Origin of the sequence: Streptomyces sp. NPDC050842 (assembly GCF_044456565.1) — a bacterium.
Taxonomy (GTDB): Bacteria; Actinomycetota; Actinomycetes; order Streptomycetales; family Streptomycetaceae; genus Streptomyces.
In genome coordinates this window covers 422,793-535,257 of record NZ_JBITGA010000004.1, presented here as the reverse complement: position 1 = coordinate 535,257, position 112,465 = coordinate 422,793, and the positions used below count along the sequence as shown (strand labels likewise).

Below are 112,465 nucleotides of genomic sequence, written 5' to 3'. Positions count from 1 at the left end.
CACGGGGCGGAGCGGCTGGGGTGACCTCGGCCGTCGCTGGGTAACCCATGGGTAATGAGCGCGCGTCCGACCGGGCATGGTTGGATGCGAACAAGAGGGTGAAAGCGACCGGCAGGCGGGAATCGTGAGGATCTTCGGGAAGGTACGGCATCGGCCCTCCGCCTCGTGGCGGCAGGCCACCGACCGCGCGTTCACGCTGATCGGCGACGGGCGGTACGAGGACGCGGGCGCCCTGCTGACACGTGCGGCGGATCTGGAGCCCTGGCTCTCGGAGTCCTGGTTCAACCTGGCCCTGCTGCACAAGTTCCGGCACGACTGGGAGCAGGCCAGGGCGGCCGGGCTGCGCGCGGTCGCGCTGCTCGACAAGGAGTCCGGCGCCCCCGACTGGTGGAACGTCGGCATCGCGGCGACCGCGCTCCAGGACTGGCCGCTGGCCCGCCGGGCCTGGCAGGCGTACGGGCTGAAGGTGCCCGGGGCAGCCGCCGGCACCGGCGAACCCGCCGGCATGGAGCTGGGCAGCGCCGCCGTCCGGCTCTCGCCCGAGGGCGAGGCCGAGGTCGTGTGGGGCCGCAGGCTCGACCCGGCCCGTATCGAGGTCCTCTCCATCCCACTGCCGTCCTCGGGGCGCCGCTGGGGCGAGGTCGTCCTCCACGACGGCGTGCCGAACGGCGAGCGCACCACCACCGCGGGCCCCTCCTACCCGGTCTTCGACGAGATCGAGCTGTGGGCGCCGTCCCCCGTCCCCACCTGGGTGGTCCTCCTGGAGGCCGCCACCGAGGCCGACCGGGACGCCCTGGAGCAGCTCGCCGCCGAGGCCGGCTTCGCCGCCGAGGACTGGTCGTCCTCCGTGCGGCTGCTCTGCCGCGCCTGCTCGGAGTCGACCATGCCGAGCGCCGAGGGCGAGGGCGAGCACTCCGACCCGCACGACCACAGCGAGCCGGGGCACCCCGGGCCGCTCGGCCACCGCTCGCCCGGCGAGCTGTGGGTCCCGGAGCGGGAGTGCGGCCTCGCGGCCCCGGCGGGCCTGGTGCGCGGGCTCCTCGACGGGTGGGTGGCGGACAGCCCCGACAGCCGTGAGTGGCGGGATCTGGAAGAGGTCTGCTGACGCTGCCCGTAGGCTGTACGGGATCGTTTTACTGGGGTTCCGAGGAAGGCACGCGCCGGTCATGACGCAGCAGGACACTGACGAGCAGATCAACGACGTGAACGACGGCTTCGTCGTGGACACGGAGGACTGCGAGGCGCGTGAGCTCGCCTACCGGGAGCGCGGTACGGCCCGCCCGATCACCGTCGTCGGCAACCCCGTGCTCCACAAGGAGTGCAAGGACGTCACCGAGTTCGACGACAAGCTTGCCGCGCTGATCGACGACATGTTCGCCAGCCAGAAGGCCGCCGAGGGCGTGGGCCTGGCCGCGAACCAGATCGGTGTGGACCTCAAGGTCTTCGTCTACGACTGCCCGGACGACGAGGGCGCCCGGCACACCGGTGTCGTGGTCAACCCGGTCCTGGAGGAGCTGCCGGCCGACCAGCGCCACCTGGACGAGTCCAACGAGGGCTGCCTCTCCGTGCCGACCGCCTACGCCGAGCTGGGCCGCCCCGACTACGCGGTGGTCAGCGGCCAGGACGCCCAGGGCAACCCGATCAAGGTGCGCGGCACCGGCTACTTCGCCCGCTGCCTCCAGCACGAGACGGACCACCTGTACGGCTACCTGTACATCGACCGTCTCTCCAAGCGCGACCGCAAGGACGCCCTCCGCCAGATGGAAGAGGGCACCCCGCGCTACGAGACGGTGCCGAACGCCTGACGCGGACGTACACGTGCGGCGCGGTGGACGGCCCAGCCGACCGCCGCGCCGCTCGCGTACCAGAACAGGTCCGGCGCGTTGAACGACGTACCGAGCACCAGCCGCGCGAGCGTGCTGTGCGCGGCCAGCTCCGCCGGTACGCCGGTCAGCTGGAACAGCTCCACGGCGCAGCTGACGCCCAGCGCGGCTCCCGCCGCGACCGGCGGCCGCACCCGGGGTGCCAGCAGCACCACCAGGGTCAGGATGAGCACCGTGTAGAGGGCGTCACCGGCGTACTTCGCCACGAGCCCCGTCGCCGCGGACCTGATGCCCAGGCCCGCGACGACGGTGAGCAGAGCGGCGGCGCCCGCCAAGAGGCGCGTACGTGCGAGATCACCCATGCCGTGCACCCTGAGGCGCACGGCATGGGTGACCGCGCGGCGGTGCGGTGTCAGAAGTCCTCGTCCAGGTCCACCGAGCCCTCGACCGCCACCTGGTAGGCGGACGGGCGGCGCTCGAAGAAGTTGGTCAGCTCCTGGACGCCCTGGAGCTCCATGAACGCGAACGGGTTCTCCGAGCCGTACACCGGGGCGAAGCCGAGGCGCTGGAGGCGCTGGTCGGCGACGCACTGGAGGTATTCGCGCATCGACTCGGTGTTCATGCCGGGCAGGCCGTCGCCGCACAGGTCGCGGCCGAACTGCAGCTCCGCCTCCACGGCCTCCCTCAGCATGTCGGTGACCTGCTGCTGGAGGGCGTCGTCGAAGAGCTCCGGCTCCTCCTTGCGGACGGTGTCCACGACCTCGAAGGCGAAGTTCATGTGCATCGTCTCGTCGCGGAAGACCCAGTTGGTGCCGGTGGCCAGGCCGTGCAGCAGGCCGCGGGACCGGAACCAGTACACGTACGCGAAGGCGCCGTAGAAGAACAGGCCCTCGATGCACGCCGCGAAGCAGATCAGGTTCAGCAGGAAGCGGCGGCGGTCGGCCTGGGTCTCCAGGCGGTCGATCTTCTCCACCGAGTCCATCCAGCGGAAGCAGAACTGCGCCTTCTCGCGGATGGACGGGATCTCCTCGACCGCGTCGAACGCGGCGGCGCGGTCGTCCGGGTCGGGCAGGTAGGTGTCGAGCAGCGTCAGATAGAACTGGACGTGCACGGCCTCCTCGAACAGCTGGCGCGAGAGGTACAGCCGCGCCTCGGGGGAGTTGATGTGCTTGTACAGCGTCAGCACGAGGTTGTTCGACACGATCGAGTCACCGGTCGCGAAGAAGGCGACCAGCCGGCCGATCATGTGCTGCTCACCGGGGGTGAGCTTCGCGAGGTCGGCGACGTCCGAGTGGAGGTCGACCTCCTCCACGGTCCACGTGTTCTTGATCGCGTCGCGGTAGCGCTCGTAGAAGTCCGGGTAGCGCATCGGACGGAGGGTCAGTTCGAAGCCCGGGTCGAGCAGGTTCTTGTTGTCGCTGGACATCACTGGCAGGCCTCGCAGGACTCGGGGTTTTCGAGAGAGCAGGCGAGGGCCTCTTCGGAGGTCGCCTGTACGGGGATGGGCGCGGCGGCCGTCGTCGACGCCTGGGCGGCGCGGGCGATCCGGGTCGCCGGGCGCGAGCGCAGGTAGTACGTCGTCTTCAGCCCCTGCTTCCAGGCGTACGCGTACATCGACGACAGCTTGCCGATCGTCGGCGTCTCCAGGAACAGGTTCAGGGACTGCGACTGGTCGAGGAACGGGGTGCGGGCGGCGGCCATGTCGATGAGGCCGCGCTGCGGGATCTCCCACGCCGTGCGGTACAGCTCGCGCACCTCGGCCGGGATCCAGGTGAAGCCCGCGACCGAGCCGCTGGCGTCGCGCAGCGCGTCCCGGGTCTGGGCGTCCCACACGCCGAGCCGCTTCAGCTCGTCGACGAGGTACGAGTTGACCTGGAGGAACTCGCCCGACAGCGTCTCGCGCTTGAAGAGGTTGGAGACCTGCGGCTCGATGCACTCGTACACGCCCGCGATCGAGGCGATGGTCGCCGTCGGCGCGATCGCCAGGAGCAGGCTGTTGCGCATGCCGACCGCGGCGATCCGCTCGCGCAGGGCCGCCCAGCGCTCGGGCCAGTTGAGCTCCACGTCGTAGTGGTCCGGGTGCAGGACACCGCGGGCGGTGCGGGTCTTGTCCCAGGCGGGGACCGGCCCGCTGCGCTCGGCGAGGTCGGCGGACGCCTCGTACGCGGCGAGCATGATCCGCTCCGCGATACGGGTCGACAGCGCGCGCGCCTCGGGGGAGTCGAACGGCAGCTTCAGCTGGAAGAAGACGTCCTGGAGGCCCATCGCGCCCAGGCCGACCGGCCGCCAGCGGGCGTTGGAACGCCCGGCCTGCTCGGTCGGGTAGAAGTTGATGTCGACCACCCGGTCGAGGAAGGTGACGGCCGTGCGGACGGTCGCGTCGAGCCGCTCCCAGTCGATGTCCCCGCCGACCACGAACGAACCCAGGTTCACCGAACCGAGGTTGCAGACGGCCGTCTCGCCGTCGTTCGTGACCTCGATGATCTCGGTGCACAGATTCGAGGAGTGGACGACAGTGCCGGGCTCGGCGGTCTGGTTGGCCGTCCGGTTCGAGGCGTCCTTGAAGGTCATCCAGCCGTTGCCGGTCTGGGCCAGGGTCCGCATCATCCGGCCGTACAGGTCACGGGCCGGCATGCTCTTGCGGGCCAGGCCCTTCGCCTCGGCGGCGCGGTAGGCGGCGTCGAACTCCTCGCCCCACAGGTCGACGAGCTCGGGCACGTCGGCCGGGGAGAAGAGCGACCACTCGGCGTCCGCGTTGACCCGGCGCATGAACTCGTCCGGGATCCAGTGCGCCAGGTTCAGGTTGTGCGTACGGCGCTGGTCCTCGCCCGTGTTGTCGCGGAGCTCCAGGAACTCCTCGATGTCCGCGTGCCAGGTCTCCAGGTAGACGGCGGCGGCGCCCTTGCGACGGCCGCCCTGGTTCACGGCGGCGACGGAGGCGTCGAGCGTCTTGAGGAACGGCACGATGCCGTTGGAGTGCCCGTTGGTGCCGCGGATGAGGGAACCGCGGGCGCGGATGCGGGAGTAGGACAGGCCGATGCCGCCCGCGTGCTTCGAGAGGCGCGCGACCTGGTGGTAGCGGTCGTAGATGGAGTCCAGCTCGTCCTGCGGGGAGTCGAGGAGATAGCAGGAGGACATCTGCGGGTGGCGGGTGCCGGAGTTGAAGAGCGTGGGGGAGGACGGGAGGTAGTCCAGGCGGCTCATCAGGCCGTACAGGGCGGCCACCTCGTCGAGCGCGCGGACCGTCTCGTCCTCGGCGAGGCCGCAGGCGACACGGAGCATGAAGTGCTGCGGGGTCTCGATCACCTTGCGGGTGATCGGGTGGCGCAGCAGGTAGCGCGAGAAGAGGGTGCGCAGACCGAAGTAGCCGAAGCGGTCGTCGGCGGCCTGGTCGACGGTCGCGTCGAGCCGGTCCGCGTGCAGCGCGACGAAGTCGGCGGTGCGGTCGGCGATCAGACCCTCGCGGTGGCCGACGGCCACGGAGGCGGAGAAGCAGACCGCGCCCTGGCTCGCGGCCTCGTCGGCGATGGTGATCGTCAGGAGCCGGGCGGCGAGCCGGGAGTAGGCCGGGTCCTCGGAGATCAGGCCGGCGGCCGCCTCGGTGGCCAGCTCGCGCAGTTCCGCCTCGTCCGACGTGGCGCTGCGGCCGCGGAGCGCGGCGGCGGCGACCTTGCCGGGGTCGGTGTCGGGCAGGTCGGCGGTGAGATCGGTCAGGGTCCGCAGCAGCACGGTGCCGGGTCCGTCGCTCTCGATCGCCGTGGCCGGATCGGCGGGCGCGATGGTCACGTGGGGCTCTCCCTCGCTCGGCTCGGGGCCGCGGGCGGGGGAAGGCGGGCAGGCGGGCATCCGTACGCCGGATGCGCCGCGTCCACCGGCCCACTCCGCGAGGCCCGGACGTCAGTGACACCCGGAACGGTCGGACCGGGCGCGCTGTCGGCAGGTCCTCGGACTCGCCTCGTACGCGCGTATGGGTACGAAGCACACCGTTGCGGGACAGTTCCGGATTCGCGCCGGATTTCCCTGCGTCGACAGCGAGCATGAGCATACATGTGGGGGGCGCCGCTTGCGGCACCCCCCACATGTTGTGTCGCCCTCGGTTGCTTTGGGTGTCAGAACTCCAGGGCGTAGGTCCGCAGCCGGTGGCCGGGAACCGGCTCCCAGTCCCGCTCCGGGGTGCGGACGAAGCCCATCCGCTCGTATATCCGGTGCGCGGAGACCATCTTCGCGTCCGTGGAGAGCACGAGCCGCGCGCACTCGGGCACGGCCCGCGCGCGGTCCGCGCAGTGGCGTACGAGGGCCTCTCCGACGCCCCTGCCGCGGGCCTCCGGCGCGACCACGAGCATCCGGAACTCGGCCTCGCCGGCGACGGCGATGTCCGCCCAGGTGGTGCCGCCCGAGGCGAAGGTCACCCCGCCGATGATCGCCTCGTCCGCGTCGACGGCGACGAGCACCTCGGCCTCGCGGGCCCGGCGGGCGGTGTCGCGCAGCACGGCCAGGTAGAAGTCGTCCTCGCCGTACAGCAGCAGCCCGTCGTTCAGATAGGTCAGCCCGGTGAGTTCCCCGAGTTCTTCGTACTCCTCGGGCCGTACCGCCCTGATCGTGAAGTCCATGGAGCCAGTCTGCCCCGGGGGCACGCGCGGGGGCCCGGGATTTCCTGGCGGAGATCCCGGGCCCCCTGCGTCGTACCGCGAGGTCAGTGCACTCCGGCGCCGACCTTCGCGTCCGGCGTCGGGTCCGTGTCCGGCTTCGCCGTGCGGGTCGGCGCGTCGGCCGTGTAGTCCGACGGGGACGTCTCGTCGACGCCCTCGGGGGCCTTCACGGCCTTGAGGACGAAGGTCAGGACGACCGTGACGACGAGGTTGAGGACGAAGGCGGTGAGACCGATGTAGCCGATCTCGCCGATGCCCGGGATCTCGGCGGAGGAACCGCCGAAGTGCTTCTGCGTCGGGCTGGCGACGCCGTACGCGGCGACCGTGCCGTAGACCATGCCGACGGCCCAGCCGGCGAGCAGCGCCCAGCGGTGGAACCAGCGGGTGAAGAGGCCGCCGACCAGCGCCGGGAAGGTCTGGAGGATCCAGATGCCGCCGAGGAGCTGGAAGTTGATCGCGACCGTCTTGTCCATGGTGAGGACGAAGGCGAGCGCGCCGACCTTCACCAGGAGCGAGACCAGCTTGGAGACCTTGGTCTCCTGCGCCGGGGTCGCGTCCGGTTTGATGAAGTCCTTGTAGATGTTGCGGGTGAAGAGGTTGGCCGCGGCGATCGACATGATCGCGGCCGGGACGAGCGCGCCGATGCCGATCGCGGCGAAGGCGACGCCCGCGAACCAGTCCGGGAACATGGTCTCGAAGAGCTGCGGGATGGCGAGCTGGCCGTTCTTGACCTGGATCCCGGCGGCGATGGCCATGAAGCCGAGCAGCGCGAGCAGGCCCAGCATCAGCGAGTACAGCGGCAGGATCGTGGTGTTGCGGCGGATCACCTCACGGCTCCGCGACGACAGCGTCGCCGTGATGGAGTGCGGGTACATGAAGAGCGCGAGCGCCGAACCGAGCGCCAGCGTCGCGTACGTCCACTGGCCGGCCTCGCCGGGGATGAGCGTGCCGCGCGGCTTGCCGGTCGCCTCGTTGGTCTGCGCGTACGCCTCGCCGGCCTTGGCGAAGATCTCGTCGAAGCCGCCGAGCTTGATCGGGATGTAGATGATCGCCACGGCGATGACGATGTAGATCAGGGTGTCCTTGACGAAGGCGATGAGCGCCGGGGCGCGCAGGCCCGAGGAGTACGTGTACGCCGCGAGGACACCGAAGGCGATGAGCAGCGGCAGGTCCTTGATGAACCAGTGCGTGGTCTCGCCGCCGCCGACGCCCATCACGTCCAGGACGGCCTGGATGCCGACGAGCTGGAGCGCGATGTACGGCATGGTCGCGAGGATGCCGGTGACGGCGACCGCGAGCGACAGGCCCTTGGAGCCGAAGCGGCCGCGCACGAAGTCGGAGGTGGTGACGTATCCGTGCTTGTGCGAGACCGACCAGAGGCGCGGCAGGAAGGTGAAGATCAGCGGGTACACCAGGATCGTGTACGGGACGGCGAAGAAGCCGGCCGCGCCCGCCGCGTAGATGGCCGCCGGGACGGCGACGAAGGTGTACGCGGTGTAGAGGTCGCCGCCGAGCAGGAACCACGTCACCCAGGTGCCGAACGACCTGCCGCCCAGGCCCCATTCGTCGAGGCTGTTCTCGTTCTCGGCCCTGCGCCAGCGCGAGGCGAGGAATCCCATGACCGTGACGGCCAGGAAGAAGAAGACGAATACGGCGAGCGCGACGCCGTTCACGCCGGTCACGTCCTTCATCGCACGTCACCTCCCTTGCGGCCTCGCTGGTCCAGCTGCCACAGCTTGTACGCGATCATGGTGAGCGCGGTGGAGACGAGCACCCAGAGCATCTGGTACCAGTAGAAGAACGGGATGCCCGCGAAGAGCGGTTCGGCCTTCGCGTAGGAGCTCACCCAGAGCATCGCCACGAACGGCGCGAACAGGCAGAGCGCTATCACCACCCGCAGGGGGGTGATGACGGGTTGTTTCGCTTGTGCCGTTTCTGCCGCTTCCGACACCTCTGACGCCTCTGACATGGCGATTTCGTCCCCTCGCTGATCACCTCGGTAATGCTGGGGAAATCTAGGGGACGCCTACGCTCCGCGGAACCCCTGTCCGCATAACGGAAGCGAATCCCCTGGAACACGAAAAGGAGGAGGGCCGCCGGGACTTCGGCGACCCTCCTCGTCAGGCGTGCGGATCCGCTCAGCCGTTGGGCCGCTTGAGGCGCGCCACGAACTTGTACCGGTCGCCGCGGTAGACGGACCGCACCCACTCCACCGGCTCGCCCTGGGCGTCCAGGGAATGGCGGGAAAGCATCAGCATCGGCAGGCCCACGTCCGTACCGAGCAGACCGGCCTCGCGCGGGGTGGCGAGGGAGGTCTCGATGGTCTCCTCGGCCTCGGCGAGGTGCACGTCGTAGACCTCGGCGAGCGCCGTGTACAGCGAGGTGTACTTCACCAGCGAGCGGCGCAGCGCGGGGAAGCGCTTGGCCGAAAGGTGCGTGGTCTCGATCGCCATCGGCTCGCCGCTCGCCAGGCGCAGCCGCTCGATGCGCAGCACCCGGCCGCCGGCCGAGATGTCGAGCAGTCCGGCGAGCGTGTCGTCGGCGGTGACGTACCCGATGTCGAGGAGCTGCGAGGTGGGCTCGAGGCCCTGGGCGCGCATGTCCTCCGTGTACGAGGTGAGCTGCAGGGCCTGCGAGACCTTGGGCTTCGCCACGAAGGTGCCCTTGCCCTGGATGCGCTCCAGGCGGCCCTCGACGACCAGCTCCTGGAGCGCCTGGCGCACGGTCGTGCGCGAGGTGTCGAACTCGGCGGCGAGCGTGCGCTCCGGCGGGACCGGTGTGCCGGGCGGCAGGGTCTCCGTCATGTCGAGCAAGTGCCGCTTCAGTCGGTAGTACTTGGGCACGCGCGCGGTGCGAGTGGCGACCCCGGCCTCCGGTTCCGTGCTGCCCGCGTCCCTGGCCATGGCCTGCCTTCCCGACTCCTGTGCTGCTGCCGTCACCGGCTCCTCCGTCTGTAGCGGCTCACATGGTGGCACGGACCGGTCACGGGTCGTCGCCCTACCTCAGGTGTCGGTCCGATAACGGACGCGACTGCCCTTCTTATACACCCTTGACACCCCTAAAGGTCTAGGCCAAGCTCCGAGTACTGGTCTAAACCATTAAAGACCAGGTCCCAGCCCCACGAGCACTACCCGACGTATGTCTTCGCGCGGTGGGCAGGGGTTGCAGGCATCCCTGAGGAGGGTGGCGTGAAGCGCAAGCTCATCGCGGCGATCGGCGTCGCGGGCATGATGGTCTCTATTGCCGCGTGTGGTTCCGACAGCGACAAGAAGGACAACAACGCCGGCAAGCCGTCGGCCGGTGGCGACAAGAACCTGACCGTCTGGGTCATGGACGGGTCCGCCCCGGACGCCTGGATGGCCGAGGTCAACAAGGCCTTCGAGGCCAAGCACCCCGGCGTCAAGGTCAAGGTCGAGAAGCAGGTCTGGAACGGCATCCAGGAGAAGGTCACCACCGCCCTCTCCGAGGACACCCCGCCGGACGTCCTGGAGCTCGGCAACACCCAGACCGCCGGCTACGCGGTCACCGGCGGTCTCGCCGACCTGACGGGTGACAAGGCCAAGCTCGGCTACGACGCCTGGAACAAGGGCATGGTCGCCTCCAACGAGCTGGACGGCAAGCTCTACTCCGCCCCGTGGTACGCCGCCAGCCGCGTCGTCATCTACGACAAGGCCGCCTACAAGAAGGCCGGCGTCACCCCGCCGAAGACCCGCGCCGAGTGGATCGACGGTCTGAAGAAGCTCAAGGCCGCCGACCCGAAGTCGCAGGCGATCTACCTGCCGGGTCAGTCCTGGTACGTGCTCGCCGGCCTCATCTGGGACGAGGGCAGCGACCTCGCGGTCAAGGACGGCGACAAGTGGAAGGGCAACCTGTCCTCCCCCGAGGCCGTCAACGCCGTGAACTTCTACAAGGAACTGGCGTCCTTCTCCACCGCTCCGAAGGACAAGGACGAGGCGACCCCGCAGCAGTCCACCGACGTCATCCCCAAGGGCGGCGTGGCGTCCTGGATCGGTCTCGGCTGGGAGGCCGGCGGCGCGATCGACGCCATGAAGAAGGCCGGCAAGACGGCCGACTTCGGCTACTTCCCGATCCCGGGCAAGACCGCTGACAAGCCGGGCTCCGTCTTCCTCGGCGGCTCCAACCTCGCCATCGCCGAGCGCTCCCAGAACAAGGAGCTCGCGAAGGAGTGGCTGGCCCTCGCCGCCGGCAAGGAGCACATGACGACGTACGCGAAGGCCACCGAGGGCGCGCTGCTCCCGAACCAGGACGGCGCGCAGTTCAAGCCGGCCGCCGGCTCCTTCGCCGAGTCCATGGCCGTGTCGTCCGCCTCCGGCAAAGTCACCCCGGTGACGCCGGGCTGGGCGAACGTCGAGACCGCGCCGAACCCGATCAAGGACTTCATGACGAAGGTCCTGAAGGGCGACGACGCCAAGGCGGCCGGCGAGGCGGCCGACAAGGTCATCAACGAGCGCATCAACCAGCAGTAATCCGTAGCCAGGTGGTGCGGCCGGTGTCGCACCGGCCGCACCACCGGCGCTTTGCGACGTATCGCATGCAGTGATCAGCGGCCCGCTTTTCCGGGCCGTGCCCCGGTGGGCGCGGGAGCCCCAGAACCGCGAGGAATAAGACCATGACCGTGGACTCCCAGGGGACGGCCAGCGCCGCTCCTCAGGACGCGCCCGGGAGGGCGGCAGGGACGTCTCAGACGCCGCCACCCCCTTCCGGCTCGAAGGAAGTCCTTCAGCCCTCGCGCGGCAGACGCTCGCTGCCGAGTGGGGTGCTCCCCTATCTGCTCGTCGCGCCGGCCCTGCTGTCCATGGCCGTGCTCCTGCTCTACCCGCTCGTCCGCAATGTGGTGCTCTCCTTCCAGTCGATCAACCGGAAGGAATTCATCACCCGCGAGACGGTCTGGACCGGCTTCGACAACTACACGGACCTGCTGAGCGACCCGGAATTCTGGTCGGTCGTCGTCCGAAGCCTGGTCTTCACCGCCGTCAACGTGGCCCTGATCATGGCCATCGGCACGGGCATAGGCCTCCTGCTGAACCGCCTCGGCAAGAAGATGCGACTGGTCCTCTCGCTGGCCCTGATGTTCGCCTGGGCCATGCCGATCGTCGCCTCGGTCACCGTCTTCCGCTGGCTCTTCGACGAGCAGTTCGGCGTCGTCAACTGGCTCATGCGCACGCTCGGCTTCTCGGGCTATGACCAGCACAACTGGTTCGAGACGGGCTTCTCCACGCTCGTCATCATCCTGATCCTGCTCGTCTGGGGCTCCGTCCCCTTCGTCGCCCTCAACATGTACGCCGCCCTGACCACCGTCGGGACCGAGCTGTACGAGGCCGCCAAGATGGACGGCGCGAGCGGCTGGCGGACCTTCTGGGCCGTGGTCTTCCCGAACCTCAAGTCCTTCTTCATGATCACCACGTTCCTGGAGATCATCTGGATCTTCAAGGCGTTCGCCCAGGTCTACGCCATGAACCAGGGCGGCCCCGACCGCGGTTCCGAGACCCTCCCGGTCTTCGCCTACATCGAGGGCGTCGGCCAGTTCCACTACGGTGTCGCCGCCGCCATCTCCGTCCTGACGATCGTGATGCTCATCGCGGTCATGTCCTTCTACTTCCGCCTGATCCTGAAGCAGGAGGAGGAGCTGTGAGCGCCACCAACCGGACTCCGCAGAAGCTGCGTACCAGGAAGCCGCTCACGGTCGGCACGGTCGCCAAGAACGTCAGCGCGCTCGTGATCGCGGTGGTGTTCGTCTTCCCCGTCTACTGGATGTTCTCGTCCTCGCTGAAGCCGCAGCACGAGATCATGACGAAGGACCCCGTCTTCGTCTTCACGCCGACGTTCGAGAACTACACGACCGCGACCGGCGTCGACCTGTTCTGGACGTACGTCCAGAACAGCCTCCTGGTCACCATCGGCGCCGTACTGCTCGCCCTCCTCGTGGCCCTGGCCGCGAGCTTCGCGATCGCCCGCATGAAGTTCAAGGGACGCAAGGGCATCGTCCTGATCGTGATGCTGGCGCAGATGGCCCCCTGGGAGGTCATGGTCATCGCGATGTACATGATCTCCCGTGAGAACGACATGCTGAACAGCATCCCGATGCTCACACTCATCTACTTCGTGATGGTCCTCCCCTTCACCATCTGGACCCTGCGCGGCTTCATCGCCGCCGTCCCGGTCGAGCTGGAGGAGGCCGCGCAGATCGACGGCTGTACGCGGGGCCAGGCCTTCCGCAAGGTGATCTTCCCGCTCCTCGCTCCCGGCCTCATGTCGACCTCGCTCTTCGGCTTCATCACGGCCTGGAACGAGTTCGCGATGATCCTCATGCTGAACAAGGACAAGGAGTCGCAGACCCTGACGCTCTGGCTGACCGAGTTCCAGACCGCGTTCGGCAACGACTGGGGCGCCACCATGGCCGCCTCCACGCTCTTCGCCCTCCCCGTGCTCATCGTGTTCCTCTTCCTCCAGCGCAAGGCCGTCGGCGGCATGACCGCCGGCGCGGTGAAGGGATAACGGCGTCTCATGACCACTCTCGTACACGGCACGTCCACCCTGACCAGGGACGCGCTCACGGTTCTCCAGCCCGGATTCGTCGGCACCACCGCCCCTGACTGGCTGCGCCGTCACATCGGCGAGGGCCTGTCCTCCGTCGGCCTCTTCGGCCGGAACATCGTCAGCCCCGAGCAGCTCGCCGCGCTCACCGCGCAGCTGCGCGCGGAGCGGGACGACGTCCTCGTCGCCATCGACGAGGAAGGCGGGGACGTCACCCGCCTGGAGGTCAAGCAGGGCTCCTCGTTCCCCGGCAGCTACGCGCTGGGCAGCGTCGACGACGTCGAGCTCACCCGGGCCGTGGCCCGCGAGCTCGGCCGCCGGCTCGCCCAGTGCGGCGTCGACCTCAACTGGGCGCCCTCGGCGGACGTCAACTCCAACGCCGAGAACCCGGTCATCGGCGTCCGGTCCTTCGGGCCGGACCCGGACCTGGTCGCCCGGCACACCGTGGCGTACGTCGACGGCCTCCAGGGCGTCGGGGTCGCGGCCTGCACGAAGCACTTCCCCGGACACGGCGACACCAACGTCGACTCGCACGACGCGCTGCCCCGGATCGATGTGGACCTCGCCACACTGCACGCCCGTGAGCTGGTACCTTTCCGGGCCGCCATCGCCGCGGGTACCAAAGCGGTCATGAGCGCGCATATTCTTCTGTCCGCGCTCGACCCGCACCGTCCGGCCACCCTGAGCCCGCAGATCCTCACCGGTCTGCTGCGCCAGGAGCTGGGCTTCGAGGGGCTGATCGTCACCGACGGCATGGAGATGCAGGCCGTCGCGGCGACGTACGGCATCGAGCGCGGATCCGTCCTCGCGATCGCCGCGGGCGCCGACGCCATCTGCGTCGGCGGCGGGCTGTGCGACGAGGACACCGTACTGCGGCTGCGCGACGCGCTGGTCGACGCGGTACGGACCGGTGAACTGCCCGAGGAGCGGCTGGCCGACGCCGCGGCGCGCGTGCGCGCCCTGGCGGCCTGGACCCAGTCGCACCGGGCCAGGGGGGCTGAATCGGTGCCGGGCGCGGCAGTGCAGGAGGGGACCGCGCCCGGCGCCGACATCGGACTCGTCGCGGCCCGCCGGGCCCTGAAGGTGACCCGGGGGGAGCGGCCGTACACCCCGGTGAGCAGCGCCCCCTACGTAGCCTCCTTCACCCCGGTCGCGAACTTCGCCGTCGGCGACGAGACGCCCTGGGGCATCGCGGCGGAGCTGGAGCGGCTGCTGCCCGGCACGGAGACCGGTTCGTACGACGAGGCCTCGGTGGACCCGATCCTCGCCGCCGCGGGGGAGCGCCGGATCGTCGCGGTCGTCCGTGACGCCCACCGCCACCCGTGGATGACCCAGGCCCTGGACGGTCTCCTCGCGGCCCGCCCCGACACCATCGTGGTCGAGATGGGCCTCAACGAGGCGGAGCCCCGTGGGGCCCTGCACATCGCCACGCACGGCGCGGCCCGCGTCTGCGGCCGCGCGGCCGCCGAGGCCGTGGTCGGCACCGGCAGCTGAGCGCACTCGTACGCGAAGGGGCCCGGCACCTGAATCAGGTGCCGGGCCCCTTCGTCGTATCCCCTGGACTCTTAGATGCCCTGCCAGGCGGGCTTGTCGGCGAAGGTGTGGCGGAAGTAGTCCGCGAGCTTCAGCTTGGAGGCCGCGGCCTCGTCCACGACGACCGTGGCGTGCGGGTGCAGCTGGAGCGCGGAGGCCGGTACGAGTGCGGCGACGGGGCCCTCGACGGTCTGCGCCACGGCCTCGGCCTTGCCCTCGCCGGTGGCGAGGAGCACCAGGTGGCGGGCTTCCAGGATGGTGCCGATGCCCTGGGTGATGACGTGGTGGGGCACCTGCGTGATGTCGTTGTCGAAGAAGCGGGCGTTGTCCACGCGGGTCTGCTGGGTCAGCGTCTTGATCCGGGTGCGGGAGGCGAGCGAGGAGCACGGCTCGTTGAAGCCGATGTGCCCGTCGGTGCCGATGCCCAGGATCTGCAGGTCCACGCCGCCGGCCTCGGCCAGCGCCCTGTCGTAGGCCTCGCAGGCCGCCTGGACGTCCTCGGCGGAGCCGTCGGGGCCCATGAAGGCGTCCGGGGAGAGCCCGAGGGGCTCGACGACCTGGCGGAGCACGGTGGAGCGGTACGACTCGGGGTGCCCGGACGGCAGTCCGACGTACTCGTCCAGCTGGGCGATCCGGGCGCGGGAGGCGTCCACGGAACCGGCCGCGACCTGGGCGGTCAGGGCGTCGTAGATCGGGATCGGGGTCGAACCCGTGGCCACGCCGAGCAGCGCGTCGGGCTTGCGGCGCAGGAGGCCGGCGATGCCGTCCGCGATGAGCTCGCCGCCCGCCTTGACGTCCTTGACGATGACAACTTCCACGCTGTGCCTGCCGATCTGGTGGAGGGGCTGGGGAGGGGCCATGTGGTATAGACCAATCAAAGCCAAATCTAGCAGAGGGGAGGCCGTCTCCTCATGCCGTTCCGACGTACGGACGGCACCGTCACCATCGTCTGCCGCGCCCGTCCCACCAGCCACTCGAACCACCCCTGGTCGGCGCCCTCCACGCGCCCTTCGCGCAGCCCGTCGCGCGCCCGGCTCAGGCCAGTGAGCCGCCCGTGGCGTCGATCCAGTGCCCCGTCACCCAGCGCGCGTCCTCGGAGGCCAGGAAGGCCACCACGTCCGCTATCTCCGCCGGGGTGCCGACCCCGCCGAGCGCCGACATCGCCGCCGCCCCGGCCCAGGCCCGGTCGTCGCCCCGCAGCCAGCCGGCGTTGATGTCCGTGTCCACGATCCCGGGCGCCACCGCGTTGACCGTGATCCGCCGCGGCCCGAGGACCTTCGACAGATAGCGGGTGAAGACGTCCAGGGCGCCCTTCGACATCGCGTACGCGATCGTCTCCGGCATCAGCGCCGCCTTGCTCAGGCCCGTCGAGACATTGACGATCCGTCCGCCGTCCCGCAGTCGCTCGGCGCCCAGCTGCGCCAGGAAGAACGGCGCCTTCGTGTTGACCGCGAAGATCCGGTCGTACTCCTCCTCGTCGATCGCCTCGAACGGCCGGCTCGCCCCGATCCCGGCATTGTTCACGAGGATGTCCAGGCCGTCCGCGCGCTCGTCGAAGGCTGCCCAGAGTGCCGCCGCGTCCCCCGGCGTCCCCAGCTCCCGCCCGATCGCGAAGGCCTCGCCGCCGGCCGCCTCGATCGCCGTGACCGTCTCCTTCGCCGCCGTCTCGTTGCTCCCGTAGTGCACCGCGACCCGGGCGCCCTCCCGGCCGAGTCGCTCCGCGATCCCGCGCCCGATGCCCCGGCTGCCGCCCGTGACCAGTGCCGTCTTCCCTGCGAGCACGCCCATGGCGACGCCCCCCTCGTTTATGTAGTGGTCGTTACGAAAAGACCGTACCTCACTTTTCCTAGCGCGCGCTATAGAATTCACTCCATGGTGACGAGACAGCGCGGCCGCCCCCGCTCCTTCGACCGGCTCACGGCCCTGGAGCAGGCCACGATGGCCTTCTGGGAGCACGGCTACGAGACGACCTCGGTCTCGGACCTCACCCGCGCCATGGGCATCAGCGCCCCCAGCCTCTACGCGGCCTTCGGCGACAAGCGGACGCTCTTCGAGGAGGTCGTCGAGGCGTACGCGGGTTCGTACGGCGCGTACGGCGGCCGCGCCTTCGCCGAGGAGCCGACGGCCCGCGGCGCCATCGGGCGCGTCCTGCGGGAGGCGGCGGAGCTCTTCACGGAGTCGGGTCATCCGCGCGGCTGTCTGATGATCTCCGCGGCGATCAACTGCTCGACCCCCGAGGTCGAGGAGGCCCTGCGGGCGCGCCGCGAGGCCAATCTGACCTCCTTCGAGGCCCGGATCCGCCGGGGCGTCGAGGCGGGGGAGCTGTCACCCGGCACCGACGCCCGCGCGCTCGCCCGCTTCAGCGGCGCCGTGCTCCAGGGCATGTCCCAGCAGGCCCGCGACGGGGCGACGAAAGAGGATCTCGCGGCGGTGGCGGAGTGGGCGATGCGCTCCTGGCCCGCGGGGGAGTGATGCCGGGCGGAGCACGGCGGGCTGCTCGAAGCCTGGGAGGCCCCTCGGGGCCGACCGGTGTGAGAGCGGCGAAAGAGAGGGGGCACCCGCGGGCCGCGGCGCCTGACGGGACCCTCAACCCGTCCGGCACCGCAGCCCGGAGTTGCTCGGCCGGGGGTGTGCGGTCCCTCGGCCGTGTGGGAGGTCTCGACGCAGTCAGGGCAGAGAGCGTCGGGTACCTCGTTCCATCCTCCTGTGCGGGGAGGATGGAGGCTTGTAGCGCCATTGTGGACTAGACCATTCTTGTCTGTCCATCCACAGGAGCGCGGTCCTTCCCGGCCCATCCTCCAACACGGAGGCCAGGAGATCCAGGTTCACCGCCCCTGCAATTCCGCAGGTACCCTCGCAGCGTGCCCTCCATGAACGACCTCGTGCGCCAGCACACAGCCCTGAGCGACTCCGACCTCGAGTGGCTCCACCTGCTGGTGTCGGAGTGGCAGCTGCTCTCCGACCTCTCCTTCGCCGACCTCGTCCTGTGGGTTCCGACCCTCGACGGCACGCGATACGTCTCCGTCGCCCAGATGCGGCCCAACACGGGCCCCACCTCCTACCAGGACGACATGGTCGGCCACCTGGTGCCGCGCGGCCGCCGCCCCCTGCTCGACGCCGCCCTCGACGAGGGCCGGATCGTCCGCGAGGGCGACCCCGAGTGGCGCGAGGAGGTCCCGGTGCGGGTCGAGTCCATCCCCGTACGCCGCGAGGGCCGGGTCCTCGGCGTCATCGCCCGCAACACCAACCTGCTCACCGTCCGTACGCCCTCCCGGCTGGAGCTCACCTACCTCCAGTCGGCCTCGGACCTCGCCCAGATGATCGCGGCCGGAACGTTTCCCTTCCCGGGCGAGCAGGTCGACATGGACTCCTCGCCCCGGGCGGGCGACGGCCTGGTCCGCCTGGACGCGGAAGGCGTCGTCCAGTACGCCTCGCCCAACGCCCTCTCCGCCTACCACCGGCTCGGCCTCGCCGCCGACCTCGTCGGCCAGCACCTCGGCCAGATCACGGCCGAGTTCGCCCCCTCCCGCGGCCCCGTGGACGAGGCCCTGGTCAAGGTCGCCTCGGGCTACGCGCCGCGCGAGTTCGAGGTCGAGGGCAACGGCGGGGTGATCCAGCTGCGGGCGATCCCGCTCAGCCCCAAGGGCACCCGGATCGGTTCGCTCGTCCTGCTCCGAGACGTCACCGAACTCCGCCGCCGCGAGCGCGAGTTGATCACCAAGGACGCGACCATCCGGGAGATCCACCACCGGGTGAAGAACAACCTCCAGACCGTGGCGGCCCTGTTGCGTCTCCAGGCCCGCCGGATGGACTCCGACCGCGGCCGCGAGGCGCTCAACGAGGCCGTGCGGCGCGTCGGTTCGATCGCGATCGTCCACGAGACGCTGTCTCAGAACCTGGACGAACGCGTCGAGTTCGACGAGATCGCCGACCGCGTGATCGCCATGGTCGCCGAGATCTCCCCGGGCAAGGTCACCTGCCGGCGCAACGGCCGCTTCGGCATTCTCGACGCCGAGGTCGCGACCCCGCTCTCCATGGTCCTCACGGAGATCCTCCAGAACGCCCTGGAACACGCCTTCGCCCAGGGCGAGCAGGGCACCGTCGAGGTCACCGCCGTCCGCGGCGAGCCCCGCGTCGACGCCCGGCTCCTGATCACGGTCAAGGACGACGGCCGCGGTCTGCCCGAGGGCTTCGACCCGCAGCGGGCCGGCAACCTCGGACTCCAGATCGTACGGACGCTGGTGGAAGGGGAGTTGGGCGGAACGTTCGACATGGTCCCCGGCGCCGAGCGCGGCACGAAGGTGATCCTCGACATCCCCGTACTGGCGCAGAAGTAAGCAGAAGCAGGGCGAACACAGCAGCGAGCCCCGGACCGAGGAGATCGGTCCGGGGCTCGAATGCTGTGGGTTACTGCTGCGCGCTGCGACTCGAGGGCGGTGATTGCATACGCGATGTATGCGCCGCTGGCCTCAGGCTTTCGGCGGGGTGTCAGGCGGTGGCGTTACGCGCCCGGTTGCGAGCGGCACGGCGCTTCATCGCGCGGCGCTCGTCCTCGCTGAGGCCACCCCAGACGCCGGAGTCCTGGCCGGACTCGAGCGCCCACTGCAGGCACTGCTCCATGACGGGGCAGCGGCGGCAGACGGCCTTGGCTTCCTCGATCTGCAGCAGCGCAGGACCGGTGTTGCCGATGGGGAAGAACAGCTCGGGGTCTTCCTCACGACAAACGGCGTTGTGACGCCAGTCCATGGCTGCTACCTCTCTAGGGTGTTACAAGCTGGTTGCTTGTGAATGTGAACGCTTTCACGAATCCCCCCGCAAGGGAAGGGCCGACTGCCAGATGAACTGGTGTGGTCCAGGTGTTGAGGAGGGGTTCTGGCTCTCAGTGGAGGCCGGTGTTGCGGGCCGTCCCGATCGCCAAGAAGAGACTCGCAAACCTCGGCGGGGGATACAACCCCTTCCGGAAAGTTTTTTTTGATTCCTCGGTGTCGGCTAGGTCACAGCCGTACTTCTAAGGGGTGGATGCGCGCCTAAACGTTCGAGTGAAAGGACTTTGGGCCCTTCCACTCACACAATCACACGCAGTGCACGGCGTACGCCTGTGAACGTCACGCTCGTACGCAGTCCCAGGTGGTCACCGTCCATCTGGAGGGGGAGGGGGACCTTCGAATGCAAGGTGAAGTCGGTCAGGTCGTGCAGAGTCACGGCGTGCTTGCCGCGGGGACCCCGCTCCGGCGTGGAGGTGAGCAGCTGAGTGGCGTACCGGGCCACCGCCGGGGTGGAGAGACGGCTCAGTCCGAGCACGTCGAGAGCGGTCTCGAAGGACGCCTCCGGGGACGCGTACACCGGACGATTGCCCAGGTAGGTCCAGGGGGAGGTGTTGCAGATTATGGAGAGGACGAGGTCCTCGACCGGCTCGAAGCCGGGGCGCTCCAGGGTGATCGTGCCGTGCCGCCGGTGCGGCTCGTCCAGGAACTGACGGAACACCTGGCGCAGATAAAGGGCGTGCGTGGATCTCTTCCCGCGCTCCCTCTGCTGTTCGACCCGGCCGATGACGCTCGCGTCGAATCCGAGGCCGGCGCAGAAAGTGAACCAGCGCGAAGGGACCGCTTCGTCCTCGGTGCCCGGCGTGCCGGCCGCAAGCCCGAGGCTCACTGTGCGTGCTCGCCGTTCACGCAGGGCGTCGAGCAGGGCGCCCGTCGCCTCCACGGCGTCGTTCGGCAGTCCGAGCGCGCGGGCGAAGACATTGGTCGAACCGCCGGGGACGACCGCGAGACCCGGAAGCCGGTCCGGATCGGGCCCGCCGTGCAGCAGTCCGTTGACGACCTCGTTCACCGTGCCGTCGCCGCCGAGGGCCACGACCAGGTCGATGTTGCCCGAGTCGGCGGCGCGCCGTCCCAGGTCGCGCGCGTGGCCGCGGTACTCGGTGGTGACCGCCTCCAGCTTCATCTCGCTCGCCAGCGCGTGGATCAGCACGTCACGGGTGCGGGCACTGGTGGTGGTGGCTGCCGGATTGACCACGAGAAGTGCGCGCATGAGCGCCAGGGTACCTACCCGGCGGTACCTGGCCCAGCCCAGGCCACCCGTCGGACACCCCGCACGGCCCGGCCCACCCCGGCCTGCCCGGCCCGACGGGCGCCCCGGTTACCCTGCCCTGTATGAGCAGCAGTACGGAGCAGACCTCCCGCCCCACCCGCCTCGCCGCCGCGGCGGCCGTGGCCGGCATCGAGGCCCTCGGGCTCATCGCCGGCGGCGTGTACATGCTGGTGACATCCCTCACGGACGGCACCGGCGACCTCACCGGCGCCCTGACCGGCGCGGTGACGCTCGTCGCACTCGGCCTGATCCCGCTCGCCGCCGCCCGCGGCCTGTGGCTGCGCCGCTCCTGGAGCCGGGGCCCGGCCGTCATCACCCAGATCCTGGCCCTGCCGGTCGCCTGGCAGATGCTCCAGGCGAACAGCGCGATGATCCCGGCCGGCATCGCCCTCGGCGCCCTCGCCGTCACCGGGCTCGTCCTCCTGGTGAACCCGGCCACGACCGAGGCGCTCGGCATCCGGCGCCCCGGCCAGGACACTCCGTAGGGCCTCCGGCCCTACTCCTCCACCAAAAGTTTCTCCCGAAGCGACGCCAGGGTCCGAGCCAGCAGTCGAGAAACGTGCATCTGGGAGATGCCGACCTCCTGCGCGATCTGCGACTGGGTCATGTTCCCGAAGAACCGCAGCAGCAGGATCCGCTTCTCCCGGGGCGGCAGGTCCTCCAGGAGCGGCTTGAGCGACTCGCGGTACTCGACCCCCTCCAGGGCCTCGTCCTCCGCGCCCAGGGTGTCCGCCACGGCCGGCGACTCGTCGTCCGTGTCCGGGACGTCCAGGGAGAGCGTCGAGTAGGCGTTCGCCGACTCCAGCCCCTCCAGGACCTCCTCCTCCGAGATCCCGAGCCGCTCGGCCAGCTCATGCACCGTCGGGGAGCGGCCGTGCTGCTGGGAGAGCTCCGCCGTCGCCGTGGTCAGCGAGAGCCGCAGCTCCTGGAGGCGGCGCGGCACGCGGACCGCCCACCCCTTGTCACGGAAGTGGCGCTTGATCTCGCCGACGACCGTCGGGGTCGCGTACGTCGAGAACTCGACCCCGCGCTCCGGGTCGAACCGGTCCACCGACTTGATCAGGCCGATCGTCGCCACCTGCGTCAGGTCGTCCAGCGGCTCGCCGCGGTTGCGGAAGCGCCGGGCCAGGTGCTCCACCAGCGGCAGGTGCATCCGGACCAGCCGGTTGCGCAGCTCCGCCTTCTCCGGGGAACCCTCCGGCAGCCCGCGCAGCTCGACGAAGAGGGCGCGGGCGCCGCTCCGGTCGGTCGGGGCGGGGACGGTGGGGGGCTCCGGGACCTCGTCGCTCTGCTCCGCCTCGGCGGCCTTGGCCTCTTCGGCGCTCGGCATGCCCGAAGAGTCCCCGGCGACCTCGGAGACCCCGGCGACCTCAGAGGCCCCAGCGGCCTCGGGGACCCCGGCGACCTCGGAGGTCCCAGAGGGCCCGGAGGGCGTCGAGGCCTCCGGGAGGCCGGGTGTCTCGGGAACCTGGTGGTGCTGCTCGTGCTCGCTCATCTGGTCCGCCTGCTCCGTAGCGACCTCATGCGGCCGCGCCTGCTGCTCAGGGATGCCGGCCGTCGCGTCCCCGCTCCTCACGCCGGGCCTGGCCCCGCGCCGCGCTGTTTGTACAGGCTGATCGAGACCGTACGGTCGTCGGCCACCGACGACTCCACCTTCCCGGCCAGTGCCGACAGCACCGTCCAGGCGAAGGTGTCCCGCTCCGGCGCCCGGCCGTCGGTCGTCGGGGCGGAGACCGTCACGTCCAGCGAGTCGTCGACCAGCCGGAAGACGCAGCTGAGGACGGACCCGGGCACGGCCTGCTGGAGCAGGATCGCGCAGGCCTCGTCGACGGCGATCCGCAAGTCCTCGATCTCGTCGAGGGTGAAGTCCAAGCGCGCCGCGAGGCCGGCCGTGGCCGTACGCAGCACGGACAGATAGGCACCCGCAGCGGGCAGCCGGACTTCCACGAAGTCCTGGGTCCCGGGCTCGCCTGTGATCTGGGACACCCTCACCTCCAAGGTGGCACAAGCTCATTCGGGGTCCGGGGGGAGAGGCCCCGGACCGGGCGGTGCGCAGGGGGCTGCGCAGTCCGCCGTGACGCTATCGCGATCCGTCCCGCCGTGTCGCCGTGAGCCCCCCTGGCCCCCGATCGCGCTCGTCACCCATGGTAGGCCCATGGATGCGGACGGTGGGTAGAGGCCTGCGGGGGGCGAAAGCGAGCGACGGGCGGAGGGATGACGTACCCAACCGGGAAGCCGTCGAACCGTCGGAAGGGCCGCCGTACCGAGCGGTTCGACCGTCAGACGATCGAACCGTCCACGAAGCACCAGCGCCAGGCCTCGCCCGGCTCGAAGGTCCGCATCACCGGATGCCCGGTGGTGGAGAAGTGCCCCGTCGCGTGCCGCCCCGCCGACGAGTCGCAGCAGCCGACGTGCCCGCAGCTCAGGCAGATCCGCAGCTGGACCGGGTGCGTCCCGTCCGCCAGGCACTCCGGGCAGGTGTCGGCCAGCGGCGCCGGTTCGGGGCGCGGCATTTCGGCAACGTGCGGGCACTCGCTCATGATGGCCAGGTTACGTTGCGACACCGGACAGGGACGGGCACAAGCGCATGGACGCACTGCAGTTGGTGGCACTGGTGGCGGCGAGCGCCGCGATCGCGGGGCTCGCGCGCAGGACCCCGGTGCCGGCCCCGCTGCTCCTGGTCGCCGCCGGTCTCGCCGCCTCGTACGTACCGGGAGTGCCGGACTACACGCTCGACCCGCACATCGTGCTGCCGCTGATCCTGCCCCCGCTCCTCTACACGGCAGCTCTCGACTCCTCCTACCTGGACCTGCGGGCCAACATCCGGCCCGTCGCGCTGCTCTCCGTCGGCTACGTCCTCTTCGCCACCGTGGCCGTGGGCTGGCTCGCGTACGTCCTCGTCCCCGACCTGCCGCTGACCGCCGCGCTCGTCCTCGGCGCGGTGGTCGCCCCGCCGGACGCGGTCGCCGCAACCGCCATCGCCCGCAAGCTCGGTCTGCCCCACCGGATCACCACGATCCTCCAGGGCGAGTCCCTGGTGAACGACGCCACCGCCATCACCGCCTACAAGGTGGCCCTCGCGGCGGCGGTCGGCGAGGGAATCAGCTGGGCCGGCGGCATCGGCGAGTTCGCACTCGCCTCCCTCGGCGGGATCGGCGTCGGCCTGGTCCTCATGGTCCCCATCCACTGGCTCCGCCGCGGCCTCGGCGACTCCCTCCTGCAGAACACCCTCTCCCTCCTCATCCCCTTCGTCGCCTACGCCGCCGCCGAGGAGGTCCACGCCTCCGGCGTCCTCGCCGTCGTCGTGGTCGGCCTCTTCCTCGGCCATCGCGCCTGGCAGGTCGACTTCGCGACCCGGCTCCAGGAGGAGGCCGTCTGGAAGATGGTCGCCTTCGTCCTGGAGTCCGCCGTCTTCGCCCTGATCGGGCTCCAACTGCCGTACGTCGTCCAGGGCCTCGGCCAGTACGGCATCGGGGAGGCGGTCTGGTACGCGGTCGGGGTCTTCGTGGCCGTCGTCGTCGTCCGGTTCCTCTGGGTCTACCCGGCGACCTTCCTGCCCCGCCGGCTCTCCGCGCGCGTACGCGAACGCGAGCCGGGAGTGGACTGGAAGGCCCCGCTCGTCGTCGGCTGGGCCGGCATGCGCGGAGTGGTCTCCCTCGCCATCGCCTTCTCCATCCCCGTCGTCACGGACGGGGTGGAGTTCCCGGCCCGCAACCTCGTCCTCTTCCTCACCTTCACCACCGTCATCGGCACGCTGGTGGTGCAGGGCCTCACCCTGCCGCCGCTCATCCGGTTCCTGAAGCTCCCCGGACGCGACCGGTACGCCGAGACCCTCGCCGAGGCACAGGCCCAGAGCGAGGCCTCCCGGGCCGCCGAGGAACGCCTCGACGCCCTCCTCGCCGACGAGCACAACGCCCTCCCGAAGCCCCTGGCCGACCGGCTCCGCACGGTCCTGGAACGGCGCCGGAACTCCGTGTGGGAGCGGCTCGGGGCGGTCAACGAAGCCACCGGGGAGACGGCGGACGACACCTACCGGCGACTCTCCCGCGAGATGATCGAAGCCGAGCGCGAGGTCTTCGTGCGGCTGCGCGACGCGCGCCGGATCGACGACGAGATGATGCGCACGCTGCTCCGCCGCCTCGACCTGGAGGAGGCCGCCGCGTACCGCGAGGAGGCGGCCGACTAGGGCCCGTCCGGACGTGGCTCCGGGGCGCCCGTCACCACCGCCGCGAGCCGGGTGCCCGCCGGGAACGCGCCCTCCTCCGCGAGGGTGACGAGTCCGTACAGCATTTTGGCGACATACAGCCGCTCGATGGCGAGTCCGTGCCGCGCCTCGAAGTCCTGTGCGAACGCCTCGAGGACCGGGCCGGTACGGGCGTAACCGCCGCAGTGGAACCGCTCGTCGAGGGCCCAGTCGCCGCGCGGGCCGCCGAACGCCGCCTCCTGGAGGGCGCGGACCTCCGCGCCCAGGAAGCCGCCCTTGAGGACCGGAACCCCCAGGGCCCTCTGTCCGGGCGCGAGGCCGGCCGCGAGGCCCGCCAGGGTGCCGCCCGTGCCGCAGGCGACGGCGACCACGTCCGCCGCCCCGGCGAGTTCGCGGCCGAGCTCCACGCACCCCCGCACGGCGAGCGTGTTGCTGCCGCCTTCCGGGACCACGTACGTCTCCGCGGGGGCCCGCTCCAGGAGCGCGGCGAGCGTGGCGGGTTCGCTCTTCGCGTGGTACGTGGCCCGGTCGACGAACTCCAGCCGCATCCCGTCCGCCGCGCACCGCGCGAGGGACGGGTTGAGCGGGCGCCCGGCCAGCTCGTCGCCGCGGACGACGCCGATCGTGGGGAAGCCGAGGAGCCGCCCGGCGGCGGCCGTGGCACGCAGGTGGTTCGAGTAGGCGCCGCCGAAGGTGAGCACGGGCCGGCCGTCCGCCGCGCGCAGGTTGAGCGCGAGCTTGCGCCACTTGTTGCCCGGCAGGTCGGGGTGGATGAGGTCGTCGCGCTTGAGGAGCAGCGTGAGACCGCGCCGGGCGAAGCGCTCGTCCTCCACCGGCTCCAGGGGCGAGGGGAGCCGGGGCCGCAGGCGGGAGGGGTCGAAGGCGTTCACCCGGCCATTCTCCCGGCCGGTCCGGTCGGTCACCGCAGCCGGTCGGCGATCCGTTCGCGCATCGAGGCCATCGTGAACCCTCGCGGGTCCACCTTCCCCGGCTGCCACTCCCGGTGCCCGATGACCGAGCGCTGGTTCCAGCCGTGCACCCGGCACACGGCGGCCGCCGCCTTCGCGATGGCCTCCAGCTGGACCTTCGGCCACGGGTCCTCGCCGTCGCCGAGGTTCTCGCACTCGAAGCCGTAGAAGTACCGGTTGCCGTCCGTCGTGGCCTCGTCGTCCGGCGGCAGCCCCTGCTCGGCGACGACCGCCCTGAGGACCTCGTCGTCGCCGAGGCCCGCGTGGTTGGCGCGGCCGTAGCCGACGAGGTGGACCGTGCCGTCCTTGGCGATCACGCCGTGGCAGAGCGGCCCCGGAAGACCCTCGTAACCGTCCTTGCAGATCCGGACGGTGCTCGCGGTGCCCTTGGTCACGGTGTGGTGGATCATCACGCCGTGCACGGGGCCCCAGGGCCCCTTGTGGTTGCGGTTGTGGGTGGACCAGTCGCCGACCTGGACGACCGCGAGGCCCTCGTCGCGCAGCGCGTCCAGGAACCTGCTCGCGGACATGGGTGAGGCCATGACCGACTCCCTTCGGGGGAACGGGGTGAACTTCCGGAGTACCGGAGTCCGCCACTCCGCGGCCATCCGTTCGAGTGATGTGCGAGCTGATCCGGACACGGGGGTGCGGGCCCTGACGCGCCGCTGTTCGGAGGGGAAATCGCGTGACATGCCCCGAAGATCGTCGAACAGTCCCACTCGAATGTGTAATGGCGCCGACACGCTCCGTGCTGAAAGGCTTCTCTCGCAACTCACGTATACGAGAGGGAGTTCCATGTCCGTTGGTTCGGTTGGCGACGAGGTCCGTACGGACCAGGCACCGCAGCAGAGTCTCGGTACCGCCGCCGCGCGGAACCTCGCCACGACCACCAAGTCCGCGCCGCAGATGCAGGAGATCACCTCTCGGTGGCTCCTGCGGATGATGCCGTGGGTGCAGGTGCAGGGCGGTACGTACCGGGTGAACCGCAGGCTCAGCTACTCCGTGGGTGACGGCCGTGTCACCTTCGTCCAGACGGGGCAGCGTGTCGCGGTCATCCCCGCCGAGCTCGGCGAGCTCCCGGCCCTGCGCGGATACGAGGACGAGGACGCCCTGACCGAGCTCGCGTCCCGTTGCTCGCAGCGGGAGTACGCGGCGGGCGAGATCATCGCGACCGCGGGCGCCGCCACCGACCGCGTGTACCTCCTCGCGCACGGCCGGATCGAGCAGATCGGCGAGGGACCCTACGGGGACGAGGCCGTCCTCGGCGTCCTCGCCGACGGCGCCTACCTCGGCGAGTCCGCGCTGATCAGCGGCGACGCCGTCTGGGGCTGGACCGCCCGGGCCGCCACCGCCTGTACGGTCCTGGAGCTCACCCGCGACGACGTGCGGAACCTCGCGGACCGGGTCGACTCGCTCGCCGCGCACCTCGCGAGCGTCGCCGCCCTGCCCGACCAGCGCACCAACGGCTACGGCGAGGCCGCCATCGACCTCTCCGCCGGCCACGTCGGCGAGGCGGTCGTCCCGCACACGTACGTCGACTACGACGCCTCGCCCCGCGAGTACGAGCTGAGCGTCGCCCAGACCGTGCTGAAGGTCCACAGCCGCGTCGCCGACCTGTACAACCAGCCGATGAACCAGACCGAGCAGCAGTTGCGGCTGACGGTCGAGGCGCTCCGCGAGCGCCAGGAGCACGAGCTCATCAACAACAAGGAGTTCGGTCTCCTCTCCAACTGCGACTACGGGCAGCGGATCCAGCCCCACGACGGCGCCCCCAGCCCCGACGACATGGACGAGCTGCTCTCCCGCCGCCGGGGCTCCAAGCTCTTCCTCGCCCACCCGCGCGCCATCGCCGCCTTCGGCCGCGAGCTCAACAAGCGCGGCCTGGTGCCGGAGACGATCGACGTCAACGGCAACCGCATCCCGACCTGGCGCGGCGTGCCGATCTACCCGTGCAACAAGATCCCGGTCTCCGACGCCCGGACCACCTCGATCATCTGCATGCGTACGGGCGAGGCCGACCAGGGTGTGATCGGTCTGCACCAGACCGGCCTCCCCGACGAGATCGAGCCCAGCCTCTCGGTCCGCTTCATGGGCATCGACGAGCAGGCGATCATCTCCTACCTCGTCACGGCCTACTACTCGGCGGCCGTCCTCGTCCCGGACGCGCTCGGCGTCCTGGAGAACGTCGAGGTCAGCCGCTGGCGCTGAGCCGGTGACGCCCGGGGGCGGGGCCCGAACCCTCCCGCCCCCCGGCGTTCCCCAGCGCTCGCGCCGCGAAGGACATGAAGGAAGTGACCGTGACCATGACCAGCACGGATGCCGTCGCCGACGGTCAGGGGGCCGTGATGCTCCTGGACCAGACACGGACCGCCGTCAATCCCCAACTCCGCTCCACCGTCGAGTCCCTGCCGGGCTCCATACGGCGGGTCGCGATGTACCACTTCGGCTGGGAGCACGCCGACGGCACCCCGGCCGCCGGACAGGCGGGCAAGGCGATCAGGCCGGCCCTGGTCCTCGCGGCGACCCGCGCCCTCGGAGCCGAGTCGGCCCCGGCCGTGAAGGCCGCCGCGGCGGTCGAGCTCGCGCACAACTTCACCCTGCTCCACGACGACATCGTGGACGAGGACCCGACCCGGCGGCACCGGCCCACCGCCTGGACCGTCTTCGGCATCCCCGAGGCGCTGATCGCCGGTGACGCGATGAGCGCGCTCGCCCTGCGGCTGCTCGCCGAGGACCCGCATCCCGCGTCCGGGGCCGCCTCCGCACGTCTCGCCGCCTGCATCATCGAGCTCTGCGCGGGACAGGCCGCGGACTGCGCCTTCGAGCAGCGCGCGCCGCGCGACGTCTCGCTCGACGAGTGCCTGGCCATGGCCACCGCCAAGACCGGGGCCCTGCTCGGCGCTTCCTGTGCCATCGGCGCGCTCTACGCGGGCGCGGGCGAGGAGGAGGTCGCGGCGATGGACTCCTTCGGCCGCGAGGCCGGACTCGCGTTCCAGCTGATCGACGACCTCATCGGGATCTGGGGCGACCCGGACCGTACGGGCAAGCCGGCCGGCGCCGACCTCGTCGCCCACAAGAAGTCGCTGCCCGTGGTGGCGGCGCTCGCCTCGGGGACCCCGGCGGGCGACGAACTGGCCGAGCTCTACTCCCGTCCGGCCCTCGACGCGGCGGCGGTACGGGCCGCGGCGGACGCGGTCGAGCGGGCCGGCGGCCGGGACTGGGCGCAGGCCCAGGCGGCCGAGCGCATGGGCCGTGCCGTCGAGTACCTGGCGCAGGCGGTCCCGGACCTGGCGGCGGCGGGAGACATGCTCGCGCTCGCGGAGTTCGTCACCCGGCGTACGCGCTGAGGCGAAGAGGAGAGCGGGGTCGGAGAGCGGGCTCGGAGGGCGGGGTCCGCGAGCGGGGTCAGACCTCCGGGACGATCCGGTCGACCACGAGCTCGACCAGGTCGTCCAGGTCCCGTTCGGCATGGAGGCCGGGCACGGTGAAGTGGTCGAGGAGCAGCCCGGTGAGGGCGAAGTAGAGCACCCGGACCGTGTCAGCGTCCCCGGGCATCCCCGATTCGACGTGCAGCCGGATGTTCAGGGCGAGGTCGTCCCGGAGCACCTGGGTGAACCGGCTCTGGAGCTCGGGCCGGCGCGCGGCCTCCAGGCGCAGCTCGAAGAGGCCCAGGTAGCAGGTGCGCTCGGCGATCATGCGCCGGGCGAGCCAGCGCATCAGCTCGACGACGAGGGCGCGGCTGGGCTTCGCGAGCAGCGCGGTGTCGATGGCGCCGGGCTCGGGCGTCAGCCGGACGAAGATCCGGTCGGCGACCTCGGAGAGCAACCGGTCCCGGTCGCTGAAGTAGTTGGACGAGGTGCCCGTGGGGACCCCCGCCCGGGCGTCGACGGCCCGGAAGGTCAGCCCGCGGGCACCTTCGTCGGCCAGGGCCTCGATCGCTGCGTCGAGCAGCGCCGTACGGCGTTCCGGGTTCCTCGCCACGTGCGGCTCCCTCGTTTCGAGCATGGGGGCTTGCGTAACCACTACAGGTGAAGCACTATAGCCGTCGTGGTTGCGACTGCAGCCCACTTCCCCAGACGAAGAGGACCGGTTTGCGCAAGCTCACCTACTACATCGCCTGCACCATCGACGGCTTCATCGGTGACCCCGAGGGCGATGCCACGTCCATGTTCACGTTCCTGGACGCGCCGTACCTGCAGTTCATGGGCACCGAGTACCCGGAGACGATCCCGACGCAGGCTCGGGAGTCGCTCGGGATCGACGGCGACAACAAGCACTTCGACACCGTCATCCAGGGGCTGGGGTCGTACCGGCTCGCCCTGGACGTCGGCGTCACCAGCCCGTACAGCCACCTGCGCGAGTTCGTCGCCACCCGGTCGCTGGCCGAGTCGCCCGACCCCGGCGTCGAGCTGATCGCCGACGACCTCGTCGGACGCGTCCGCGAGCTCAAGGCCGAGGACGGCCCCCTGGGCATCTGGCTCTGCGGCGGCTCCACCATCGCGGGCGAGCTCATCGAGGAGATCGACGAGCTGGTCATCAAGACGTACCCGCAGGTCTACGGCTCCGGCATGCCGATGTTCGGCGCCGGCTTCGAGCCCCGCGACTTCGTGCTGGGCGAGGTGCGCACCTTCGACAACGGCGTGCTCGTCCGTACGTACTCCAGGAAGCGGTAGCGGCGGAGAGCGGGTCCGTGCGAGGCGTCCTACCCTGGAAGCATGCGTGACGAGGTGCCTCGCACGACGCGGGACCCGCTGGCCGAGAGCAGATGTCCGGCCTGCGGTCTACCGCGCGCCAAGCTGGCCACCCGGCACAAGGTCCTCGGGGCCTGGGTGCCGGAGTGGGAGGTGCAGCCCTGCCGCAACCCGGACTGCCCCCTCTACGAGGGTGCGGAGGCGGGCGCCGAAGACGCTTCGGACTCCGGCGCGGAAGCCACTAGCACGCAGGTGACCGGCAAGAACGGCGAGAACGGGAGAAGTCCGGCCACCGGGTGACCGGCCGCGCGCCGGAGCCGGTCATACCGCTACAGTCCGCGCATGTCATCGGAGTCGACAGAAGTCTGGACCGGCTGGTACCGGGACCGCAGCGGCGCGGAAGCGATCGTCATCACGGCCACCGGGCGGCACGTCGCCACCCGGATCAGGGGGGTCGAGTACACGGGCGCGACCTTCGCCGCGCTCAGCGCCGCCGAGAGCGGCGGGCAGGCCCTCGGCGGCTGTGTCCTGGAGTGGGACCTGCCGCTCCCCGTCGTCATGGACGGCGTGGCCCAGCAGGCCACTCTGAGCTGTCTGCTGACGCTCGGCGAGCGCTCGGACCTCAGCCTGACGCTCCACTACGGTGGTGCCGCCTTCGAATCGTGCGTCGCCGGGGGTGACTTCGACGGGGCGCTCGACCGGGTCCGGCGCCAGCTCCCGCCCGGCGCCGACTTCGGCCGCCGGCTCCTGCAGGCGGCCTGACACCCGGGTCCCGAACCCCACCCGAACGCCGGACGGCGGCGCCCCTCGCGGGCGCCGCCGTCCTCTTCGTACGCGTACGGATTCGTACGCGTTCGGATTCGTGCGTGTACGGATGCTTCTCGGGGTCAGGAAGCCTTGAACGCGGTGGCGAGCCCGTTCCGCCACAGCTGGTCGACGCGGGAGCGCTCCTGGCTGTTCGGCTGGGCGTTCTGGCAGGACGTGCCAGGGCCGCCGCCCGACATCAGCTCGCTGCACGGCCCGCTGTAGTGGTCCGGCAGACCGAGGACGTGCCCGGTCTCGTGGGCCGTCACCCGGGTGGAGTTGTACTGCTGGTTCTGCCGGTAGTCGAGGAAGATGTAGCCGCTGCCGTGGCCGTCGGTGCTGGCGTACGAGCCGCGGGAGTCGTTGCCCTCGTAGTACCGGAAGTCCGGGTTGCTGCCCTCGACGAGCCGGACGTTCACCACCGAGCTGTTCCATATCTGGGTGGAGCGGGCGATCTGGGTGCGGAAGCTCGGCGCGTTGCTCGCGCTGTAGACGACGGTGACGGCGGCCGCGTCCGGGTTGGCGGCCCGCTTCTTCGCCACCGACTTCACGACGGCCTCGAAGAACGCCTTGTTGGCCTTGGCCTCCTCGGCCGAACCGGCGTACGCCACGGCGGCGGGAGCGGCCGCCGGAGCCGTACCGACAGCCGCCGCCGGAGCCGTGCCGAGCGAGGCGGCGAGACCGAGACCGAGGGCGGCGGTCAGTACGGAGTTGAGGACCTTGGGGTGACGCATGGGGGGCTCCTCCTGTAGGGGGTCGGAGCGAGTCTCGGGGAAGCCGGGGCGCGTGGGGATGATGTCAACTGGCGATAGCCCGCCCACATCACCCTGCTCGGTCCGTCCAACTGCCTTGCAAAGCAAGGTATTTGACGTGCTCCGGCTGTCTGGTGCGACGCAGGTCGCCGCCCTACCCTCGGGGCATGGAGCTGGAGGTGAGGCATCTGCGCGCGCTCTGCGCCATCGCGGACGCGGGCAGCCTGCACAAGGCGGCGCGGCAACTGGGCATGAGCCAGCCCTCGTTGACCACCCAGCTGCGCCGGATCGAGAACTCCCTGGGCGCCGAGCTCTTCTCCCGCGGCCGCACCGGCTGCCTGCCCACCCCGCTCGGCCGCTCCGTGCTCAGCCGGGCCCGCCCCCTGGTCGCGGACATGGCCGCGCTGGTCACCGAGACCCGGGCCGCGGTCGCCCGCACCGAGGGCCCCGGACTCCGCGTCGGCTCCACCGCCAGCCGGGCGCTCCCCGGCTGGCTGCGCCGGCTCCGCCAGCGCCTGCCCGGCACGGACGTCGGACTCCGCGTGGACGTCTCCGCCAACGCGCTGCTGAGCACGGTCGCCGCGGGCCAGCTCGACGTGGCCTTCGTCCACGAGGTCGAGGGCTGCCCCCTACGGGTCCCCGAGGGGCTTCAGCGGCGGGTCCTGGTCGCCCGCGAACCGCAGTTCGTCTCCATGGCCCGCGACCATCCCGCCGCCGCGAGCCCCGTCGTCGACCTCGCCGACCTCGCCCGCGACCACTGGATGGTCGATCCGACCGTGGACGGCGAATGGGACGGCCTCCGGCGGGTCCTCGCCGCCGCCGGCATCGAACCGCCGCTGCTCCACGGCGACTACCACACGGCCGCGTCCCTCATCGTCCTCGGCGAGGCCGTCGCCCCCTGCCAGCCGACCTCGGTCCCCCGCGAGGACATGGCGATCCGGCCGCTGCGCGGCGACCCGCTGGCGGTCCGGCTGCTGCTGTACGCGCGCCCGGGGACGGCCCTGGACACGCTGTACGCGGAACTGGCCGCCGCCTATCGCGAAGCGGCCCTGCGCGCCGCCCCGTACCGCGAATGGCTGCGGCGCCAGGGCGCGGCCGCCGGAGCGTCGGTGGGGCCGTGCATGATGGCCGTATGAGCGATCGTGACGGTAGGGGCGGAAGGGCCGTGGTGCGCCGCGCCCGCGCGGAGGACCTGGGGCGGGTCGTCGAACTCGTCGCCGAACACGCCGAGTACGAGAAGGACGCGCCCCCGGCCCCGGGCCTCGAGACCCGCCTCGCGGGCCTCCTCTTCGGCGGGCCCGGCGGCGAGTCGCACGGACCGGCGGGGCCCGGCGGCGAAGTGCCCCGCCTCCGCTGCCTGGTCGCCGAACTCCCGGACGGGACCCTCGCGGGCTACGCCACCTGTGCGCCCGGACTCTCCACCTGGGACGGCGTCGCGTACCTCCACATGGACTGCCTCTACCTCACGTCCACGGCCCGGGGCCACGGGCTGGGCCCGCTCCTGGTCGACGCCGTCCGCGCGGAGGCACGCGCCCTGGGCCTGACGGAGATCCAGTGGCAGACCCCCGCCTGGAACGAGGGGGCGATCCGCTTCTACGACCGCCTGGGCGCGACGTCCAAGGAGAAGCGCCGCTACACCCTTCCGGTGGACCCGGCCTAGGACGCTCAGCGGGTGTCGGCCGGGCGGGCGTCGACCAGACCCCGCTCCGGATCGGCCCGGAGGCCAGCCTGCCAGACCACGGGCCCGCACCGCTCGCCGTTGGGCGCGGCTGTCCGCAGTGTGACCTCGGCGGTGCGGTCGTAGACGTGCCGGCCCGTCGGCCGGGTCGGTTGCCCGGAAGCGCACGGCCACCCGCTGTTCTCCCGTGGCCTCGGGCAGGAGCAGGTGGAACGTCCCGAGGGGGCCGCCCTGGCCACTGCCCGGCGCAGCGCCGAGGGCGGTCTCCCCGGTGGCCGCAGGCCGGCAGGAAGACTGGCCGGAAAAGACCGCACCCGGACCGCGATGGACGCCGTGTACGGCGGCCTGCGGACCGGGTGCGGACCGGGAAGCCGGGCGAGCGGGAAGCCCCGCCGGCCCTGAGGCGTGACCAGGGGTCAGGCCTTCTTCGTCTCCCAGAAGATGCGGTCGATCTCGGCGATGAGCTCCAGCGCCTTCTCGCCCGTCTTGGGGTCGGTCGACGCCTTGGCGGCCGAGAGGGCCTTCAGGGTGTCGTTGACCAGCTGGTTGAGCTCGGGGTACTTCTCGAAGTGCGGGGCCTTGAAGTAGTCGCTCCAGAGCACCGAGACGTGGTGCTTCGCGAGCTCCGCGCGCTGCTCCTTGATGACCGTGGCACGGGCACGGAAGTGCGCGTCCTCGTTCGCCAGGTACTTCTCCTGGACAGCCTTGACCGACTCGGCCTCGATGCGGGCCTGGGCCGGGTCGTACACGCCGCACGGGAGGTCGCAGTGGGCGCTGACCTTCACCTTGGGGGCAAACAGGCGGGAGAGCATTGAGCCGTCCTTCCTCGTGATCGTCTTCTCAGGTGGGACATTACTCGGTGAGAAGGGCGTTTTCGCGGGCGCCCCCTGGGGCTTAGGTCAAAAGTCCAGGGTCACCATGGGACTCGTGTACGAGTGGACGAGACGGGTCGACGAGGCGCGTCGGCGCGTGGGTCGGGAGTGCGGATGAGGGAAGCGGGGCCGGAGCGCGTGGGCGCGGCCGGGGCGCCGTTCGGGATCGCCGAGGTCACGGGGGTGTCGATGGTGCCCACGCTGCTCCACGGCGATCAGCTGCTCGTGCGCTACGGCGCCCGGTTGCGGCCCGGCGCCGTCGCCGTGCTGCGGCATCCGCTCCAGCAGGATCTGCTCATCGTGAAGCGGCTGATCGGGCGACGTGACGGCGGCTGGTGGGTGCTGGGTGACAATCCGGACGCCGAGGGGGACAGCCGGGTCTTCGGGGCCGTACCGCCCGAGCTGGTCCTCGGGCGGGTACGGGCGCGGTACCGGCCGGTGACTCCGGGGCGTCAGCGGTCGGCCTGGGTGGTGCTCTCCTGGCTGTTCTCCTCGGTCAGGCCCGTGTGGTCGGACCGCTCGGCCTCCAGGCGCTTGCGGGCCCGGTAGGCGGCCACGTTGGCCCGGGTCGCGCAGCGGTCCGAGCAGTAGCGGCGGGAGCGGTTGGTGGAGGTGTCGAGGTAGGCGTTGCGGCAGGGGGGCGCCTGGCACAGGCCGAGCCGGTCCGCGCCGAACTCCGTCAGGTGGAAGGCGAGCCCCATCGCCGCGATCGCCGCGTAGCCCGCGGTCGCGTTCGAGGGGTGGTCGGCGAGGTGCATGTGCCAGCGGGGCCGGCCGTCCTCGTCGAGGGTGTCGTGGCCGGAGATCTGCGGGCTGACCGGGAACTCCAGGAGCAGGGAGTTCAGCAGGTCCACGGCCCCCGTGTGGTCGCCCTCGTCGGCCGCGGTGAAGACGGCCCGCAGACGGGTGCGTACCGACCGGAAGCGGGTCACGTCGGAGTCGGTCGCCCGCCGGGCCATCTGGGTGGCCGGGCCGAAGAGCTCCCGGATCACCTCGACGGAGGTCAGGGCGTCCTTGTTGCGGGCCGGCTCCTCGGTGTTGACCAGACGCACGGCGTAATCCGAGTAATAGGCCAGTTCCACTTGTAGTCCTTACTCCGGCGGTCTAGTGTCTCGGTCGGAAGGGGTAACGCCTGTTTCCCCTATGAGGGTATTACGAAGCGGGGAGGGTACGGCGATGACCGGAACCGACTGGGCGGGCTGGCAGCAGAGCTGGGACCGTCAGCAGGAGTGGTACATGCCGGACCGTGAGGAGCGGTTCCGGGTGATGCTCGACATGGTCGAGGCCGTCGTGGGACCGAAACCCCGCGTGCTCGACCTCGCGTGCGGTACGGGAAGTATCACGGATCGGCTCCTCCGGAGGTTCCCGGAGGCGACCAGTACCGGTGTCGATCTGGATCCCGCGCTCCTCGCCATCGCCGAGGGGTACTTCTCCGGCGACGAGCGCGTCACCTTCGTGACCGCCGACCTCAAGGACCCCGCCTGGACCGCGCGGCTGCCCCACGACTCGTACGACGCCGTCCTCACCGCCACCGCGCTCCACTGGCTCCACAGCGGGCCCCTGACCGCCCTCTACGGGCAGGTCGCCGGTCTCGTCCGGGACGGCGGCGTCTTCATGAACGCCGACCACATGATCGACGAGAGCACGCCCCGTATCAACGCCGCCGAGCGGGCGCACCGGCATGCCGTCATGGACCGGGCCAAGGCCGGCGGCGCCCTGGACTGGGCCGCCTGGTGGGCCGAGGCCGCGAAGGACCCGGCCCTCGCCGAGCCCACCGCCCGCCGCTTCGAGATCTACGGCGAGCACGCCGACGGCGACATGCCCTCCGCCCGCTGGCACGCGGAGACCCTCCGCGCCGCCGGTTTCGGCGAGGCCCGCCCGGTGTGGGCGTCGCCCTCCGACACCCTGCTCCTCGCGGTGAAGTAGCCCGGTGACCCGAAAGAGGGAAGGGGCGGTACGGGTGACCCCGTACCGCCCCTTCCCCTGCGCGTCTCAGAGCACCTTGGACAGGAACGCCTTCGTCCGGTCGTGCTGCGGGTTGCCCAGGACGTCCCGCGGGTTGCCCGACTCGACCACCACGCCGCCGTCCATGAAGACCAGCGAGTCGCCGACCTCACGGGCGAAGCCCATCTCATGCGTGACGACGATCATCGTCATGCCCGACTCGGCCAGGTCCCGCATGACGTCCAGGACGTCACCCACGAGCTCCGGGTCGAGCGCCGACGTCGGCTCGTCGAAGAGCATCAGCTTCGGCTCCATCGCCAGCGCGCGGGCGATGGCGACACGCTGCTGCTGGCCGCCGGAGAGCTGCGTGGGGTAGTTCCCGGCCTTGTCGGCCAGGCCGACCCGGTCCAGCAGCCGCTCGGCCCGCTCGCGGGCCACGGCCTTGGACTCGCCCTTCACCTGGATCGGCGCTTCCATGACATTGCCCAGGGCCGTCATGTGCGGGAACAGGTTGAAGCGCTGGAAGACCATGCCGATGTCCCGGCGCTGGGTCGCGACCTCGCTGTCCTTCAGCTCGTAGAGCTTGCCGTTCTTCTCTCGGTAGCCGACCAGCTGGCCGTCGACCGAGAGCCGGCCGCCGTCGACCCGCTCCAGGTGGTTGATGCACCGGAGGAAGGTCGACTTGCCGGAGCCGGACGGGCCGACGAGGCAGAAGACCTCGCCGTTCTGCACCTCGAGGTCGATGCCCCGGAGGATGTGGGCGGCGCCGTAGGACTTGTGGACGCCCTCTGCCTTGACCATGGGCTGACCGGTCATGCCGATCCCTCCGGAGAACGCTTGAACGTGAGCAGGTTCGTCTTGACCCGCTGCAGCGGGGTGGGCGGCAGGTTACGGGTCGAACCGCGGGCGAAGCGGCGCTCCAGGTAGTACTGGCCGACGCTGAACACGCTGGTCAGTGCCAGGTACCAGATCGAGGCGACGAAGAGCATCTCCATCACGGCACCGGCCGTGCTGCCGATGTTCGAGGAGGCCCGCAGCAGCTCGGTGTACTGCACGGCCGAGACCAGCGACGAGGTCTTCAGCATGTTGATGAACTCGTTGCCCGTCGGCGGCACGATCACCCGCATGGCCTGCGGGAGGACGATGCGGCCCATCGTCTTCGTCTGGGACATGCCGAGCGCGTGCGCCGCCTCGGTCTGCCCCTCGTCGACCGACTGGATGCCCGCGCGGACGATCTCCGCCATGTAGGCGCCCTCGTTGAGGCCGAGGCCGAGCAGCGCCACCATGAACGGCGTCATGACGTCCACGGTCTCGTTCTTGTAGATCGGCCCGAGGTCGATGTACTGGAAGATCAGCGACAGGTTGAACCACACCAGCAGCTGGACGTAGACCGGGGTACCGCGGAAGAACCAGATGTAGAGCCAGGCGACCGCACCGGTCACCGGGTTCTTGGACAGCCGCATCACGGCGAAGAGGACGCCGAGCACGAGGCCCAGGGCCATGGACGCGACGCTGATGATGATCGTGTTCCACAGGCCGCTGATGACCGACGGGTCGAACACCTTGTCCCAGACCGTGTCCCAGATGATGTTGCCCTGGGAGAAGGCGTAGACGAGCCAGCCGAGCAGTGCGACGACCACGACGGCGCTGATCCAGCGCCCGTAGTGCCGCACGGGGATGGCCTTGATCGCCTCGTACGGGGAGCCCGAGGCGCCGGACCCGGCCGGAGCGGCGGCCGGGTCCTTGCTGATCTTGTCAGTCATGACGACTGCCCTTCAGTGGAGCGGGGAGGTCACTTGCCGGCGTTGACGGTGGCCGACTTCACGGCGCTGTCCTCGACGTCCCACTTCTTCAGGGCATCGGCGTAGGTGCCGTCCTTGATGATCGCGTCGAGCGCCTCCTTGACGGCGTCGCGCAGCTGCGTGTTCTCCTTCGAGACGCCGATGCCGAAGAGGCCGACGTCGCTCTGGCTGCCGACGACCTCGAAGTCGTTGCCGCCGCCCGAGGTCTTCGCGATGTACGCGGCCACCGGGTAGTCGTTGAGGTCGGCCACGGCGCCGCCGGCCTTGACGCGGGTCTGGGCCTCGGCGTCGGTGTCGAACGCCTGGATCGTCAGCTTGTTCGCGCCGCACTTCGTGGCCTGGGCCTTGAAGGTGTCCTCGTAGATCGTGCCGCGCTGGACGGCCACGGTCTTGCCGCAGAGGTCGTCGAGGGAGTTGATGCCCTGCGGGTTGCCCTTCTTGACCAGCAGGGAGACGCCGGAGCTGAAGTAGTCGACGAAGTCGATGCCCTTGCCGATCTTCTTCCCGTTGTCGTCCAGGCCCTCCTGGCGCTTCTTGTTGTCCGTCATCGAGGACATGATCAGGTCCTGGCGGCCGGTGTAGATCGAGGTGATCAGACCGTCGAAGGTGCCCGAGGTGAACTTGAACTCGACGCCGAGCTGCTTGCTCAGGGCCGCGGCGATGTCGGGGTCGACGCCGACGATCTTGCCGCCCTCGGTGAACTCCATCGGAGCGTACGAGGCGTCCGTGCCGACCTTGATGACGCCGGCCTTCTGGATGTCGGCCGGGAGCTTGGAGAAGAGCGGGGCGGCGTTGGCGGACGCGGAGCCGCCGTCCTTCGTCGGCGTCGCGGAACCGCCCTCGGTCTGGTCGCCGCAGGCGGTCAGCAGCATCGAGCCGGCGACCGCGATGGCGGCGACCGCGGCAAGACGGGACGTGCGGGTCTTGGCGGCGGTCGTACAGCGCGTGGAGCGTGCGGTCATGGTCGGGTTCCTCCGGCGTGTGAGGGGCTTGCCAGCAGGTCACGTACGCGTCTTCGAGTGTCGCGACCTCGTGTGATTACGGCATCTTGCCATTCGGACCGCCTCAAACCGACGGCCATGGATGTCAAAATCGGGTAACGGGTGACCCCCGAATCACGACAGGCCGGTACATCAAGGCCGGACCTTCTTCGGGATCCCTTCCCCGTCACCGGAAAATCTCCGGTTGATCTCGCCATTCGGACGAGCCGAAGGCGGCCATTCGGGTGCCGTGGGCATCTATAGGGACATTGGGTGACGTGTCGCGCTCCATCCGTGTCCGACTGCACTCGGTATGAGTCGCGTCACCGAGCGGTTATGGACTCGTCCGCGGTGCCGTCCGTCCGGTAAGAAGGATCCTTACACCCCTCATCCGGGGCTCAGGGCGCGTTGTGCGGCGCGCCCGAGCGGCTGCCAGACAAGGCGGCCGCGGTGCCTCCCCACCCCTCCTCAACCAGGAGTGGCCACCCTCAAATGAAACAGACTTAAGGGGTCTTCCCAATGGCAGCGGAGATCGTCAATCCTCGCAATGACAGTGGTACGGATGGGGCACCCGAGCCCTTCGATCCTGTCTTCGCCCTTCACCGGGGCGGCAAGATGGCCGTGCAGGCCACCGTTCCCCTCCGGGACAAGGACGACCTGTCCCTCGCGTACACGCCCGGCGTCGCCAAGGTGTGCACCGCGATCGCCGAGCAGCCCGAGCTGGTCAACGACTACACCTGGAAGTCCCAGGTCGTGGCCGTCGTGACCGACGGTACGGCGGTGCTCGGCCTCGGCGACATCGGCCCGGAGGCCTCCCTCCCGGTCATGGAGGGGAAGGCCATCCTCTTCAAGCAGTTCGGCGGCGTGGACGCGGTCCCGATCGCCCTCGCCACCACCGACGCCGACGAGATCGTCGAGACGGTCGTCCGGCTCGCCCCGTCCTTCGGCGGAGTGAACCTGGAGGACATCTCGGCGCCGCGGTGCTTCGAGATCGAGCGCAAGCTCCAGGAGCGCCTCGACATCCCCGTCTTCCACGACGACCAGCACGGCACCGCGATCGTCACCCTCGCCGCCCTCCGTAACGCGGCGAAGCTGACCGACCGGACCCTCGGCGACCTGCGCGCGGTCATCTCCGGCGCCGGTGCGGCCGGTGTCGCCATCGCCAAGTTCCTGCTGGAGGCCGGCCTCGGCGACGTCGCCGTCGCCGACCGCAAGGGCATCGTGAGCCGCGACCGCGAGGACCTCACCGAGGTCAAGCGCGAGCTCGCCGAGATCACGAACAAGGCGGGCCTGACCGGCTCCCTGGAGACCGCCCTCGCCGGCGCCGACGTCTTCATCGGCGTCTCCGGCGGCACGGTCCCCGAGGCGGCCGTCGCCTCCATGGCCCCGAACGCCTTCGTGTTCGCCATGGCCAACCCGAACCCCGAGGTCCACCCCGACATCGCGCACAAGTACGCGGCCGTCGTGGCGACCGGGCGTTCGGACTACCCGAACCAGATCAACAACGTCCTCGCGTTCCCCGGCATCTTCGCCGGCGCGCTCCAGGTCCGGGCCTCCCGGATCACCGAGGGCATGAAGATCGCCGCGGCGAACGCGCTCGCGGACGTGGTCGGCGACAAGCTCGCCGCCGACTACGTGATCCCGTCGCCGTTCGACGAGCGGGTCGCCCCGGCCGTCACGGCCGCAGTGGCCGCCGCCGCCCGTGCGGAGGGCGTCGCGCGCCGCTGAGCTCGCACCTGAGCCCCGACAGGGCCCCGTTCCGCACGCCGGGACGGGGCCCTGTCGTGTAGGCCGGAGGTATGTGTCACACGGGTGCGTGGTTCCGCCACGCGCCTGTCCGACCCTAGGGTCGGGGCCATGTTCGCTGCCTACGCTGCCCGAATCGACCGCGACCAGCCCCTGAACGGGCTCGAATTGGGCGAACGCCCCGAGCCCGAGGTCCGGCCCGGCTGGACCACCGTCACCGTCAAGGCCGCCTCGCTCAACCACCACGACCTGTGGTCGCTGCGCGGGGTCGGACTGCCCGAGGAGAAGCTGCCGATGATCCTCGGCTGCGACGCCGCCGGCGTCGACGAGGACGGCAACGAGGTCGTCCTGCACTCCGTGATCGGCCAGACCGGTCACGGCGTCGGGCCGGACGAGCCCCGCTCCATCCTCACCGAGCGGTACCAGGGCACGTTCGCCGAGCGGGTGACCGTGCCCCGCTGGAACGTGCTGCCCAAGCCGAAGGAGCTCTCCTTCGAGGAGGCCGCCTGCCTGCCCACCGCCTGGCTCACCGCGTACCGCATGCTCTTCACCAACGCCGGTGTACGGCCCGGGGACTCGGTGCTCGTGCAGGGCGCGGGCGGCGGCGTGGCCACCGCCGCGATCGCCCTCGGCAAGGCCGCGGGCCTGCGGGTCTTCGCCACCAGCCGCGACGAGGCCAAGCGCAAGCGGGCCGTCGAGCTCGGCGCCGTCGAGGCGTACGAGCCGGGGGCGCGGCTGCCGCAGCGCGTGGACGCGGTCATCGAGACCGTCGGCGCCGCGACCTGGTCGCACTCGGTCAAGTCGCTGCGGCCGGGCGGCACTCTGGTCATCTCGGGCGCCACGAGCGGGGACCGGCCCGCGCACGCCGAGCTGACCCGGATCTTCTTCCTGGAACTGAAGGTCGTCGGCTCGACCATGGGCTCCAAGGACGAGCTGGAGGACCTGCTGTCGTTCTGCGCGGCCACGGGCGTCCGGCCGGTCATCGACGAGGTCCTGCCGCTGGACCGGGCCCGTGAGGGCTTCGAGAAGATGGCATCCGGCGAACTCTTCGGAAAGATCGTCCTGAAGACCTCCTGACGACCTCTTGATGACTCGTCAGTCATGCTGATGGGATCTCCGGCAACGAAACATGAACATCTCTCACATCCTCGTGCCGGAGGTCTTCCTTGTTGCGAACCACGCTTGTGGCGAGTGCCGTCGTCGCCGCGCTGCTCACCCCCACGGCCGCCCATGCCGAGACCGGGGGTGCGGGCGGCGGCGGCATACCCGCCCTCACCGACGAGTACGGCCGCACCCTCACCCTGCGCGGCTGGAATCTCGCGGACAAGGCGAACAGCGGCGACGCCGCCCTCTCCGCGATCACCGAGAAGCACATCCGCGACATGCGGGCCAAGGGCTTCAACTTCGCCCGCCTCCTCGTCTTCTGGGACGACCTGGAGCCGCGCCCCGGCCAGTACAGCCAGACCTATCTGCGCAAGATCGAACGCATCCTGGGCTGGGCCGAGAAGCACGACGTCAAGGTGCTCCTCGACGCCCACCAGGACGTCTTCGGTCCGGCCTTCGGCCATCGGGGCATCCCCGAGTGGGCGACCAGGACCGACGGCCTGCCCTTCACCCCGCACCCCGACGACTGGTTCTCCGAGTACTTCGAGCCGGCCGTCCAGCGGGCCTTCACCCACCTGTACGAGGACGAGGACCTCAGGCTCGCCCAGGCCCGCATGTGGCGGGTGCTCGCCGACCGCTTCGAGGACCACCCGGCCGTCCTCGGCTACGACCTGATCAACGAGCCGATGGGCGAGATGGGGGAGGGCGAGGACCTGGCGACGGCGGCCCGCCGCATCGAACGCGAGCAGCTGACCCCGATGTACAACCGGATGGCGGACACCATCCGTTCGGTCGACCCGGACACCTGGATCTTCGTCGAGCCGACCCCCATCGTGGGCGAGGGCGTGCCCACCGGACTCGGACGGATCGACGACCCCCGGATCGTCTACGCCCCGCACTTCTACAACGCCGGCATGGAGGCGGGCACCGACTACGACCCCGCCGCCCGCTGGCTCGAGAACTACGAGCAGGCCGTCACCCTGTACCCCAAGGAGCACAAGGTGCCCGTGGTGGTGGGGGAGTGGGGCCCGCTCAACAACTCCCTGCCGAACATGAACCGCTTCTACCGCGAGGCGATGTCCTCCCTCGGCCGCTACAGCTCGGGCTGGGCGGGCTGGGAGTGGTGCTACGGCGGCGGGTACTGCGCGGTGGACGGCACGGGCGCCTTCCGCACGAACAAGGAGCTGACCGCCGAGCCGTACGCGGAGGCGGTCGCCGGCACGGTCCGCTCCGCGGCCTACGACTCGGCGACGGGCGTCTACCGCCTCGCGTACGACTCCGCGGGGCGGCGCGGCCCCCGCGTCACCGAGCTCTCGCTCCCGCCCGGCGACTGGCGGGTGACGGCCCGGGGCGGGGCGCTCGTCCTCCGCAAGGACCGGGGGAGGGCCTGGATCCTCGCGGCCCCGGGCGCCCGGGTGACGGTCACCGCCACCCGGGGCTGACCCGGCCGCTCAGCTCCAGGGCATGTCCAGCTCTAGCGCCCCGGGTTCAGCACGTCCGTGATCCGGACCGCCGCCGTCGACAGATGGCGGCGGGTCTCGGACAGCTGCTCCCCGCTCACCCCGTGGTCACGGGCCGCGTCCCGGATCTCGTCCCGGAAGCGGTCGAGCAGCCGGTCGAGATCGCGTCCCGGATCGCCCGAACCCTCCGTGTCCCGCGCCCACTCCGGCGCCCGCCCGTCCTCGTCGACGGGGTGGGCCGCCGTGCCCTCTCTCGTGGCACCGGCCGTTCCTGCGGCTCCGGCCGTTCCCGTGGCTCCGGGCGCCGGGGCCGCCGCCTTCGGGTGGGTCGTGCCCGCCACCAGGCCGCCGAGCTGCGCCGTGATGTCCGAGAGGCCCTCCCAGACCCCCTTGGGCCAGTCGCCCCGCGAGAAGCGGTCCTGGACCTCCTCCTGGACCTGCTGGGCGATGCGCTGGAACTCCTTCGCCTGGTGGCGGGCCGACTGGGCCTCCGCCTTGGCCTGGCGGGCCTGTTCCTTCCACTCCTGCTTCGCCCGGCGCAGCTCCTCCTTGGCGTCGGCGAACGACGAACCCTCCGTCTTCCGCGTCTGCCCCGCCGCCGCGCGCATCTCGCTGCGCACCCGGCCGGCCGCGCCGCGCACGTCGTCGCGGATCTCCGCGGCCAGTTCCGAGACCGAGTCGCGGATCTCCCGCTCCAGGTCGGTCAGTTCGGCCCCGCGGCCGGCCAGCTCGGCGCGGCCCGCGTCGGTGATCGAGTAGACCTTCCGGCCGCCCTCGCTGGCGTGGGTGACGAGGCCTTCGGCCTCCAGCTTGGCGAGTCTCGGGTAGACCGTGCCGGCCGAGGGGGCGTAGAGCCCCTGGAAGCGCTCCTCCAGGAGCCTGATCACCTCGTAGCCGTGGCGGGGGGCTTCGTCGAGCAGCTTGAGCAGGTAGAGGCGGAGGCGGCCATGGGCGAAGACGGGCGACATGTCAGAGCACCTTTCCGGTCGCGGAGGGGGAAGCGGTGGGGGCGGAGGCGGCGGACTCGGGGTCCTCGGCCGCCTCGGGGCGGCGGAGCAGGGCGATGGAGCCGGAGACGGTGGTCGCCTTGAGCGTGCCCCGCCCGGAACCCAGGGTGCCGGTGACGGACTTGGTGCCCCACTGCCCGGTCACCCGCAGGTCGTCGAAGGCGTTCGACACGGAGCCGCTCGTCGTGCTCGCCTCCACCCGGGCGTCGGCCGGATGCGGCAGCCGGATGGCGACCTGGCCGGAGACGCTGGTGAGCCGGATGTCGGCGGGCGGCCCGTCGAGCTCGCCCGGGTCGAGGTCGATGACCATGTCCCCGCTGACGGTCTCGGCCTTCACCGAACCGCCCGCGCCCTCGATCACCGTGACGGCGCCCGTCACCGAGGTGATCCGCAGCGCGCCCGTGACCGACTGGGCCTCCAGGCTTCCGGAGACGGTCTCGGCGCGGACCGGACCGGAGAGCCCGACGAGGGTCGTGTCGCCCGTGACGCCGCGGACCTCCGTACGCCCTCTGATGCCCGAGACGACCGCTTCGGCGTCGACCGCGCCGACCTCGACGTCGACGCCCGCGGGGACGGCGACGGAGACGACGGCCCGGCGGCGGTGTCCCTTGCGGTCGAACCACTTGAGGAGGTTCTTCCACTGAAGGTCCTCGTAGGTCACGGTCAGGGTGGATCCGTCCTGCGTCACGATCAGCGGCGGGCCCTCGATCTCGGAGATCTCGACGCGGGCGGAACTCTCGTCGGTCCCCACCACGTTCACCGTGCCGTTGACGATGCGGACCTGCAGGCGCGTCACGGGGTCGGCCGGGGCAAGTTTCGTCGGCTCGGTGACGGACCACTCTGTCATGGTGCTGACCTCCCGTTTCGGCAACGCAACATATCGCGACTCTCGATAGACACGATATATCGCGGTCAAGGGAAGTCAACCCTGACTCTTCCCTGATACGAGGGGGGCAATCGCCGCCGTACACGGACAAATTGGCTAGCGTGGGGGCATGAACGCGACATCCGGATCGAGCCCCTCAGGGGCGCTGCTGCTCTGCCGTGCCGACCCCCCGGCGGTCAGGCCGCCGGCCCAGCTCCTGCGGGAACAGCTGCTCCTCGCCCCCGCGGGCGACGACTGGAGCGTGCTCGTACCGGAGGGGAAGCCGTGGCTCCACGGCGGGGAGCCCGTCGAACAGGTCGTCACCGGCTGGGCCACCGCCCTCGCCGTCTCCGCCGCGACCTGGCCGGTCCTCGCCCTGTGGTGGGACCGCGACAGGGCCGGGATCACGCTCGCCGCGGGCTTCCGCCGCACCGTCGGCTACACCTGGCTCGCGGACGGCACGCCCGTCGGCGAGGACGAGGCCATGCGCACCTTCGCCGCCCGGCTCGCCCTCGACCCCGTCCTGGACGTGCAGGCCCTGGAACCGCTCACCGCACCCGACCCGGAGGCCGACTCCCACCGCCGGCTCGTCGGTGTCGTCGCGGTCCTCGCGCGCACCGGCCTCGCCCTGCCGACCGGCCTCGTCCCCGGCGACAGCGCCGACCGGCTCCGCTCCGTCGCCCTCGCGCAGGGCGCCGAGCAGCTCGAATGGCCCGGCTGGAGGGACGCCGTGCGCGCCGAGCTGGACGTCGTGGAGGAAGGGCCCCTCGGCCCGTACCTGCGCGGCCCCAGGGCGCGGGTCCTGGGCGGGGCGCAACTCGCGGCGGGTGTGCCGCTGCTGGTCTGGGGGATCGGCCGGCGCAGCGGCGGCTGGACGACGGCGGGGGCGCTGCTCGTCGCGCACGGCGCGCTCGGACTGGCCTACGATCGGCTGCGGGACCGCTGACTCGGCGGGCGACGCCGCGGCCGGGAACGCTTCCTACTCGTCGTCCTCGTCCTCGTCGTCCAGACGGGCCAGCCAGGTCGCGAGGCGCTCGACGGGCACCTCGAAGTCGGGGTTGAGGTCGACGAACGTGCGCAGCTGCTCGGCGAGCCACTCGAAGGTGACCTCCTCCTCGCCTCGCCGCTTCTCCAGTTCCTCGATGCCACGGTCGGTGAAGTACATGCGCCAAGGATAGGCCGTGTCCCCGGGGTCCACGGAACGCCGGAGGCCCGGCACCCCCTCAGGGGTGCCGGGCCTCCGTACGTGCTCCGGGACGTGCTCCGGTCGATCAGGCGTCGAAGACCTCGTCGACCAGCTGCTGCTGCTCCGCCTGGTGGCGCTTGGCCGAGCCGACCGCCGGGGAGGAGGAGTGCGGACGCGAGATCCGGCGCAGGCGCTCGCCCGCCGGGATGTCCGCGCCGACCGCCAGGTCCAGGTGGTCGATCAGGTTGAGCGCGATGAACGGCCAGGCACCCTGGTTCGCCGGCTCCTCCTGCGCCCAGATGTACTTCGCGGCGTTCGGGTACTTGGCGATCTCGGCCTGGAGCTCGGCACCCGGCAGCGGGTACAGACGCTCGAGACGGATGATCGCGGTCTCCGTGTCGCCCCGCTTCTGACGCTCGGCCTCCAGGTCGTAGTAGACCTTGCCCGCGCAGAAGACGACCTTGCGGACGTCCGCCGGGTTCGCCGTCGCGTCACCGATCACCGGGCGGAAGCCGCCGGTGGTGAACTCCTCCACCTTCGACGCCGCGGCCTTCAGACGCAGCATCGACTTCGGGGTGAAGACGATGAGCGGCTTGTGGTGCGGGTTGTGCACCTGCCAGCGCAGGAGGTGGAAGTAGTTCGACGGCAGCGTCGGCATGGCGACCGTCATGTTGTCCTGGGCGCACATCTGGAGGAAGCGCTCCGGGCGCGCGGACGAGTGGTCCGGGCCCTGGCCCTCGTAGCCGTGCGGCAGGAGCAGCGTGACGCCGGAGGTCTGGCCCCACTTCTGCTCGGCCGAGGAGATGAACTCGTCGACGACGGTCTGCGCGCCGTTGACGAAGTCACCGAACTGGGCCTCCCAGACGACCAGGGAGTCCGGACGCGCCAGCGAGTAGCCGTACTCGAAGCCCATCGCCGCGTACTCGCTGAGCAGCGAGTCGTAGACGTTGTAGTGGGCCTGGTCCTCGGCCAGGTAGAGCAGCGGGGTGTAGTCCTCGCCGGTCTCCTGGTCCACCAGGACCGCGTGGCGCTGGCCGAAGGTGCCGCGGCGGGAGTCCTGGCCGGAGAGCCGGACCGGGGTGCCCTCCATCAGCAGGGAGCCGATGGCGAGGGTCTCGCCGAAGCCCCAGTCGATGGTGCCGTCGTCGATGGAGGCGGCGCGGCGCTGCATCTGCGGCGTCAGACGCGCGTGGACCGTGATCCGCTCCGGGACGCTGACCTGCGACTCGGCGATCCGCTTCACGACCTCGGCGGAGACCGCGGTGGTGACGGAGACCGGGAACTTGGCCTGGGCGTCCGGGACCTGGGTCGGAGCCGGGGCGGCGGTGGCCTCGCGGACCTCCGCGAACACCTTCTCCAGCTGGCCCTGGAAGTCCTGGAGCGACTGCTCCGCCTCTTCCAGGGTGATGTCGCCGCGACCGATGAGCGACTCGGTGTACAGCTTGCGCACCGAACGCTTCTTGTCGATCAGGTTGTACATCTGCGGGTTGGTGAACGAGGGGTTGTCGCCCTCGTTGTGACCGCGGCGGCGGTAGCAGATGAGGTCGATCACCACGTCCTTGTTGAACGTCTGGCGGAACTCGAAGGCGAGCCGCGCGACGCGGACCACGGCCTCCGGGTCGTCGCCGTTCACGTGGAAGATCGGCGCCTCGATCATGCGGGCCACGTCGGTCGCGTACATCGAGGAACGCGAGGACTCCGGGGCCGCGGTGAAGCCCACCTGGTTGTTGATGACGATGTGGACCGTGCCGCCGGTGCGGTAGCCCCGCAGCTGCGACATGTTCAGGGTCTCGGCCACGACGCCCTGGCCCGCGAAGGCCGCGTCACCGTGGAGGGCGACCGGCAGGACGGTGAAGTCCGTGCCGCCCTTGTTGATGACGTCCTGCTTGGCGCGGACGATGCCTTCCAGGACCGGGTCGACCGCCTCGAGGTGCGAGGGGTTGGCGGCCAGGGAGACCGTGATCTGCTCGCCGTCGAGACCGGTGAAGGTGCCCTGGGCGCCCAGGTGGTACTTGACGTCGCCGGAGCCGTGCATCGACTTCGGGTCGAGGTTGCCCTCGAACTCGCGGAAGATCTGCGCGTACGACTTGCCCACGATGTTCGCGAGGACGTTCAGCCGGCCGCGGTGGGCCATGCCGATGACGACCTCGTCGAGGCGCGACTCGGCGGCCGAGTCGATGACCGCGTCGAGCAGCGGGATGACGGACTCGCCGCCCTCCAGGGAGAAGCGCTTCTGGCCGACGTACTTCGTCTGCAGGAAGGTCTCGAAGGCCTCGGCGGCGTTGAGGCGGCGCAGGATCCGCAGCTGCTCCTCGCGCTCCACACGGGCGTGGGGGCGCTCGACGCGGTCCTGGATCCACTTGCGCTGCTTCGGGTCCTGGATGTGCATGAACTCGACGCCGGTGGTGCGGCAGTACGAGTCGCGCAGGACGCCGAGGATGTCGCGGAGCTTCATCATCGACTTGCCGGCGAAGCCGCCGACCGCGAACTCGCGCTCGAGGTCCCACAGGGTGAGGCCGTGCTCGGTGATGTCCAGGTCGGGGTGCTTGCGCTGCTTGTACTCCAGCGGGTCGGTGTCGGCCATGACGTGGCCGCGGACCCGGTAGGAGTGGATGAGCTCGAAGACGCGCGCGGCCTTGGTGACGTCGTCGTCGTGCGACGCGTCGATGTCCTTGAGCCAGCGGACCGGCTCGTAGGGGATGCGCAGCGCCTTGAAGATGTCGTCGTAGAAGCCCTGCTCGCCGAGGAGGTAGTTCGCGACGACGCGCAGGAACTCGCCGGAGGCGGCACCCTGGATGACCCGGTGGTCGTAGGTCGAGGTCAGGGTCATGACCTTCGAGATGCCCAGCTTGTTCAGGGTGTCCTGGGACGTGCCCTGGAACTCGGCCGGGTAGTCCATCGAGCCGACGCCCATGATGACCGACTGTCCGGGCATCAGGCGCGGCACGGAGTGGACGGTGCCGAGGCCGCCGGGGTTGGTCAGGGAGACCGTGACGCCGGTGAAGTCCTCCATCGTCAGCTTGCCCACGCGGGCCCGCTTGACGATGTCCTCGTACGCCTGCCAGAACTCGAAGAAGTTGAGCGTCTCGGCCTTCTTGATGCCCGCGACGACGAGCTGGCGGTCGCCGTTGGGCTTCACCAGGTCGATCGCGAGACCGAAGTTGACGTGCTCCGGCTTGACCAGGGTCGGCTTGCCGTCCTTCTCCGCGAAGGAGTAGTTCATCGACGGCATGGCCTTGATCGCCTGCACCATCGCGTAGCCGATGAGGTGCGTGAAGGAGATCTTCCCGCCCCGGGCACGCTTCAGGTGGTTGTTGATCACGATCCGGTTGTCGAAGAGCAGCTTCACCGGGACGGCGCGGACGGACGTGGCCGTCGGCACCTCGAGCGAGGCGTTCATGTTCTTCGCGACCGCGGCGGCGGGGCCGCGCAGCGTGATCAGCTCCGGGCCCGCGGGGGCCGTGGTGGCCTCCTTGGCCTTGGCCGACGCCGGAGCGGCGGCGGCGGGCTTGGCGGCGACCGGGGCGGCAGGAGCCGCGGCGGGCTTGGCCGGAGCCGGCGCCGGAGCCGCGGCGGGAGCCGGGGCCGGAGCGGGCACGGAGGCCTGAGCGGCCGCCGGAGCGGCAGGTGCGGCCTGTGCGGGGCCCGCCTGCGGCGCGGCCGGCGCGCTCTGAGTGGTCGTGGTGGGGGCCGGGGCGGTCGGGGTCGCCGACGCTCCCGGCTTGTAGTCGGCGAAGAAGTCCCACCAGGCACGATCGACCGAATTCGGGTCCTGGAGGTACTGCTGGTAGATCTCGTCGACGAGCCACTCATTGGCACCGAAGGCGGCTGCAGGGTTCTGACCCTGCCCGTCTTGGTCGGTCGGGGAGCTCGGGGTACTGGGGGACTGAGACGACACGGCGGCAACCGCCCTCTTCCGCTTCACAAGGTGATGGACAGCGGAAATAAAGGCTACGCCTACCCGGCCGGGAGGTGCAGGCCAGGCACTCCAACGTCGCGCAAGTCACACTTGACGAGGTGTTTCGGGACCATGAATGGCGGGAAACAAGCGGGGTTCCGTACGTGTGAGGGTACGGAAAAGCGGGGGCGCGGCCCTCTTCGACCGCATCCCTGATCGCACCCCGTTCACGTGCACGCAGGTCCCGCTCACGTACACGCAGAACGTGCTCTTCCGGTTCGAACCCTACGTCAATCTCTCGGTGGAAGGCTGCCCGGAAGAGTGACTCGGATCCGGCAGCCGCGTGACGATTCGGCCACGCCGATCCCGCCACCGTGCAGATCCACGGCCCAGCGGGCGATCGCGAGCCCGAGGCCGGTGCCGCCGTCGCTGCCCGGACCCTGCCGGTGCGCCGCCGTGCCGCGGTTGAACCGCTCGAAGACCTTGTGCCGCTCCGACTCCGGGATGCCGGGGCCCTCGTCCTCGACCTCCAGCTCCAGCGAGTCCGGATACGGGCCGCGCCGGGCCCGGACCGTGACCCGGCCGTGCGGCGGCGAGTGCTTCACCGCGTTGTCGATCAGGTTGGCCATCACCTGGTGGAGCCGCTCCGCGTCCGCGTGGGCGACCAGCTCGGGCGGCGACACGTCCAGGTGCAGATGCACGTCCGTACGGTTGTGCAGCCCCGACGTGGAGAACATGCCGCGCTGGGACGCGGCGAGGTTCGCCTCCCGCAGCACGCCCGAGAGGTACGGCCAGACCTCGAAGCGGCTTGCCTTCAGCGTGACGACACCGTTGTCAAGACGTGACAGGTCCAACAGCGTCTCCACCAGCCGGCCCAGCCGCTCCGTCTGCTTCAGCGCCGAGCGCATCGTCTCCGGATCGGCCTCGGACACCCCGTCCACGACGTTCTCCAGGACGGCCCGGAGCGCGGCGATCGGGGTGCGCAGCTCGTGCGAGACATTGGCGACCAGCTCCTTGCGGTGCCGGTCGACGGCCTCCAGGTCGTCCGCCATGCGGTTGATCGTCGACGCGAGGTCGCCCAGCTCGTCCCGCCGGTCCGCGCCCCGCACCCGGCGGCTGAAGTCGCCGCGCGAGATCGAACCGGCCACCGTGGTCATCTCGTCGAGCGGAGCCGTCAGCGACTGCGCCACGAACTGGGTGATCAGCAGCGTCGCGATCATCGCGAAGATCGTGATGTACCGGAACTCGGTGGAGGTGCGGATCGCCACCAGGGCGAGGCACGAGGTCAGCAGGACCGCGCCGACGACCAGGGCCCCCAGCTTGGTCTTGATCGAGATGACGATCCGCCTCCCCGGCCGCCGGCTCACGGCGCCGGGGTCTCCAGCGCGTACCCCACGCCATGGACCGTACGGATGCGCTCGGCCCCGATCTTCCGGCGCAGCGCCTTGATGTGGCTGTCCACGGTCCGCGTGCCGGAGGCGTCCGCCCAGTCCCACACCTCGGCGAGGAGCTGCTCGCGCGAGAGGACCGCCCTCGGGGTGCTCGCCAGACAGACCAGCAGGTCGAACTCGGTCGGCGTCAGGTGCACGTCCTCGGAACGCACCCGGACCCGGCGCTGCGCGTGGTCGATCTCCAGCTCGCCGAGGCGCAGGATCCCGCTGCGCGGGGTGACGGCCGCCAGCGCGGCCCGCTCGACCCGGCGCAGCAGGACGTGCACCCGGGCGGCGAGCTCCCGCATCGAGAACGGCTTCGTCATGTAGTCGTCCGCTCCGACCCCGAGCCCGACCAGCATGTCGGTCTCGTCGTCCCGGGCCGTGAGCATGAGGACGGGCACCGGGCGCTGCGCCTGGACCCGTCGGCACACCTCCAGACCGTCGAAGCCCGGGAGCATCACGTCCAGGACCATCAGGTCCGGTTGCCAGGCCTCGGCGGCGTCGACGGCCGCCGGGCCGTCCGTCGCGGTCTGCACGAGGAACCCCTCGGCACGCAGCCGCGCGGAGATCGCCTCGACGATCGTCGCGTCGTCCTCGACCACGAGCACCCGCCGCTGGGCCCCGGGAGTGGCCGCCGCACCGTGGTGAGTGGTGTGTGTCTGCTCCATTGCCCCGCCTCGCGTCGCCGATGTCGGTGCAGCAGCCTAGAGGTACGGGTGGTGTCCCGGCTATCCAGGAGTTATCGGGGGCGGACGGCGAGGTGGACCGCATCGGGGACTCCCCGGGCAACGGGGATCTCTTCGGTCCGTACCCCGCTGAATCCGGCATTCCGCAACGAGTCTTCGAAATCGACCGAGGGTCGCGCGGACCATACGGCGAGGACGCCGCCGGGGTTCAGGCGGGCCCTGCAGGCCGCCAACCCCTCGGTCGAGTACAGGGTTTCGTTGTCCTCGGTGACCGTCCAGTCCGGCCCGTTGTCGATGTCCAGACAGAGGGCGTCGTAGGTGTCGGACGAGGTGCGGAGGTAGGTCACCAGGTCCGTGTGCAGGATCACGGTCCTCGGATCGGCCAGCGCGCTCCCGGAGATCGCGGAGAGCGGCCCCTCCCGGTGCCAGTCGATGATCGCGCCCTCACGCTCGGCTACGGCGATCCGGCCCCAGCGCGGGTCGGCCGCCGCGTGCGCGAGGGAGAAGCCGACGCCGAGACCGCCGACGAGGACGGAGGCGCCGGAGCGGGACTCCTCGGGCAGGGCGGCCAGGGCCGCGTCGACGAGGAGCCGCTCGGAGCGCCCGTCGGAGGTGTCCATCAGGAAGGTGCCGTTGGCGATGATCTCGAAGTGCTCGGCCCGCCGGCGCAGCACCACTTCTCCGTACGGTCCTTCGCGGCGGTCGAGGGTCACGGCGCTGGTCAACGTCGGTCACTCCGCTCTCGGCTCGGCAGTCGGTCCCGGCCATCCTCGCGGGGGCGGGGCGGCCGGGACAAACACTTAACGGAGTCGCGCGGTTACCGGGTTACGGGGGTTGCCCGGGCTACGGGGTTACGGGGTTACGGGGTTACGGGCGCGGGGCCTCGTGCCTGACGAACCGCTCGATCCGGTTCAGCTCGCGGCGGGCGTCGACCGGGGTGCCGTACGTGCGGTCCCAGGTGATCGGGGCGATCGTGACGTGGCCCTTGTCGAGCAGCCAGGTGGAGTCGGCGTCCTTCCGGCCCTCGGCGCACTCGCCCTCGCCGCTGCCGTCGAACGGGCAGAGGCCGAGCGCGATGTCGAAGGTGTCGCCGTCCCCGCGCTGTTCGAACGCGTGGTAGACGATCGCCCCGTCGCCGACGCGCGTCCAGACCGGGGCCTTGGCCAGTGCGCCGGCGCTGACGTCGGGGTAGTCGACCTTGAGGGCGAACTTCGAGGTGAGCAGCCCACGCTGCTTCAGACCGGCGACGAGTCGGGCGCCGAACTCGGCGTGGGCGCGGTAGTTGACACGCGGGAAGGAGGTGTTGGTGGCGTCGCCCGAGGAGGAGAAGGCGAGGGCCGGGACCTCCTGGTCGATGGCGGCGACTGCGGCGCCGACGGTGCCGGAGTCGTTGACGCTGGCGGAGATGTTGGGGCCGGAGTTGATGCCGGTGAGGACGAGGTCGGGGGCCTCGGTCCAGCCGGCCTTGGCTCTGAGGCCGCCGCGCAGCGCGAGCTTGACGGTGTCGGCGGGGGTGGCGCTCGCGGAGTCCTTCGTACAGGGGCCGTCGGAGAGGCAGACGCCGTAGACCGCGCCCCGCGCGGGGGCGCCCGCGCAGTCGTTCTCGTACCCGGCGGGCAGGGCGGTGCGGCGCTGGGCGGTGACGGCGCCGCCGTTGGTGACGGCGGTGCCCTTGCCGGACTGGACCTGCCAGGGGGCCATCACGACGACGTCGGCGCCGGCGGCGCACATCGCGCGGCGGAGCTCGTACAGGCCGAGGCCGTCGGAGTTGCTCGCCTTCGCGGCCTGCATGGAGTCGTCGTTGGAGATCAGGATCCGCATCCCGGCGAGCGGCCGGGAGCCGGAGGTGGTGTCCGTGGTGGCGTAGGCGGTGGCGCCCAGGCTGACGAGCATGGTGGCCGCTGCGGACAGGGCGACGTACTTGCGCATGGAGAACCTTTCAGGTGCATGACATGCGGGCAGGGGGGTGGGGATCCGGGCAGGTGAAGATCCGGGGCCCGGCCCTGGGGGTCCCCCCAGGACGAAGTCCTAGGGGGAGGGCAGGCCCCGGATCGTGCGCGGGGTCGTTCGGGTACCCCGCGGTCTATGGGTGGTGCGTCCTACAGGGAGAGCCCGTGGCCGTGGGCGAAGACCGGGTCCGCCGTGTCGTTCGGTACGTCCGGACGGGCCGCCTCCACCGCCGCCATCGAGCGCGGCAGCTCGAAGGGCAGCCGCCCCTCGGCCTTCGCCCGCCCGAAGACCACGTCGAGCAGGGCCTCGTCGCTCGCGCCGAAGTCGGCGATCAGCGCCGCCGCCCGCTCGGCGATCTCCGGCAGGACCGCCGGCCGCTCCAGGTTGACGCAGACGACCGTCGGCACGGCGGCGAGCAGGCCCAGGACGCGGGTCAGCTCGGGCTCGGCGAAGGCGAGCGAGCCGGAGTGGAAGAAGGACTCGAAGAGGTTCGGCCGCTCCTCGTACGGGGTGCGCAGCCGCAGCACCGCGAGGTCGGCCTCGGCCGGGTCGGCGACGACGTCGCCGTACTCCGCGACGACCGCCGGGTCGACGTTCTCCACGTACAGTTTCGGCCGTCCCGACAGGGGGAGCGGGCCGTCGGTGAGGACGGTGAGGGAGCGGCGCTGGGCGGCGGCGCCCGCGGCCGTGAAGTCGGCGCGGCCGACGGTCTCCGCGGCCTCGTCCGGGTCGACGTACCGGCGCTCGTCGAAGAGCCCGAGGACGAACTTCTCGCGCAGCAGGCGTCGTACGGACGCGTCGACGCGGGCCTCGGAGATCCGGCCCGAGGCCATCAGCTCCACGATCACCTCGGTGCACTGCTCGCCGCCGAACTGGTCCACGCCCGCGTCAAGGGCCTTCGCCGTCCGCTCGGCCACGCTCAGGTGCTCGACGCCCCAGGCCCGCGCCTCGTGCGTCTCGCCGAAGATCGCCGCGTCCGTGAGCAGGCCCCAGTCGGTGCAGACGATGCCGGTGTAGCCGAGCTCCTCGCGCAGCAGGCCCGTGATGACGCCCTTGTTGAAGCCGAAGCCGACCTCTTCCCAGTCGGTGCCGATCGGCTGGCCGTAGTACGGCATCATCTGCGCGCAGCCGGCCGCGATCGCGTGCTTGAACGGCTCCAGGTGGTGCTCCCGCATCCCGCCCGGGTAGACCTGCTCCTTGCCGTGCGGGAAGTGCGGGTCCTCGCCGTCCTTCTGCGGGCCGCCGCCGGGGAAGTGCTTGACCATCGCGGCCACCGAGTCCTTGCCGAGGCTCTCGCCCTGGAGACCGCGGACGTACGCCTCCACCAGCTCGCCCGTCAGCTTCGCGTCGGAGCCGAAGGTGCCGGACTGGCGGGACCAGCGGGGCTCGGTCGCGAGGTCGATCTGCGGGTGGAGCGCCGTACGGAAGCCGACGGAGCGGTACTCGCGGCGGACCGTGTCGGCGAAGGCGAAGACCAGCTCGGGGTCGCCGATGGCGGCGAGGCCGAGGGCCTCGGGCCAGGCGGAGAAGGCGCCGGCGTTGAAGGAGGCGCCGATGTTGTCGGTGAAGGCGTGGCGCGGGTCGGTGGAGAGCGAGACCGGGATGCCGAGGCGGGTGCCCGCGGCCATCTCCTGGATCGCGTTGTGCCAGAGCGCCATCTCGCGGGCGCCGTAGGTGCCGAGGAGGTTGAAGTGGGTGAGCTTCCGGTCCTCGATGAGCTCGGGGGTGGTGCGCGGCAGCATCGAACCGTCCGTGTCGGTCACCGGGGTGCCGTCGGGGTTCATCATCAGCATGTCGTGGAAGAGCTGGCCGGCCTTCTCCTCCGGGGTCATCCGGGCGAGGAGGTCCTCCACGCGCTCGTCGACGGGGCGGGTGGCGTCCTGGTAGGGGTGCATCTCGTACGTCCCTGCTTGCGTGACCGGATTGCCGGACTACTTGCCGGCGAGGGTGACCATCACCGGGGTCAGGACGGCGACCATCAGCCCGAGCACGGGCCGACAGCGGTGTCGGCCTTCGACGACGTCAGGCTAAGCGTGAAAACCGAGTGACCACTAGGTTTCTGGAATGTGTCCTGGATCACAGGTCCAAGGGCCTTCTCCGGGAGGGGATTCGGCCCCGGCTAGGGTGGGGCGCATGCCGGAGAAGAAGGAACCGACGCCCCGCAAAACCGCAGGCCGGGGCAGCTACGCGGTCGGAGACGCGCGCCGTCAGAAGATCCTGGACACCGCCGTCGAGCACTTCGGGCGGTACGGCTTCCACGCCTCCTCGCTCGCCCGGATCGCCAACGACTGCGGGATCACCCAGGGCGGACTGCTGCACCACTTCCGCAGCAAGGAGGACCTGCTCCTCTCGGTCCTCGGGCAGAGCGAACAGCACGACGTGGAGCGCCTGTTCAGCGTCACGCCGGACTCGTACGCGGCCTACCTGGAGACCGTGGTCGCGCTGATCGAGGAGAACACCCGGCGCCCCGGCATCGTCCGGATGTACAACGTCCTGGTGGGCGAGTCCGGCAATGTCGGCCACCCCGCCCACCGGTACTTCAAGGAGCGCTACGCGCGCGTGCTCCAGCACACGGTCGACCTCCTGGAGGAGGCCGTGCGGCGCGGGGAGCTGCGCGCCGGCATCGACTGCCGGGCCGTCGGCCAGGAGCACATCGCCGTCATGGACGGCCTGCAGATCCAGTGGGCCCTGGACCCGGAGTCGATGGACATGCCCGCGCGCGTCCGGTCCTTCCTGGCGTGGCAGTACGCGGAGATGGCGGCGCCGCGGGGGTGACGGGGGCTTTCTCCGTCAGGCCGCCGCCAGGCCGCCGCCAGGTCGGCGCCAGGTTTTCGTCAGGCGGCCGCCTCCTTGGCTTCGCCCGCCTCCTTGGCCTTCCCCGCCTCCCACTCGCGACCGATCGCGCCCAGCAGCCTCGGGTACACGCCCAGATGCCGGAAGGGCTTGATCCCCACCATGTAGACGGCGCCGAGCAGGCCGTTGGGCTTCACCAGGACGGCCATCCGCGCACGGTGACGGTCGGGCTCACCGGGGGCGGGGTCCGCGACCCAGGCGATGTGCATCACCGCGTGCACGGTCCGGTTGGCGCTCTCCGCCACCCACTCGTCGTGCGTCTGGTAGACGGACGTGAACGGCACGGCCTGGAGATCGGGCCCGCGCGCCCCCGCGCGCAGGTCCTCCGGCAGTCGCTCCCGGAGGGAGCCCACGCGCCCGTCGAGGCCGGCGTCGGCCTTGTCCCAGCCGAGCAGCGCCCCCAGCTTCCAGCGGATCGCGAAGAGCGTGCGGACCACGGGGGCGGAGAGCGCGGCGTCGTCGCCGTTCGAGAACTGTCGTACCAGGCGGTCGAGTTCCTCCGGTCCGCCCGTGACGGGCAGCTCCCACACGTCCTCGATCTGGAAGTCCCGGGCGACCTCGTGGATCCGCCACGGGCGGGAGGTGTGCGCGGTGCGGGGGAGTTTCATGGTCGTACCCCTGTTCCTCCGTCGATTCCTACGCCTGCACCGTGTGTATACGGTGGCGTATAGATCAAGCGTAGACCCGTCTGTACGGCACCGTATAGTCGGGTGGAGGAGTGGCGAGGTGAGGAGGGACACACCATGGGCGCGATCCGCACACCGCGGGGCCGGTGGATCGAGGAGGGCCTCCGCGCGCTCGCCGAGGGCGGCCCGGAGGCCGTACGGATCGAACCGCTGGCCCAGGCCCTCGGCGTCAGCAAGGGCGGCTTCTACGGGTACTTCGCCAACCGCGACGCCCTGCTCGCCGAGATGCTCGACACCTGGGAGCGTGAGGTCGCGGACGCGGTCATCGAGCGGATCGAGAGCGGCGGGGGAGAGGGGCGCGCCAAACTCGCCCGGCTCTTCGACTTCGTCCACCACGTCGCCGACGGGCCGGTCACCGGGCTCACCGTCGACCTCGCCGTCCGCGACTGGGCCCGGCGCGACGAGACCGTCGCCGAACGCCTCCGCCGCACCGACAACCGGCGCATGGAATACCTGCGTTCGCTCTTCCGGGACTTCTGCGCCGACGAGGACGACGTCGAGGTGCGCTGTCTGATCGTCTTCTCCCTGCGCGTGGCCGACCGCTTCATGGCGGTCGACCACGGCGGGCGCACGCCCGCGGAGATGATGGAGCTCACGAGGGACTGGCTGCTCAGGTAGGAGCGCCGGCGCCCCGGGGTCAGCCCTCGCCGGTCGTACGGCGGGAGCCGCGCCACGCGTACAGCGCCGTGCCCGCCGCGAAGGCGACGGCGGCGACCGCCCACGCCTCGCCCTCCGGGCCGGGGCGCGTCACCCAGGCCCACCAGGCCGCGCTGCCGTCCGTGCCGGAGGGGGCCGCCAGATAGACCACGCCGGCGTAGAAGGTCGGCGGCAGCCAGCTCAGCCGGGCGCCGACGAGGGTGGCGGCGGCCGCTGCCAGGCCCACCAGGCCCAGGGTGTTGCGTACGGCGGCGGGCGCGCCGAACTCCTCCGCGTGCCCCGGCACCCCGAGCGCGAGCAGGACCACGGCCAGCGCGGTCGGCGCGAGGACGTGCGCGAGACGGCGGGGCCACCAGGCCCGTACCGCCGTACGGTCCAGCTCGTCGCTCGGCGTGTACAGGCTCGTCCCGATGACCCCCGCCGCGAGCAGCGGGCCGAGGACCACGACCGGCAGCCGTGCCGTGTGGTCGAAGTCCGGCAGCGACACCAGCCACCAGGCCGCCCAGGCGGCGGCCGCCGCCGTGCCGAGCAGCGCGGCCAGCGCGCCGGGCAGGCCGCGGGAGCGCACGTAGTGCCTCACGGGATCGGCACCTCGTCCGGGTGGCAGGTGTTCGCGGCCAGGAATCGGGTGAGGTAATCCCGCTGCTCGGTCAGGGACTTGGCCTTCAGTCGGTCGATGTAGGGCTGGGCGCCGGCGGTGTCGGGGCCGTAGCCGGCCGGGGTCGGGGCCAGCCACTCGATCACGGCGAGGTTGACCTGACTCGCCCGCTCGGCGTTCGGACCCGCGCCGTCGCCGGGCTCGCAGGAGTCCGAGAACAGCCAGTTCACGGCCGAGTTGAGGTACAGATCGGGGTGGGCGAGCCGGCCGCGTACCGCGTCCTGCCCGACGGCGGGCAGCGCGACGTCCCCGGGCAGGGCGGGTCCGCCCAGGCCGCTCACCCAGCGGACCGGCGCACCGGGCACCCCCTTGAGGCGCGCGCTCAGCGGGGCGAGAGCGGCCGAGATGTCGGGCAGCAGCCCCTCGTCCACCGCCGTCACGCACACCTGCGGCGAGCCGTCGTCGCAGACCTGCCGGGACAGGGCCGGGTCCGAGCGCCACGGGCCCTCGTCCGCCGGCAGCCGCAGGATCAGCGCCGCGGCGCCGACCGCGACCGCCAGCGGGACCAGGGCGAGCACCCGGAGGCGGGCCGGGCGCAGCCCGTACGCGAGGAGCGCGGCGAGCGCGAGCCCCGCTGTCCACGCCATCGACGCCGGACCGAACCACCACACCGGCCGGTCCCAGGAGAACTGGTGCTCGCCCGCCGGGCTCAGCCAGCGCGCGGGGCCCGTCGTGTAGGCGGCGAGCCCGAGGACGACGTACCCGACGATCCCGAGCAGCGGGGCCGTCAGCCGCCACGGGACGACCCGCCCGGCGAGATGGCCGAGCGCACCCAGGGCGGCGACGGCGACCGCGTCGGCGACGAGGAGTTCGACGTACGGGCGCCCCGCGGAGACGTACGGCCAGGTGGCGAGGAGGCAGACGGCGTCGGCGAGCAGCAGCCCGGCGGCCGGCCAGAACGCGGACGGGCCGACCGAGACCAGGAGGCGGCGCAGCGGGGAGCGGGGCACGGACTCCCACAGCTCCGTCGTCCCGCGCCGCCGGTCCCGGCCGCCCTGCCAGCAGCCCGCCGCGAGTGCGAGGGGCCCGCAGAGCAGTCCGGCGGCGATGTGCAGCAGATTGGTCGTATCGGCCCAACGGCCCTGCCATTCGGGCGCCTTGCCGTACATCGTCACCAGGACGGTGAGCGCGACCGCGGCACCGGCCCAGGGACCGAGGCCGCGCCGCAGCTCGGTTCGGAGCGGGGCGGGCGCCCGCACGGGCGCCGGCCGCTCCGAACGGGGCGGGGTGAGGGTCGCGGTCATCGAAGCGGCTCCTTCGGGAGGGCCGGGGCGGGCGAGGCGGCGGCCGGGGAGGCGCCGGCGTGTGGTCCGGGGGTGGGCCCCGCCATCAGGGAGGCGTGTGGTCCGGGGGTGGGCCCCGCCATCAGGGAGGCGCGCGGGCCGGGGGTGGGTGCCGAGGCAGTGGAAGCGTCCGCGTACGGGCCGGGTACGGGCCCCGTCATCGCTGAGGCGCTTGCGCGCGGGCCGGGGGTGGGCGCCTTGGTCGTGGATGCGTTCGCGTACGGGCGGGGCGCGGGCCCCGCCGTCGCCGAGGCGCTTGCGTACGGGCCGGGTGCACGCGCCGTCATCGCTGAGGCGCCTGTGCGTGGTCCGAAGACGGGTGGCGTGGTCATCGGAGCCGCTCCTTTACGCGCTGCCCGGTGCCGGGCGCGACGGGGCGCTCGCGGTGGGCGCGGAGGGCGGCCGTGTAGCCGCGCTCGATCGCGTTCGTCGTCGTGTCGCCGGGATCAGCCGACTCGCCGCCGAGCGCGGCGAGTTCGGCGGTCGAGCCGCGGAAGGCGAGTCGCCCCGCCTCGATCAGGGCGACCTCGGTGCACGCCGCGGCGACGTCCTCCACCAGGTGCGTGGAGACCACCACCGTCGCCTCCGTGCCGAGCTCGCGCAGCAGCGCGCGGAAGTCGACCCGCTGCTCCGGGTCGAGGCCGGCCGTCGGTTCGTCGAGCAGCAGCAGCTCCGGTTCGTTCACGACGGCCTGGGCGATGCCCGCACGCCGGACCATGCCGCCCGACAGCGTCTTCATCCGCGCGTCGATCCGGTCGGCGAGCCCGACGCGCTCGACGGCCCGCTCCACGGCGGCCGCGGCCCGGTCCGCCGGCACCTCCTTCAGCCAGGCCACGTACGCGACGAACTCCCGGACCGTGAACCCCGGGTAGTAGCCGAACTCCTGCGGCAGGTAGCCGAGCCGGCGCCGGATCGCGGTGCGTTCACCGTGGCTCCCGACGTCCCGGCCGAGGAGCTCCACCCGCCCGGAGGCAGGCGCGGCGACGGTCGCGAGGACCCGGATGAGGGAGGTCTTCCCGGCGCCGTTCGGGCCGAGCAGGCCGTGGACGCCGGGGGCGAAGGACAGGTCGAGCGCGTCGAGGGCGACGGTACGGCGGTGCCGGACGGTCAGTCCGGACACCGCGACCGTGGCGGGCTGGTTCACCGGGTCTCCAAGTGGTCGAAGGAGCGGCGCCGCAGCACGAGGAGGGCCGCGCAGGCGACTGCCGCGGCGGCCCAGCTCCCCTGTGCCACTGGGCCGGAGAAGTACAGGGCGAGTGCGTCGGCGCCGGCCGTCCCGGCGGCCCCCACGTCCGGCGGCCCGAGGAGCGGGCCCGTCACGGCGAGCAGCCACCCGCCGGCGAGGGTCGCGGCCGCCGCCCGGCAGCCGACGAACGAACCCAGCGCGAGGGTCGCCAGGGTCAGCGCGAGCCCCGGCAGCAGCCAGGCGGCCACCCCCGGGAAGCCGGCCACCGGCGGCAGCAGCGACCCGCCCAGGGTCAGCAGCGGCACACAGACGGCGAGCACGGCGGCGGTACGCGTGAGGAGCAGCCGCAGCCCGCCGGACGGGGTGGCGGCGGTGATCTCGTACAGGGGGTCGGCGTGGCGTCCGTACGAGACGGCGACCCCGCCGAGCGGCAGGACCGGGGAGAGGGCGAGCAGCATGGACCGCGCGCCCTGGAACCCGGCGCCGTAGGCCAGGGCGAAGGCGCCGCCCAGGACGAGCGCCACGGCCACGACCCAGGAGCCGCGCAGGGCCGGCCCGGCGGCCCACCAGAGCCGCGCCCCCCGCCCGAGGGGGCTCGCCGTGGCCGCCGGTGCGACGGCCGGCCGGTGTCCCACGGCCGTCAGGAGCTCCGCCCGTACGGCGGCCAGGGCGGGCCCCGCCGCTCCGGCGCGGACGGCGGCCGAGACGCGGCACGCGCAGGGGGAGCAGGACTCGACGTGCTTCTCCAGGGACCAGGCGTCCGTCTCGGGGGCCGAGCCCTCCGCGTACCGGAGGGCCAGCGCGTCGGTGACGTGCCAGTCGGAGGCGGGTCGGGGGGACGTCATGCGGTGCCTCCCAGGGGGTACGGGCCGGCGCCGAGGGCGGCGCGCAGTTCGCGGCGGGCACGCAGGGCGCGGGTCTTGACGGTGCCCTCGGGGATGCCGAGCAGCCGGGCGGTCTCGCGGGTCGTCAGACCGTCGACGACGGTCGCCCGCAGGACCTCGGCGAGCTCGGGCGAGATCCGGTCGAGGGCGGCGCCCACCTCCCCGTACTCCAGGCCCGCGAGCACGCGGTCCTCGGCGGAGGGCGCGGGGGCCGCGGGCTCCGGCGGCGCGGCCGCGACGACGGCCCGTTCGGTGCGTTCGGTACGGGCCCGGGCGCGCTGGGCGTCGACGAGCCGCCGGGCGGCGATCACCCAGAGCCAGCCGCCGGCCTCGCCCCGGCCGCGGTGGCCGCCGGCCGAGCGCCAGACCGTGACGAAGGTGTCCTGGAGGACCTCCCGTACGGTCTCCTCGTCCGGGCAGCGGCGGGCGAGGCGGGCGTGCAGCCAGCCCGCGTGCCGGTCGTAGAGGACGGCGAGCGCCTCGGTGTCCCCGCGGGCGACGGCACGCAGGAGCGCCGCGTCGTCGTCCTCGTCTCCCCCTGTGGGGCCTGCCCCTGAGGGGCGCAACAGTCTCACGCCCTCTCTATCGCGCACGGACCCCGGTTCGGTTCACGGCGGGCCCGACGCACTCACGGGCTGGTCGGCGGCCCGCCCTCCGGCAGGGCGGCGAAGACGCGCTGGAGGGCCGGCGGGCGTTCGCCGTCGCCCGAGACGACGAGGCGGTGGCGGTACGTGATGAAGTACTGGAACCCGTCGGCGATCGGGCTTCCGGTGGGCCGGTTCGGGACGTGCGCGTACGCCGGGTCCTCCAGGGCGGCCCGCAGTTCGGCGACCTCGGCGGGCGTCTGCTGCCCGGTCCGCGGCGGCTTCGTCCCGGAGCGGCTGGTCCAGCTGCCGTCGTAGTGGACGACGAGCTGATTGCGGACCCCGGCGAGGCCGCCGTTGACGACCACCTCGACGAGGACCTCACCGGGCTGGGGCTCGCCAGGGGGAGCGGTGGTGGTCGCGGTCGCGGTGGTGGTCGCGCTCGCGTCAGCCGTACGGGTCGGCTCGGCCGTAGGGGAGGTGCTCACCTCCGACGTAGGACCGCCCGACGCCGGTCCGCCCGGTGCCGGTGGCGTCTCCGGCCCGCAGGCGCTCGCGCCGCCGGCCAGGACCGCCGCCAGCAGCAGGGCCCCGCACCACTTCCCCCGTACACCTCGGCCTCGCACCATGGATCGAGCATGCCCCGTAGGAGGCGGCCCGCGCAGCCGGACGGTCAGGTTCCCGACCGGACGATCCCGGTGAGGGGCCCGCGGTAGCGCCAGTCGAGGGAGTCGTACAGTGCGAGGCCGTCCGTGGTCGCAGACAGGACGCCGGTCTCGGCACCGGCCTGCGCGGCGGCCGCCTCCAGGGTGCGCATGACGTTCGCGCCGAGGCCGCGCCGCCGGTGCGCGGGGTCCGTCTCGATCTGGTCGGCGACGGCGGTGGAGCCGGTCGGGGCGATCTGGCCGCGCGCGGCGAGGGTGCCGTCCGGGGCGAGGACGCGGACCCGGATGACCCCGTCCCGGACCTCGGTGGTCCGCGCGTACCCCTCGGGCGGCGCGGGGCGGGCCCCGGGGTCCAGCGGCTTGACCATCATGAAGCCCGGGTCGTCGGGGACCGTCCACCCCTCGGTGATCCACGGCGCCACCTCCTCCGGGGTCGCCATCACCTTGAGCCAGCTGTACGGCGCGGTGAGCCGCTCGCAGAGCGCCCCGACGGAGGCCGCGTCGGGGGCGGGCAGCACGTGGCGTACGACGTGCCGGGGCAGACCGACGTCGATCCGGTAGCCCCAGGGCTCGGCGACGGCGGGCGGCGTCTCCCGGGAGACGGTCCAGCCGGCCACCCAGGCAGAGGTAATAGCTCCCATATCCATGGAGGCATTACACCGGCAGCTCACGGTCCTGCGCGAGAGTGATCGCTCAGAGCGAACTGCTGTCGGGGAACATTCCTGGGCTCACGTGCATTGAGTCCGTACAGCTCAACTTGACTGCCGAAGGGGAGATCATGGCTTCTGCGTCTACGGCGTCCGCGCCGCTCACTCTGCCTGTGCTGCCGCTCGACGACGAGGTCGTGCTGCCCGGAATGGTGGTGCCGCTGGACCTGTCCGACAACGACGTACGGGCCGCCGTCGAGGCCGCCCAGGCCGCCGCCCGCCCCGGTGGCGGCAAACCGCGGGTGCTGCTCGTGCCCCGCGTCGACGGGACCTACGCCGGGACCGGTGTCCTCGGCACCGTCGAGCAGGTGGGGCGCCTGTCCGACGGCGACCCCGGCGCGCTGATCCGCGCCGTCGGCCGCGTACGCATCGGCGCCGGTACGACCGGACCCGGCGGCGCCCTGTGGGTCGAGGGCAGCGCCGTCGAGGAGACCCTGCCCGATCCGCTGCCCGGCTCCGTGACCGAGCTGGTCAGGGAGTACAAGGCGCTGGCCACCAGCTGGCTGAAGAAGCGCGGCGCCTGGCAGGTCGTCGACCGCGTCCAGCAGATCGACGGCGTCGGCGCCCTCGCCGACAACTCCGGCTACTCGCCCTTCCTCACCGTCGAGCAGAAGGTCGAGCTCCTGGAGACCGCCGACCCGGTCGCCCGCCTCAAGCTCGCCACCGCCCAGCTCCGCGAGCACCTCGCCGAGCAGGACGTCGCCGAGACCATCGCCAAGGACGTCCAGGAGGGCGTCGACAAGCAGCAGCGCGAGTTCCTCCTCCGCCGCCAGCTCGAAGCGGTCCGCAAGGAGCTCCGCGAGCTGGGCGACGGAACCGACTCGCCGGCCGACGAGTCCGACGACTACCGGGCCCGCGTCGAGGCCGCCGACCTGCCCGAGAAGGTCCGTGAGGCGGCCCTCAAGGAGGTCGACAAGCTGGAGCGGTCCAGCGACCAGTCCCCGGAGGGCTCCTGGATCCGCACCTGGCTCGACACCGTCCTCGAACTGCCCTGGAGCGAGCGCACCGAGGACCAGTACGACATCCAGGGCGCCCAGGCGATCCTCGACGCCGAGCACGCGGGCCTGGAGGACGTGAAGGAGCGGATCACCGAGTACCTCGCCGTGCGCAAGCGGCGGGCCGAGCGCGGCCTCGGCGTCGTCGGCGGCCGCCGCGGCGGAGCCGTCCTCGCCCTCGTCGGCCCGCCCGGCGTCGGCAAGACCTCGCTCGGCGAGTCCGTCGCCCACGCCATGGGCCGGAAGTTCGTCCGCGTCGCCCTCGGCGGCGTCCGCGACGAGGCCGAGATCCGCGGCCACCGGCGGACCTACGTCGGCGCCCTGCCCGGCCGGATCGTCCGGGCGATCAAGGAGGCCGGGTCCATGAACCCGGTGGTCCTGCTCGACGAGATCGACAAGGTCGGCTCCGACTTCCGCGGCGACCCGGCGGCCGCCCTCCTCGAAGTCCTCGACCCCGCGCAGAACCACACCTTCCGCGACCACTACCTGGAGGTCGAACTCGACCTCTCCGACGTCGTCTTCCTGGCCACGGCCAACGTGCTCGAAGCCATCCCGGAAGCCCTCCTCGACCGCATGGAGCTCGTCAGGCTCGACGGGTACACCGAGGACGAGAAGGTCGTCATCGCCCGCGACCACCTGCTCCCGCGCCAGCTGGAGCGGGCCGGCCTGGAGCCCGGCGAGGTCGTCCTGGAGGACGCCTCCCTGCGGAAGCTCGCCGGCGAGTACACCCGGGAGGCCGGCGTCCGCACCCTGGAGCGCGCCATCGCGCGACTGCTCCGGAAGGTCACGGCCCAGCACGAACTGGGCGACCGCGAGCTGCCGTTCACGGTCACCCCGGAGGACCTGCGGGACCTCATCGGCAGGCCCCACCACGTGCCGGAGTCGGCGCAGGACCCGGCGGAGCGCCGCACGGCGGTGCCGGGCGTCGCCACCGGGCTCGCGGTGACCGGCGCGGGCGGTGACGTCCTCTTCGTGGAGGCGTCCCTCGCCGACCCGGAGACCGGCGCCGCCGGGCTGACCCTCACCGGCCAGCTGGGCGACGTGATGAAGGAGTCCGCGCGGATCGCGCTCTCCTTCCTCCGCTCGCACGGCGCGGAGCTGGAGCTGCCCGTCACCGGACTCAAGGACCGGGGCGTGCACATCCACTTCCCGGCCGGCGCGGTCCCCAAGGACGGGCCGAGCGCGGGCGTCACGATGACGACCGCCCTCGCGTCCCTGCTGAGCGGCCGACAGGTCCGTACGGACGTGGCCATGACCGGCGAGGTGTCCCTCACCGGCCGGGTCCTCCCGATCGGCGGCGTGAAGCAGAAGCTGCTCGCGGCGCACCGGGCGGGCATCACGACGGTCGTGATCCCCAAGCGGAACGAGGCCGACCTGGACGACGTCCCGGCCGAGATCCTGGAGAAGCTGGAGGTCCACCCGGTGACCGACGTCCGGCAGGTCCTGGAGATCGCGCTGGCTCCGGCGGCGGTGCCGGTGGCCGTCGCCGCCTGACCGGGCCGAACTCCTCTGCGGCGAGCGGGGTGTCCTCATCGGGGGACACCCCGCTCCGGCGTGCGCGGATGTCGGGTACCCGGATGTCACCGGATGTCAGTCGAGGCTGGCATGCTCGTACGCATGAACGACGACGCCTTCTGGGCTCTCATCGACGAGTTGAGCCGCCGGCCCGGTGACCGGGACGAGCGGCTGGAGTGGCTGCGGGCGGAGCTGGTGCGGCGTCCGGAGAGCGAGTGCGTGGCGTTCCAGGTGCGCCTGGAGAAGGCATGCGAGAGAGCCGACACCCGCGCGGTGTGGACGGCGGCGAACCGCGTCGAGGGCGGCGGCTGCACGGACGACGGCTTCCACTACTTCACGCTCTGGCTGGTGGGGCAGGGGCGGAAGGTGTACGACTCGGTCGTCGCCGACCCGGACGCGCTGACGGACGTGCCGGGGATCCGGGCCCTCGTGGGCCGGCACCGTGACGAGTGGGACGACGCCGAGTGGCCCGAGTGGGAGGAGCTCGACTACGTCGCCCAGGACGCGTACGACGAGCTGACCGGCCAGGAGGACGACGAGGGGGACGAGTTCCTCGACGCGGTCGAGGAGGCCGAGGAGGAACTGGCCGACGAGGAACTGGCCGACGAGTCGGCGGAGGAGTGGGAAGAGGGCGGCGAGCACCGGGGTGCCCGGCCGGAGGGGGTGGCCCTGCCCCGGCTCACCGCCCTCTTCCCGCTCGGGGCGTCCGGCTCCTAGGAGGCGGACGGGTTCCGGCGCCGGCCCAGGAGCAGGGTGCCCCCGGCGAAGGCGGCGAGGGCGCCCGCGCCCGCGAGGGCGAGCGGCAGCGGCGAGGAGGGGGCGCCGGCGGTCTCGGCGGAGAGCGCCGGGGCCTGCTCGTCGCCGCCGTGGCCGGCGTGGCTGACGGTGGACAGGTCGGCGCCGGCCGCGATCTTCGCCTCGGTCGGGGCCTGGGCCTTCAGCTGGGTCTGCGCCGCCGCCGCACCGCCGAAGGTGACGTCCGAGCAGCTGTAGAAGGCCTCGGGGCTGTCGTTGCGCTGCCACACCTTGTAGACGATGTGGCGGCCGGTGCGGGCCGGCAGGGTGCCCGTGAAGTTGTAGTAGCCGTCCGTGGCGGTGCGGGTGGTGTTGTGGACGGCGACCGGGGTCGCGTCCAGGTCCGACCACTTCAGGGGCTGCGTCGGGTCGAAGCCCGCCTTGGTGATGTAGACCGTCATCGTGCCCGAGTGGGCCGCCGTCGCCCGGACCTTGAAGTCGAAGGAGCCCGCCGCGACCGCCGTCGCCGGCCAGTCGGTGCGCGCCCAGTCGAGCGCCCGGTACTTGGCGCGGTTCGCCGAGCAGAGCTTGCCGTCCGGGATGAGGGCCTGGTGCTGCCCATCGGCGTTGGCGATGTTGACCTCGTTCCAGTCGTACAGCGGCTGGGTGCCGGAGTCGGCGACGAGGTCCTTGCACACCTGCGACTTGGGCGTCTCGGGGCCCTCGGCGTAACAGGCCGCCACCCGGCTCACGGGGTTGAAGACGGCGCCGTGGGCGCCGGCCGTGGCGGGGGTGAGGCCGACGAGGGCGGCGGCGGACAGGGCGGAGGCGGCGACGGCCGAGGTGCGGCGGTACGAGGGCATGCGGGGGCTCTCTCTCGTGCGTGGGGGAGTACGGGACGAGCAACGCGCGCTGGGTACGCGGAAGTTGAATTCCGTGCGACCGCCGTAGAGCGTCGCATTGGTCCATACCAATGGGCAAGGGGGTGGGCGGAAAAAGCCGAAGCGGCCCCCGGGGTGCCGTGCACCCGGAGAGCCGCCGTGAAGCAGAGAGCGAGAGGTCAGCCGTTGGCGAGCGCCTGTACGCGCGAGAGGTCGCCGTTGAAGTGGTTGTGGTCGCCGACCGTGGGGCCGGAGGACGTGTACTGCCACATCGTGTAGTACTGCCAGCCGGCCGGGAGTTCACCCACGGTCGAGGCGTACCGCGCGATCCACAGCGGGTTGGTGGAGGCGAAGCCGCCGTAGTTGCCGGTGCACTGCTTCCACCAGCTCGTCGCCGTGTAGATGACGGCGTCCCGCCCGGTCCGGTACTTGTACCGGTTCACGAAGTCCTGGATCCAGGCGACCATCCCGGCCTGGGTCTTGCCGTAGCAGGTCGCGCCGTACGGGTTCCACTCGATGTCGAGGACGCCCGGCAGTGTCTTGCCGTCCTTCGACCAGCCGCCGCCGTTGTTGACGAAGTAGTCGGCCTGGGCGGCGCCGGTCGTCGTGTCCGGGGTGGCGAAGTGGTACGTGCCCCGGATCATGCCGATGTTGTACGAGCCGTTGTACTGCTGGGTGAAGTAGGTGTTCTTGTAGTACGTGCCTTCCGTCGCCTTGACGTAGGCCCACTTGACCCCGCTGTTCCACAGCGTGGACCAGGCGACGTTCCCCTGGTGCCCGGAGACGTCCACGCCTTCCGTCTGGACGGCCTGGACGGAGATGCCGCCGGGCGCGCCGTCGCGCCCGTCGTGCTTGAGGACCCCCATACCCATGGAGGCGGAGCCACGCGCGGGCACCTGCCGGGTACCCGGGTCCTGGGCGGCACCGGCGGAGCCGGCGAGGGGAAGGAGGAGGGCCAGCGCCGCGAGGGCGGCCCCGGCGAGGGTCGTTCCGGATCTGTGCACACGCATGCGTGCCTCCGAAAGGCGGTGGGGGACCGATGTCGACACATCCTGGTGTGGACATGTCACTGAGTCGAGAGAGACGCTACGCACGTAGACCCGCCTGGCGGAAGGGGGCCCGGATACCGCCGTTGGTCTACTCCTGCGAAATACTGAAGGAGCTGCGGCGATCGCCGTGACGGGAAGAAACTTTCAGCGGCCGGAAAACCGCCGGGGAGCCGCAAGAGGCCGCCGGGAAGCCGCCGGAGAACGTGTGGGAGGTGCTGACGTGCACGGAAGCGGTACGGGAAGTGACGGCCGGGCCGTCCCGCCCGCCGGGGTGGACCCGGAATTCCTCGCGCTCGAACGGGAGCTGGCGGTCTTCCTGCGCCGCGCCCGCGCCCAGTCCGGCGAGATGGCCCGCGAGGTCCACCCCGAGCTGGAGCCCGCCGCCTACGGACTCTTCGTGCGCCTCGACGACGCCGGCCCCCAGCGGGCCACCGAACTCGCCGCGTACTTCGGCGTCGGCAAGGCGACCATGAGCCGCCAGCTGCGCGCGCTCGAAATGCTCGGGCTCGTCGTCCGCGACCCCGACCCCGCCGACGGGCGCGCGTCCCTGGTCCGCCTCACGGAGGAGGGCCGGGACCGCTTCCGGCACGTCCGGGACGCCCGGCGCGAGCGGTACGTCCGCAAGCTCGTCGACTGGGACCGCGCCGAGGTGGCGGAACTGGCGCGACTGCTCCACCACTTCAACGTCCGCTCCGAGGGCTAGGGGGCGGACCTCACAGCTCCGCGTACACGGCCGTCGCGTCGTCGTGGAGCTTCCAGCGGCGCACCCCGCCCGCCTCCGCGTCCGCCGCCTCCAGCGCCCGCACCCGCCGCAGCAGGCCCGACGGCCCCTCCGCGCGCACGATCCCGAAGCACTCCGCCCAGTCGCCCGCGCCGAACAGCTCCACCCAGCGGCTCGCCCCGTCCGTGAGCGCCGCCAGCGCCCGTACCTCCGCGCGCGGGGTCGTCCCCGTCACGGCCCGCGCGGCGACCGACGGGTCGGCCGCCGCCGTGAAGAAGCCGCCCTCCCGGTTCCGCAGCCGGTCCGTCGCCGCCAGGGACCTCAGGACCTCGTCCGGGACCCGGTCGAGCCGGTCGTCGAGCACCGCCCGGACCGACCCGTCCGGCGCCTCCAGGAGGAGGGCGGAGTCGGAGAGGACGAGATGCTCGACCGAGGCCTCGTCCCAGCGCGCGAGGACCACGGTCGCCTGGGGCGTACGCACGTGAGAAAGGTCACAGGTGTCCCGGTGGGCGTCCGCGGTGCGCCGGATTGCCACGGACAGGATCTCGAACAGGGGCATGTCCGGGCGAGAAGCGGACAGTTCGGTCAAAGCCCCGCCAAGGCGAGCGGTGAACCACGGCACCGTGTGCACACAACCGTCATCACCGGCCGGTGGCGTGACGCCGTCGAGGAGGACGACCGTCCCGCCGCCGCCCGAGGCGGGCAGAGCTGCGGCTGCCCAGTCCTCGTTGGGGCGTTCGGGGCTGCCGGGGAGGGTGGCGACGTCGCTGCGCATGATGCCCAGTGTGCCCGCCCCGCCACACTCCTTCACGGCACCTCCAAACGGCCGGAAAAGGCCTGTACCAACTCGCCGGGGGCGGTGCGGGAGGCGGAATCGGGACCTCCGCCGAGCTGCGGGCGGGCATCCTGCCAAAGCCCGCGCGGAAGATCCAACCGGCGGTCAGTGGAGGGCCTGGAACCCCACCCCGGGGAGTTGTTCGCCAACTCATGAGTGTTGTTCACTCGTTCGGGTGGCGGAGCGGCCGATGCGCGCCCCCTTCCCAGAACCGCTGGAATGGTCGGAAGCCGTACCAGGGGTGGGGGCGCTCCACGTGACCGGCCGTCACCTCTGCTTTGTGGGCGGACGAGTCAAGAATGCGAGCACCGGTGGAGAAGAAGCGGCCTCGGAGCAAGAACGGCGCGCGGAGCCAGACCCCCGGTGTACCGCCGACCCCGGTCGACACCGCCACGGCGCCCACCGCCGGCCACCCCTCGGAGCCCGCCGCGCCGCACCCCGCGCAGCCGCAGCCTCAGGCCCAGCCTCAGCCCCCGGCCGGACGCTCCAAGCGCGTCCGTAACCGCCTGGTCGCCGGTGTCGCCCTCGTGGGCGTGACCGTCCTCGCCGCCGGCGCCCCCGCGATCCTCACGGCCTCCGCCGACCTGACCGACTCCCAGCGCCTGGTCACCCTCGCCGAGCTCGACCGGCAGGCCGTCACCCTCGCGCACTCCCTCGCGGACGAGCGCGACGAGGTCGTCGCGTACATCGCCGCGGGCCGCGACGCGCAGACCGGCGACGCCAAGAACAAGCGCCAGATCACCGACACCCGCTCCACCCGCGTCGACCGCCAGATCGACGAGATCCGGCCCGCCGCCGCCACCGAGCTCCGCCGCGACCTCGCCGGGGTCCCCTCCATCCGCCGCGCCGCCCTCACCGGCAAGGGCACGGCCCTGGAGGCGCACAAGGCCTACTCGGACGTCATCACCAAGCTCCAGGCCCTCTCGGACGAACTCGCCGAGGAGACCCCGCCCCGCGCCCTCGACGCCGCCGGTTCCGCGCTCACCGAGGCCACCCGCGCCCCGGCCGCCCTCGGCCGCGCCGTCGAGCAGGCCTCCGCCGCCCGCGGTCTGCTCCTCGCCGCCCTCGCCGTGCCGCAGCCCGAGCCCACCGGCGACGTCCACTACGACCCCGAAACCGGCACCTACGTCCCCGACGTCCCCGAGGGCACCGAAGAGGCCGAGCACGCCCGCGACGCCCTCACCGCCGCCGCCCAGCAGGCCCGCGTCCGCGAACTGGCCGCCCTCGGCGACTTCGACCAGGCCGCCGGCGCCGCCGCCCGCGACGCGATCGCCGCGACCGTCGCGGGCCCCGACGTCAAGAGCGCCGAACGCTCCCTCGCCACCCTCACCGACCAGCCCCGGCTGACCGAGTCCGAGCGCGAGACCGACCAGGCCGCCCTGGAGGCCGCGCTGTCCGCCCGTATCGAGCAGATGCGCGGCGTCGAGTCCCGGCTCGCCGCCGAGCGGGTCGAGCACTTCGCCGCGCTCCGGGACGACGACGTCACCGCGCTCGAACTGCGCATCGCCTACCTCGGCGGCTGTCTCCTCGTCGCGATCGGCATCTCCACGTACGTCGCCCGCACCCTGACCAGGCCGCTCGCCGTGCTCCGCATCGGCGCCGCCCGGCTCGCCGGGGCGGCCGAGCCGCACCGCGAGGAGCCGGTCCGCTTCACCGGCCGCAACGACGAGTTCGCCCAGGCCGTCCGCTCCCTCAACACCCTGCACGGCAAGCTCGCCGGCCTCGCCGCCCACAGCGAGCGCCTCGCCGGCGAGCACGCCGAGACCGCCGCGGCCAAGGAGGCCCTCGGCGCGGAGCTCGCCGCCCAGCGCGCCGACCTCCAGGGCCGGGTCGCCCTCCTCACCGCCGACCTGGAACGCCTCCGGGACACGGTCCACCACACCTTCGTCAACCTCTCGCTGCGCAGCCTCGGGCTCGTCGAGCGCCAGCTCGGCGTCATCGAGAAGCTGGAGGAGCGCGAGCAGGACCCGGACCGTCTCGCGACGCTCTTCAAGCTCGACCACCTGGCGACCGTCATGCGCCGCCACAGCGAGAACCTCCTGGTCCTCGCCGGCCACGAGCACGTCCACGGCCACGCCGGGCCCGTCCCGCTCGTCGACGTGCTGCGCGCCGCCGTCAGCGAGATCGAGCGGTACGAGCGGGTCACCATCCAGTCCCTGCCGCCGCACGCCCAGATCGCGGGCTTCGCCGCCGACGACCTGAGCCACCTGATCGCGGAACTCCTGGAGAACGCCACGTCGTTCTCGCCGCCCGACGCCGAGGTCCAGCTCTCCGGCTGGCTCCTGGAGACCGGCGAGGTCATGCTCTCCGTCCAGGACGCGGGCATCGGCATGACCGACTCCCGGCTCACCGAGCTCAACGCGCGCCTCGCCGAGGCCGATCCGGACGCCTTCGAGGGCGAGGGCCTCGGCATGCGGGTGACCGCCCTGCTCGCCGCCCGCCACGGGGTCCGCGTCCAGCTGCGCGAGCAGAAGCCGGGCGGCATCGCGGCCGTCGTGGTCCTGCCGCTGCCCCTGCTGCCCACGACCCCGCCGACCGTGGTGTCGGAGCCGGTACGCGTCGCGGGCGCGGCGCCCACGATCCACCTGCCCGGCTCGGCGGCGGAGGCCAACTCCAACACGCTGCCGTCCCGGAACCGCGACCCGCTGGTGGAGGCCGCGGAGCGTGCGTTCCTCGCGGCGGAGGCCGAGGCCGAGGCCAAGGAGCCGGAGCCGGAGCCGGAGGCGCCCACGCAGGCGTACGAGCCCGAGCCCGCGCCCGAGCCCGCGTACGAGCCCGAGCCCGCGCCCGTCGACCCGTACGAGCCCGCCGGATTCGTGGAGTCCGTCTCCGAGACCACGCTCCAGGTCCGCCTGCCCGACCCGCAGCCCGAGCCGGACGCCCACGAGCGCGCCGCCGACGGGGACCCGCTCGCCGCCGACCACGTCGAGCCCCCGGCCCCGGCAGCTCAGCCCGTCCCGCCCGTCCCGCCCGCTCCCTCGGCCCCGGAACCGGCCCCCGAACCGCTCTCCGACCAGACGGTTCCCGGCCCCCGTACAGCCCAGTGGGAGCGGGTCACCGACAAGGGACTCCCCAAGCGCACCCCGCAGGTGGTCCGCAAGGCCGAAGACCCCGCCACTCCCCGTAAGGGAGGCGTGGACGCCGAGGCCCTGCGCCGCCGGCTCGGCGGCTTCCATCAGGGAGCCAAGGCCGGACGCCGGGACGTGGAGGCGGAGATGGAGACGGAGACGCCGCGGATAGACGCCGCAAGGCCTGCACGTACAGAGGAGATGACGGGGGACACAGTCGAGGAGGCACGCAGTTGACTGCGACGGGAACGTTCGGACTGAGCACGGAGGCCCGCAACCTGCAATGGCTGCTGGGCAATCTCGTGGAGGAGGTACCGGGAGTCCGCTCGGTCACCGTCGTCTCCTCCGACGGGCTGATGCTGCTCTCGTCCGACCCGGCCACCCAGCAGGCGGCCACGGCCGCCGCCGACGCCGTCCGTCCCGACGGGCCGCGCGGCTCCAGCGCGGACCTGGCCACCATCGTCTCGGGCATCGGCAGCCTCACCATCGGCGCGGCCCGGCTGATGGACGGCGGCGGGGTCAAGCAGACCATGGTGGCGATGGAGGAGGGCAGCGTCTTCGTGATGTCGATCAGCGACGGTTCGCTGCTCGGCGTGCACGCCACCCCCGACTGCGACATGAGCGTCGTGGCGTACCACATGGCGCTCTTCGTGGGCCGCGCCGGACACGTACTCACCCCCGAAGTCCGCAGTGAGCTGCGCAAATCGATGGAGAGCACCCAGTGATGTCTGCGTCCGCGGCCTTTCACGACCACAAACTGCCGGTACGCGGCGACGGGCGGCGCCCCTCGCGCGTACGCCCGTACTCGCTGACCGGAGGCCGCACCCGGTTCGGCCACGTCCTGCTCGTCGAGACCTTCGTGGCCGCGCTCGAAGCGGCCCCCGCGCGCAAGGTCCTGACGGACGGCGGGCCCGGCGCCCGCGGTCTGATGCCGGAGATGCGGGCCATCGTCGAGATCTGCCGCCGCATGCGGACGGTCGCGGAGATCTCGGCGCTGCTGAAGATGCCGTTGGGAGTCGTCCGGGTGCTGCTCAGCGACCTGGCCGACCAGGGAAAGATCCGTGTGTACGGGACCGGTCACGGCACCGGCCAGCCCGACCGCGCGCTCCTCGAAAGGGTGCTGAGTGGACTCCGTCGTCTCTGACGCCACCGCCGTCTCCGAATCACCGGTGGAAGCTCCGGCGGCCGCCGGAATCCCCGCACAGCCCCAGACCGGTCCGCGCGAACCGGAACCGGGCGCCGAGGACGGCGCCCAGGACTGGCAGCTCGACCACACCCGGGCCCCCATCGCGACGAAGATCGTGGTCGCGGGCGGCTTCGGCGTCGGCAAGACCACCTTCGTCCGCGCGGTCTCGGAGATCACCCCGCTCCAGACCGAGGCGCTGATGACGCGGGCGAGCGAGGACACGGACGACCTCACGTCCACGCCGGACAAGCTCACCACCACGGTGGCGATGGACTTCGGCCGGATCACCCTCGACAACGACCTCGTGCTGTACGTCTTCGGTACGCCGGGACAGCAGCGCTTCTGGTTCATGTGGGACGACCTGGTGCGCGGGGCGATCGGGGCGATCGTGCTCGCCGACACGCGCCGGCTGACCGACTGCTTCCCGGCCCTGGACTACTTCGAGAGCTGCGGCCTCCCGTACATCGTGGCCGTCAACCACTTCGAGGGCACCGAGCGCTTCGAGCCGGAGGACGTCAGGGAGGCCCTGACGGTCTCCCCGGACGTGCCGGTCGTGATCATGGACGCGCGCAAGCGCTACAGCGTCGTCGAGACCCTGCTCTCCATGGTCGCGCACGCGCTCGAAGCAACCCCCGAATAGCGAACAGTTCTCTCACGCGCCAGGAGCACCACCCATGCGGAAGATACTCATAGTCGGCGCCGGCCAGTCCGGTCTGCAGCTCGCCCTCGGACTTCAGACGCAGGGGTACGAGGTCACCCTCATGTCGAACCGGACGGCGGACGAGATCCGCGCCGGGCGCGTCATGTCCACGCAGTGCATGTTCGACACGGCGCTCCAGCACGAGCGGGACCTCGGCCTCAACTTCTGGGAGTCGCAGGCGCCCCGGATCGAGGGCCTCGGCGTCTCCGTCGCCGCCCCCGACGCCGGCCGCGCGATCGACTGGGTCGGCAGGCTCGACGGCTACGCGCAGTCCGTCGACCAGCGCGTGAAGATGGCCGGCTGGATGGAGACCTTCGCCCAGCGCGGCGGCCAGCTCGTCATACACGGCGCGGCCGTCGGCGACCTGGACTACTTCTCCCGCAACTACGACCTGGTGCTCGTCGCCGCGGGCAAGGGCGAGCTGGTGTCCATGTTCGGCCGGGACGCGTCCCGTTCGCCGTACGCGGAGCCGCAGCGGGCGCTGGCCGTCGCGTACGTCCACGGCCTCGGCCCGCGCCCGGAGCACCCGGACTTCGACGCGGTCCGCTGCAACCTGGTCCCGGGCGTCGGCGAGCTCTTCGTCATGCCGACCCTGACGACCGGCGGCCGCGCCGACATCCTCTTCTGGGAGGGCGTCCCCGGCGGCCCGCTCGACGTCTTCCAGGGCATCAAGGACCCCTCGGAGCACCTGGCGCTGACGCTGGAGCTGATGGAGAAGTTCACGCCCTGGGAGTACGCGCGGGCCACCAAGGTCGAGCTGACCGACGCGGGCGGCACTCTCGCCGGCCGGTACGCGCCGACCGTCCGCAACCCCATCGGCCGGCTGCCCGGCGGCGGCCTGGTCCTCGGTGTCGCCGACGTCGTCGTCGCCAACGACCCGATCACGGGCCAGGGTTCCAACTCGGCGTCCAAGTGCGCCGACGCGTATCTCGCGGCCATCGTCGAGCACGGCGACAAGCCCTTCGACGAGGCCTGGATGCAGGCCGCCTTCGACCGGTACTGGGACACCGCGCAGCACGTCACCAAGTGGACGAACGCGATGCTGGGCGTCCCGCCGGAGCACGTCCTCAACCTGATCGGCGCGGCGGGCGAGCTCCAGCCGGTCGCCGACCGCTTCGCGAACGGCTTCAACGACCCGGCCGACTTCGAGAACTTCTTCTTCGACCCGGAGAAGACGTCCGCGTACCTGGCGCAGGTCACCGGCGCCTGACGGCGAAATCCGGCCGGCGAAATCCGGTCGATATGCGTGACCAGGGTGTTCGACAATGGGGCATGCCCCTGTCGAACACCCTGATCCGTGTGGACGCGGACCTGACCGCCGGCCGTGTGCCGATGGCGCGCCAGCGCCTGCGCGGCCTCGTCTCGTCCTTTCCGCACGACCTGACCCTCCGCCGCCGCCTGGCCGAGGTGTACCGCCTCTACGGCGACGCGGCGGAGGCGGGGCGCTGGATGTACCTCGAAGAGGACCGGGACGCGGACGAGACCGCCGCCTTCGAGGAGCGGTACGGATCTCCCGGGTGGCGCATGAAGGCCCTCGCGTGGCGCGGCCCCGAGGCGCTGGCGGGCGCGGCGGTAGCCGAGGAGCGGCTCGTCGCCGTGCGGACCGCCCGCGCCGAGGAGCTGGGACGACCGGTCGACTGGGACGACCCGGCCTCCTACGGCGAGGACGCGGACGAGGAGTACGAGGCTCCGGACGGGGGCAGCCGGTTCACCGCGGTCGTCGTGGCGATCGGTGCTTTCCTCGGCCTCTCCGTGACGGTCGGGATCTGGATCCGCGGGGTCATCGCCCTGTTCGAATGACGGTCGGGCGGGCGGATGGTGGTCACGGGCGTGGGCGCAGGCTCGGGGACCCGGTTCGCCTCCGCCCGGCGGACCGCGAGCGGGGTCAGGAGCCCGGCGATCGCGAAGAGCGCGCCGACGACGAACCAGCCGGGGCGCCCCCAGGTGATGCAGAGCGCGATCAGGAGCCCGGGGCCGAGGGCTTCGGAGAGGCCCGCTCCGAGGCCGAAGACGCCCAGGTACTGGCCGGTCGCGTGGTGTGGGGCGAGGGCGAAGGACACCTCGAAGCCGCCCGCCGAGTGCCAGAGTTCGCCGATCGTGTGGACCACCACGCCGGTCAGGAGCAGGGTGACGGCGGCCCACGCCGGGACGCCCGCGGAGAGCGAGACCAGACCGCAGGAGGCGAGGAAGGCCGCTCCGGCGCGACGGTAGGCGCGGCCGCCGGCCCGGGGCGAGTCGATGCCGCGGCTCGCCCGGACCTGGAGTCCGACGACCAGGACGGTGTTGGCGAGCATCGCCCCCGAGACCAGCCAGTGCGGGGCGGTGGTGGATCCGACCAGCCAGAGCGGGATGGCCACCGTGAGCACCTTGAACTGGATGGCCATGACGCCGTCGAGCGCGGTGAGCACCAGGTACGGCCGGTCCCGCAGGGCGATCCAGCGGGGCCCTTCGGTGGCGGGCGTGGGCGCGACGGGCGGCAGGAGGAGCAGGACGGCCGCGGCGGCCGCGAACGCGAGGGCGTTGCCGACGACCAGGATCCGGTACGCGTCGAGGGTGCCGACCTGGACGGCCCAGCCCGCGAGCAGCGCCCCGAGGGAGATGCCGACGTTGGTCACGGCCCGCAGATAGGAGCGGAACTCCTGCGGCCGGTCGCCGCCGTAGTGCCGGATCAGCGGTGCGCGGGCGGCGAGCCCGGCGGCCTTGGCCCCGGTGGCCGTCGAGACGGCGACGACGAACGGCCAGAAGCCGTCCGCGAGGACGAAGCCCGCCGTGGCACCCGCCTGGACCACCAGCGTCGCCGCGTAGACCGTGCGCGCTCCGTGTCGGTCCGCGAGATGACCGACGGCGATGCCCACGGCCAGCGAGAGAAGCCCGGCGATGCCGAGCCCGAGCCCGACGGTGGCGGCCGGGAGGTGCACGGCCTGGGTGAAGTAGAGGACCCCGGCGGTCAGGAAGAGGCCGCTGCCGACGGTGTAGACGAAGTTCGAGGCGGCGAGGGTGCGCTGTGGTCCGGTGTCCGGCAGCAGCTTGGGCATGACGGGGCTCCGAGTCCGGGGCGGGCGACTGTAAGGACCCGTGTAGCTTGGCGCTTATTACCGAAGTGGGCAAGGGGTAGTCGGCGACGGGGAGTTCACGACCGGTCGTACCCCTCGTCCCCGCCGTCCGTGGCCCCTGCCGGAAGCGTCGGCGGCGCGTACGTCTTCAGGGCCTCCCCGCCCGGATCGGGACGGACCGCCCCGAGCAGCGGGTTCGCCGCGACGGGGGAGACCTTCACCTTCCCGCCGGGCCGCGGGGCGTGCACCACCAGGCCCTCGCCGAGGTAGAGCGCCACATGGGTGGCGCCCGGGAAGTAGACGACCAGGTCGCCCGGGCGGAGCTCGGACAGCGACACCCGGGGCAGTGTCGCCCACTGCTCCTGGCTCGTCCGCGGGATCTCCCGCCCCGCCGCCGCCCACGCCCGCTGCGTCAGCCCCGAGCAGTCGTACGACTCCGGGCCCTCGGCCCCCCACACGTACGGCTTGCCGATCTGTCCCACGGCGAAGCGCAGCGCCGAGGCACCCGCACGGGACGGGGTGCGGAGGCCGTCCAGGGCGCCGGAGTCGAGGAGTTCGCGCTGGGCGCCCGCGGTCTGGACGCGCTCCAGCTCGGTGAGCCGGGTGAGCTGCTCGGGCGAGAGGGACGCGAGCAGCTTCTCGACCTCGCGCAGCTTCGCCGTCACGTCGTCGCGCCGGGTGCGCTGTGCGGCGGCGAGGGACTGCTGCCGGTCGAGGGCCTTGCGGGACGCGCTCGCGAGCGTGTCGGCGCGGCGCTCGGCGCCTTCGAGCCGCGAGACGGTGCCGGCCCGGTCGCGGGCCGCGCGGGCCAGCAGCCGCCCCTGGTCCATGGCCGACTGGGGGTCCTGCGCGAAGAGCACCCGGAGGTAGGCGGAGGCCTCCGTCCTGCCCTGGTACTGCTCCCTGGCGAGCCGCCCGACCGCGGCCCGGCCCAGGGCCAGGTCGGTCCGGGCGGCGGTGAGCCGGGCGGTGACCTTCTTGGTGTCGGCGGCCTGGAGCTTCAGCGCCTCCTCGACGGCGTTGAACCGCTCGGTGGCCTCCTCGGCCTGCTGGTAGAGCGTCCGCAGCCGGCCGAGGAGCCCGGCGACGGAGTCGCCACCGGGTGGAGGGAGGGCGGCGGCGTCGTCGTCGACGACGGGAGCGAGTGGGGAGTCCGGGGAGTCGGGGGAGCCGGGGGAGTCCGGGGAGTCGGGAGGAGCGGGGGCGTCAGGGGCGCCAGCGGCGTCAGGGGTGTCAGGGGCGTCAGCCGGGTCCGGGGCCGCCTGTTCGGTCGGACCCGCCGGATCCACCTCGGCCTCCGGATCCACCCCCGCCTCCGGATCCACCGGACCGACCGGTTCCGCCGCCGGGTCCGCCCAGGCGATCGGGGCCTCCGCCGAGGGGTCCACGGGCGGGTCCGTCGGCCCCGCGCCGGCCGCCGGGACCACCCCCGTGAGGGCCGTCGCCGCGGCCAGCGCCCCCGTGCACACCGTGCGCAGCAGCCTTCGCGACACGTCATCACCTCCAGAGGGATGATGACGCGTCACTTCATCTGATCAGTGTACGAATCGGGAGGCTCTCGGCGTGCTCACCCGTTCGGCTCAGCGTCCGTCGGCCTCGCCCCGCCGCTCGGCTTGGACCACGGCCACTTCAGCTCGCGCCGCTCGCGGCCCTCGGGGACGTACGCGTAGACCCAGCCGCGCTGGATGCCGAGCCGTTTCGTGTGCCCCGCCGGTTCGCGCCGGTACGCGTGCAGCATCGGCGGGCGTCCGTCATGGGCCGGGACCGGCACCTCGTACCACTTCGGCGGGTGCCCGGTCGGACCGAGCAGGATCGGCAGGACCCGGCCGTCGAGGGGGCCGCCGCGGAAGGGCGTGTTCTCGCTTCTCACCCCTCCAGTCTCTCCCGCCTTCCCGGCTCACAGCAGGTGGGCCGCCTCGCCGACCACCGGGATCACCTTGCGGGCGAGCGTCGCCACCGGCCCCTCCGGCGTCTCCTGCGCGAGGAGCCGCCCGACGACCGCCGCCGTCTCCTCGTCGCTCGCCGTGGTCGCCGCGAGGAGGGCGACGAGATGGTCGACCAGCCACTCCCGCAGTTCGCGCGCCGGGGGCTGCTTCTCCTCGTCGAGCCAGATGAGCGAGGCAGCCTCCACGGCCGCGATCCACGTCCGCACCAGCATGGAGAGCCGGGGGCCGGGCCGTGCCACCCCGAGGTGGACGAGGATCTGCTCGGCGGCGGCCCGCCGCACCTCGTCCACGATCGCGTGGGTCCGGGAGGTCTCGGCGACGCTGCCGCCCCGCAGCAGGGCGCTGAACCCGGCGTCGTGCTCGTCGACGAAGGTCAGGTACCGGTCGAGCACCCGGCCGAGCCGCTCGGTCGGCGCCCCGACCGGAGGCTCGCTGAAGCAGCGGTTCAGGGCGTCGGCCGAGGATCGCAGGGCGGCTTCGTACAACTGCTGCTTGCCGCCGGGGAAGTAGCGGTAGACGAGGGGCCGCGAGACGCCGGCCGCCTCCGCGACGTCGTCGAGCGAGACGTCCTCGGGCGTCCGGTGGGCGAAGAGCCCCAGGGCGGCGTCGAGGAGCTGGCCGCGCCGCTCCTCGACGCTGAGCCTGCGGTACGCGGGTGTGGCGGCGCTCGTCATGTCCCGCAGCGTAACCGCGGAACGCCCCGGCCAGGCGTCCGGTCCGGAACCGGCTCGGTCAGGCGCGCGTCAGGCGTCCGGTCCAGCACGGCGTCGGACAGGCGCGTTTCCCTGAACCGGCCCAGTCAGGCGTCCGGTCCCGGACCGGCCCAGCCAGGTGTCCGGGCGGGCGGACGTCCCCGGCCCGTTGCCGTCAGGCCAGCAGCCCCGAGGACTTCCACAGCCGGCGCCCCGCCCCGCGCAGCACACCGACGTCGTCGAGGAAGTCCGTCAGGCGCTTGGCGCCGGACTGCATGACCTCCCGCCGGTGCCCGCTCGCCCGCACCTGGGCGACGGCCTCGCGCCGGTCCAGGCCCACGGCCTCGTACACCTGGGGGCTGATGAAGCACGTCGAGAAGACGCGGGCCGCCTCGCCGCAGCTCAGCCGGGTGAACTCCCGCTCCCAGCGCGGGGCGGTCGCCATCTGGCGGCGCAGCTCCTCGCGGGCGTACCGGACATGGCGGGCCTCCTCGACCACATGGATCCGGGTCACCCCGCGGACGAGCGTCTGCACCCGCTCGTCCGGGAACGTCAGCCGCTGCATCCAGTCGAGGATCTCCTCGCCGAGCAGTGTGGAGGCGAAGGAACCGGGGGTGGTGGAGACGGTCTTCAGGAGGCGTCCGAGGTTGTGGTAGATCCGCGGGACCGGGTACGCGGGGGTGCCGCCCCGCTGGATCAGCCGGGCGAACATCATCGAGTGCCGGCATTCGTCGGCGATCTCGGTGAGCGCGTAGCGGACGTGATGGCTGGTCAGGGACTTGTCGTAGATGTGCCGGACGAGCAGCTGCATCAGGATGATCTCGAACCAGACGCCGAGCGAGGCGAGCGACGCGGCCTCGTGGCGGGAGAGCGCGATCCGCTGCTCCTCCGACATGCGGCGCCACAGCGGGGTGTCGTAGAGCGAGACCAGCTCGGGCGGCCAGAACCACTTGCCGTCCTCGAAGGGGGCGTCCCAGTCGAGCTCGGTCTCCGGGTCGTACGCGTGCTTGCGGGAGGACTCCAGAAGCCGCTCGGCGACCTGCTCACGGTCGCGCAGCGGCCCCAGGGCGTCCCGGAGGAGGCTGAAGTCGGGCTCGGTGAAGGGGGTCATGGTGGACGCACCTCGCTGTGCTCGCCATCGCGTTACCGGGGGTCATTCTTATGAGACTGCTCGTCAGTAACGCCGTCAATCCCTTGCGCGCGACTTGTTGACGATCCGTCTACCGCCGTGTGAACTGACCGGTGGACTCGCACGAGGGAGTCGAAGGAACCGTACGAAGGAACCGCACGAAGGAATCGCACCACGGGAACGGCCATCCGACCCCCGAAGGAGGCGTCAGTGTCGACGCGCGACCTCTACACCACGGCCCAGCCCACCCTCGCCTGGCAGGTGCCGGCCACCGGCGCCGCCCGCTTCTCCTGGGAGTACGAGGATGGCCGCGAGCGCCTCCTCGCCCTGTACCAGAAGGGCAAGGACAAGCAGTGGGACAGTTCCACCCGCATCGCCTGGGACCTCGACGTCGACCCGTACGACCCGCTCGGCACCCCCGACGAGGTCCTGAACCTCTACGGCACCCGCCACTGGGCGAAGATGACCGAGAAGGACAAGGGCGACCTGCGCCGGCACTACGCCTCCTGGCAGTTCAGCCAGTTCCTCCACGGCGAGCAGGGCGCCATGATCTGCGCCGCCCGGATCGTCGAGGCCGTCCCCGACCTGGACGCCAAGTTCTACTCGGCCACCCAGACCATGGACGAGGCCCGGCACGCCGAGATCTACGGCCGCTTCCTCCACGAGAAGATCGGGATGCTCTACCCGATCAACGACAACCTCAAGAGCCTCCTCGACGACACCCTGCGCGACTCCCGCTGGGACATGCCCTACCTCGGCATGCAGGTCCTCATCGAAGGGCTCGCCCTCGCCGCCTTCGGCATGATCCGCGACACCACCGACAAGCCGCTGCCCAAGCAGATCCTCGCGTACGTGATGCAGGACGAGGCCCGGCACGTGGCCTTCGGCCGGATGGCCCTGCGCGACTACTACCGGCAGCTGTCGGACGCGGAACTCCGCGAGCGCGAGGAGTTCGTCATCGAGGGCTGCTACCTGATGCGCGACCGGCTGCGCGGGGTCGAGGTCCTGGAGAACTTCGGCGTCCCCCGGAAGGAGGCCGAGGAGCTGAGCGAGCGCAGCGAGTTCCTCCAGCTCTTCCGCAAGCTCCTCTTCAGCCGGATCGTCCCCTGCGTGAAGGACATCGGCCTCTGGGGCGAACGCCTCCAGAAGGCCTACCTCGACATGGGCGTCTTCGACCTCGGCGACTCCAACCTCGATCTGCTGATGACCCAGGACGAGGAGATCGCGGAGCGGCTCGACACGGAGCGCTTCGCGGCGGAGGAGCGGGCACGGGTGACGGAGGTGGCGGACGCGATCGCGGACGGCGCGGCCGCCGAGTAGGGCATCGGGCGGGCCTTGGGACGGCTTTCCTCGCGGGCGGGGCGGGGCGGGGCGGGGCGGGGCGGCGCGGGCGGCGGGCGGCCGGGTGGAGTCGGGCCGGCCGGCCGGGCGGAGGCCGCGGCCGGGCGTGGGGCCGGGCGCGGGGCCGGGCGGCCACCGGGCGCCCTACCCCCGCGCCTTCGCCTCAAGGCGCAGCGCCTCCTCCATCACCGCCCGCGCGATCGGGGCCGCGCTGCCGCCCCCGCTGATGTCCGTACGGGACGCCTCGGCGTCCTCGACGACGACCGCCACCGCGACCGCAGGCTGGGCCGTGCCCTCGGCCTGCGCCCAGGCGATGAACCAGGCGTACGGGGTGCCCGTGTTGCCGAACCCGTGCTGCGCGGTGCCCGTCTTGCCGCCGACCAGGGCCCCGGGGATCGCCGCGTTCGTGCCCGTGCCCTCCTCGACCGCCTTCACCATCAGCCGCTGGAGCTGGATCGCCGTCGACGGGTTCATCGCCTGCCGGTAGCTGCGCCGGCCCGTACGGTCCACCGTCGTCCCGCCGGAGGTCGTGGTGCGGTCGACGAGGTACGGGTGGGCGATCTCGCCGTTGTTGGCCACGGCCGCCGCGACCATCGCCATCTGGAGCGGGGTCGCCGTCGTGTCGAACTGCCCGATCGACGAGAGCGCCAGCTGGTCCGGGCTCATCTCCCGGTCGAAGTCGGACTTCGCGACCCAGGACGGCACCTGGAGGCCGGTGTCGTTGAAGCCGAAGCCCTCGACCGCGTCGACCATCCCGGTGAGCCCGACCTCCACCCCGAGCCCGGCCATCACCGTGTTGCACGACCACTGGATCGCGTACGCGAGGGACGCGTCCGCGCACCCCTTCGCCTCGTTCGGCAGCACCTGCCGGGTGCCCGGAAGAATGAACGGGTCCGGGGTGTCGGTCGGCGCGTCCACGTCCCGCACGACGCCCGCGTCGAGGGCCGCCGCGGCCGTCACGATCTTGAAGGTGGAGCCCGGCGGGTACGTCTGGCGCAGCGCCCGGTTCAGCATCGGCTGGTTCGGCGAGGAGACCAGCCGCTTCCAGGAGTCCTTGACCTCCTTGCCGGTCCCCGAGAGGACCCCCGGGTCGTACGAGGGCGAGCTGACGAGCGCCAGGATCCGGCCGCTGGACGGCTCGACGGCGACGACCGCGCCCCGCTTCCCGTCGAGCCCCCGGTAGGCCGCCTCCTGCATCGGGGCGCGGATCGTCGTCAGGACGTCGCCGCCGGGCTGCCGGCCCCGGGTGAGGTCGTTCCAGAGCGGCAGCGGCGCGAGCATCGGGTCCGTCCCGGCGAGGACCGCGTCCTCCGCGTGCTCGACGAGCGTCGTGCCGTACGTCTGGGAGGCGAAGCCGGTCACCGGTGCGTACAGCGGCCCCTGCCGATAGGTCCGTTCCCAGCGCAGCTGCTGTCCGCTGTCCCGGGAGCCGGTGACCGGCTTCCCGTCGACGACGATCTCGCCGCGCGGCTCCGCGTACCGGTCGATGGCGATCCGGCGGTTCGCCGGGTCGTCGTCGAGCTCCTCGGCCTCGAAGACCATCACGCGGGCCGCGTTGACGAGCAGGGCGACGAGGAGGACGAGGCAGAGGGCGGCGGCCCGTCGGATGTACCGGATCACAGGGTCCCCTTCTGCACGTACCGGATCACGGGGCGTCCTCCCGGAAGGGTGCGTCCTCCCTGACCGGGGCGAGCGTCCCGGTGTCGGCGGAGTCGGGCTGCGGCGAGCGGGCCGAGTCGCTGACCCGGATGAGGAGCGCCACGATCACCCAATTGGTGACCACCGACGAGCCTCCCTGGGCCAGGAACGGCATCGCCATGCCGGTGAGCGGGATCAGCCCCATCACCCCGCCCGCGATCACGAAGACCTGGAGCGCCACGATCGAGGCGAGTCCGATCGCGAGCAGCCGCCCGAAGGGGTCGCGCAGCGCGAGTCCGGCGCGGTAGCCGCGGGCGACGAGGAGCGCGTACAGGAGGAAGAGCGCGGTGAGGCCGACGAGCCCGAGCTCCTCGCCCGCCGTCGCCAGGATGAAGTCCGACTTCACGGCGAAGCCGATGAGGACGGAATGGCCGAGACCGAGCCCCGTGCCGAGCATCCCGCCGGCGGCGAAGGCGAACAGCGACTGGGCGAGCTGCCCCGGCCCCTCGCCCGCCCGGATCGAGGCGAAGGGGTCGAGCCAGTCCTCCACCCTGCTGTGCACGTGCGGTTCGAGCGAGCCGACGAGGAAGGCCCCGGCGGAGGCGAGGACGAGCCCGACCGCGATCCAGCCGGTCCGGCCGGTCGCCACGTACAGCATGATCACGAAGAGGCCGAAGAAGAGCAGCGAGGTGCCGAGGTCCCGCTCCAGGACGAGGACGCCGACGCTCAGCAGCCAGATCGCCACGATCGGCCCGAGCACCCGGCCGGTGGGGAACTGGAACTTCCAGATCCGGCGGCCGGTGTACGCGAGGGCGTTGCGGTTGGCGGAGAGGTACGCGGCGAAGAAGACGGCGAGCAGGATCTTCGCGAACTCGCCGGGCTGGAAGGAGAGGCCGTCGATCCTGATCCAGATCTTGGCGCCGTTCACGGCGGGGAAGAAGATCGGCAGGATCATCAGGGCGAGCGCGGCGGCCACGGAGACGTACGCGTACCCCTGGAGCGTGCGGTGGTCGCGCAGGAGCAGCACGACCACGATGAAGAGCGCGACCCCGAGCGTCGACCAGACGAGCTGCGTCGCCGCCGCCTGGTCCTTCGGCGTCTCCAGATCGAGGCGGTAGATCAGCACCAGGCCGAGGCCGTTGAGCAGGACCGCGATCGGCAGCAGCAGCGGATCGGCGTACGGGGCGCGGAAGCGGACCGCGAGATGGGCGACGAGCGCGAGCAGCCCGAGCCCGGCGCCGTAGCGGGCGGCGTCAGGCGGCACGGCGCCGCTGCGGGCCAGGCCGACGGCCGCGTAGCCGGAGACGGAGATGAGGACGGCGCAGACGAGGAGGGAGAGTTCCACGCCGCGGCGCTTCGGGAGGCGTACCCCGGGCGGGGGAGCGTCCGTGCGCGGAGTGGTGGTCATGGTCCGCAACGTAGCAAGCGGTATGCCCTATGTCCCTTTTGTGTGACGGTGTGCCGTGTGGTGCTGTTCAGTCCCCCGCTCCGTACCCCGCTCAGTCCTCCGGTACGGGGTCGGTGAGGCGGACGTACTCCGGCAGCCGGAGCCGGGCGACGGCTCCGCCGCTCTCGTCGTTCGCGAACACCAGCTCGGCGCCGATCACCTCCGCCTGCCCCACGGCGATCGTCAGCCCGAGACCGTGCCCCTTGCCCCCGCTCTCGGTACGGAACCGCTGCGGCCCCGACTCCAGCAGGTACGCGGGATAGCCGGGCCCGTGGTCCCGCACGGCCACCGTCGGCCCGTCCACCGTCACCACCACCGGAGGCGCGCCGTGCTTGTGCGCGTTGGCGATCAGATTGCCGAGGACCCGCTCCAGGCGCCGCCGGTCCGTCTCCACCGTGGCGTCCCGGACGACCCGCACCTCCGTCGGCGTGCCCGAGGCGCGGACCACCCGCGCGGCGAGCGGGCCGAGCTCGTGCACCGCGAGGTCCACGGCCTCGTTGCGGGCGTCGAGCCGCGAGATCTCCAGCAGGTCCTCGGTGAGGTCGCGCATCGCCTTGACCCGGTCCTGGACGAGCTCCGCGGGCCGGCCGTCCGGCAGCAGTTCGGCGGCGGCCGAGAGCCCGGTCAGCGGGGTCCGCAGCTCGTGCGCCACATCGGCGGTGAACCGCTGCTCGCTCTGCAGCTTCCGCTGGAGCGAGGACGCCATCGTGTCGAGCGCCACGGAGACCGTCGCCACCTCGTCCTGGGGGCGCGAAGGGTCCTCGGTACGGGGGTCGTTGACGCGCGCGTCCAGGTCCCCGGCGCTGATCCGGCGGGCCACCTGGGCGGTGAGGTGCAGCCGGCGGGTGACCCGGGTGACGGCGAAGGCGCCGACGAGCAGCGTCGCCCCGATCGCGAGGACGGAGGAGCCGACGATCGACCGGTCGAGCGCGTCGATCGTCTCGGCGCTCTGCGTGTAGTCGAACCGGACGGCGAGCGCACGGCCGTCCGCGGGACCCGCCGCCCACATCGTCGGCCGGCCCTCGTGGTCCGCGACCATCGTGCCGTGCTCGCCCCGGACGGCGAGCGCCCGCAGCGGCGCCGGGAGCCCCTCCGGGTCGAGGCCGGAGAACCGGGGGAGGGGCTCGCCCGCCTCGTAGAGACGGCTGACCTCGGTGAGCCGCGTGAGGGCCTTCTCCCGCGCGTCGTGCACGGTCTGGCCGGCCACCGAGACGTGGACGAGGACGCCGAGGAGCGCGGCGAGGGCGCAGCACATGACGGCGATGAAGACCGCGGCCTTCCAGGTGAGCGTCGCGGTCCAGGCGGGCAGCCGGGGCGCTCTCACGGGCCCGGCTCCTCGGACAGGGGCACGGGTGGGGCGGGTACAGGCGTGGGCGTGGGGACGGGCGCCGGCACCACGGGCGAGGGCGCGGGGCTGACGAGTTCGGGCGCGGGCGGCACGGCCGACGCCCGGGCGCCCGGGGGCGCCACGCGGACGATCTCGTCCCGGGTGGGCAGCATGCTGTGCTGCTGCTCGTCCCAGGACCAGGCCGTGCGGTACTCGTACCCGGGAATGCCGGCCGAACTCACCCGCATGATCAGGTCCCGGCCGGCCAGCTCCACGCTGACGACCTGGTCGACGGTGGACATGATCCGGGTGAGCCCGCCGTTCTCGGCGAGGTAGACGCGCACCCCGACCTGCTGGTCGGGCATCCGGATCCCGACGATGAGCTCGTCCCGGCCGTTGCCGGTGAGGTCGCGGTAGTACGGCCGCAGGACGGGACACCCGTCGGGCTTCGCGGCGCAGGCCTCGATCGCCCGGGCGGTCTCCTCGTACAGGCCGTCGGCGCCGGAGTACGTGTCGGGGTTCGCGCGCACCTCTGCCCGGACGACCTCGGCGGGGGTGACCTGCCGGACGTCGTTGTCCGGCACCTTCACGCCGGGGACGCGCTGGGTGTCCGACTCGCCGTAGTCGATCGGCGGATCGGTGGCGGGCGGCAGGTCCGGCCAGAGCCGCACGGGTCCGACGGCGGTCGGCGTGGGCCCGGCGCTCCTGAGCCCGCCCTCCCCGCCGCCGCAGCCGGTCGCCGCGGCGAGCACGCACAGGACTCCGGCCACCCCCCGGGCGACTGCGGCGTGCGGTCTCACGCGCTGTTCCTCCTGCTCCTCGGGCACGGGCGTTCAGTGGGTCCCGTCTCCCGTCGACCATATGCGGAGAGATATTCCTTTTGCCTCCCGATGGGGGAGTCGTGGGGAGGGGTGGTCTCTTTCGTTCTGTACGGCGAGACGGTTCTTCGACCGGCTGGTCGCTCCTGGCCGTGTCAGGCACCGTCCTCATGATCGTCTTCGCTCTGGTCGCGGTCTTCGTGGTCCGCGACGACGGCCCGAAGGCGCCCCGCGACGTCCGCCCGAAGACCGCCCGGGACTGACGCACGCCGAGCGCGGGACCGAGAACGCTGCGAGCTCGGGACTGAGAACGCCCCCCCCACGGGACTCAGAACGCTCCGGGCTCGGGACTCAGAACGCCCCCCGCTCCATCCGAGCCAGGGCAGCCCTGCACAAGGTCAGGAGCTTCTCGTCCTGATGGATGTCATGGCTGCCGGAGCCGCCCTCGCGGGCGTTGTGACGGCGTCTTCGGGTGAGCTCGGTGAGGATCGTCAGCTGGGCGTCCGACGCCGCCGGGCCCATCTCCGCGAGACACTCCGCGATGTCCACGCGCGCGTGCCGGTTCTCCTCCCAGGCCGCGAGCAGCACGGGAAGCGCCTGGTCGGCGCGGCCGGAGACCCGCCACAGGGCCGTCGCGCTGCGGACCCGTACCCACAGGTCCCGCGAGGCGAGACCGGGCCGGAGCGCGGCCGCCGAACCGGCCGCCGCCGGGCCGATCGCCGCGAGGGCCAGGGCCGCGCAACACCAGTCCGGGGCCGAGGAGCCGGGCCGCAGCCACCGCTCCAGGGCCGGCAGTACGTCCCCTCGGTCCCCCTCGGCGGCCCACAGCGCCCGCGCCGCCATCGTGGAGACCGCCGCCGACTCGGCGTCCAACAGCCCGCGCAGGTCCGGTACGGCCTCCCGGGCAGCGGGGCCGAAGGCCGCCAGGGTCCGCAGGGCCGCCTCCCGCACCCAGTCGCGCCGGTGCTCCGGCGCACCGCGCAGCACCCGCAGCACCTCGGGGAGCGCCTGTCCGCCCCGTACCGCCGCGAGGGCGTAGAGCAGGGGTGCCGCCCGGTCGAACAGCCCCTCGTCCAGCTCGACCTCGGCGAGCCGGCGCCGCAGCAGCGGGGCGAGGCCCGCCGCGGCCGGCCCGAGGCCGTCCATGGCGTACAGCAGCTCGCGCCGCACGTCGGGCTCCTCCAGGGCGCGGGCCAGCAGCGGGACCGCGCGGCCGTCCCCGGCGCGGGCCAGCGCGAGGAGCGCCCCGTCCCGCCCGGACCGCCCGACGAGCCCGCCGGAGCCGTCCCGCGAGGCACCGGGCAGGTCCGGGTCGTCCGTCAGCCGGATCGCGAGCGCGTCCGCGGCGGGCCCGCCCAGTTCGAAGAGCCGCTCCAGGAACGAGGTGGCGGCCTCCCGCAGCCGCGGCTCCGGATCGTCGAGCTGGGCGCCGACGAGCCGGACGATCTCCTCGTACCGCCCGCGCCATACGCGTATCAACCCGCCGCACAGCCAGATCGCGTCCGACCGCTGCCACCGGTCGGGGCTGCGCAGCTGGGCGAGGATCAGCGCGATCCGGTCGTCGACGCGGTCGTCGAGCGCGGCGTGCAGGGTCCGGAGCAGCTCCTCGGTCCAGGGCGCGGGCCGACCGGCGACGTGCTCCTCCAGGAGCTCCCGGACCTGCCCGGCGAGCGTGGGCACACCGGGCCACCCGCTCTCACCGGGCCACCCGCTCTCACCGGACCACCCGCTCTCACCGGGCCACGAGCCCTCACCGGGCCAGACGCTCTCGGCCCCGGTACCGCCGTCGGTACCGCCCGCGGCACCGGCACTGGAAAAGCCCCCGCCCCCGCCCCTGGCCCTGAGCGCGGCCGTCCTGATCTCCTCCAGGAGCTCCGTCACCCACCGCACGATGTCGTCCGGGATCTCGCCCGGCGCGCAGCGCGCCAGCTGGGCGAGGGAAGCCAGCCGGAGCCCGGGGTCCTGCGCGGCGCGGGCGAGCCAGTCGAGCCACTCGACGGTCTCGGCGCGCAGCGACGCGTGCCGCAGGGCGATCCGCCCGACCGCGGCCACCAGCGCGAGCCGCACCTCGGTGTCCCGTTCGACGGTGAGGCGCTCGCGGAGCAGGGTGAGGACGCGCGCGGGCTCGGGGTGCAGCGAGGCGAGCGCGCAGGGCGCGGCGAGCCGCACCTCGGGGTCGGGGTCCCCGACGAGCCCGAGGAACACGTCGGCCCCGGCGGCGATGGCGGCGGCGGCCATCGCGTAGTTGGCCGCCGGTATGAACTCCTCGTCGTCCGGGTCGAATGCGTCCAGTTCCTCGTCGTCGTCGAGCTCGATCCCGCCGATGCTGGTGAGCAACTCGACGATGCCGCCCCGGTCTTGGACGGCGGGGTCGGCGACGAGCTCGATGAGGAAGGGGATGCAGGCGAGGGTCGAGTCGTAGACGTCGCCCTGGTGGTGCACCGCGCCGTACATGCCGTCGAGGGCGGTCTCACGCTCCGCGGAATCGGCGGAGGCGAGTCCGCGGAGCAGCGCCGGCACGTCGTCCGCGGGGCCGTAGGCGTGCCCCAGCGAGGCCCAGTCGACCTCCTCGATCCCCGTCAGCATTGCCAGGCCGCCTTCCCCGTGAGCGCTGTACCAGTGAGCAAGTGTGCACCACAGGAAGGGCAACAACGCCGTGCCGACGCCACCGGCCGCGCGCGAGGCCCTGGTTGCGGTCTCTTTGCGCCATGTACGGGGCGGAGCAGGGTGGTTGCTCTGGGTATCCGCCTCTCACCCCTCCGACCGGACGCGGACGAACGCCTCGTTCTCGTGCCGCCCCGCGAGCCGGCGCAGCTCGACGGGCAGGGGTGGCTCCACCCACCGCACCGGCCCGTGCTCGGGGTCCTCGGCGAGGGTGCCGACGCGGTCGGCGACCAGTGTGCCGACCTGTCGGGACTGCGCCGGGGTCAGCCGGGGCGAGGTCGTCACGGTACGGCCGTCGGGGAGCCGTACGAGCAGGTCACGGGGCCGCTCGGGCGGGCCGATCACGCCCAGCAGCAGGCCGTCGCTCGTCTCGGCGTGCCGGATCTTGCGCCAGGCCCAGGTGGCGCCGGCCCGGTAGACGGAGCCGAGCGACTTCGCCACGATCCCCTCGACGCCGGCGTCCCGCAGGTCGCGGAACCAGCCCCGGGCGGTCTCCTCGTCCAGGGTGGCGAGGACGCGCTGGAGGGGCGGTTCCGCCTCGCGGAGGGCCGCCCCGAGCAGCTCCCACCGGTCGCGGAGGGGCAGTCCCCGCACGTCCCGCCCCGGCACGGCGAGGAGGTCGAAGGCGATGTACGAGACGGGCACCCCGGCCCGTACCCGGTCGCCGTGCGAGCGGAGCAGGTCGGTGAAGCTGAGCCGCCCGTCCCGGTAGGCGCACAGTTCGCCGTCGAGCACGATCCCGGGCGGGAGCTGTTCGCGCAGGTGGGAGGCGATCTCGGGGAACTCGGGCGCGAGGTCGCGACGCGAGCGGGACTGGAGGACGACCTTCCCGTCGCCGAGGACGAAGGCGAGGGCGCGGAACCCGTCCAGCTTGAGGGAGTACTGGAGATCCCGGGGCGGCGGCGCCTGGGCGGGGATCTCGTCGGCGGACCGGGGCCGCATGACGTCGACGGGCGGCGGCAGCGCCAAGGTCCCGCCACCCACGGCCTCGCCGCCCCCACCCACCGCCCCGCCACGCCCACCCACGGCCTCGCCACCCCCACCCGCGACCCCGTCGCCCTCGCCTACGGCCCCACCACCCCCACCCATGGCACCGTGACCCCCGCCCCAGCCCTCCGCGCGGCTCGCGCGCCCCGCGCTCACGGCACGCCCCCGGCGCGCTCGGGCGCGAAAAGGGGCGCCATGAGCTCTCCGTACCGCTCCAGACGTGGCGCGATGTCATCCATCAGAAGAACGAGCTTTTCCGGGTCCGTCGCGGGCGTGGCGCAGTCCGCGACCTCTTCCCAGGTGACGGGAGCCGAGACGGCGGGCAGGGCCCGGGCCCGCAGGGTGTAGGGGGTGGCGGTGGTCTTGGCGGCGGCGTTCTGGCTGTGGTCGACGAAGACCTTGCCGGGGCGCAGGGCCCGCGCCATCCGGTGCAGGACGAGCTGAGGCAGCTCGCGCTCGGCCTCGACGGCGAGCTGTCTGGCGTACGCCGAGACCTGCTCGGAGGGCGTCGGCACCACGGGGACGAGGAGGTGGAGCCCCTTGGCCCCGGAGGTCTTGGCGAAGGCCTCCAGACCGTCGGCGGCGAGCCGCTCGCGCAGGTGGAGCGCGACCCGGCAGCAGTCGACGACCGTCGCGGGAGGCCCGGGGTCGAGGTCGAACACGAGCCGGTCGGCGATGGCGGGTGAGGAGGTCCGCCACTGGGGCGTGTGGAACTCGACGACGAGGTTCGCGGCCCACATCAGGGAGGCCAGGTCCTGGACCACGACCTGCCGTGCCCGCGGGTCGTCGGAGCGGGGAACGGGGGTGGTGCTCACCCAGGAGGGTGTGCCGGGCGGCGGATTCTTGGTGAAGAAGAGCTGCCCGTCGGGACCGTCCGGATAGCGCAGGAAGGAGACGGGCCGATCGCGCAGATGCGGCAGGATCGCGGCCCCGACGGTGGCGTAGTAGTGCAGCACCTCGCCCTTGGTCGTGCCGGTGAGCGGGTGGAGCACCTTGTCCAGGTTGCTGAGCGCCAGGCGCCGCCCCTCCACCTCTGTGATGGGCGTCATACGATGAGAATCCCACGTCTACCGGACATCTCTCGGCGAAAGTGAAGAAAACCGTGCGATCCATCTGGAACGGCGCCATTTCCTTCGGGCTGGTCAGCATCCCGATCAAGCTGGTGAACGCCACCGAGAGCCGGTCCGTCTCGTTCCGCCAGATCCACACCGAGGACGGCGGCCGGGTCCGCTACAAGAAGGTGTGCGAGCTCGACGGCCAGGAGGTCGCCGCGGCGGAGATCGGCAAGGCGTACGAGGAGGCCGACGGGACCATGATCCCGATCACCGACGAGGACCTGGCCGCGCTGCCGCTCCCGACGGCGAAGACGATCGAGATCGTGGCCTTCGTGGCGGCCGGGGACATCGACCCGCTCCAGATGGAGGCCGCGTACTACCTCTCGGCGAACGGCGTCCCCGCCGCGAAGCCCTACACCCTGCTCCGCGAAGCTCTCAAGCGCAGCGACAAGGTGGCGGTGGCGAAGTTCGCGCTAAGGGGACGGGAGCGGCTCGGCATGCTCCGGGTCGTGGACGACGTGATCGCGATGCACGGCCTGCTCTGGCCGGACGAGATCAGGGCCCCGGAGGGCGTGGCCCCGGAGACCCCGGTGACGGTGCGCGACGCCGAACTGGACCTGGCGGACGCCCTGATGGCCACCCTCGGCGAGGTCGACCTCGACACCCTCCACGACGACTACCGCACGGCGGTGGAGGAGATGATCGCGGCCAAGGCGGAGGGCGGCGAGGCGGTGGCGCCCCCGACCCCGGGCGAGGAGGGCGGCGGCCAGGTCATCGACCTGATGGCGGCCCTGGAGAACAGCGTACGAGCGGCGAAGGAGGCCCGCGGCGAGGACGCGGAGGTGACGGAACTCAAGCCGCGGACGAGAGCGGCGAAGAAGACGACGCCGGCAAAGAAGACGACGGCGAAGAAGACACCGGCGAAGAAGACGACGGCGAGGAAAGCGGCGGAGACGAAGGCGCCCGCGAAGAAGACCTCCCGCAAACGCCCCGCCTGAACCACCCGCACCGCACCGCATCGCACCCCCCAGAGGCCCCCGGACACAGCGCCGGGGGCCTCTGAGCTGTGTGTCCGGGGAAGGTCGCCAACTCCCCGCAATCCGGACGGGCATGACCGGCGTTCGGACAACAGATGGTCAAATTCTTGTCGCAGACCTGTCAGGAAATCTCCTTCGCTGGCACGCTCACAGCCGCGCCACCCCCCCACAACCCCCACGTGCTTCAGCGAAGGAGCCCGCGTGACCCGCCAGCAGTCCTCGCACCGCCGTACCGTCGTCTCGACCGCCCTCATCGCCTCGGCGGCCATGCTCGTCGTAGGAGTCCAGACCGGATCCGCCAGCGCCGACGCCCAGCGCGAGGCGGGCGCCACCGCACTCGTCCTCACCGGACCGCAGCGCGCCGCGGCCGTCCAGGAGGCGCAGGCGGGAGCCGCCGCCACCGCCAAGGCGATCGGCCTCGCCGACCGCGAGAAGCTGCTCGTCCGGGACGTCGTCAAGGACGCCGACGGCACGGTCCACACGCGCTACGAGCGCACGTACGAAGGTCTGCCGGTCCTGGGCGGCGATCTGGTCGTCCACCAGAAGAAGAACGGCTCGCGCGCGACGACGAAGGCCACCGGCGCCCGAATATCGGTGCCGACGACCGAGGCCGAGGCCCCGGCGGCGACGGCGAGGAGCACGGCCCGCAAGGTGATCTGGGCAGCCACCGGAAAGCCGACGCTCGCCTGGGAGACGACCGTCACGGGCACCCAGCCGGACGGCACCCCGAGCGAGCGCCACGTGATCACCGACGCCGCCACGGGCAAGGAGCTCTACTCCTACGAGGCGATCGAGACGGGCACCGGCAACACCCAGTACAGCGGCCAGGTCACGCTCGGCACGGCGCCCTCGTACACCCTCACGGACGCGACGCGCGGCGGCCACAAGACGTACGACCTCAACGGCGGCACCAACGGCACCGGCTCCCTCTTCACCAACGGCACGGACACCTGGGGCAACGGCCTGGCGACGAACCGGGAGACCGCCGCCGCGGACGCCCACTACGGTGCGGCCGTCACCTGGGACTTCTACAAGAACGAACTGGGCCGCAACGGCATCCGCGGAGACGGCGTCGCCGCCTACTCGCGCGTCCACTACGGCAACGCGTACGTCAACGCCTTCTGGTCGGACTCCTGCTTCTGCATGACGTACGGCGACGGCGCGGGCAACCTCAAGCCCCTCACCTCCCTCGACGTCGCGGGCCACGAGATGTCCCACGGCCTGACCGCCGCCACCGCGAACCTCCGCTACAGCAAGGAGTCGGGCGGCCTCAACGAGGCCACCTCCGACATCCTGGGCACCTCGGTCGAGTTCTACGCGGGCAGCGCCACCGACGCCGGCGACTACCTCATCGGCGAGAAGATCGACATCCGCGGCAACGGCACCCCGCTCCGCTACATGGACAAGCCCAGCAAGGACGGCAACTCCGCCGACTACTGGTCCAGCTCGGTCGGTCGCCTCGACGTCCACTACTCCTCGGGCCCGGCGAACCACTTCTTCTACCTGCTCGCCGAAGGCAGCGGCACGAAGACGATCAACGGCGTGGTCCACTCCTCCGCGACCTACGACGGCTCCACCCTCGCGGGCATCGGCCGCCAGAAGGCCTACAAGATCTGGTACAAGGCCCTCTCCACCTACATGACCTCCTCCACCAACTACGCGGGCGCCCGCACGGCCACCCTCTCGGCAGCCACGGACCTCTACGGCGCAACGAGCCCGGAGTACACGGCGGTCGCCAAGGCCTGGACGGCGATCAACGTCAAGTAACCCGCACCTCACCGAGACACCCCAGGGCCGCCCGGCACCACGCACCTGCCGGGCGGCCCCGCCGCTTCGCCCCGGCGGAACGCAGCTCCTCGTAGGCGGCGTTGACGTCCGCGACCCGCAGGGGCTCAGCCCTGCACCCGCCCGCACATACAACAAGACCCCGTTCTCAGCGTTTCCGCTGATCACGGGGTCTGTGTGGCACTTCTTGCGAAGTGCCCCCGGCAGGATTCGAACCTGCGCACACGGCTCCGGAGGCCGTTGCTCTATCCCCTGAGCTACGGGGGCGTCCGCCGCGTTCGGCGGCGACGGGTAGAACCCTACCAGCTCGTCGGGCGTGCCTGTGAACAGGTATTTCCGTGGTGTCACCAGGCGCTGGGTCCCTCGCACGGGTCGGAAGTGGGCAAAACCCGGACGCAGCCCCTCGGGGCGTCCTACTCTCATTCGTGTGTCAGGCGTGTCCGGTCGGGTGCTCGTTGTCGACGACAACAAGGTGATCCGGCAGTTGATCAGGGTCAATCTCGAACTCGAGGGGTTCGAGGTCGTGACCGCGGCCGATGGTGCCGAGTGTCTGGATGTCGTACATCAGGTCTGTCCTGATGTCGTCACCCTGGACGTCGTCATGCCCCGCTTGGACGGGATCAAGACGGCCGAGCGGCTGCGCGCCGATCCGCGGACCAGACATCTGCCGGTGGCGATCATCAGCGCCTGCGGTGAACACGAGGCGGCCGGTGGGGTCGGTTCCGGTGTCGACGCCTTTCTCGCCAAGCCCTTCGAGCCCTCCGAGCTCGTCCGTGTCGTACGGCAGTTGATGCACCACGAGCGCCGGGAGCGCCGGGAGGCCACCGGGCCGGACGGGGGAGAGGAGCCGCCCGCAGATGACGGGCGGCAGGACTCCCGGCAGGACACCACTCGGGAGGACGCGCGGCAGGACGCGCGGGATCAATCCCGGCGCCTCGGGAGTGCGCCCGGCGCTCACTGAGGAGTGCGTGGGCGGGATCCGGGTGCCCGCATGGCGAAACCGGTTCGCGTTCGGACCCCCCTCCTCCCCTACGCTTGTCCCGTGACCCCCGCGGACCTCTCCCTCACCGTGCTGCACGCCGTGCGCCGTGCGGTCGACGATGGTGCGCTGCGGGTCGAGGTGCCCCCGCGGGTCAAGGTCGAGCGGGCCCGGCCCGGCGGCTCCGGGGAGTACGCCAGTAACGTCGCGCTCACGCTTGCCAGGTCCGCCGGACGCAGTGCGCGTGAGGTCGCCGGAATCATCGAGGAACGGCTCCGTGATGCTCCCGGGCTCCGCGGTGTCGAGATCACCGGGCCCGGGTTCCTGAACTTCAGCCTTCGTGGTGATGCGGGGAGTGAGCTCGTTCGTACGATCCTCTGCGGCGGAGCCTCGTACGGGCATGGTGACGTCCTCGCCGGCACCACCGTCCGCTTCGCCGAGGTGACAGAGTCGCGCGGCGTCCTCGTGACCGACGTCGTCGTCCGGCTGCTGCGTTCCCAGGGAGCCGATGTCGGCTTCGGGGGGAGCGAGCGGGTGTACGTCCATCCCGGGGCGTACGAAGAGGAGACGCTCGGGCGCGACGCCGCCCGGTGGGCCCTCCTGCGGGCCGCGCCGCACGACCGGCCCCTCGACGGGGCGCCCCTCCTCGCCCAGCACGAGCGCAACTCCCTCTTCCGGGTGCGCTACGCGTACTCGCGGGTGCGGAGGATGCTCGTCAACGGGGAGCAGCTCGGCGTCAGCCCCGCCTGCGAGGTTCCCGTCGACGCGCCCGAACTTCTCGGCGCCCTCGGCGACCACCCCGTCGTCCTCCTCGCCGCCGCCCGCCACCGCGCCCCCGACCGGGTCGCCCGGCACCTGGAAGCCATCGCCGACGCGCTGCTCGCGTTCCAGCACACCGTTCTGCCGCTCGGCGACGAGAAACCCTCGGCCGCCCACCGCTCCCGGCTGGCGCTCGCCGAAGCCGCCGGGACGGTGCTCGCCGGTGGCCTCTCCGTGCTCGGCATCAGCGCACCCGACCGGATCTGAAAGAGCAGAAGAACAGACATGAGCCGTTCCGCCCACCCCGCAGGGCCCCGCCACGCAGACGTCCTCACCGAGGGCCACTACTCCGCGCCGCCCGCCGACCTCAACGTCCTCGACCCGAAGGTCTGGGCCAGGACCGTCAGCCGGGACGAGCGGGGGGTCGTCACCGTCGGCGGGATCGGGGTCGACGCGCTCGCCGAGGAGTTCGGCACGCCCGCCTACTTCCTCGACGAGACCGACTTCCGCGCCCGCTGCCGTGCCTGGGCCGACGCCTTCGGCACGGACGCCGACGTGTTCTACGCCGGCAAGGCGTTCCTCTCCCGGGCCATCGTGCGATGGCTGAAGGAGGAGGGGCTGAATCTTGACGTGTGTTCGGGGGGCGAGCTCACCACCGCGCTGTCCGCCGGCATGCCCGCCGAGCGCATCGCCTTCCACGGCAACAACAAGAGCGAGGACGAGATCCGCACGGCCGTCGAGGCCGGTGTCGGGCGCATCGTGCTCGACTCCTTCCAGGAGATCGTGCGGGTCGCGCACATCGCCCAGTCGCTCGGCAAGCGGCAGCGGGTGCAGATCCGGGTCACCGTCGGCGTCGAGGCCCACACGCACGAGTTCATCGCCACCGCGCACGAGGACCAGAAGTTCGGCATCGCGCTCGCCGGGGGACAGGCCGCCGAAGCCGTGCGCCGCGCGCTGAAGCTCGACGGGCTCGAGCTCATCGGCATCCACTCGCACATCGGGTCGCAGATCTTCGACATGGCCGGCTTCGAAGTGTCCGCGCGGCGCGTCGTCCAGCTGCTCGCCGAAGTACGTGACGAGCACGGCGTCGAGCTGCCCGAGATCGACCTCGGCGGCGGCCTCGGCATCGCGTACACCTCCGACGACGACCCGCGCGAGCCGCACGAGATCGCCAAGGCGCTCGGCGAGATCGTGACGCGGGAGTGCGAGTCCGCCGGTCTCGCCACGCCTCGCATCTCCGTCGAGCCCGGGCGCGCCATCGTCGGGCCGACCGCCTTCACGCTCTACCGGGTCGGCACCATCAAGCCCCTTGAAGGGCTGCGGACGTACGTGAGCGTCGACGGCGGCATGTCGGACAACATCCGCACCGCCCTGTACGACGCCGAGTACAGCGTCAGCCTCGTCTCGCGGACCAGCGACGCCGAGCCGATGCTCTCCCGGGTCGTCGGCAAGCACTGCGAGAGCGGTGACATCGTCGTACGGGACGCGTTCCTGCCGGCCGACCTGGCGCCCGGCGACCTCATCGCCGTGCCCGCCACCGGCGCGTACTGCCGCTCCATGGCCAGCAACTACAACCACGCGCTCCGGCCGCCCGTCGTCGCCGTCCGCGACGGCGAGGCCCGTGTGATCGTCCGGCGCGAGACGGAGGAAGATCTCCTGCGCCTCGACGTCGGGTGATGAAATAGTCGAGTAATAGTCGAGTGATGAAATAGATGTCTCAGGATCCGGACAGGGGGCGGAAACCCCCGTCCGGTGAGTGAGACTGGTTCCACCGTAGAAATACGAACGTAGAGATACGAAGCAGAAGTACGAGAAAGAGGTCGGATGATGCGTACGCGTCCGCTGAAGGTGGCGCTGCTGGGCTGTGGAGTGGTCGGCTCAGAGGTGGCGCGCATCATGACGACGCACGCCGACGACCTCGCCGCGCGCATCGGCGCCCCGGTCGAGCTCGCCGGCGTCGCCGTCCGCCGCCCGGACAAGGTCCGCGGGGGCATCCCGGCCGAGCTGATCACCACCGACGCGACCGCCCTCGTCAAACGGGGCGACATCGACGTCGTCGTCGAGGTCATCGGCGGGATCGAGCCCGCCCGCACCCTCATCACCACCGCCTTCGAGCACGGCGCCTCCGTGGTCTCCGCGAACAAGGCGCTCCTCGCGCAGGACGGCGCGACGCTCTACGCCGCCGCCCAGCAGCACGGGCAGGACCTGTACTACGAAGCCGCCGTCGCGGGGGCCATTCCCCTCATCCGGCCGCTCCGCGAGTCGCTCGCCGGCGACAAGATCAACCGCGTGATGGGCATCGTCAACGGCACGACGAACTTCATCCTCGACAAGATGGACACGTCGGGAGCCGGATACAGCGAGGCGCTCGACGAGGCCACCGCCCTCGGGTACGCCGAGGCCGACCCGACCGCCGACGTCGAGGGCTTCGACGCGGCCGCCAAGGCCGCCATCCTCGCCGGGATCGCCTTCCACACGCGCGTGCGTCTCGACGACGTCTACCGCGAGGGCATGACCGAGGTCACCGCCGCCGACTTCGCCTCGGCGAAGCAGATGGGCTGCACCGTCAAGCTCCTCGCGATCTGCGAGCGGGCCGCCGACGGCGAGTCCGTCACCGCGCGCGTGCACCCGGCGATGATCCCGCTGAGCCACCCGCTGGCCTCCGTCCGCGAGGCGTACAACGCGGTCTTCGTCGAGGCCGACGCCGCCGGTCAGCTCATGTTCTACGGCCCCGGCGCCGGCGGCGCCCCGACGGCCTCGGCCGTCCTCGGCGACCTCGTCGCCGTGTGCCGCAACAAGCTCAACGAGGCCACCGGCCCCGGCGAGTCCGCGTACACCCAGCTGCCCGTGAGCCCCATGGGCGACGTGGTGACGCGGTACCACATCAGCCTCGACGTGGCCGACAAGCCGGGCGTCCTCGCCCAGGTCGCGACGGTCTTCGCCGAGCACGGCGTGTCGATCGACACGGTCCGCCAGCAGGGAAAGGACGGCGAGGCCTCTCTCGTCGTCGTCACCCACCGCGCGCACGACGCCGCCCTCTCCGGGACCGTCGACGCGCTGCGGAAGCTCGACACCGTGCGCGGTGTCGCCAGCATCATGCGTGTTGAAGGGGAGTAAAGGACCCATGACCAGCAAGGGCACCCACCAGTGGCGCGGCATCATCGAGGAGTACCGGGACCGCCTTCCGGTCACGGACACGACGCCGGTCGTCACGCTCCGTGAGGGCGGCACGCCGCTCGTCCCCGCTCAGGTCCTCTCCGAGCGCACGGGCTGCGAGGTGCACCTCAAGGTCGAGGGCGCCAACCCCACCGGCTCCTTCAAGGACCGGGGCATGACCATGGCCATCACGAGGGCCAAGGAGGAGGGCGCGCAGGCCGTCATCTGCGCCTCCACCGGCAACACCTCCGCCTCGGCGGCGGCCTACGCGGTGCGCGCCGGGATGGTCTGCGCCGTCCTCGTGCCGCAGGGCAAGATCGCGCTCGGCAAGATGGGCCAGGCCCTCGTGCACGGCGCGAAGATCCTCCAGGTCGACGGCAACTTCGACGACTGCCTGACGCTGGCCCGCAGCCTCTCCGAGAACTACCCGGTGGCGCTGGTCAATTCGGTCAACCCGGTCCGCATCGAGGGCCAGAAGACCGCCGCGTTCGAGATCGTGGACATGCTGGGCGACGCGCCCGACATCCACGTCCTGCCCGTGGGCAACGCCGGCAACATCACGGCGTACTGGAAGGGGTACACCGAGTACGCCGCCGACGCCATGTCCACGCACCGGCCGCGCATGTGGGGCTTCCAGGCCTCCGGCTCCGCGCCGCTCGTGCGCGGCGAGATCGTCAAGGACCCGTCGACGATCGCCACCGCGATCCGCATCGGCAACCCGGCCTCCTGGGACTACGCGATCGCCGCGCGCGACGAGTCGGGCGGCTTCATCGACGAGGTGACGGACCGTGAGATCCTGCGCGCCTACCGTCTGTTGGCCGCCCAGGAGGGCGTCTTCGTCGAGCCCGCCTCGGCCGCCTCGGTCGCCGGTCTGCTGAAGGCCGCCGAGCAGGGCAAGGTCGACCCGGGCCAGAGGATCGTCTGCACCGTCACGGGCAATGGCCTGAAGGACCCCGACTGGGCCGTGGCCGGCGCGCCGCAGCCGGTGACCGTCCCGGTCGACGCCGCGGCCGCCGCCGAGCGTCTCGGTCTGGCCTGATCCCACCGCTTCACCCCGCCTCTCGCGCGGGGTGAAGCACTGATCGAAACCCGATCAGGAACGTACATAGGCGCACAGGTTGGCTCGCGACACGCATCGTGCGCCTCCTGTGCGCCCTATGTCGCGACAGAACCTTCCTTCGATAGGCTGTACCGAACCCGCCCCGACGCATATGCGCGGTGTTGTTGCCGTTGTCGCCCCCAAGGCCGAAACGGACCCCGGGTCCCCGTGTACCTGTCGTGAATACCCGCTGTCCGAAACACCCGCGGTCCGCACCACCTTCGGTCCGCACCGTCTTTCGTCCGCAACACCTGCTGTCCGAAACACCGTTGTCGCAATCAAGGAGAGTCATCGAGCGATGGCCGGTCCAGCGTTCCGCGCCGCCGCCGTACGGGTGCGCGTCCCCGCCACCAGCGCCAATCTCGGCCCGGGCTTCGACGCCTTCGGCCTGTCGCTGGGCCTCTACGACGACGTCGTCGTCCGTGTCGCCGACTCGGGGCTGCACGTCGACATCGCCGGCGAGGGTGCCGAGACCCTCCCGCGCGACGAGAGCCACCTGCTCGTACGGTCCCTGCGCACGGCCTTCGACCTGCTCGGCGGGCAGCCGCGCGGCCTCGAGGTCGTCTGCGCCAACCGCATCCCGCACGGCCGCGGCCTCGGCTCCTCCTCCGCCGCCATCTGCGCCGGTATCGTCGCCGCCCGCGCCGTGACCATAGGCGGGGACACGAAGCTCGACGAGGCGGCCCTGCTCGAACTCGCCACCGAGATCGAGGGCCACCCCGACAACGTCGCCGCCTGTCTGCTCGGCGGATTCACGCTCGCCTGGACCGAGTCCGGAGCCGCGCGGGCGATCAGGATGGATCCCTCGGATTCCATCGTTCCGGTGGTTTTCGTTCCCGGAAAGCCCGTACTGACCGAGACCGCCCGCGGACTTCTGCCGCGCACCGTCCCGCACGTTGACGCCGCATCCAACGCCGGGCGCGCCGCGCTCCTCGTCGAGGCCCTGACCCGTCGCCCGGAGCTGCTGCTCGCGGCCACCGAGGACCGGCTGCACCAGGAGTACCGGGCCCCCGCGATGCCGGAGAGCATCGCTCTTGTGAACCGACTGCGCGCGGACGGCGTCCCCGCGGTCATCTCCGGCGCGGGCCCCACGGTGCTCGCGCTGGCCGAACACGGGACGGCCGACAAGGTCGCCCGACTGGCGGGCGAGGGCTGGGCCGCGAACCGGCTCGACCTCGACGCGTCCGGAGCGAGCGTGCTGCCACTGGCGCCCTAGGGCGCGGCGGCGGGGGGCGCCGGGCAGCGCCCCTCCCCGCAGTGCTCCGGACACGAGATTGCCGGTGAGGGAGAGGGGGAATGTTTGTCGGAGCCGGTAGTGTTAACCTCAAGTCAGCACCCGGCGCCTTTGTGGCGCGGTGCTGAGTGTCCCCATCAGGGACCACCGATTCTTCCGGGAGCCTCCCCAACTGCCTGAGCAGCCTGCCTGAGCAGTTTCGAGCACGCTCCGGAACCGGCACGACACCCCTCGCTCTTTCGCAGTGAGGGCCGAGCAGTGGGGCGCTCGGGCCGGACCCACAGCACGTTTCTCTCTCCGCCGTACCCGGCGGGACCACCGCCCCGGACACGGTCCACAAGCCAGGACCCTGCCGGACAGCACAACCGGTCGCCGAGCCAGATGGCCGACGTCCGCTCCAGGGAAGGACCCTTCGTGAGCGACACCACCGATCTGATGGGCGTGACTGCCGACAACAGTGTCGACACCGCCGCGCCCGCCGCAGGTGCTGCCACCGGCGGCACCGCACGGCGCCGCCGCTCCGGCACCGGCCTCGACGGCATGGTCCTGGCCGAGCTGCAGCAGGTCGCGTCCGGCCTCGGCATCAGGGGCACCGCGCGTATGCGCAAGAGCCAGCTGATCGAGGTCATCAAGGAGGCGCAGGCCGGTGGCGGCAACGCCGCCCCCGCCAAGACCGCCGAGGCCGCTGAGACCAAGCCGAAGCGCCGCGCCACCTCCAAGACCCGTACGGGCGAGACCGCGGCCGAGGCCGCCGCGCCCCAGGCGGAGAAGGCCGAGAAGGCCGTCGCCCAGCAGCAGATCGACATCCCGGGTCAGCCTGCCAGTGACGACCAGCCGGCCGGTGAGCGCCGTCGTCGTCGCGCCACCGCCCCCGCCGGTTCGCCGGAGGGCGAGGCCAAGGCCGAGGCCGCCCAGGTCGTCAAGACCGAGGCCCGCGCCGAGACCCGTACCGAGGTCAAGGCCGACACGCAGGCCGACGCCAAGGCCGAGGGTGCCGTCGACGGCGCCGAGGGCCGAGGCCGCCGTGACCGCGGCGAGCGCGGCGAGCGCGGGGAGCGTGGCGAGCGCCGCGACCGCCGCGACCGTCAGCGCGACCGCGGCAAGGGCGACGAGCAGCAGGGCGGTGGCCAGGGCGGCCAGCGCCAGCGTCAGGGCGGCCAGGGTCAGGGCCAGCAGGGCCAGGGTCAGAGCCAGGGCCAGGGCCAGGGTCAGGGTCAGCAGGGTGGCCAGCAGTCCGGCCCCCAGGACGACTTCGACGAGGACGGTGGCCGTCGTGGCCGTCGCGGTCGCTACCGCGACCGTCGTGGCCGTCGTGGCCGTGACGACTTCCAGGCCGGCGAGCCGCAGGTCTCCGACGACGACGTCCTGATCCCCGTCGCGGGCATCCTCGACATCCTCGACAACTACGCGTTCATCCGGACCTCGGGCTACCTGCCCGGCCCGAACGACGTGTACGTCTCCCTCGCCCAGGTCCGCAAGAACGGCCTGCGCAAGGGTGACCACGTCACCGGTGCCGTGCGTCAGCCGAAGGACGGCGAGCGCCGCGAGAAGTTCAACGCGCTGGTCCGCCTGGACTCCGCGAACGGCATGGCGGCCGACTCCGGCCGCGGCCGCCCGGAGTTCAACAAGCTGACCCCGCTCTACCCGCAGGACCGGCTCCGTCTGGAGACCGACCCGGGCGTCCTGACGACCCGGATCATCGACCTCGTCGCGCCGATCGGCAAGGGCCAGCGCGGTCTGATCGTGGCCCCGCCGAAGACCGGCAAGACCATGATCATGCAGGCGATCGCCAACGCGATCACGGTCAACAACCCCGAGTGCCACCTGATGGTCGTCCTGGTCGACGAGCGTCCGGAAGAGGTCACCGACATGCAGCGGTCGGTCAAGGGCGAGGTCATCTCCTCGACCTTCGACCGTCCGGCCGAGGACCACACGACGGTCGCCGAGCTGGCCATCGAGCGCGCCAAGCGTCTCGTGGAGCTGGGGCACGACGTCGTCGTCCTGCTCGACTCGATCACCCGCCTGGGCCGCGCGTACAACCTCGCGGCGCCGGCCTCCGGCCGCATCCTGTCCGGTGGTGTCGACTCGACCGCGCTCTACCCGCCGAAGCGCTTCTTCGGTGCCGCGCGCAACATCGAGGACGGCGGCTCGCTGACCATCCTCGCCACCGCGCTCGTCGACACCGGTTCGCGCATGGACGAGGTGATCTTCGAGGAGTTCAAGGGCACCGGCAACATGGAGCTCAAGCTCGACCGGAAGCTCGCCGACAAGCGCATCTTCCCGGCGGTGGACGTCGACGCGTCCGGTACCCGCAAGGAAGAGATCCTGCTCGGCGCCGACGAGCTCGCCGTCACCTGGAAGCTGCGCCGTGTGCTGCACGCGCTCGACCAGCAGCAGGCGATCGAGCTGCTCCTCGACAAGATGAAGCAGACGAAGTCGAACGGCGAGTTCCTGCTCCAGATCCAGAAGACGACGCCTGGCGGCAAGAACGACGACTGACGTGTGACCTGCGTCACACGCGCGTCGCACGACAAGGGCGAGACCCCGGTCTCGTAACCCAGTCGTGACCTGCGTAAACCACTGCGCCCACCGTGCCCCGCACGGTGGGCGCAGTGCGTTGCCCGCCGAAACCTCACAGGTCCGTATGCAACCCTTTTGGGCGCTTCGCCGTCACACATGGTGAACCGAAGGCCCGAGGGAAGACGATGACCGAGCAGAACAACAGCGGCCGAATATCCGGCGCGGGACGCGGCCGCCGCCGCAAGCCGCCCGCGAAGCGCCGACGCCGCCTGACGATCCTCCTGTCGGGGGCCGCCGCGGTCCTCGTCCTGGGCGGGGCCGGACTGGGCTACGTGTACGTCAAGCTCGACGGCAACATCAAGGGCGTCGACATCAACGCCCAGCTCGGCACCGAGCGCCCCGACGACGTCGACAACGGCTCCATGGACATCCTCGTCCTCGGCTCCGACTCCCGCTCCGGCGACAACGCCGCGTACGGCGAGGACGAGGGCGGCGCCCGCTCCGACACCGCGATGATCGTCCACGTCTACGAGGGCCACAAGAAGGCCGGCGTGGTCTCCGTCCCCCGCGACACCCTCGTCGACCGGCCGCAGTGCACCGACGGCAAGGGCACGTCCGTCCCCGGCGAGCAGCGCGCGATGTTCAACACCGCGTACGAGGTCGGCGGCCCGGCCTGCGCCGTCAAGACCGTCGAGGCGATGTCCGGCATCCGCATGGACCACTACATCGAGGTCGACTTCACCGGCTTCAAGAAGCTCATCGACGAACTCGGCGGCGTGGAGATCACCACCACCCAGCCGATCCAGGACTCCAAGAGCCACCTCGACCTCGCCCCGGGCACCCACACCCTCGACGGCGAACAGTCCCTCGGCCTCGTCCGCACCCGCAAGAGCGTCGGCGACGGCAGCGACCTCGGCCGCATCCAGCTCCAGCAGGCCTTCATGAAGGCCTTCATCGACCAGGTCAAGGACGTCGGCGTCCTCACCAACCCGGCGAAGCTCCTCGACCTCGCCGACGCAGCCACCAAGGCCATCACCCCGGACTCCGACCTCGACTCCGTCCAGGAGCTCATGGGCTTCGCCCAGGGCCTCTCCGGAATCGGCCCCCAGAACGTCCACATGGTCACGCTGCCGGTCGAGTACGACCCCGCCGACCCCAACCGCGTCATCCCGCTGGAAGCCCAGTCCCAGCAGGTCTGGACCGCCCTCAAGACCGACAAGCCGATCCCCGCGTCGGCGACGAAGGACGCCGCCACGGGCAAGGCGGACGGCGTCGTGAAGTAGCTCCCCGGACAACCGAGGAATACTTTCGGCCGGACCCCGGTTTGGGGAGATGCGGCCGGTCCTGGCAGACTGGTACGTCGGCCCCGGTTCACGTTGCCCGCAACCCGCGGCGGCGACCCGGTGCCCTCCCGAAACTAGGAGACACCTTGAAGCGCGAGATTCACCCCCAGTACGTCGAGACCCAGGTCAGCTGCACCTGTGGCGCGTCGTTCACCACCCGGAGCACGCTGACCGAGGGCACCATCCGTGCCGAGGTCTGCTCCGAGTGCCACCCGTTCTACACGGGCAAGCAGAAGATCCTCGACACCGGCGGCCGCGTGGCCCGCTTCGAGGCCCGCTTCGGCAAGGCCGGCTCCGCCGCGAAGTAGCGAGCCCCTGCGCCGGTCCACGGTCGCCCCGCGCGGGTGGCCGGGACCGGCGCTTTGCCGTCCCCGTAGCAACTGACGAAAACCCAGGAGCCCCCGATGTTCGAGGCGGTCGAGGAACTGGTCGGCGAACACGCCGATCTCGAGACGAAGCTCGCGGACCCTTCGGTCCACGCCGATCAGGCGAACGCGCGCAAGCTGAACAAGCGCTACGCCGAGCTGACCCCGATCGTCGCCACCTACCGCTCCTGGAAGCAGACCGGTGACGACATCGAGACGGCCCGCGAGTTCGCGCACGACGATCCCGACTTCGCCGCCGAGGTCAAGCTGCTGGACAAGCAGCGGGAGGAGCTCACCGAGAAGCTCCGCCTCCTGCTCGTCCCGCGCGACCCCAGCGACGACAAGGACGTCATCCTGGAGATCAAGGCGGGCGCCGGCGGCGACGAGTCCGCCCTCTTCGCCGGCGACCTGCTCCGCATGTACCTCCGGTACGCCGAGCGCGTCGGCTGGAAGACCGAGATCATCGACGCCACGGAGTCCGAGCTCGGCGGCTACAAGGACGTCCAGGTCGCCGTGAAGACCAAGGGCGGCAACGGCGCCACCGAGCCCGGCCAGGGCGTCTGGGCGCGCCTGAAGTACGAGGGCGGCGTCCACCGCGTGCAGCGCGTGCCCGCGACCGAGTCCGCCGGCCGCATCCACACCTCCGCCGCCGGCGTGCTCGTCACGCCCGAGGCCGAGGAGGTCGAGGTCGAGATCGTCGCCAACGACCTGCGCATCGACGTCTACCGCTCGTCGGGCCCCGGCGGCCAGTCGGTCAACACCACCGACTCCGCCGTCCGCATCACCCACCTGCCGACCGGCATCGTCGCCTCCTGCCAGAACGAGAAGAGCCAGCTCCAGAACAAGGAGCAGGCCATGCGTATCCTGCGCTCCCGGCTGCTCGCCGCCGCGCAGGAGGAGGCCGAGTCCAAGGCCGCCGACGCCCGTCGCAGCCAGGTCCGTACCGTCGACCGCTCCGAGAAGATCCGGACGTACAACTTCCCGGAGAACCGCATCTCGGACCACCGCGTCGGCTTCAAGGCGTACAACTTGGACCAGGTGCTCGACGGCGACCTGGACGCGATGATCCAGGCGTGTGTCGACGCCGACTCGGCCGCCAAGCTGGCCGCGGCGTAAGTTCCGTAAGCCCCACCCCGCACCACGGAGGACCAGCGTGAACCTGCTGCTTGCCGAGGTGGCCCAGGCCACCCAGCGGCTGGCCGACGCCGGCGTGCCCTCACCGCGTTTCGACGCGGAGGAGCTCGCCGCGTTCGTGCACGGCGTCAAGCGGGGGGAGCTGCACAACGTCAAGGACGCGGACTTCGACGCCCGCTACTGGGAGACGATCGCCCGCCGCGAGGCCCGCGAACCGCTCCAGCACATCACCGGCCGGGCGTTCTTCCGCTACCTGGAGCTCCAGGTGGGGCCCGGCGTCTTCGTGCCCCGCCCCGAGACCGAGTCGGTCGTCGGCTGGGCCATAGACGCCGTACGCGCCATGGACGTCGTCGAACCGCTCATCGTCGACCTCTGCACCGGCTCCGGGGCCATCGCCCTCGCCATGGCGCAGGAGGTCCCGCGCTCGCGCGTGCACGCGGTGGAGCTCTCCGACGACGCCCTCGTCTGGACCCGGAAGAACGCCGAGGGCTCCCGCGTCACCGTCCACCAGGGCGACGCGCTGAGGGCCCTCCCGGAGCTGGACGGCCAGGTCGACCTGGTCATCTCCAACCCGCCGTACATCCCGCTCACCGAGTGGGAGTACGTGGCACCCGAGGCCCGCGACCACGACCCGGAGATGGCCCTCTTCTCCGGCGAGGACGGCCTCGACACCATCCGCGGCATCGAGCGCACCGCCCACCGGCTCCTCCGCCCCGGCGGCCTCGTCGTCATCGAGCACGCGGACACCCAGGGCGGGCAGGTGCCGTGGATCTTCAACGAAGAGGCCGGCTGGGCCGACGCCGCCGACCACCCGGACCTGAACAACCGGCCGCGCTTCGCGACCGCCCGCAAGGCGATGCCATGACCGGCACGACTGCCATGACGAACCACGCGTACGAGGAGGCCGGGAACTGATGGCACGGCGATACGACTGCAACGAGGCCACCGATCGTGTGACCGGTCTGCGCGAGGCCGCGTCCGCCGTCCGCCGGGGCGAACTGGTCGTGCTGCCCACCGACACCGTGTACGGGATCGGGGCGGACGCCTTCAGCAGCGAGGCCGTCGCGGACCTCCTGGCCGCCAAGGGCCGGGGCCGCAACATGCCCACGCCCGTGCTCATCGGCTCCCCGAACACCCTGCACGGCCTGGTCACGGACTTCTCCGAGCACGCCTGGGAGCTCGTCGACGCCTTCTGGCCCGGCGCGCTCACCCTCGTCGCCAAGCACCAGCCCTCCCTCCAGTGGGACCTGGGCGACACGCGGGGCACCGTCGCCATCCGCATGCCGCTGCACCCGGTCGCCATCGAGCTGCTCACCGAGGTCGGCCCGATGGCCGTCTCGTCGGCGAACCTCACCGGTCACCCGTCCCCGGAGGACTGCGACGCGGCCCAGCAGATGCTCGGCGACTCCGTCTCCGTCTACCTCGACGGCGGCCCGACGCCCGGCATCGTCCCGTCCTCCATCGTCGACGTCACGGGCAAGGTGCCGGTGCTGCTGCGCGAGGGCGCGCTGTCCCCGGAGGAGCTCCGGAAGGTCGTACCCGACCTCGAGGTGGCACATTGACCGCCCCTGAGGGGCGTGGCATAGCGGGGTTCGACGACAGCAGCACCTTCCGCATCCTCCACGTCAGCACCGGCAACGTCTGCCGCTCGCCGATCACCGAGCGGCTGACCCGCCATGCCCTGTGCGACCGCCTCGGCGACCCTCTCGGCGGCGGCCTGATCGTGGAGAGCGCGGGCACGTGGGGCCACGAGGGCGCCCCCATGGAGGCCAACGCCGAACTGGTCCTCGCCGACTTCGGCGCGGACTACAGCGGCTTCGTGGGGCGCGAGCTCCTCGACGAGCACGTCATCCGCGCGGACCTGGTCCTCACGGCGACCCGCGACCACCGCGCCCAGGTCATCTCGATGGGCCACTCGGCGGGCCTGCGCACCTTCACCCTGAAGGAGTTCACCCGCCTGGTCCGCGCGATCGACCCCGCGACGCTCCCGGACCCGCGCGACGAGGGCATGGTCGAACGCGCCCGCTCTCTGGTCCGCGCTGCCGCGGCTCTACGCGGGTGGCTCCTCGCCCCCTCGGTCGACGCGGACGAGGTCAACGACCCGTACGGCGCCCCGATCACCTTCTTCCGCTCGATCGGCGACGAGATCAACCAGGCACTGGATCCTGTGGTGACGGCGCTGACGGGTGTCGCGTCGCGCGATTGACGTCTGCCGGGTGCCAGGTCCGGCGGTCGGAGGCCGCCGCAGCGGCCCGACGCCGGGGAGGCCCTCTTGGGGCCGAGCGGTGCGAGGGGCGCGTCGAGAAGAGGGGCTCAACCAGGCACTGGACCCTGTGGTGACGGCGCTGACGGGTGTCGCGTCGCGCGATTGACGTCTGCCGGGTGCCAGGTCCGGCGGTCGGAGGCCGCCGCAGCGGCCCGACGCC

General features: G+C 71.7%; 105 protein-coding genes, 1 tRNA gene, 1 pseudogene and 1 riboswitch (1 of these 108 running past the window's edge). Of the genes and pseudogenes, 51 read left to right on the top strand and 56 right to left on the bottom strand.

Annotation, left to right across the window (positions count from 1 at the left end):
• From ACIBG6_RS15515 to def, 3 genes are all read left to right on the top strand, one after another.
• Window positions 1-44: the end of an HD-GYP domain-containing protein gene (locus ACIBG6_RS15515; RefSeq protein WP_399223100.1), read on the top strand. 1,213 nt of this gene lie to the left of the window's left edge; 44 of the gene's 1,257 nt are visible here — the last part of the coding sequence; the start codon falls outside the window, past its left edge; its stop codon occupies window positions 42-44.
• Window positions 45-124: 80 nt separating this feature from the next.
• The gene (locus ACIBG6_RS15510; RefSeq protein WP_399223099.1) at window positions 125-1,105 is read left to right on the top strand and encodes a tetratricopeptide repeat protein; all 981 of its coding nucleotides are present in this window, start codon (window positions 125-127) and stop codon (window positions 1,103-1,105) included.
• Window positions 1,106-1,166: 61 nt separating this feature from the next.
• Window positions 1,167-1,805 carry a peptide deformylase gene (gene def, locus ACIBG6_RS15505; protein ID WP_329621252.1) on the top strand — a complete coding sequence of 213 codons (639 nt, stop codon included), beginning with the start codon at window positions 1,167-1,169 and terminating at the stop codon, window positions 1,803-1,805.
• Here the strand turns inward: def and ACIBG6_RS15500 are convergent.
• The 7 genes from ACIBG6_RS15500 to ACIBG6_RS15470 form a co-directional block, all read right to left on the bottom strand.
• Window positions 1,781-2,185 (bottom strand): DUF2809 domain-containing protein, encoded by a 405-nt coding sequence (locus tag ACIBG6_RS15500; protein WP_399223097.1) that lies wholly within the window; start codon window positions 2,183-2,185, stop codon window positions 1,781-1,783. The genes def and ACIBG6_RS15500 overlap by 25 nt on opposite strands.
• 50 nt (window positions 2,186-2,235) lie before the next feature.
• Window positions 2,236-3,249 (bottom strand): ribonucleotide-diphosphate reductase subunit beta, encoded by a 1,014-nt coding sequence (locus tag ACIBG6_RS15495; protein ID WP_399223096.1) that lies wholly within the window; start codon window positions 3,247-3,249, stop codon window positions 2,236-2,238.
• Window positions 3,249-5,609, bottom strand: coding sequence for a ribonucleoside-diphosphate reductase subunit alpha (locus ACIBG6_RS15490; RefSeq protein ID WP_399223095.1), 2,361 nt, complete (start codon window positions 5,607-5,609; stop codon window positions 3,249-3,251). The genes ACIBG6_RS15495 and ACIBG6_RS15490 overlap by 1 nt, the downstream gene beginning before the upstream one ends.
• 131 nt (window positions 5,610-5,740) lie before the next feature.
• Window positions 5,741-5,875: riboswitch (cobalamin riboswitch) on the bottom strand.
• A gap of 57 nt (window positions 5,876-5,932) precedes the next feature.
• Window positions 5,933-6,433 carry a GNAT family N-acetyltransferase gene (locus ACIBG6_RS15485; RefSeq protein WP_399223094.1) on the bottom strand — a complete coding sequence of 167 codons (501 nt, stop codon included), beginning with the start codon at window positions 6,431-6,433 and terminating at the stop codon, window positions 5,933-5,935.
• Between the two features lie 83 nt (window positions 6,434-6,516).
• On the bottom strand, window positions 6,517-8,163 hold the full coding sequence (mctP, locus tag ACIBG6_RS15480) for a monocarboxylate uptake permease MctP (RefSeq protein WP_399223093.1): 1,647 nt from the start codon (window positions 8,161-8,163) through the stop codon (window positions 6,517-6,519).
• Entirely contained in the window at window positions 8,160-8,441 is a 282-nt protein-coding gene (locus ACIBG6_RS15475) for a DUF3311 domain-containing protein (protein WP_399223091.1), read from the bottom strand. Before ACIBG6_RS15475 ends, mctP begins: the two co-directional genes overlap by 4 nt.
• Before the next feature lie 169 nt (window positions 8,442-8,610).
• Window positions 8,611-9,375 (bottom strand): GntR family transcriptional regulator, encoded by a 765-nt coding sequence (locus ACIBG6_RS15470; RefSeq protein ID WP_317602049.1) that lies wholly within the window; start codon window positions 9,373-9,375, stop codon window positions 8,611-8,613.
• Window positions 9,376-9,660: 285 nt separating this feature from the next.
• Here ACIBG6_RS15470 and ACIBG6_RS15465 point away from each other — a divergent pair, with 285 nt between their 5' ends.
• The 4 genes from ACIBG6_RS15465 to ACIBG6_RS15450 all read left to right on the top strand — a co-directional run bounded on the left by ACIBG6_RS15465 (window position 9,661) and on the right by ACIBG6_RS15450 (window position 14,521).
• On the top strand, window positions 9,661-10,959 hold the full coding sequence (locus ACIBG6_RS15465) for an extracellular solute-binding protein (RefSeq protein ID WP_399223090.1): 1,299 nt from the start codon (window positions 9,661-9,663) through the stop codon (window positions 10,957-10,959).
• A gap of 143 nt (window positions 10,960-11,102) precedes the next feature.
• Window positions 11,103-12,125, top strand: a complete 1,023-nt coding sequence (locus ACIBG6_RS15460; protein ID WP_399223089.1) for a carbohydrate ABC transporter permease — start codon at window positions 11,103-11,105, stop codon at window positions 12,123-12,125.
• Complete coding sequence (locus ACIBG6_RS15455) at window positions 12,122-12,988, top strand: carbohydrate ABC transporter permease (protein ID WP_399223088.1); 867 nt, start codon at window positions 12,122-12,124, stop codon at window positions 12,986-12,988. The genes ACIBG6_RS15460 and ACIBG6_RS15455 overlap by 4 nt, the downstream gene beginning before the upstream one ends.
• Window positions 12,989-12,997: 9 nt before the next feature.
• Window positions 12,998-14,521, top strand: coding sequence for a glycoside hydrolase family 3 protein (locus ACIBG6_RS15450; protein WP_399223087.1), 1,524 nt, complete (start codon window positions 12,998-13,000; stop codon window positions 14,519-14,521).
• A gap of 71 nt (window positions 14,522-14,592) precedes the next feature.
• On the opposite strand, the gene nagB is transcribed toward ACIBG6_RS15450, so the two are convergent.
• Together nagB and ACIBG6_RS15440 are read right to left on the bottom strand one after the other, a co-directional pair.
• A complete protein-coding gene (gene nagB, locus ACIBG6_RS15445) occupies window positions 14,593-15,378 on the bottom strand; it encodes a glucosamine-6-phosphate deaminase (protein ID WP_399223367.1) in 786 nt (261 codons plus the stop codon).
• A gap of 217 nt (window positions 15,379-15,595) precedes the next feature.
• A complete protein-coding gene (locus ACIBG6_RS15440; RefSeq protein WP_399223086.1) occupies window positions 15,596-16,348 on the bottom strand; it encodes an SDR family oxidoreductase in 753 nt (250 codons plus the stop codon).
• Between the two features lie 84 nt (window positions 16,349-16,432).
• On the opposite strand from ACIBG6_RS15440, the gene ACIBG6_RS15435 reads away from it, so the two are divergent.
• Window positions 16,433-17,032, top strand: coding sequence for a TetR/AcrR family transcriptional regulator (locus ACIBG6_RS15435; protein WP_399223085.1), 600 nt, complete (start codon window positions 16,433-16,435; stop codon window positions 17,030-17,032).
• A 398-nt stretch (window positions 17,033-17,430) separates the two neighbouring features.
• Complete coding sequence (locus ACIBG6_RS15430) at window positions 17,431-18,897, top strand: sensor histidine kinase (RefSeq protein ID WP_399223084.1); 1,467 nt, start codon at window positions 17,431-17,433, stop codon at window positions 18,895-18,897.
• A 151-nt stretch (window positions 18,898-19,048) separates the two neighbouring features.
• Here ACIBG6_RS15430 and ACIBG6_RS15425 read toward each other — a convergent pair whose 3' ends face one another.
• On the bottom strand, window positions 19,049-19,306 hold the full coding sequence (locus ACIBG6_RS15425) for a WhiB family transcriptional regulator (RefSeq protein ID WP_004937597.1): 258 nt from the start codon (window positions 19,304-19,306) through the stop codon (window positions 19,049-19,051).
• A gap of 318 nt (window positions 19,307-19,624) precedes the next feature.
• On the bottom strand, window positions 19,625-20,593 hold the full coding sequence (locus ACIBG6_RS15420) for a diacylglycerol kinase family protein (protein ID WP_329621238.1): 969 nt from the start codon (window positions 20,591-20,593) through the stop codon (window positions 19,625-19,627).
• Window positions 20,594-20,715: 122 nt separating this feature from the next.
• On the opposite strand from ACIBG6_RS15420, the gene ACIBG6_RS15415 reads away from it, so the two are divergent.
• Complete coding sequence (locus ACIBG6_RS15415) at window positions 20,716-21,138, top strand: hypothetical protein (RefSeq protein ID WP_399223083.1); 423 nt, start codon at window positions 20,716-20,718, stop codon at window positions 21,136-21,138.
• A gap of 11 nt (window positions 21,139-21,149) precedes the next feature.
• Here the strand turns inward: ACIBG6_RS15415 and ACIBG6_RS15410 are convergent, their stop codons facing one another.
• From ACIBG6_RS15410 to ACIBG6_RS15400, 3 genes are all read right to left on the bottom strand, one after another.
• Window positions 21,150-22,229, bottom strand: a complete 1,080-nt coding sequence (locus ACIBG6_RS15410) for an RNA polymerase sigma factor SigF (RefSeq protein ID WP_399223082.1) — start codon at window positions 22,227-22,229, stop codon at window positions 21,150-21,152.
• Window positions 22,226-22,639: an anti-sigma regulatory factor gene (locus ACIBG6_RS15405; RefSeq protein WP_024761155.1), complete on the bottom strand. Its 414-nt coding sequence runs from the start codon at window positions 22,637-22,639 to the stop codon at window positions 22,226-22,228. Before ACIBG6_RS15405 ends, ACIBG6_RS15410 begins: the two co-directional genes overlap by 4 nt.
• Window positions 22,640-22,932: 293 nt before the next feature.
• Window positions 22,933-23,193, bottom strand: a complete 261-nt coding sequence (locus ACIBG6_RS15400) for a UBP-type zinc finger domain-containing protein (RefSeq protein ID WP_399223081.1) — start codon at window positions 23,191-23,193, stop codon at window positions 22,933-22,935.
• Window positions 23,194-23,240: 47 nt separating this feature from the next.
• Here ACIBG6_RS15400 and ACIBG6_RS15395 point away from each other — a divergent pair, with 47 nt between their 5' ends.
• On the top strand, window positions 23,241-24,839 hold the full coding sequence (locus ACIBG6_RS15395; RefSeq protein WP_399223080.1) for a Na+/H+ antiporter: 1,599 nt from the start codon (window positions 23,241-23,243) through the stop codon (window positions 24,837-24,839).
• On the opposite strand, the gene ACIBG6_RS15390 is transcribed toward ACIBG6_RS15395, so the two are convergent.
• The gene (locus ACIBG6_RS15390) at window positions 24,836-25,747 is read right to left on the bottom strand and encodes a 1-aminocyclopropane-1-carboxylate deaminase/D-cysteine desulfhydrase (RefSeq protein WP_399223079.1); all 912 of its coding nucleotides are present in this window, start codon (window positions 25,745-25,747) and stop codon (window positions 24,836-24,838) included. The genes ACIBG6_RS15395 and ACIBG6_RS15390 overlap by 4 nt on opposite strands.
• 29 nt (window positions 25,748-25,776) lie before the next feature.
• The gene (locus ACIBG6_RS15385) at window positions 25,777-26,367 is read right to left on the bottom strand and encodes an N-acetylmuramoyl-L-alanine amidase (protein ID WP_399223078.1); all 591 of its coding nucleotides are present in this window, start codon (window positions 26,365-26,367) and stop codon (window positions 25,777-25,779) included.
• 253 nt (window positions 26,368-26,620) lie between these two features.
• Between ACIBG6_RS15385 and ACIBG6_RS15380 the strand changes: the two genes are divergently transcribed.
• On the top strand, window positions 26,621-28,033 hold the full coding sequence (locus ACIBG6_RS15380; protein ID WP_399223077.1) for a family 2B encapsulin nanocompartment shell protein: 1,413 nt from the start codon (window positions 26,621-26,623) through the stop codon (window positions 28,031-28,033).
• Window positions 28,034-28,128: 95 nt separating this feature from the next.
• A complete protein-coding gene (locus ACIBG6_RS15375; RefSeq protein ID WP_399223076.1) occupies window positions 28,129-29,172 on the top strand; it encodes a family 2 encapsulin nanocompartment cargo protein polyprenyl transferase in 1,044 nt (347 codons plus the stop codon).
• 58 nt (window positions 29,173-29,230) lie between these two features.
• On the opposite strand, the gene ACIBG6_RS15370 is transcribed toward ACIBG6_RS15375, so the two are convergent.
• Entirely contained in the window at window positions 29,231-29,806 is a 576-nt protein-coding gene (locus tag ACIBG6_RS15370) for a TetR/AcrR family transcriptional regulator (protein WP_399223366.1), read from the bottom strand.
• 110 nt (window positions 29,807-29,916) lie between these two features.
• Between ACIBG6_RS15370 and ACIBG6_RS15365 the strand changes: the two genes are divergently transcribed.
• Genes ACIBG6_RS15365 through ACIBG6_RS15355 form a run of 3 tightly spaced genes read left to right on the top strand, consistent with a single transcriptional unit; the run spans window position 29,917 to window position 31,278 of the window.
• Window positions 29,917-30,498 carry a dihydrofolate reductase family protein gene (locus tag ACIBG6_RS15365; RefSeq protein ID WP_399223075.1) on the top strand — a complete coding sequence of 194 codons (582 nt, stop codon included), beginning with the start codon at window positions 29,917-29,919 and terminating at the stop codon, window positions 30,496-30,498.
• 42 nt (window positions 30,499-30,540) lie between these two features.
• The gene (locus ACIBG6_RS15360) at window positions 30,541-30,816 is read left to right on the top strand and encodes a hypothetical protein (protein WP_399223074.1); all 276 of its coding nucleotides are present in this window, start codon (window positions 30,541-30,543) and stop codon (window positions 30,814-30,816) included.
• Between the two features lie 42 nt (window positions 30,817-30,858).
• The gene (locus ACIBG6_RS15355; protein ID WP_317599024.1) at window positions 30,859-31,278 is read left to right on the top strand and encodes a DUF6304 family protein; all 420 of its coding nucleotides are present in this window, start codon (window positions 30,859-30,861) and stop codon (window positions 31,276-31,278) included.
• A gap of 125 nt (window positions 31,279-31,403) precedes the next feature.
• Here the strand turns inward: ACIBG6_RS15355 and snpA are convergent, their stop codons facing one another.
• On the bottom strand, window positions 31,404-32,054 hold the full coding sequence (snpA, locus tag ACIBG6_RS15350; RefSeq protein ID WP_399223073.1) for a snapalysin: 651 nt from the start codon (window positions 32,052-32,054) through the stop codon (window positions 31,404-31,406).
• Between the two features lie 185 nt (window positions 32,055-32,239).
• On the opposite strand from snpA, the gene ACIBG6_RS15345 reads away from it, so the two are divergent.
• Both ACIBG6_RS15345 and ACIBG6_RS15340 read left to right on the top strand, forming a co-directional pair.
• On the top strand, window positions 32,240-33,208 hold the full coding sequence (locus tag ACIBG6_RS15345) for a LysR family transcriptional regulator (protein WP_399223072.1): 969 nt from the start codon (window positions 32,240-32,242) through the stop codon (window positions 33,206-33,208).
• Window positions 33,205-33,732 carry a GNAT family N-acetyltransferase gene (locus ACIBG6_RS15340; protein ID WP_399223071.1) on the top strand — a complete coding sequence of 176 codons (528 nt, stop codon included), beginning with the start codon at window positions 33,205-33,207 and terminating at the stop codon, window positions 33,730-33,732. The genes ACIBG6_RS15345 and ACIBG6_RS15340 overlap by 4 nt, the downstream gene beginning before the upstream one ends.
• A gap of 434 nt (window positions 33,733-34,166) precedes the next feature.
• Here ACIBG6_RS15340 and sodN read toward each other — a convergent pair whose 3' ends face one another.
• The gene (gene sodN / locus ACIBG6_RS15335; protein ID WP_015036129.1) at window positions 34,167-34,562 is read right to left on the bottom strand and encodes a superoxide dismutase, Ni; all 396 of its coding nucleotides are present in this window, start codon (window positions 34,560-34,562) and stop codon (window positions 34,167-34,169) included.
• Between the two features lie 174 nt (window positions 34,563-34,736).
• On the opposite strand from sodN, the gene sodX reads away from it, so the two are divergent.
• Entirely contained in the window at window positions 34,737-35,171 is a 435-nt protein-coding gene (gene sodX, locus ACIBG6_RS15330) for a nickel-type superoxide dismutase maturation protease (RefSeq protein ID WP_399223069.1), read from the top strand.
• On the opposite strand, the gene ACIBG6_RS15325 is transcribed toward sodX, so the two are convergent.
• Window positions 35,075-35,704, bottom strand: a complete 630-nt coding sequence (locus ACIBG6_RS15325; protein WP_384138525.1) for a CGNR zinc finger domain-containing protein — start codon at window positions 35,702-35,704, stop codon at window positions 35,075-35,077. The two genes, sodX and ACIBG6_RS15325, sit on opposite strands and share 97 nt — an antisense overlap.
• A 94-nt stretch (window positions 35,705-35,798) precedes the next feature.
• Between ACIBG6_RS15325 and ACIBG6_RS15320 the strand changes: the two genes are divergently transcribed.
• Window positions 35,799-36,548, top strand: a complete 750-nt coding sequence (locus tag ACIBG6_RS15320) for a class I SAM-dependent methyltransferase (RefSeq protein ID WP_399223068.1) — start codon at window positions 35,799-35,801, stop codon at window positions 36,546-36,548.
• Window positions 36,549-36,614: 66 nt separating this feature from the next.
• Here the strand turns inward: ACIBG6_RS15320 and ACIBG6_RS15315 are convergent, their stop codons facing one another.
• From ACIBG6_RS15315 to ACIBG6_RS15305, 3 genes are read right to left on the bottom strand one after another with little or no spacing between them, the layout of a single operon-like run.
• Window positions 36,615-37,382, bottom strand: coding sequence for an amino acid ABC transporter ATP-binding protein (locus tag ACIBG6_RS15315; protein WP_323182600.1), 768 nt, complete (start codon window positions 37,380-37,382; stop codon window positions 36,615-36,617).
• A complete protein-coding gene (locus ACIBG6_RS15310; RefSeq protein ID WP_399223067.1) occupies window positions 37,379-38,329 on the bottom strand; it encodes an amino acid ABC transporter permease in 951 nt (316 codons plus the stop codon). Before ACIBG6_RS15310 ends, ACIBG6_RS15315 begins: the two co-directional genes overlap by 4 nt.
• Window positions 38,330-38,358: 29 nt before the next feature.
• Complete coding sequence (locus tag ACIBG6_RS15305; protein ID WP_399223066.1) at window positions 38,359-39,330, bottom strand: ABC transporter substrate-binding protein; 972 nt, start codon at window positions 39,328-39,330, stop codon at window positions 38,359-38,361.
• 537 nt (window positions 39,331-39,867) lie between these two features.
• On the opposite strand from ACIBG6_RS15305, the gene ACIBG6_RS15300 reads away from it, so the two are divergent.
• The 3 genes from ACIBG6_RS15300 (at window position 39,868) to ACIBG6_RS15290 (ending at window position 43,640) form a co-directional block, all read left to right on the top strand.
• A complete protein-coding gene (locus tag ACIBG6_RS15300; protein ID WP_024761798.1) occupies window positions 39,868-41,076 on the top strand; it encodes an NADP-dependent malic enzyme in 1,209 nt (402 codons plus the stop codon).
• A gap of 129 nt (window positions 41,077-41,205) precedes the next feature.
• On the top strand, window positions 41,206-42,171 hold the full coding sequence (locus ACIBG6_RS15295) for a zinc-binding dehydrogenase (RefSeq protein ID WP_399223065.1): 966 nt from the start codon (window positions 41,206-41,208) through the stop codon (window positions 42,169-42,171).
• 92 nt (window positions 42,172-42,263) lie between these two features.
• Window positions 42,264-43,640 carry a cellulase family glycosylhydrolase gene (locus tag ACIBG6_RS15290; RefSeq protein WP_399223064.1) on the top strand — a complete coding sequence of 459 codons (1,377 nt, stop codon included), beginning with the start codon at window positions 42,264-42,266 and terminating at the stop codon, window positions 43,638-43,640.
• 32 nt (window positions 43,641-43,672) lie between these two features.
• Here ACIBG6_RS15290 and ACIBG6_RS15285 read toward each other — a convergent pair whose 3' ends face one another.
• Together ACIBG6_RS15285 and ACIBG6_RS15280 are read right to left on the bottom strand one after the other, a co-directional pair.
• Window positions 43,673-44,626, bottom strand: a complete 954-nt coding sequence (locus tag ACIBG6_RS15285) for a helix-turn-helix transcriptional regulator (RefSeq protein ID WP_399223063.1) — start codon at window positions 44,624-44,626, stop codon at window positions 43,673-43,675.
• 1 nt (window position 44,627) lies between these two features.
• Window positions 44,628-45,512, bottom strand: a complete 885-nt coding sequence (locus ACIBG6_RS15280; RefSeq protein ID WP_399223062.1) for a DUF4097 family beta strand repeat-containing protein — start codon at window positions 45,510-45,512, stop codon at window positions 44,628-44,630.
• A gap of 148 nt (window positions 45,513-45,660) precedes the next feature.
• Between ACIBG6_RS15280 and ACIBG6_RS15275 the strand changes: the two genes are divergently transcribed.
• Window positions 45,661-46,476, top strand: coding sequence for a hypothetical protein (locus ACIBG6_RS15275; protein WP_399223061.1), 816 nt, complete (start codon window positions 45,661-45,663; stop codon window positions 46,474-46,476).
• A 33-nt stretch (window positions 46,477-46,509) separates the two neighbouring features.
• Here the strand turns inward: ACIBG6_RS15275 and ACIBG6_RS15270 are convergent, their stop codons facing one another.
• The 7 genes from ACIBG6_RS15270 to ACIBG6_RS15240 form a co-directional block, all read right to left on the bottom strand.
• Window positions 46,510-46,695 carry a DUF6104 family protein gene (locus ACIBG6_RS15270; protein WP_007266501.1) on the bottom strand — a complete coding sequence of 62 codons (186 nt, stop codon included), beginning with the start codon at window positions 46,693-46,695 and terminating at the stop codon, window positions 46,510-46,512.
• 106 nt (window positions 46,696-46,801) lie between these two features.
• Window positions 46,802-50,614, bottom strand: a complete 3,813-nt coding sequence (locus tag ACIBG6_RS15265) for a multifunctional oxoglutarate decarboxylase/oxoglutarate dehydrogenase thiamine pyrophosphate-binding subunit/dihydrolipoyllysine-residue succinyltransferase subunit (protein WP_399223060.1) — start codon at window positions 50,612-50,614, stop codon at window positions 46,802-46,804.
• Window positions 50,615-50,904: 290 nt separating this feature from the next.
• Window positions 50,905-51,981, bottom strand: a complete 1,077-nt coding sequence (locus tag ACIBG6_RS15260) for an ATP-binding protein (RefSeq protein WP_399223059.1) — start codon at window positions 51,979-51,981, stop codon at window positions 50,905-50,907.
• Window positions 51,978-52,715, bottom strand: a complete 738-nt coding sequence (locus ACIBG6_RS15255) for a response regulator transcription factor (protein WP_056644011.1) — start codon at window positions 52,713-52,715, stop codon at window positions 51,978-51,980. Before ACIBG6_RS15255 ends, ACIBG6_RS15260 begins: the two co-directional genes overlap by 4 nt.
• Window positions 52,716-52,786: 71 nt before the next feature.
• Window positions 52,787-53,458, bottom strand: a complete 672-nt coding sequence (locus ACIBG6_RS15250) for a spermidine synthase (protein ID WP_399223058.1) — start codon at window positions 53,456-53,458, stop codon at window positions 52,787-52,789.
• Between the two features lie 142 nt (window positions 53,459-53,600).
• Window positions 53,601-54,662, bottom strand: a complete 1,062-nt coding sequence (gene surE, locus ACIBG6_RS15245) for a 5'/3'-nucleotidase SurE (RefSeq protein ID WP_399223057.1) — start codon at window positions 54,660-54,662, stop codon at window positions 53,601-53,603.
• A 170-nt stretch (window positions 54,663-54,832) separates the two neighbouring features.
• Window positions 54,833-56,578 (bottom strand): glycoside hydrolase family 3 protein, encoded by a 1,746-nt coding sequence (locus ACIBG6_RS15240; RefSeq protein ID WP_399223056.1) that lies wholly within the window; start codon window positions 56,576-56,578, stop codon window positions 54,833-54,835.
• Window positions 56,579-56,816: 238 nt separating this feature from the next.
• On the opposite strand from ACIBG6_RS15240, the gene ACIBG6_RS15235 reads away from it, so the two are divergent.
• Entirely contained in the window at window positions 56,817-57,458 is a 642-nt protein-coding gene (locus tag ACIBG6_RS15235; protein WP_399223055.1) for a TetR/AcrR family transcriptional regulator, read from the top strand.
• A 59-nt stretch (window positions 57,459-57,517) separates the two neighbouring features.
• On the opposite strand, the gene ACIBG6_RS15230 is transcribed toward ACIBG6_RS15235, so the two are convergent.
• On the bottom strand, window positions 57,518-58,144 hold the full coding sequence (locus ACIBG6_RS15230) for a DUF2867 domain-containing protein (protein ID WP_399223054.1): 627 nt from the start codon (window positions 58,142-58,144) through the stop codon (window positions 57,518-57,520).
• Window positions 58,145-58,279: 135 nt separating this feature from the next.
• Here ACIBG6_RS15230 and ACIBG6_RS15225 point away from each other — a divergent pair, with 135 nt between their 5' ends.
• Window positions 58,280-58,840 carry a TetR/AcrR family transcriptional regulator gene (locus ACIBG6_RS15225; RefSeq protein ID WP_399223053.1) on the top strand — a complete coding sequence of 187 codons (561 nt, stop codon included), beginning with the start codon at window positions 58,280-58,282 and terminating at the stop codon, window positions 58,838-58,840.
• A gap of 19 nt (window positions 58,841-58,859) precedes the next feature.
• Here the strand turns inward: ACIBG6_RS15225 and ACIBG6_RS15220 are convergent, their stop codons facing one another.
• From ACIBG6_RS15220 to ACIBG6_RS15190, 7 genes are all read right to left on the bottom strand, one after another.
• Window positions 58,860-59,459 carry a hypothetical protein gene (locus tag ACIBG6_RS15220; RefSeq protein WP_399223052.1) on the bottom strand — a complete coding sequence of 200 codons (600 nt, stop codon included), beginning with the start codon at window positions 59,457-59,459 and terminating at the stop codon, window positions 58,860-58,862.
• Window positions 59,456-60,781, bottom strand: a complete 1,326-nt coding sequence (locus ACIBG6_RS15215; RefSeq protein WP_399223051.1) for a hypothetical protein — start codon at window positions 60,779-60,781, stop codon at window positions 59,456-59,458. Before ACIBG6_RS15215 ends, ACIBG6_RS15220 begins: the two co-directional genes overlap by 4 nt.
• 367 nt (window positions 60,782-61,148) lie before the next feature.
• Entirely contained in the window at window positions 61,149-61,964 is an 816-nt protein-coding gene (locus tag ACIBG6_RS15210) for an ATP-binding cassette domain-containing protein (protein WP_399223050.1), read from the bottom strand.
• Window positions 61,961-62,851, bottom strand: a complete 891-nt coding sequence (locus ACIBG6_RS15205; RefSeq protein WP_399223049.1) for a zf-HC2 domain-containing protein — start codon at window positions 62,849-62,851, stop codon at window positions 61,961-61,963. Before ACIBG6_RS15205 ends, ACIBG6_RS15210 begins: the two co-directional genes overlap by 4 nt.
• Window positions 62,848-63,465, bottom strand: a complete 618-nt coding sequence (locus ACIBG6_RS15200; RefSeq protein ID WP_399223048.1) for an RNA polymerase sigma factor — start codon at window positions 63,463-63,465, stop codon at window positions 62,848-62,850. Before ACIBG6_RS15200 ends, ACIBG6_RS15205 begins: the two co-directional genes overlap by 4 nt.
• A 53-nt stretch (window positions 63,466-63,518) precedes the next feature.
• Window positions 63,519-64,103 (bottom strand): hypothetical protein, encoded by a 585-nt coding sequence (locus tag ACIBG6_RS15195; RefSeq protein ID WP_399223047.1) that lies wholly within the window; start codon window positions 64,101-64,103, stop codon window positions 63,519-63,521.
• Between the two features lie 44 nt (window positions 64,104-64,147).
• Window positions 64,148-64,786, bottom strand: a complete 639-nt coding sequence (locus ACIBG6_RS15190) for a GNAT family N-acetyltransferase (protein ID WP_399223046.1) — start codon at window positions 64,784-64,786, stop codon at window positions 64,148-64,150.
• Window positions 64,787-64,917: 131 nt separating this feature from the next.
• Here ACIBG6_RS15190 and lon point away from each other — a divergent pair, with 131 nt between their 5' ends.
• Both lon and ACIBG6_RS15180 read left to right on the top strand, forming a co-directional pair.
• Complete coding sequence (gene lon, locus ACIBG6_RS15185; RefSeq protein ID WP_399223045.1) at window positions 64,918-67,335, top strand: endopeptidase La; 2,418 nt, start codon at window positions 64,918-64,920, stop codon at window positions 67,333-67,335.
• 123 nt (window positions 67,336-67,458) lie between these two features.
• Window positions 67,459-68,073 carry a DUF4240 domain-containing protein gene (locus tag ACIBG6_RS15180; RefSeq protein WP_399223044.1) on the top strand — a complete coding sequence of 205 codons (615 nt, stop codon included), beginning with the start codon at window positions 67,459-67,461 and terminating at the stop codon, window positions 68,071-68,073.
• Here ACIBG6_RS15180 and ACIBG6_RS15175 read toward each other — a convergent pair.
• Window positions 68,070-68,954, bottom strand: coding sequence for a lytic polysaccharide monooxygenase (locus ACIBG6_RS15175; protein WP_399223043.1), 885 nt, complete (start codon window positions 68,952-68,954; stop codon window positions 68,070-68,072). The genes ACIBG6_RS15180 and ACIBG6_RS15175 overlap by 4 nt on opposite strands.
• A gap of 197 nt (window positions 68,955-69,151) precedes the next feature.
• Window positions 69,152-69,982 carry a lysozyme gene (locus tag ACIBG6_RS15170; RefSeq protein WP_399223042.1) on the bottom strand — a complete coding sequence of 277 codons (831 nt, stop codon included), beginning with the start codon at window positions 69,980-69,982 and terminating at the stop codon, window positions 69,152-69,154.
• Window positions 69,983-70,241: 259 nt separating this feature from the next.
• Between ACIBG6_RS15170 and ACIBG6_RS15165 the strand changes: the two genes are divergently transcribed.
• Entirely contained in the window at window positions 70,242-70,724 is a 483-nt protein-coding gene (locus ACIBG6_RS15165) for a MarR family transcriptional regulator (protein ID WP_317599105.1), read from the top strand.
• A gap of 10 nt (window positions 70,725-70,734) precedes the next feature.
• Here the strand turns inward: ACIBG6_RS15165 and ACIBG6_RS15160 are convergent, their stop codons facing one another.
• Window positions 70,735-71,517, bottom strand: coding sequence for a hypothetical protein (locus tag ACIBG6_RS15160; protein WP_399223040.1), 783 nt, complete (start codon window positions 71,515-71,517; stop codon window positions 70,735-70,737).
• A 359-nt stretch (window positions 71,518-71,876) separates the two neighbouring features.
• On the opposite strand from ACIBG6_RS15160, the gene ACIBG6_RS15155 reads away from it, so the two are divergent.
• The 6 genes from ACIBG6_RS15155 to ACIBG6_RS15130 all read left to right on the top strand — a co-directional run bounded on the left by ACIBG6_RS15155 (window position 71,877) and on the right by ACIBG6_RS15130 (window position 78,331).
• Window positions 71,877-74,882, top strand: a complete 3,006-nt coding sequence (locus ACIBG6_RS15155) for a nitrate- and nitrite sensing domain-containing protein (RefSeq protein WP_399223039.1) — start codon at window positions 71,877-71,879, stop codon at window positions 74,880-74,882.
• Complete coding sequence (locus tag ACIBG6_RS15150) at window positions 74,879-75,370, top strand: roadblock/LC7 domain-containing protein (RefSeq protein ID WP_399223038.1); 492 nt, start codon at window positions 74,879-74,881, stop codon at window positions 75,368-75,370. Before ACIBG6_RS15155 ends, ACIBG6_RS15150 begins: the two co-directional genes overlap by 4 nt.
• Entirely contained in the window at window positions 75,370-75,789 is a 420-nt protein-coding gene (locus ACIBG6_RS15145; RefSeq protein WP_399223037.1) for a DUF742 domain-containing protein, read from the top strand. Before ACIBG6_RS15150 ends, ACIBG6_RS15145 begins: the two co-directional genes overlap by 1 nt.
• The gene (locus ACIBG6_RS15140) at window positions 75,770-76,471 is read left to right on the top strand and encodes a GTP-binding protein (protein ID WP_399223036.1); all 702 of its coding nucleotides are present in this window, start codon (window positions 75,770-75,772) and stop codon (window positions 76,469-76,471) included. The genes ACIBG6_RS15145 and ACIBG6_RS15140 overlap by 20 nt, the downstream gene beginning before the upstream one ends.
• A 34-nt stretch (window positions 76,472-76,505) precedes the next feature.
• Entirely contained in the window at window positions 76,506-77,741 is a 1,236-nt protein-coding gene (locus tag ACIBG6_RS15135) for a styrene monooxygenase/indole monooxygenase family protein (RefSeq protein WP_399223035.1), read from the top strand.
• Window positions 77,742-77,803: 62 nt separating this feature from the next.
• Window positions 77,804-78,331, top strand: a complete 528-nt coding sequence (locus ACIBG6_RS15130) for a DUF6584 family protein (protein ID WP_399223033.1) — start codon at window positions 77,804-77,806, stop codon at window positions 78,329-78,331.
• Window positions 78,332-78,645: 314 nt separating this feature from the next.
• Here the strand turns inward: ACIBG6_RS15130 and ACIBG6_RS15125 are convergent.
• The 5 genes and pseudogenes from ACIBG6_RS15125 to ACIBG6_RS15105 all read right to left on the bottom strand — a co-directional run.
• A pseudogene (locus ACIBG6_RS15125) lies at window positions 78,646-79,566 on the bottom strand (MFS transporter); the annotation flags it as partial.
• 95 nt (window positions 79,567-79,661) lie between these two features.
• Window positions 79,662-81,077 (bottom strand): NlpC/P60 family protein, encoded by a 1,416-nt coding sequence (locus ACIBG6_RS15120; protein ID WP_399223032.1) that lies wholly within the window; start codon window positions 81,075-81,077, stop codon window positions 79,662-79,664.
• A 74-nt stretch (window positions 81,078-81,151) separates the two neighbouring features.
• Window positions 81,152-81,454: a hypothetical protein gene (locus ACIBG6_RS15115; RefSeq protein ID WP_399223031.1), complete on the bottom strand. Its 303-nt coding sequence runs from the start codon at window positions 81,452-81,454 to the stop codon at window positions 81,152-81,154.
• 27 nt (window positions 81,455-81,481) lie between these two features.
• On the bottom strand, window positions 81,482-82,204 hold the full coding sequence (locus ACIBG6_RS15110) for a TetR/AcrR family transcriptional regulator (RefSeq protein WP_399223030.1): 723 nt from the start codon (window positions 82,202-82,204) through the stop codon (window positions 81,482-81,484).
• 193 nt (window positions 82,205-82,397) lie between these two features.
• Window positions 82,398-83,333, bottom strand: coding sequence for a diiron oxygenase (locus ACIBG6_RS15105; protein ID WP_399223029.1), 936 nt, complete (start codon window positions 83,331-83,333; stop codon window positions 82,398-82,400).
• 228 nt (window positions 83,334-83,561) lie between these two features.
• Between ACIBG6_RS15105 and ACIBG6_RS15100 the strand changes: the two genes are divergently transcribed.
• On the top strand, window positions 83,562-84,671 hold the full coding sequence (locus tag ACIBG6_RS15100) for a ferritin-like domain-containing protein (RefSeq protein ID WP_399223028.1): 1,110 nt from the start codon (window positions 83,562-83,564) through the stop codon (window positions 84,669-84,671).
• A 165-nt stretch (window positions 84,672-84,836) separates the two neighbouring features.
• On the opposite strand, the gene ACIBG6_RS15095 is transcribed toward ACIBG6_RS15100, so the two are convergent.
• The 7 genes from ACIBG6_RS15095 to ligD all read right to left on the bottom strand — a co-directional run bounded on the left by ACIBG6_RS15095 (window position 84,837) and on the right by ligD (window position 94,622).
• Window positions 84,837-86,312: a penicillin-binding transpeptidase domain-containing protein gene (locus tag ACIBG6_RS15095; protein ID WP_399223027.1), complete on the bottom strand. Its 1,476-nt coding sequence runs from the start codon at window positions 86,310-86,312 to the stop codon at window positions 84,837-84,839.
• A gap of 25 nt (window positions 86,313-86,337) precedes the next feature.
• A complete protein-coding gene (locus ACIBG6_RS15090) occupies window positions 86,338-87,738 on the bottom strand; it encodes an FtsW/RodA/SpoVE family cell cycle protein (protein WP_399223026.1) in 1,401 nt (466 codons plus the stop codon).
• A 91-nt stretch (window positions 87,739-87,829) separates the two neighbouring features.
• Window positions 87,830-89,101, bottom strand: a complete 1,272-nt coding sequence (locus ACIBG6_RS15085; RefSeq protein ID WP_399223025.1) for an ATP-binding protein — start codon at window positions 89,099-89,101, stop codon at window positions 87,830-87,832.
• Window positions 89,098-89,904: a hypothetical protein gene (locus ACIBG6_RS15080; protein WP_399223023.1), complete on the bottom strand. Its 807-nt coding sequence runs from the start codon at window positions 89,902-89,904 to the stop codon at window positions 89,098-89,100. The genes ACIBG6_RS15085 and ACIBG6_RS15080 overlap by 4 nt, the downstream gene beginning before the upstream one ends.
• Window positions 89,905-90,273: 369 nt before the next feature.
• Window positions 90,274-92,508 (bottom strand): HEAT repeat domain-containing protein, encoded by a 2,235-nt coding sequence (locus ACIBG6_RS15075; protein ID WP_399223022.1) that lies wholly within the window; start codon window positions 92,506-92,508, stop codon window positions 90,274-90,276.
• A gap of 165 nt (window positions 92,509-92,673) precedes the next feature.
• Complete coding sequence (locus ACIBG6_RS15070) at window positions 92,674-93,612, bottom strand: DNA ligase (RefSeq protein ID WP_399223021.1); 939 nt, start codon at window positions 93,610-93,612, stop codon at window positions 92,674-92,676.
• 113 nt (window positions 93,613-93,725) lie between these two features.
• Window positions 93,726-94,622 (bottom strand): non-homologous end-joining DNA ligase, encoded by an 897-nt coding sequence (ligD, locus tag ACIBG6_RS15065; RefSeq protein WP_399223020.1) that lies wholly within the window; start codon window positions 94,620-94,622, stop codon window positions 93,726-93,728.
• 53 nt (window positions 94,623-94,675) lie between these two features.
• On the opposite strand from ligD, the gene ACIBG6_RS15060 reads away from it, so the two are divergent.
• Complete coding sequence (locus ACIBG6_RS15060) at window positions 94,676-95,626, top strand: Ku protein (RefSeq protein ID WP_399223018.1); 951 nt, start codon at window positions 94,676-94,678, stop codon at window positions 95,624-95,626.
• Between the two features lie 306 nt (window positions 95,627-95,932).
• Entirely contained in the window at window positions 95,933-97,432 is a 1,500-nt protein-coding gene (locus ACIBG6_RS15055) for a M4 family metallopeptidase (protein WP_399223365.1), read from the top strand.
• Window positions 97,433-97,645: 213 nt separating this feature from the next.
• Here ACIBG6_RS15055 and ACIBG6_RS15050 read toward each other — a convergent pair.
• Window positions 97,646-97,717: transfer RNA gene (locus ACIBG6_RS15050), tRNA-Arg, on the bottom strand.
• Between the two features lie 160 nt (window positions 97,718-97,877).
• On the opposite strand from ACIBG6_RS15050, the gene ACIBG6_RS15045 reads away from it, so the two are divergent.
• The 13 genes from ACIBG6_RS15045 (at window position 97,878) to ACIBG6_RS14985 (ending at window position 112,245) form a co-directional block, all read left to right on the top strand.
• Window positions 97,878-98,411, top strand: a complete 534-nt coding sequence (locus ACIBG6_RS15045) for a response regulator (RefSeq protein WP_399223017.1) — start codon at window positions 97,878-97,880, stop codon at window positions 98,409-98,411.
• Between the two features lie 81 nt (window positions 98,412-98,492).
• Window positions 98,493-99,455, top strand: coding sequence for an ArgS-related anticodon-binding protein NrtL (gene nrtL, locus ACIBG6_RS15040; protein ID WP_399223015.1), 963 nt, complete (start codon window positions 98,493-98,495; stop codon window positions 99,453-99,455).
• Between the two features lie 18 nt (window positions 99,456-99,473).
• Window positions 99,474-100,865 carry a diaminopimelate decarboxylase gene (lysA, locus tag ACIBG6_RS15035; protein WP_399223014.1) on the top strand — a complete coding sequence of 464 codons (1,392 nt, stop codon included), beginning with the start codon at window positions 99,474-99,476 and terminating at the stop codon, window positions 100,863-100,865.
• A gap of 147 nt (window positions 100,866-101,012) precedes the next feature.
• Window positions 101,013-102,305, top strand: coding sequence for a homoserine dehydrogenase (locus ACIBG6_RS15030; protein ID WP_399223013.1), 1,293 nt, complete (start codon window positions 101,013-101,015; stop codon window positions 102,303-102,305).
• A 7-nt stretch (window positions 102,306-102,312) separates the two neighbouring features.
• Complete coding sequence (thrC, locus tag ACIBG6_RS15025) at window positions 102,313-103,383, top strand: threonine synthase (RefSeq protein ID WP_399223012.1); 1,071 nt, start codon at window positions 102,313-102,315, stop codon at window positions 103,381-103,383.
• Window positions 103,384-103,741: 358 nt separating this feature from the next.
• A complete protein-coding gene (gene thrB / locus ACIBG6_RS15020; RefSeq protein ID WP_399223011.1) occupies window positions 103,742-104,659 on the top strand; it encodes a homoserine kinase in 918 nt (305 codons plus the stop codon).
• Window positions 104,660-105,091: 432 nt separating this feature from the next.
• A complete protein-coding gene (rho, locus tag ACIBG6_RS15015; protein ID WP_399223010.1) occupies window positions 105,092-107,176 on the top strand; it encodes a transcription termination factor Rho in 2,085 nt (694 codons plus the stop codon).
• Window positions 107,177-107,382: 206 nt separating this feature from the next.
• On the top strand, window positions 107,383-108,480 hold the full coding sequence (locus ACIBG6_RS15010; RefSeq protein ID WP_399223008.1) for an LCP family protein: 1,098 nt from the start codon (window positions 107,383-107,385) through the stop codon (window positions 108,478-108,480).
• Between the two features lie 146 nt (window positions 108,481-108,626).
• Window positions 108,627-108,848, top strand: a complete 222-nt coding sequence (gene rpmE, locus ACIBG6_RS15005) for a 50S ribosomal protein L31 (RefSeq protein ID WP_317599147.1) — start codon at window positions 108,627-108,629, stop codon at window positions 108,846-108,848.
• Between the two features lie 96 nt (window positions 108,849-108,944).
• Complete coding sequence (gene prfA / locus ACIBG6_RS15000; protein ID WP_399223007.1) at window positions 108,945-110,021, top strand: peptide chain release factor 1; 1,077 nt, start codon at window positions 108,945-108,947, stop codon at window positions 110,019-110,021.
• Between the two features lie 37 nt (window positions 110,022-110,058).
• The gene (prmC, locus tag ACIBG6_RS14995) at window positions 110,059-110,904 is read left to right on the top strand and encodes a peptide chain release factor N(5)-glutamine methyltransferase (RefSeq protein ID WP_399223006.1); all 846 of its coding nucleotides are present in this window, start codon (window positions 110,059-110,061) and stop codon (window positions 110,902-110,904) included.
• Between the two features lie 49 nt (window positions 110,905-110,953).
• Window positions 110,954-111,601, top strand: coding sequence for an L-threonylcarbamoyladenylate synthase (locus ACIBG6_RS14990; protein ID WP_024761921.1), 648 nt, complete (start codon window positions 110,954-110,956; stop codon window positions 111,599-111,601).
• Entirely contained in the window at window positions 111,598-112,245 is a 648-nt protein-coding gene (locus ACIBG6_RS14985; RefSeq protein ID WP_399223005.1) for a protein-tyrosine-phosphatase, read from the top strand. Before ACIBG6_RS14990 ends, ACIBG6_RS14985 begins: the two co-directional genes overlap by 4 nt.
• Window positions 112,246-112,465 lie beyond the last annotated feature (220 nt).

Coding starts and splice junctions, on each gene's coding strand:
- mctP (WP_399223093.1), bottom strand. CDS start 8,163: ATGAAGGACGTGACCGGCGTGAACGGCGTCGCGCTCGCCGTATTCGTC.
- ACIBG6_RS15380 (WP_399223077.1), top strand. CDS start 26,621: ATGTCCGTTGGTTCGGTTGGCGACGAGGTCCGTACGGACCAGGCACCG.
- ACIBG6_RS15355 (WP_317599024.1), top strand. CDS start 30,859: ATGTCATCGGAGTCGACAGAAGTCTGGACCGGCTGGTACCGGGACCGC.
- ACIBG6_RS15055 (WP_399223365.1), top strand. CDS start 95,933: ATGCTCGTCGTAGGAGTCCAGACCGGATCCGCCAGCGCCGACGCCCAG.
- thrB (WP_399223011.1), top strand. CDS start 103,742: ATGGCCGGTCCAGCGTTCCGCGCCGCCGCCGTACGGGTGCGCGTCCCC.
- ACIBG6_RS15320 (WP_399223068.1), top strand. CDS start 35,799: ATGACCGGAACCGACTGGGCGGGCTGGCAGCAGAGCTGGGACCGTCAG.
- ACIBG6_RS15475 (WP_399223091.1), bottom strand. CDS start 8,441: ATGTCAGAGGCGTCAGAGGTGTCGGAAGCGGCAGAAACGGCACAAGCG.
- sodX (WP_399223069.1), top strand. CDS start 34,737: ATGAGGGAAGCGGGGCCGGAGCGCGTGGGCGCGGCCGGGGCGCCGTTC.
- ACIBG6_RS15195 (WP_399223047.1), bottom strand. CDS start 64,103: ATGGTGCGAGGCCGAGGTGTACGGGGGAAGTGGTGCGGGGCCCTGCTG.
- ACIBG6_RS15110 (WP_399223030.1), bottom strand. CDS start 82,204: ATGACGAGCGCCGCCACACCCGCGTACCGCAGGCTCAGCGTCGAGGAG.
- thrC (WP_399223012.1), top strand. CDS start 102,313: ATGACCAGCAAGGGCACCCACCAGTGGCGCGGCATCATCGAGGAGTAC.
- ACIBG6_RS15315 (WP_323182600.1), bottom strand. CDS start 37,382: ATGACCGGTCAGCCCATGGTCAAGGCAGAGGGCGTCCACAAGTCCTAC.
- ACIBG6_RS15090 (WP_399223026.1), bottom strand. CDS start 87,738: ATGACCACCACTCCGCGCACGGACGCTCCCCCGCCCGGGGTACGCCTC.
- ACIBG6_RS15385 (WP_399223078.1), bottom strand. CDS start 26,367: ATGGCCTCACCCATGTCCGCGAGCAGGTTCCTGGACGCGCTGCGCGAC.
- ACIBG6_RS15030 (WP_399223013.1), top strand. CDS start 101,013: ATGATGCGTACGCGTCCGCTGAAGGTGGCGCTGCTGGGCTGTGGAGTG.
- ACIBG6_RS15295 (WP_399223065.1), top strand. CDS start 41,206: ATGTTCGCTGCCTACGCTGCCCGAATCGACCGCGACCAGCCCCTGAAC.
- ACIBG6_RS15205 (WP_399223049.1), bottom strand. CDS start 62,851: ATGACGTCCCCCCGACCCGCCTCCGACTGGCACGTCACCGACGCGCTG.
- ACIBG6_RS15415 (WP_399223083.1), top strand. CDS start 20,716: ATGAGCAGCAGTACGGAGCAGACCTCCCGCCCCACCCGCCTCGCCGCC.
- ACIBG6_RS15310 (WP_399223067.1), bottom strand. CDS start 38,329: ATGACTGACAAGATCAGCAAGGACCCGGCCGCCGCTCCGGCCGGGTCC.
- snpA (WP_399223073.1), bottom strand. CDS start 32,054: ATGCGTCACCCCAAGGTCCTCAACTCCGTACTGACCGCCGCCCTCGGT.
- lon (WP_399223045.1), top strand. CDS start 64,918: ATGGCTTCTGCGTCTACGGCGTCCGCGCCGCTCACTCTGCCTGTGCTG.
- ACIBG6_RS15395 (WP_399223080.1), top strand. CDS start 23,241: ATGGACGCACTGCAGTTGGTGGCACTGGTGGCGGCGAGCGCCGCGATC.
- ACIBG6_RS15230 (WP_399223054.1), bottom strand. CDS start 58,144: ATGAAACTCCCCCGCACCGCGCACACCTCCCGCCCGTGGCGGATCCAC.
- ligD (WP_399223020.1), bottom strand. CDS start 94,622: ATGACGCCCATCACAGAGGTGGAGGGGCGGCGCCTGGCGCTCAGCAAC.
- ACIBG6_RS15375 (WP_399223076.1), top strand. CDS start 28,129: ATGACCAGCACGGATGCCGTCGCCGACGGTCAGGGGGCCGTGATGCTC.
- ACIBG6_RS15435 (WP_399223085.1), top strand. CDS start 16,433: ATGGTGACGAGACAGCGCGGCCGCCCCCGCTCCTTCGACCGGCTCACG.
- ACIBG6_RS15155 (WP_399223039.1), top strand. CDS start 71,877: ATGCGAGCACCGGTGGAGAAGAAGCGGCCTCGGAGCAAGAACGGCGCG.
- ACIBG6_RS15300 (WP_024761798.1), top strand. CDS start 39,868: ATGGCAGCGGAGATCGTCAATCCTCGCAATGACAGTGGTACGGATGGG.
- ACIBG6_RS15360 (WP_399223074.1), top strand. CDS start 30,541: ATGCGTGACGAGGTGCCTCGCACGACGCGGGACCCGCTGGCCGAGAGC.
- ACIBG6_RS15270 (WP_007266501.1), bottom strand. CDS start 46,695: ATGTACTTCACCGACCGTGGCATCGAGGAACTGGAGAAGCGGCGAGGC.
- ACIBG6_RS15275 (WP_399223061.1), top strand. CDS start 45,661: ATGAACGCGACATCCGGATCGAGCCCCTCAGGGGCGCTGCTGCTCTGC.
- ACIBG6_RS15285 (WP_399223063.1), bottom strand. CDS start 44,626: ATGTCGCCCGTCTTCGCCCATGGCCGCCTCCGCCTCTACCTGCTCAAG.
- ACIBG6_RS15450 (WP_399223087.1), top strand. CDS start 12,998: ATGACCACTCTCGTACACGGCACGTCCACCCTGACCAGGGACGCGCTC.
- sodN (WP_015036129.1), bottom strand. CDS start 34,562: ATGCTCTCCCGCCTGTTTGCCCCCAAGGTGAAGGTCAGCGCCCACTGC.
- ACIBG6_RS15280 (WP_399223062.1), bottom strand. CDS start 45,512: ATGACAGAGTGGTCCGTCACCGAGCCGACGAAACTTGCCCCGGCCGAC.
- ACIBG6_RS15010 (WP_399223008.1), top strand. CDS start 107,383: ATGACCGAGCAGAACAACAGCGGCCGAATATCCGGCGCGGGACGCGGC.
- ACIBG6_RS15495 (WP_399223096.1), bottom strand. CDS start 3,249: ATGTCCAGCGACAACAAGAACCTGCTCGACCCGGGCTTCGAACTGACC.
- ACIBG6_RS15440 (WP_399223086.1), bottom strand. CDS start 16,348: ATGGGCGTGCTCGCAGGGAAGACGGCACTGGTCACGGGCGGCAGCCGG.
- ACIBG6_RS15240 (WP_399223056.1), bottom strand. CDS start 56,578: ATGCACCCCTACCAGGACGCCACCCGCCCCGTCGACGAGCGCGTGGAG.
- ACIBG6_RS15170 (WP_399223042.1), bottom strand. CDS start 69,982: ATGCGTGTGCACAGATCCGGAACGACCCTCGCCGGGGCCGCCCTCGCG.
- ACIBG6_RS15425 (WP_004937597.1), bottom strand. CDS start 19,306: ATGGACTGGCGTCACAACGCCGTTTGTCGTGAGGAAGACCCCGAGCTG.
- ACIBG6_RS15135 (WP_399223035.1), top strand. CDS start 76,506: ATGCGGAAGATACTCATAGTCGGCGCCGGCCAGTCCGGTCTGCAGCTC.
- ACIBG6_RS15190 (WP_399223046.1), bottom strand. CDS start 64,786: ATGGATATGGGAGCTATTACCTCTGCCTGGGTGGCCGGCTGGACCGTC.
- ACIBG6_RS15420 (WP_329621238.1), bottom strand. CDS start 20,593: ATGCGCGCACTTCTCGTGGTCAATCCGGCAGCCACCACCACCAGTGCC.
- ACIBG6_RS15075 (WP_399223022.1), bottom strand. CDS start 92,508: ATGCTGACGGGGATCGAGGAGGTCGACTGGGCCTCGCTGGGGCACGCC.
- ACIBG6_RS15145 (WP_399223037.1), top strand. CDS start 75,370: ATGTCTGCGTCCGCGGCCTTTCACGACCACAAACTGCCGGTACGCGGC.
- ACIBG6_RS15175 (WP_399223043.1), bottom strand. CDS start 68,954: ATGCCCTCGTACCGCCGCACCTCGGCCGTCGCCGCCTCCGCCCTGTCC.
- ACIBG6_RS15485 (WP_399223094.1), bottom strand. CDS start 6,433: ATGGACTTCACGATCAGGGCGGTACGGCCCGAGGAGTACGAAGAACTC.
- ACIBG6_RS15500 (WP_399223097.1), bottom strand. CDS start 2,185: ATGGGTGATCTCGCACGTACGCGCCTCTTGGCGGGCGCCGCCGCTCTG.
- ACIBG6_RS14990 (WP_024761921.1), top strand. CDS start 110,954: ATGGCACGGCGATACGACTGCAACGAGGCCACCGATCGTGTGACCGGT.
- ACIBG6_RS15255 (WP_056644011.1), bottom strand. CDS start 52,715: ATGGAGCAGACACACACCACTCACCACGGTGCGGCGGCCACTCCCGGG.
- ACIBG6_RS15305 (WP_399223066.1), bottom strand. CDS start 39,330: ATGACCGCACGCTCCACGCGCTGTACGACCGCCGCCAAGACCCGCACG.
- ACIBG6_RS15180 (WP_399223044.1), top strand. CDS start 67,459: ATGAACGACGACGCCTTCTGGGCTCTCATCGACGAGTTGAGCCGCCGG.
- ACIBG6_RS15105 (WP_399223029.1), bottom strand. CDS start 83,333: ATGACCCCCTTCACCGAGCCCGACTTCAGCCTCCTCCGGGACGCCCTG.
- ACIBG6_RS15460 (WP_399223089.1), top strand. CDS start 11,103: ATGACCGTGGACTCCCAGGGGACGGCCAGCGCCGCTCCTCAGGACGCG.
- def (WP_329621252.1), top strand. CDS start 1,167: ATGACGCAGCAGGACACTGACGAGCAGATCAACGACGTGAACGACGGC.
- lysA (WP_399223014.1), top strand. CDS start 99,474: ATGAGCCGTTCCGCCCACCCCGCAGGGCCCCGCCACGCAGACGTCCTC.
- prfA (WP_399223007.1), top strand. CDS start 108,945: ATGTTCGAGGCGGTCGAGGAACTGGTCGGCGAACACGCCGATCTCGAG.
- ACIBG6_RS15225 (WP_399223053.1), top strand. CDS start 58,280: ATGGGCGCGATCCGCACACCGCGGGGCCGGTGGATCGAGGAGGGCCTC.
- ACIBG6_RS15215 (WP_399223051.1), bottom strand. CDS start 60,781: ATGACCGCGACCCTCACCCCGCCCCGTTCGGAGCGGCCGGCGCCCGTG.
- ACIBG6_RS15400 (WP_399223081.1), bottom strand. CDS start 23,193: ATGAGCGAGTGCCCGCACGTTGCCGAAATGCCGCGCCCCGAACCGGCG.
- ACIBG6_RS15345 (WP_399223072.1), top strand. CDS start 32,240: ATGGAGCTGGAGGTGAGGCATCTGCGCGCGCTCTGCGCCATCGCGGAC.
- ACIBG6_RS15235 (WP_399223055.1), top strand. CDS start 56,817: ATGCCGGAGAAGAAGGAACCGACGCCCCGCAAAACCGCAGGCCGGGGC.
- ACIBG6_RS15340 (WP_399223071.1), top strand. CDS start 33,205: ATGAGCGATCGTGACGGTAGGGGCGGAAGGGCCGTGGTGCGCCGCGCC.
- ACIBG6_RS15430 (WP_399223084.1), top strand. CDS start 17,431: ATGAACGACCTCGTGCGCCAGCACACAGCCCTGAGCGACTCCGACCTC.
- ACIBG6_RS15160 (WP_399223040.1), bottom strand. CDS start 71,517: ATGCGCAGCGACGTCGCCACCCTCCCCGGCAGCCCCGAACGCCCCAAC.
- surE (WP_399223057.1), bottom strand. CDS start 54,662: ATGCGCAAGTACGTCGCCCTGTCCGCAGCGGCCACCATGCTCGTCAGC.
- ACIBG6_RS15130 (WP_399223033.1), top strand. CDS start 77,804: ATGCCCCTGTCGAACACCCTGATCCGTGTGGACGCGGACCTGACCGCC.
- ACIBG6_RS15470 (WP_317602049.1), bottom strand. CDS start 9,375: ATGGCCAGGGACGCGGGCAGCACGGAACCGGAGGCCGGGGTCGCCACT.